98 protein-coding genes and 1 pseudogene (1 of these 99 running past the window's edge) are annotated in these 115,343 nt (G+C 36.4%); 62 read left to right on the forward strand and 37 right to left on the reverse strand.

Annotated features, from left to right (window positions below; all coding sequences use genetic code 11):
- The 3 genes and pseudogenes from CA834_RS11100 to CA834_RS11110 form a co-directional block, all read right to left on the reverse strand.
- Positions 1-914, reverse strand: a pseudogene (locus CA834_RS11100) (hypothetical protein); the annotation flags it as partial.
- A 226-nt stretch (positions 915-1,140) separates the two neighbouring features.
- Entirely contained in the window at positions 1,141-3,006 is a 1,866-nt protein-coding gene (locus tag CA834_RS11105; RefSeq protein WP_165764795.1) for a LysM peptidoglycan-binding domain-containing protein, read from the reverse strand.
- 190 nt (positions 3,007-3,196) lie between these two features.
- Complete coding sequence (locus CA834_RS11110; protein ID WP_094968788.1) at positions 3,197-4,786, reverse strand: peptide chain release factor 3; 1,590 nt, start codon at positions 4,784-4,786, stop codon at positions 3,197-3,199.
- A gap of 205 nt (positions 4,787-4,991) precedes the next feature.
- On the opposite strand from CA834_RS11110, the gene idi reads away from it, so the two are divergent.
- The 4 genes from idi to CA834_RS11130 are packed head-to-tail and all read left to right on the forward strand — an operon-like array spanning position 4,992 to position 7,245.
- Positions 4,992-5,519 carry an isopentenyl-diphosphate Delta-isomerase gene (idi, locus tag CA834_RS11115; protein WP_094968789.1) on the forward strand — a complete coding sequence of 176 codons (528 nt, stop codon included), beginning with the start codon at positions 4,992-4,994 and terminating at the stop codon, positions 5,517-5,519.
- Entirely contained in the window at positions 5,516-5,926 is a 411-nt protein-coding gene (locus CA834_RS11120; RefSeq protein WP_094968790.1) for a 6-pyruvoyl trahydropterin synthase family protein, read from the forward strand. The genes idi and CA834_RS11120 overlap by 4 nt, the downstream gene beginning before the upstream one ends.
- Positions 5,927-5,957: 31 nt before the next feature.
- A complete protein-coding gene (locus CA834_RS11125; RefSeq protein WP_094968791.1) occupies positions 5,958-6,926 on the forward strand; it encodes a type I phosphomannose isomerase catalytic subunit in 969 nt (322 codons plus the stop codon).
- Positions 6,927-6,975: 49 nt separating this feature from the next.
- The gene (locus CA834_RS11130) at positions 6,976-7,245 is read left to right on the forward strand and encodes a hypothetical protein (protein WP_094968792.1); all 270 of its coding nucleotides are present in this window, start codon (positions 6,976-6,978) and stop codon (positions 7,243-7,245) included.
- A gap of 151 nt (positions 7,246-7,396) precedes the next feature.
- On the opposite strand, the gene CA834_RS11135 is transcribed toward CA834_RS11130, so the two are convergent.
- The 9 genes from CA834_RS11135 to CA834_RS11170 all read right to left on the reverse strand — a co-directional run bounded on the left by CA834_RS11135 (position 7,397) and on the right by CA834_RS11170 (position 14,365).
- Positions 7,397-8,122 (reverse strand): DUF4369 domain-containing protein, encoded by a 726-nt coding sequence (locus CA834_RS11135; protein WP_094968793.1) that lies wholly within the window; start codon positions 8,120-8,122, stop codon positions 7,397-7,399.
- Positions 8,123-8,168: 46 nt separating this feature from the next.
- Positions 8,169-9,479, reverse strand: coding sequence for a DUF819 family protein (locus CA834_RS11140; RefSeq protein WP_094968794.1), 1,311 nt, complete (start codon positions 9,477-9,479; stop codon positions 8,169-8,171).
- A 60-nt stretch (positions 9,480-9,539) separates the two neighbouring features.
- The gene (locus tag CA834_RS11145; protein ID WP_094968795.1) at positions 9,540-9,728 is read right to left on the reverse strand and encodes an Arc family DNA binding domain-containing protein; all 189 of its coding nucleotides are present in this window, start codon (positions 9,726-9,728) and stop codon (positions 9,540-9,542) included.
- Positions 9,728-10,669 carry an alpha/beta fold hydrolase gene (locus CA834_RS11150; RefSeq protein ID WP_094968796.1) on the reverse strand — a complete coding sequence of 314 codons (942 nt, stop codon included), beginning with the start codon at positions 10,667-10,669 and terminating at the stop codon, positions 9,728-9,730. The genes CA834_RS11145 and CA834_RS11150 overlap by 1 nt, the downstream gene beginning before the upstream one ends.
- Before the next feature lie 10 nt (positions 10,670-10,679).
- Complete coding sequence (locus CA834_RS11155; protein ID WP_165764796.1) at positions 10,680-11,147, reverse strand: DUF1648 domain-containing protein; 468 nt, start codon at positions 11,145-11,147, stop codon at positions 10,680-10,682.
- 45 nt (positions 11,148-11,192) lie between these two features.
- Positions 11,193-11,351, reverse strand: a complete 159-nt coding sequence (locus tag CA834_RS14675) for a hypothetical protein (RefSeq protein ID WP_165764797.1) — start codon at positions 11,349-11,351, stop codon at positions 11,193-11,195.
- Positions 11,352-11,353: 2 nt separating this feature from the next.
- A complete protein-coding gene (locus CA834_RS11160; RefSeq protein WP_094968798.1) occupies positions 11,354-12,214 on the reverse strand; it encodes an SPFH domain-containing protein in 861 nt (286 codons plus the stop codon).
- Between the two features lie 247 nt (positions 12,215-12,461).
- Positions 12,462-13,388 (reverse strand): alpha/beta hydrolase family protein, encoded by a 927-nt coding sequence (locus CA834_RS11165; protein WP_094968799.1) that lies wholly within the window; start codon positions 13,386-13,388, stop codon positions 12,462-12,464.
- Positions 13,389-13,762: 374 nt separating this feature from the next.
- Complete coding sequence (locus tag CA834_RS11170) at positions 13,763-14,365, reverse strand: alpha-ketoglutarate-dependent dioxygenase AlkB family protein (RefSeq protein WP_094968800.1); 603 nt, start codon at positions 14,363-14,365, stop codon at positions 13,763-13,765.
- Between the two features lie 31 nt (positions 14,366-14,396).
- Here CA834_RS11170 and CA834_RS11175 point away from each other — a divergent pair, with 31 nt between their 5' ends.
- Entirely contained in the window at positions 14,397-15,077 is a 681-nt protein-coding gene (locus tag CA834_RS11175) for a M15 family metallopeptidase (protein ID WP_094968801.1), read from the forward strand.
- Between the two features lie 13 nt (positions 15,078-15,090).
- On the opposite strand, the gene CA834_RS11180 is transcribed toward CA834_RS11175, so the two are convergent.
- The 7 genes from CA834_RS11180 to CA834_RS11210 all read right to left on the reverse strand — a co-directional run bounded on the left by CA834_RS11180 (position 15,091) and on the right by CA834_RS11210 (position 28,176).
- Entirely contained in the window at positions 15,091-16,062 is a 972-nt protein-coding gene (locus tag CA834_RS11180) for a peptidase associated/transthyretin-like domain-containing protein (RefSeq protein ID WP_094968802.1), read from the reverse strand.
- 260 nt (positions 16,063-16,322) lie between these two features.
- Positions 16,323-17,558 (reverse strand): DEAD/DEAH box helicase, encoded by a 1,236-nt coding sequence (locus CA834_RS11185; RefSeq protein WP_094968803.1) that lies wholly within the window; start codon positions 17,556-17,558, stop codon positions 16,323-16,325.
- A gap of 35 nt (positions 17,559-17,593) precedes the next feature.
- On the reverse strand, positions 17,594-18,550 hold the full coding sequence (gene rlmF, locus CA834_RS11190) for a 23S rRNA (adenine(1618)-N(6))-methyltransferase RlmF (RefSeq protein ID WP_094968804.1): 957 nt from the start codon (positions 18,548-18,550) through the stop codon (positions 17,594-17,596).
- A gap of 164 nt (positions 18,551-18,714) precedes the next feature.
- A complete protein-coding gene (locus CA834_RS11195; protein ID WP_094968805.1) occupies positions 18,715-22,167 on the reverse strand; it encodes a pyruvate carboxylase in 3,453 nt (1,150 codons plus the stop codon).
- 26 nt (positions 22,168-22,193) lie between these two features.
- Positions 22,194-23,255 (reverse strand): hypothetical protein, encoded by a 1,062-nt coding sequence (locus tag CA834_RS11200; RefSeq protein ID WP_094968806.1) that lies wholly within the window; start codon positions 23,253-23,255, stop codon positions 22,194-22,196.
- A 405-nt stretch (positions 23,256-23,660) separates the two neighbouring features.
- A complete protein-coding gene (htpG, locus tag CA834_RS11205; protein ID WP_094968807.1) occupies positions 23,661-25,568 on the reverse strand; it encodes a molecular chaperone HtpG in 1,908 nt (635 codons plus the stop codon).
- 157 nt (positions 25,569-25,725) lie between these two features.
- The gene (locus tag CA834_RS11210) at positions 25,726-28,176 is read right to left on the reverse strand and encodes an alpha/beta hydrolase family protein (RefSeq protein ID WP_094968808.1); all 2,451 of its coding nucleotides are present in this window, start codon (positions 28,174-28,176) and stop codon (positions 25,726-25,728) included.
- A 181-nt stretch (positions 28,177-28,357) separates the two neighbouring features.
- Here CA834_RS11210 and CA834_RS11215 point away from each other — a divergent pair, with 181 nt between their 5' ends.
- Positions 28,358-29,368, forward strand: coding sequence for a 3-oxoacyl-ACP synthase III family protein (locus tag CA834_RS11215; RefSeq protein ID WP_094968809.1), 1,011 nt, complete (start codon positions 28,358-28,360; stop codon positions 29,366-29,368).
- Positions 29,369-29,756: 388 nt separating this feature from the next.
- On the opposite strand, the gene CA834_RS11220 is transcribed toward CA834_RS11215, so the two are convergent.
- Positions 29,757-32,228, reverse strand: a complete 2,472-nt coding sequence (locus CA834_RS11220) for a TonB-dependent receptor domain-containing protein (RefSeq protein ID WP_094968810.1) — start codon at positions 32,226-32,228, stop codon at positions 29,757-29,759.
- Positions 32,229-32,323: 95 nt separating this feature from the next.
- Between CA834_RS11220 and CA834_RS11225 the strand changes: the two genes are divergently transcribed.
- A complete protein-coding gene (locus CA834_RS11225) occupies positions 32,324-32,686 on the forward strand; it encodes a CoA-binding protein (RefSeq protein WP_094968811.1) in 363 nt (120 codons plus the stop codon).
- Here the strand turns inward: CA834_RS11225 and CA834_RS11230 are convergent.
- On the reverse strand, positions 32,673-34,130 hold the full coding sequence (locus CA834_RS11230) for a sodium:solute symporter (RefSeq protein ID WP_094968812.1): 1,458 nt from the start codon (positions 34,128-34,130) through the stop codon (positions 32,673-32,675). The genes CA834_RS11225 and CA834_RS11230 overlap by 14 nt on opposite strands.
- A 68-nt stretch (positions 34,131-34,198) precedes the next feature.
- On the opposite strand from CA834_RS11230, the gene CA834_RS11235 reads away from it, so the two are divergent.
- From CA834_RS11235 to CA834_RS11250, 4 genes are all read left to right on the forward strand, one after another.
- Positions 34,199-37,210 (forward strand): VPS10 domain-containing protein, encoded by a 3,012-nt coding sequence (locus tag CA834_RS11235; RefSeq protein WP_094968813.1) that lies wholly within the window; start codon positions 34,199-34,201, stop codon positions 37,208-37,210.
- A 76-nt stretch (positions 37,211-37,286) separates the two neighbouring features.
- Positions 37,287-37,904, forward strand: a complete 618-nt coding sequence (gene recR, locus CA834_RS11240) for a recombination mediator RecR (protein WP_094968814.1) — start codon at positions 37,287-37,289, stop codon at positions 37,902-37,904.
- A gap of 7 nt (positions 37,905-37,911) precedes the next feature.
- Positions 37,912-39,012, forward strand: a complete 1,101-nt coding sequence (locus CA834_RS11245) for a glycosyltransferase family 2 protein (RefSeq protein WP_094968815.1) — start codon at positions 37,912-37,914, stop codon at positions 39,010-39,012.
- A gap of 90 nt (positions 39,013-39,102) precedes the next feature.
- A complete protein-coding gene (locus CA834_RS11250; protein ID WP_094968816.1) occupies positions 39,103-40,467 on the forward strand; it encodes a dihydrolipoamide acetyltransferase family protein in 1,365 nt (454 codons plus the stop codon).
- Positions 40,468-40,536: 69 nt separating this feature from the next.
- Here CA834_RS11250 and CA834_RS11255 read toward each other — a convergent pair whose 3' ends face one another.
- On the reverse strand, positions 40,537-41,622 hold the full coding sequence (locus CA834_RS11255) for an NADH:flavin oxidoreductase (protein ID WP_094968817.1): 1,086 nt from the start codon (positions 41,620-41,622) through the stop codon (positions 40,537-40,539).
- A 119-nt stretch (positions 41,623-41,741) separates the two neighbouring features.
- Here CA834_RS11255 and CA834_RS11260 point away from each other — a divergent pair, with 119 nt between their 5' ends.
- From CA834_RS11260 to rimO, 10 genes are all read left to right on the forward strand, one after another.
- Positions 41,742-42,518, forward strand: a complete 777-nt coding sequence (locus tag CA834_RS11260) for a 3'-5' exonuclease (RefSeq protein ID WP_094968818.1) — start codon at positions 41,742-41,744, stop codon at positions 42,516-42,518.
- A 30-nt stretch (positions 42,519-42,548) separates the two neighbouring features.
- Positions 42,549-43,160 (forward strand): fumarylacetoacetate hydrolase family protein, encoded by a 612-nt coding sequence (locus tag CA834_RS11265; protein ID WP_094968819.1) that lies wholly within the window; start codon positions 42,549-42,551, stop codon positions 43,158-43,160.
- Positions 43,161-43,502 carry an Hpt domain-containing protein gene (locus CA834_RS11270; protein ID WP_094968820.1) on the forward strand — a complete coding sequence of 114 codons (342 nt, stop codon included), beginning with the start codon at positions 43,161-43,163 and terminating at the stop codon, positions 43,500-43,502.
- Positions 43,503-44,750 (forward strand): competence/damage-inducible protein A, encoded by a 1,248-nt coding sequence (locus CA834_RS11275; protein ID WP_094968821.1) that lies wholly within the window; start codon positions 43,503-43,505, stop codon positions 44,748-44,750. It abuts the gene before it with no gap.
- A 79-nt stretch (positions 44,751-44,829) separates the two neighbouring features.
- Entirely contained in the window at positions 44,830-45,066 is a 237-nt protein-coding gene (gene rpmB / locus CA834_RS11280) for a 50S ribosomal protein L28 (RefSeq protein ID WP_094968822.1), read from the forward strand.
- A gap of 25 nt (positions 45,067-45,091) precedes the next feature.
- Positions 45,092-45,274: a 50S ribosomal protein L33 gene (gene rpmG / locus CA834_RS11285; RefSeq protein WP_094968823.1), complete on the forward strand. Its 183-nt coding sequence runs from the start codon at positions 45,092-45,094 to the stop codon at positions 45,272-45,274.
- A 6-nt stretch (positions 45,275-45,280) separates the two neighbouring features.
- Positions 45,281-45,433, forward strand: a complete 153-nt coding sequence (locus CA834_RS11290; RefSeq protein WP_094968824.1) for a DUF4295 domain-containing protein — start codon at positions 45,281-45,283, stop codon at positions 45,431-45,433.
- A gap of 141 nt (positions 45,434-45,574) precedes the next feature.
- Complete coding sequence (gene ftsY, locus CA834_RS11295) at positions 45,575-46,528, forward strand: signal recognition particle-docking protein FtsY (protein WP_094968825.1); 954 nt, start codon at positions 45,575-45,577, stop codon at positions 46,526-46,528.
- 77 nt (positions 46,529-46,605) lie between these two features.
- The gene (locus tag CA834_RS11300; RefSeq protein WP_094968826.1) at positions 46,606-48,288 is read left to right on the forward strand and encodes an amidase family protein; all 1,683 of its coding nucleotides are present in this window, start codon (positions 46,606-46,608) and stop codon (positions 48,286-48,288) included.
- A 148-nt stretch (positions 48,289-48,436) separates the two neighbouring features.
- The gene (rimO, locus tag CA834_RS11305) at positions 48,437-49,741 is read left to right on the forward strand and encodes a 30S ribosomal protein S12 methylthiotransferase RimO (RefSeq protein WP_094968827.1); all 1,305 of its coding nucleotides are present in this window, start codon (positions 48,437-48,439) and stop codon (positions 49,739-49,741) included.
- 235 nt (positions 49,742-49,976) lie between these two features.
- Here the strand turns inward: rimO and CA834_RS11310 are convergent, their stop codons facing one another.
- The 3 genes from CA834_RS11310 to CA834_RS11320 all read right to left on the reverse strand — a co-directional run bounded on the left by CA834_RS11310 (position 49,977) and on the right by CA834_RS11320 (position 51,596).
- Positions 49,977-50,663, reverse strand: a complete 687-nt coding sequence (locus CA834_RS11310; protein WP_094968828.1) for a hypothetical protein — start codon at positions 50,661-50,663, stop codon at positions 49,977-49,979.
- An 82-nt stretch (positions 50,664-50,745) separates the two neighbouring features.
- On the reverse strand, positions 50,746-51,117 hold the full coding sequence (locus CA834_RS11315) for a VOC family protein (protein WP_094968829.1): 372 nt from the start codon (positions 51,115-51,117) through the stop codon (positions 50,746-50,748).
- A gap of 89 nt (positions 51,118-51,206) precedes the next feature.
- On the reverse strand, positions 51,207-51,596 hold the full coding sequence (locus CA834_RS11320) for a hypothetical protein (RefSeq protein ID WP_094968830.1): 390 nt from the start codon (positions 51,594-51,596) through the stop codon (positions 51,207-51,209).
- Between the two features lie 229 nt (positions 51,597-51,825).
- Here CA834_RS11320 and bshC point away from each other — a divergent pair, with 229 nt between their 5' ends.
- The 14 genes from bshC to yidC all read left to right on the forward strand — a co-directional run bounded on the left by bshC (position 51,826) and on the right by yidC (position 73,678).
- Positions 51,826-53,433, forward strand: a complete 1,608-nt coding sequence (gene bshC, locus CA834_RS11325) for a bacillithiol biosynthesis cysteine-adding enzyme BshC (RefSeq protein WP_094968831.1) — start codon at positions 51,826-51,828, stop codon at positions 53,431-53,433.
- A gap of 433 nt (positions 53,434-53,866) precedes the next feature.
- Complete coding sequence (locus CA834_RS11330) at positions 53,867-54,514, forward strand: outer membrane beta-barrel protein (RefSeq protein WP_094968832.1); 648 nt, start codon at positions 53,867-53,869, stop codon at positions 54,512-54,514.
- A 98-nt stretch (positions 54,515-54,612) separates the two neighbouring features.
- Positions 54,613-55,122, forward strand: coding sequence for a T9SS type A sorting domain-containing protein (locus tag CA834_RS11335; protein ID WP_165764798.1), 510 nt, complete (start codon positions 54,613-54,615; stop codon positions 55,120-55,122).
- A gap of 14 nt (positions 55,123-55,136) precedes the next feature.
- Positions 55,137-57,302 (forward strand): translocation/assembly module TamB domain-containing protein, encoded by a 2,166-nt coding sequence (locus CA834_RS11340; RefSeq protein WP_133085496.1) that lies wholly within the window; start codon positions 55,137-55,139, stop codon positions 57,300-57,302.
- A 37-nt stretch (positions 57,303-57,339) separates the two neighbouring features.
- Positions 57,340-62,988, forward strand: a complete 5,649-nt coding sequence (locus CA834_RS11345; RefSeq protein ID WP_094968835.1) for a T9SS type A sorting domain-containing protein — start codon at positions 57,340-57,342, stop codon at positions 62,986-62,988.
- Positions 62,989-63,041: 53 nt separating this feature from the next.
- The gene (locus tag CA834_RS11350; protein WP_133085497.1) at positions 63,042-63,749 is read left to right on the forward strand and encodes a hypothetical protein; all 708 of its coding nucleotides are present in this window, start codon (positions 63,042-63,044) and stop codon (positions 63,747-63,749) included.
- Positions 63,750-64,054: 305 nt separating this feature from the next.
- Positions 64,055-65,146, forward strand: a complete 1,092-nt coding sequence (locus CA834_RS11355; RefSeq protein ID WP_094968837.1) for a ThuA domain-containing protein — start codon at positions 64,055-64,057, stop codon at positions 65,144-65,146.
- Between the two features lie 98 nt (positions 65,147-65,244).
- Positions 65,245-66,780, forward strand: a complete 1,536-nt coding sequence (guaA, locus tag CA834_RS11360) for a glutamine-hydrolyzing GMP synthase (protein ID WP_094968838.1) — start codon at positions 65,245-65,247, stop codon at positions 66,778-66,780.
- Positions 66,781-66,831: 51 nt separating this feature from the next.
- Complete coding sequence (locus tag CA834_RS11365; protein WP_094968839.1) at positions 66,832-68,736, forward strand: LysM peptidoglycan-binding domain-containing protein; 1,905 nt, start codon at positions 66,832-66,834, stop codon at positions 68,734-68,736.
- Between the two features lies 1 nt (position 68,737).
- A complete protein-coding gene (locus CA834_RS11370) occupies positions 68,738-69,139 on the forward strand; it encodes an OsmC family protein (protein WP_094968840.1) in 402 nt (133 codons plus the stop codon).
- Positions 69,140-69,691 (forward strand): DUF922 domain-containing protein, encoded by a 552-nt coding sequence (locus CA834_RS11375; RefSeq protein WP_094968841.1) that lies wholly within the window; start codon positions 69,140-69,142, stop codon positions 69,689-69,691.
- Positions 69,688-69,924 carry a DUF3820 family protein gene (locus tag CA834_RS11380; protein ID WP_094968842.1) on the forward strand — a complete coding sequence of 79 codons (237 nt, stop codon included), beginning with the start codon at positions 69,688-69,690 and terminating at the stop codon, positions 69,922-69,924. Before CA834_RS11375 ends, CA834_RS11380 begins: the two co-directional genes overlap by 4 nt.
- A 143-nt stretch (positions 69,925-70,067) precedes the next feature.
- Positions 70,068-71,684, forward strand: coding sequence for a CTP synthase (locus tag CA834_RS11385; RefSeq protein ID WP_094968843.1), 1,617 nt, complete (start codon positions 70,068-70,070; stop codon positions 71,682-71,684).
- Between the two features lie 86 nt (positions 71,685-71,770).
- Complete coding sequence (gene yidC, locus CA834_RS11390; RefSeq protein ID WP_094968844.1) at positions 71,771-73,678, forward strand: membrane protein insertase YidC; 1,908 nt, start codon at positions 71,771-71,773, stop codon at positions 73,676-73,678.
- Positions 73,679-74,282: 604 nt separating this feature from the next.
- Here yidC and CA834_RS11395 read toward each other — a convergent pair.
- On the reverse strand, positions 74,283-75,290 hold the full coding sequence (locus CA834_RS11395; RefSeq protein ID WP_094968845.1) for a fasciclin domain-containing protein: 1,008 nt from the start codon (positions 75,288-75,290) through the stop codon (positions 74,283-74,285).
- 65 nt (positions 75,291-75,355) lie between these two features.
- On the opposite strand from CA834_RS11395, the gene CA834_RS11400 reads away from it, so the two are divergent.
- From CA834_RS11400 to CA834_RS11425, 6 genes are all read left to right on the forward strand, one after another.
- Complete coding sequence (locus CA834_RS11400) at positions 75,356-76,066, forward strand: toxin-antitoxin system YwqK family antitoxin (RefSeq protein WP_094968846.1); 711 nt, start codon at positions 75,356-75,358, stop codon at positions 76,064-76,066.
- A 116-nt stretch (positions 76,067-76,182) separates the two neighbouring features.
- Positions 76,183-77,370: a tRNA 2-thiouridine(34) synthase MnmA gene (mnmA, locus tag CA834_RS11405; protein WP_094968847.1), complete on the forward strand. Its 1,188-nt coding sequence runs from the start codon at positions 76,183-76,185 to the stop codon at positions 77,368-77,370.
- A gap of 10 nt (positions 77,371-77,380) precedes the next feature.
- Entirely contained in the window at positions 77,381-78,322 is a 942-nt protein-coding gene (locus CA834_RS11410) for an NAD(P)H-dependent flavin oxidoreductase (protein WP_094968848.1), read from the forward strand.
- A 66-nt stretch (positions 78,323-78,388) separates the two neighbouring features.
- Entirely contained in the window at positions 78,389-79,759 is a 1,371-nt protein-coding gene (locus CA834_RS11415; protein WP_094968849.1) for an MATE family efflux transporter, read from the forward strand.
- 14 nt (positions 79,760-79,773) lie between these two features.
- Entirely contained in the window at positions 79,774-80,001 is a 228-nt protein-coding gene (locus CA834_RS11420; protein WP_094968850.1) for a hypothetical protein, read from the forward strand.
- The gene (locus tag CA834_RS11425) at positions 80,001-80,573 is read left to right on the forward strand and encodes a phosphatase PAP2 family protein (RefSeq protein WP_094968851.1); all 573 of its coding nucleotides are present in this window, start codon (positions 80,001-80,003) and stop codon (positions 80,571-80,573) included. Before CA834_RS11420 ends, CA834_RS11425 begins: the two co-directional genes overlap by 1 nt.
- On the opposite strand, the gene CA834_RS11430 is transcribed toward CA834_RS11425, so the two are convergent.
- Genes CA834_RS11430 through CA834_RS11440 form a run of 3 tightly spaced genes read right to left on the reverse strand, consistent with a single transcriptional unit; the run spans position 80,560 to position 83,505 of the window.
- Positions 80,560-82,176: an ArnT family glycosyltransferase gene (locus tag CA834_RS11430; protein ID WP_094968852.1), complete on the reverse strand. Its 1,617-nt coding sequence runs from the start codon at positions 82,174-82,176 to the stop codon at positions 80,560-80,562. The two genes, CA834_RS11425 and CA834_RS11430, sit on opposite strands and share 14 nt — an antisense overlap.
- Entirely contained in the window at positions 82,169-82,792 is a 624-nt protein-coding gene (locus CA834_RS11435; protein ID WP_094968853.1) for a lipid-A-disaccharide synthase N-terminal domain-containing protein, read from the reverse strand. The genes CA834_RS11430 and CA834_RS11435 overlap by 8 nt, the downstream gene beginning before the upstream one ends.
- Complete coding sequence (locus tag CA834_RS11440; protein WP_094968854.1) at positions 82,789-83,505, reverse strand: glycosyltransferase family 2 protein; 717 nt, start codon at positions 83,503-83,505, stop codon at positions 82,789-82,791. Before CA834_RS11440 ends, CA834_RS11435 begins: the two co-directional genes overlap by 4 nt.
- 164 nt (positions 83,506-83,669) lie before the next feature.
- Between CA834_RS11440 and CA834_RS11445 the strand changes: the two genes are divergently transcribed.
- Positions 83,670-84,611 (forward strand): NAD-dependent epimerase/dehydratase family protein, encoded by a 942-nt coding sequence (locus tag CA834_RS11445; protein ID WP_094968855.1) that lies wholly within the window; start codon positions 83,670-83,672, stop codon positions 84,609-84,611.
- Here the strand turns inward: CA834_RS11445 and meaB are convergent.
- Both meaB and CA834_RS11455 read right to left on the reverse strand, forming a co-directional pair.
- A complete protein-coding gene (meaB, locus tag CA834_RS11450; protein WP_094968856.1) occupies positions 84,606-85,685 on the reverse strand; it encodes a methylmalonyl Co-A mutase-associated GTPase MeaB in 1,080 nt (359 codons plus the stop codon). The genes CA834_RS11445 and meaB overlap by 6 nt on opposite strands.
- 21 nt (positions 85,686-85,706) lie before the next feature.
- Positions 85,707-86,270 (reverse strand): DUF2911 domain-containing protein, encoded by a 564-nt coding sequence (locus CA834_RS11455; RefSeq protein ID WP_094968857.1) that lies wholly within the window; start codon positions 86,268-86,270, stop codon positions 85,707-85,709.
- Positions 86,271-86,415: 145 nt separating this feature from the next.
- Between CA834_RS11455 and CA834_RS11460 the strand changes: the two genes are divergently transcribed.
- From CA834_RS11460 to CA834_RS11475, 4 genes are all read left to right on the forward strand, one after another.
- Positions 86,416-86,997 (forward strand): RNA polymerase sigma factor, encoded by a 582-nt coding sequence (locus CA834_RS11460; RefSeq protein ID WP_094968858.1) that lies wholly within the window; start codon positions 86,416-86,418, stop codon positions 86,995-86,997.
- Positions 86,981-87,550 (forward strand): hypothetical protein, encoded by a 570-nt coding sequence (locus CA834_RS11465; RefSeq protein ID WP_094968859.1) that lies wholly within the window; start codon positions 86,981-86,983, stop codon positions 87,548-87,550. Before CA834_RS11460 ends, CA834_RS11465 begins: the two co-directional genes overlap by 17 nt.
- A gap of 44 nt (positions 87,551-87,594) precedes the next feature.
- Complete coding sequence (locus CA834_RS11470) at positions 87,595-89,193, forward strand: hypothetical protein (RefSeq protein WP_133085498.1); 1,599 nt, start codon at positions 87,595-87,597, stop codon at positions 89,191-89,193.
- Positions 89,194-89,318: 125 nt separating this feature from the next.
- The gene (locus CA834_RS11475; RefSeq protein ID WP_094968861.1) at positions 89,319-89,993 is read left to right on the forward strand and encodes a peptidoglycan DD-metalloendopeptidase family protein; all 675 of its coding nucleotides are present in this window, start codon (positions 89,319-89,321) and stop codon (positions 89,991-89,993) included.
- Positions 89,994-90,077: 84 nt separating this feature from the next.
- Here CA834_RS11475 and secA read toward each other — a convergent pair whose 3' ends face one another.
- The 6 genes from secA to CA834_RS11505 form a co-directional block, all read right to left on the reverse strand.
- Positions 90,078-93,434 (reverse strand): preprotein translocase subunit SecA, encoded by a 3,357-nt coding sequence (secA, locus tag CA834_RS11480; RefSeq protein WP_094968862.1) that lies wholly within the window; start codon positions 93,432-93,434, stop codon positions 90,078-90,080.
- Between the two features lie 164 nt (positions 93,435-93,598).
- A complete protein-coding gene (locus CA834_RS11485) occupies positions 93,599-93,820 on the reverse strand; it encodes a DUF2795 domain-containing protein (RefSeq protein ID WP_008272287.1) in 222 nt (73 codons plus the stop codon).
- A gap of 155 nt (positions 93,821-93,975) precedes the next feature.
- Positions 93,976-94,551: a cob(I)yrinic acid a,c-diamide adenosyltransferase gene (locus CA834_RS11490; RefSeq protein WP_094968863.1), complete on the reverse strand. Its 576-nt coding sequence runs from the start codon at positions 94,549-94,551 to the stop codon at positions 93,976-93,978.
- Between the two features lie 111 nt (positions 94,552-94,662).
- Positions 94,663-95,352, reverse strand: a complete 690-nt coding sequence (locus tag CA834_RS11495; protein WP_094968864.1) for an ABC transporter ATP-binding protein — start codon at positions 95,350-95,352, stop codon at positions 94,663-94,665.
- Positions 95,353-95,433: 81 nt separating this feature from the next.
- Positions 95,434-96,207 carry an O-methyltransferase gene (locus tag CA834_RS11500; protein ID WP_094968865.1) on the reverse strand — a complete coding sequence of 258 codons (774 nt, stop codon included), beginning with the start codon at positions 96,205-96,207 and terminating at the stop codon, positions 95,434-95,436.
- Positions 96,204-98,069: an ABC-F family ATP-binding cassette domain-containing protein gene (locus CA834_RS11505; RefSeq protein WP_094968866.1), complete on the reverse strand. Its 1,866-nt coding sequence runs from the start codon at positions 98,067-98,069 to the stop codon at positions 96,204-96,206. Before CA834_RS11505 ends, CA834_RS11500 begins: the two co-directional genes overlap by 4 nt.
- 102 nt (positions 98,070-98,171) lie before the next feature.
- Between CA834_RS11505 and CA834_RS11510 the strand changes: the two genes are divergently transcribed.
- The 16 genes from CA834_RS11510 to neuC all read left to right on the forward strand — a co-directional run.
- The gene (locus CA834_RS11510; protein WP_094968867.1) at positions 98,172-98,969 is read left to right on the forward strand and encodes a polysaccharide biosynthesis/export family protein; all 798 of its coding nucleotides are present in this window, start codon (positions 98,172-98,174) and stop codon (positions 98,967-98,969) included.
- Positions 98,970-98,971: 2 nt separating this feature from the next.
- A complete protein-coding gene (locus tag CA834_RS11515) occupies positions 98,972-101,449 on the forward strand; it encodes a GumC family protein (RefSeq protein ID WP_094968868.1) in 2,478 nt (825 codons plus the stop codon).
- A 20-nt stretch (positions 101,450-101,469) separates the two neighbouring features.
- Positions 101,470-102,060, forward strand: coding sequence for a sugar transferase (locus CA834_RS11520; protein ID WP_094968869.1), 591 nt, complete (start codon positions 101,470-101,472; stop codon positions 102,058-102,060).
- Positions 102,057-103,352: a nucleotide sugar dehydrogenase gene (locus tag CA834_RS11525; RefSeq protein WP_094968870.1), complete on the forward strand. Its 1,296-nt coding sequence runs from the start codon at positions 102,057-102,059 to the stop codon at positions 103,350-103,352. The genes CA834_RS11520 and CA834_RS11525 overlap by 4 nt, the downstream gene beginning before the upstream one ends.
- Positions 103,353-103,374: 22 nt before the next feature.
- On the forward strand, positions 103,375-104,355 hold the full coding sequence (locus tag CA834_RS11530) for an SDR family oxidoreductase (protein ID WP_094968871.1): 981 nt from the start codon (positions 103,375-103,377) through the stop codon (positions 104,353-104,355).
- A gap of 256 nt (positions 104,356-104,611) precedes the next feature.
- Positions 104,612-105,475 (forward strand): ABC transporter permease, encoded by an 864-nt coding sequence (locus CA834_RS11535; RefSeq protein ID WP_240507580.1) that lies wholly within the window; start codon positions 104,612-104,614, stop codon positions 105,473-105,475.
- Between the two features lie 2 nt (positions 105,476-105,477).
- Complete coding sequence (locus CA834_RS11540) at positions 105,478-106,734, forward strand: ABC transporter ATP-binding protein (RefSeq protein WP_094968872.1); 1,257 nt, start codon at positions 105,478-105,480, stop codon at positions 106,732-106,734.
- The gene (locus tag CA834_RS11545) at positions 106,731-108,530 is read left to right on the forward strand and encodes a hypothetical protein (protein WP_094968873.1); all 1,800 of its coding nucleotides are present in this window, start codon (positions 106,731-106,733) and stop codon (positions 108,528-108,530) included. The genes CA834_RS11540 and CA834_RS11545 overlap by 4 nt, the downstream gene beginning before the upstream one ends.
- A gap of 1 nt (position 108,531) precedes the next feature.
- Positions 108,532-109,194, forward strand: coding sequence for a CatB-related O-acetyltransferase (locus CA834_RS14810; RefSeq protein ID WP_317042084.1), 663 nt, complete (start codon positions 108,532-108,534; stop codon positions 109,192-109,194).
- An 18-nt stretch (positions 109,195-109,212) separates the two neighbouring features.
- A complete protein-coding gene (locus CA834_RS11555) occupies positions 109,213-110,118 on the forward strand; it encodes a class I SAM-dependent methyltransferase (RefSeq protein WP_240507581.1) in 906 nt (301 codons plus the stop codon).
- A gap of 5 nt (positions 110,119-110,123) precedes the next feature.
- A complete protein-coding gene (locus CA834_RS11560) occupies positions 110,124-110,966 on the forward strand; it encodes a glycosyltransferase family 2 protein (RefSeq protein WP_094968875.1) in 843 nt (280 codons plus the stop codon).
- Positions 110,963-112,138: a glycosyltransferase family 4 protein gene (locus CA834_RS11565; protein ID WP_094968876.1), complete on the forward strand. Its 1,176-nt coding sequence runs from the start codon at positions 110,963-110,965 to the stop codon at positions 112,136-112,138. Before CA834_RS11560 ends, CA834_RS11565 begins: the two co-directional genes overlap by 4 nt.
- Before the next feature lie 17 nt (positions 112,139-112,155).
- Positions 112,156-113,139 carry a glycosyltransferase gene (locus tag CA834_RS11570; protein WP_094968877.1) on the forward strand — a complete coding sequence of 328 codons (984 nt, stop codon included), beginning with the start codon at positions 112,156-112,158 and terminating at the stop codon, positions 113,137-113,139.
- A 7-nt stretch (positions 113,140-113,146) separates the two neighbouring features.
- Positions 113,147-113,821, forward strand: a complete 675-nt coding sequence (locus CA834_RS11575; protein ID WP_094968878.1) for an acylneuraminate cytidylyltransferase family protein — start codon at positions 113,147-113,149, stop codon at positions 113,819-113,821.
- Entirely contained in the window at positions 113,808-114,857 is a 1,050-nt protein-coding gene (locus tag CA834_RS11580) for an N-acetylneuraminate synthase family protein (protein ID WP_094968879.1), read from the forward strand. Before CA834_RS11575 ends, CA834_RS11580 begins: the two co-directional genes overlap by 14 nt.
- 211 nt (positions 114,858-115,068) lie before the next feature.
- A protein-coding gene (gene neuC / locus CA834_RS11585; RefSeq protein ID WP_094968880.1) for a UDP-N-acetylglucosamine 2-epimerase crosses the window boundary here: on the forward strand, positions 115,069-115,343 show its start. 844 nt of this gene lie beyond the right edge of the window; the window shows 275 of its 1,119 coding nt (coding positions 1-275); the start codon lies at positions 115,069-115,071; the stop codon falls past the right edge of the window.

Consider the following 115,343-nt stretch of genomic DNA (forward strand, 5'->3'; position numbering starts at 1 on the left):
GGGTCGAACAGTCCCGAACCGCTGGCAAGGGCCGGCGACCAAGTCCCTCCGGTCTCGGGCGAGCCGCCGAGGCTGTTGAACAGGTCGAATGTGGTCGTATCGCCCTGGCATATCTCCAATGTACCGTCTTCACCAGGGTTAGGTGCTTGAAACAAATTTACCGTTACTGCTAGTCTATTGTCACTCTCACATGGAGGGTCAATTGATGTAGCATAATACGTTTGTTGATCAATGAGAGGTGTTGATGGATCTAATGGTGAAGCCGAAAATTCGGATAAATACCAATTATTGTTTCCACTGGCAACTAAATCACTTACCGTAGGAGGATTTCCAATGGTGTTACAAAAGTCTTGAATAGCATCTCCCGTAGGAACAACCACGACACCCACATTTACCAAGACAGCTAATCTTGATGTTCTACAACCGGTAAAACTGCTGGATTGGTCTGCATAGTAAATAGTGCCATCCACAAGGATTGCTCCCGAATTAATAGGAATTCCACCAGATGGTGAAAAATACCATTGAACGTCGTTACCGAATGCCTCCAAATCCGCTATGGTCGCATCATTTGCATCCTCTACACAAACACCTTGAAAATTTAATCCCAATGGTGGGCCAAGGATATTTACCTCAACGGCCTGTCTATTGCCACAGTCACCTGTTGCATTATCTACATAATAAGTTTCTCCATCAACTAAAGAATCAGAAAGGTCTAGTGCTGTCCCGCCTGTAGGTGTTAGAAACCAAGCAATACCTGCCCCTTGATCAGTAGCTTGAAGATCTGATATTAATAACGAATCTAAATCACAAAATTCTTGGGTGCTACTAGGAATTGTCGGGCATTGTCCAAATACTTGAAAGTGTATTAAAATACAAGTAATTAAACCTAATACTTTGAATTTGGGACTTTTCATGTTGAGATTACAGTATGAAAAAGCTTTTTAATTAAAAAAATATAAGTTTGGATTTTCTGACTTGTAAGAAAAGAGGGATGAATTCATGTCAATTTAATTGATTTAGTTAATAGCTTTTACTCAAAGGTATGAAATATATGTTATACGATAAAAAGTTTGTTTTTGTAGTTGAATTGTATTATTTCAATCATTAATGATTAGATCATCTAATAAAATTGAATTTAATCTAATAAGTGCCCACCAATGACATATTAGATTTATCGTTAAACATATATATAGATACTGCTTTATTCTCTGCCAATTTATCTTTAAATGTGTAAGTAAAAGTTGTTCCAAAGGAGGTTGTAGATGTCCTGTTTTTAAATGAGGAAACACCAGAGTTATTTAACCGTTGAAAAATGTCTGAAATAATTAAGTAAGCTATTTGATGATGTGATGAATTATCTTTAAGGTAGTTGGGGTTAAAAGGTAGTGGATAGATAAGATTTAAAATTTTAAAACGATTATAGGATATTGTAGAACTATCCGGAATATTTTCTGCATTCAGTACCACTAATTGAATATCAAATTCGGAAGATTTTCGTAATAAAAAACTTGTTGAATTAAGAAAAACACCAGTTCTAAAGCTCTCAATAATGACATAGTTTTTTCTATCTGGATCTAATGTATCTTCAAGGTCTTTTAATTTGAAATTGCCGTTTCTATTTAGTTTTATGAGTTCTACGTTTGGGAGAACTTTTTCAATTGATTCGATATTTGAGGAAAAAGTTTTGCCATATAAACAGATAACCTTACCGTTTTTGCTTTTTAAGTACTCCAACATTTTATCTCTCATATCTTCAATGGAGGGCAAGGCTTTTATTGAAAGTGTTTCAGTTTGATTGGCATTCTTGTAATTTAAGGTTAGGGTACTCAACTTGCTTATGTCATCTTCATAATTAAAATCAGGTATTGGTTTTAAATTATACGTGCTTAAATTAGTTTCAATTAGTTTTTCATTAAGCTTTTGTTCATCATCTTTTAATTCGAAAACGATATTGGAATACTTTGTTTTAGAATCGTTGACAGCACGAATTAAACCATTATAAAAATCATTAACTTTTTGTTGCTCGTTTAGATTATTGTCAAAAAGGGAATTGGACCAAATAATATTGGTTTTCATTTTTGGGTTTATCTTATCAACAGATTCTTCTGTTGTATTTTTAGTCAAAGGGCTACGTAACCTAATAGAATCACCTGCCAAAACCGATTCGTTTAGTTTGGGATTTAAAGCCAGTAACTCATCAATGGTAATACCAGCTTTTTTTGAAATACTGTACAACGTCTCTTTGGGTTTAATAACGTAATAATCGGAAGTTACGTCAGTCTTTGACTCAAAATTGGCAGTGTCGGATTTCATGTCCTTGTCTGACATAGCGAGGTCATCCTCATAATCATTCAACTTAATGACGGTGCCAGTTCTAAGTAAATCTACTATCTGTGGGTTTAGACGTTCTAGCTCAGCGATGCTAAGATTGAATTTTTTAGATAATTCGTATTTAGTATCACCTTTTTTTACGGTGTAAGTCTCTGAGCTTTTGCTTAAATCATTTCCTTCAACCAAAAGAATTTGACCGATTTGTAAAAATCGCCCTAAATTTTCTTCATTTAAGGCTATTAAATCATCTAGCTTCATATTGTATTTTTGAGAAATACCCCAAAGTGTCTCACCCTTAGAAACAATATGTTTGTTAGATGGTAGGTCAGATGTAGTTTTCCTTGTGCCTGAGCTTTTATTATTCGATACGGTTTTAATTGGAATTTGCAAAATATGTCCAGCTTGGAGGCCTTTTTTTATGAATGGATTGGCCCGTTCCAATTCCGAAATACTAATCCCATATGCTTTTGATATGCCGAACTTAGTTTCCCCTCTTGTAACCACATAGTCATCAGGTGATTTTTTGACAACGGTCTTTTCAGAAGATTTTTTTTGTGGAATTAACAGAATTTCTCCAGCTTTAATTATGTATTTTGATTCTGGGTTTAACTCATAGATGTCTGCAATCGATACGTTATATTTCAACGATATTCGATAGACAGTTTCCCCTTTCAAGATACGATGCTTAATGGTGCCGGTTTGACTATTTACTGACAAGCTAAAAATGGACAGAAATAAAAATATTTTGCAATAGGAGCTCATACAGGAGCGAATTGAATGTTTTAAGGTTAATCTCCTGTAAAAATATTACATTCATTGGATGATGTAATCATCCCTATTTCAAATTATTAATAGGTTATTAACATTAATCAAACTCGGAAGTCATGTGGAAGGTGATACTGGGAAATTTTTGTTGGCTCATTTGAAGTGAAAATTGAGAATCGGCCAAGAAAACGAGTTGATTCCTTTTGTCTCTTGCCAAGTAACGTTGTTTAACTCTCAAGAACTCTTGAAATTCTTCACTTTTTTCATCATCTGTTTGTATCCAACAGGCCTTATGAACATTCAAGTTTTCATAGGTGCACTTTGCACCATATTCATGTTCTAAACGATACTGAATAACTTCATATTGTAAAGCGCCCACAGTTCCTATAACTTTTCGTCCGTTGTAATCTAGGGTAAATAATTGGGCGACGCCTTCATCCATAAGTTGATCTATACCTTTATAGAGTTGTTTGGATTTCATGGGGTCAGCGTTGTTAATGTACCTAAAGTGTTCAGGAGAAAAGCTTGGAATCCCTTTATAATGAATAACTTCACCTTCAGTAAGGGTATCCCCAATTTTGAAGTTACCAGTATCATGCAGCCCAACAATATCCCCTGGATATGAGATGTCTACAATTTGTTTCTTTTCAGCAAAAAAAGCATTAGGGCTTGAAAATTTCAATTTTTTGTTGAGCCTAACATGCAGATAAGGTGTGTTTCTTTTAAACTCGCCAGAAACAACCTTAATAAATGCCAATCTGTCCCTATGGTTGGGGTCCATATTAGCGTGAATTTTAAAGACAAAACCTGAGAAGTTTTTTTCTTCAGGAGCAACTAATCGCTCCTCACTTTTCTTAGCGCGTGGTTTAGGTGCAATATCAACAAAACAATCTAAAAGTTCACGGACACCAAAATTGTTCAGTGCAGAACCAAAAAATACAGGCTGAAGCTCGCCCTTTAAATAACTATTCTTATCAAAATTCGGATATATGCCATCTACTAATTCTATATTTTCCCGGAGTTCATCGGCAGCTTGGTCTCCAATTAAATCATTTAACATTGAGGAATTTAGGTCACTAACCTCTATGGTCTCCTCAATATTTTTTCTGCTATCCCCGCTAAAGAGATTTACATTCTTTTCCCATAAATTATAAATACCCTTGAAGTCGTAACCCATGCCTATTGGGAAACTCAGAGGCGTTACTCTCAACCCCAATTTTTGTTCAATTTCATCCAAAAGATCAAAAGCATCTTTACCTTCACGGTCTAATTTATTGATGAAGACAATCATTGGTATATTACGCATCCTGCAAACCTCAACAAGCTTCTCCGTCTGTTCCTCTACACCTTTGGCCACATCAATTACAACGATAACGCTATCTACTGCAGTTAGGGTTCTAAAGGTGTCCTCTGCAAAATCTTTATGACCAGGTGTATCGAGTATGTTAATTTTAATGCCATCATATTCAAACGCTAAAACGGAAGTCGCAACAGAAATACCACGTTGGCGCTCTATTTCCATAAAGTCACTGGTTGCCCCTTTTTTTATCTTATTGCTTTTCACGGCACCGGCCTCTTGAATGGCACCACCAAATAAAAGTAATTTTTCCGTCAGTGTGGTTTTACCAGCATCAGGGTGCGAGATAATACCAAATGTTCGTCTTCTGTTTATTTCAGCAGTAAAATTCATGTGCTTTTATTGAAATGGCAAAATTAAAAATAAACATTGAACGAGAAGATAATTTAAGTAATTAATAGGACCATTGCTATCTGGGTTGGCTCACTGCCAGATTGTAGGCTATAATGACCGTAAAAAGAAATCCCAATTATGTAACGCTGTTATTTTTTATGAATTCCTTGACGCTTTTTAATTCCTAAGGTGTTAATTTTGTTTTATGATAGAAGAACAAGTCATCCTAGTTGATGAGAATGATACGCCACTGGGGCTAATGCCCAAAATGGAGGCTCACGAAAAAGCGCTTTTGCATCGTGCTTTCTCCGTATTTGTGTTTAATGATAAAAATGAGTTGATGCTCCAGCAGCGTGCCTTGCACAAGTACCACTCACCAGGGCTGTGGACTAACACATGTTGTAGTCACCAACGTGAGGGAGAGAGCAATATACAAGCTGGTATGAGACGCTTGCAGGAGGAAATGGGCTTTGTTACGGATCTTGAAGAATCAATGTCTTTTATTTATAAAGCCCCGTTTGATAATGGTCTAACGGAGCATGAGTATGACCACATCATGATAGGTTATTACAACGAAAGTCCAAACATAAATAAGGATGAAGTAGCGGACTGGAAATGGATGAATCTAGAGGATGTTAAGGCGGATATGGCACTTAATCAAGACCATTACACCGCTTGGTTTAAGATTATTTTTGAAAAGTTTTACGAATTTATAAATATAAATAACGCATGAAAGTAACAGTACATAGAAAAGCACATTTCAATGCGGCACATCGTTTATATAGAAAAGACTGGAGTTTTGAAAAGAATGACACTATTTTCGGGAAGTGCAATAATCCTAATTTTCACGGTCATAATTACGAACTCATAGCTAGTGTTACTGGAGAGATTGACCAAGAAACCGGGTACGTTATTGATGTTAAAATATTAAAGGATATTATAAAGGCTGAAGTTGAAGATGCGTTTGACCATAAAAATCTTAATGTTGAGGTTCCAGAATTTCAAGATTTAAATCCTACAGCAGAGAATATCGCAGTCGTTATATACAATAAGGTAAAGGCTAAGTTAGACCCAAAATTTCACCTGGAAATTACGCTTTACGAAACTCCGCGTAATTTTGTAACCTATTCCGGGGATTAGGTTAACCTGCCAAATTCACGTCAAATCAAGTATGACAGAACTTTATCCTTTAAAATTCAAACCTATCCTAAAAGATAAAATTTGGGGTGGTGAGAAATTAATCACATCTTTTAACAAAAAATCAAATTCTAAACAGCTTGGTGAGAGTTGGGAGTTAAGCGGGGTAGCAGGTGATATCTCTGTTATTGCAAATGGTGTATTAAAAGGTCAGTCATTACAAAACCTACTTGAGGCTTATCCTGCAGAATTACTTGGAGTTAAAAATTATGAGCGTTTTGGCCATGAATTTCCTTTGCTCATCAAATTTATAGATGCCAAAAATGATTTAAGTATACAGTTGCATCCAGGTGATGAACTGGCGAGAGAACGTCACAACTCCTTTGGTAAGACGGAAATGTGGTATGTTATGCAGGCGGATAATGACGCCAATTTAATCGTTGGGTTTAATCAAAGCATGGACAGGGACACCTATTTAAAGCATCTTAAAAATAATTCGCTCACTGAAATCTTAAATTTTGATAAAGTCAAGGAGGGAGATACTTATTTTATTGAAGCTGGCCGTGTGCATGCTATTGGTGCAGGAGTTCTTTTAGCAGAAATACAACAGACAAGTGACGTAACGTATAGGGTTTATGATTGGGAACGGACAGATGCTAACGGTAATCCGCGCGAACTTCACAATGATATAGCCATTGATGCTTTTGATTTTTCTATGAAGGACGATTTTAGAGTAAATTACGATAAAGGTAAAAATACTCGTAATGAAATGGTGTCCTGTCCCTTTTTCACAACAAATTTTATTGAAATTACTCAGGAAATACCTATTTCAAATAAACAGGATTCCTTTATTATTTACATGTGTGTTGATGGTTGTGTAGATATATCCACAGACAATTCGATTGATACTATTTCTAAGGGCGAAACTATACTAGTTCCAGCAGCAATAAAAGATTATAAATTAAGTAGCGCATATGGAAAGCTATTAGAAGTTTATGTTTAAAAACAGGGTATAAATCATTACTTTTGTAGTAACTAAAATCACGAATGTTATGGCAAATAAAAGAGACTTAAAAAAAGATATAAATTACGTTTTGGGAGATATTATTGAGGCAGTATATGTATGGGAACTGACCAATAGCCAAAAACCAACTAAAGAAAGTGAGGCCATCATCGATGATGCCATTGCTACCTTTGACGAATTGATAGTGCGCGTGAATGATCGCAAGGTAGAAGATAAGAAAACTCATTTTAAAGCTATTAATGCCGACCTTGAAACTAAAGGCAGAGCTTTGATTGAGCGCATAAATAAACTAAAGTAATAACTCTTTTATTTTAGATTAAAGTATTACATAGTAGGTTATAGAGCTTAACTCGTAATAAATAATTCTGGAGATCACAATTGTGTCTAGATGATAAAATTTAAAAAACCAATCTTATTAAGATTGGTTTTTTGTTCAGATATAATTTATGTTATTCTGTTCCATCGGGTTGTTCAGATTGTTTTAACCTTATGGATTTTTCTAATTTTCTGCCGTAGAAGGACTTCTTAATTCTATCTGTTAAACCATTGTAAATAGAATCAATAAATATAGGATTGGCATTAGGAATTTCATAATAGGCTAGGTATGGCGAAACTTCACTGTCATTATGATTTAACGCATATTGAATGGTATAGGTGTATTTTCGTTTTAAAAGTGCCTCTGTTCTTTTGTTTAAAGAGTCAATCAAAGTACTATCACTGTTTTTATAAGCTAAAAATTTAGCTTCAATTAAGTCTAGGTTTTCATCATTAAATCGTCCCATAACATCCAAATAATCTTCTAATAGCTTTTGCTGCTCAGAGCCTTTAATGTCTACATCAAAACTAAAATTTTTTAATGTTGAGGTAATCTCAGTAACTCCTTCACTGGCAAAGAAAGGAATGAAATGTTCTTCACCATCATTTTTAAATAATTTAAGATATAGTAAAATAGGTTCTTTAATATTGGTTTGTAAAACAAATTCTGGTTGACCAGTAATCACAACAGAATCTAGGTTTACCAGAGTAGAGTCGGAATCTTTCTGCAAATACAGAACACCTTTCTTTAAGCCCTTTACCTTACCTTTTAGGGTGAAATTGTTAGTGTTATTTTGGCCACAGGACGTGACTAATACAATTACAAATATAATTCCTGCTATTTTGTTTATTTTTTTCATGTACTACATTAAATTAAAAAGGCAATTATGTGAATATTTAGAATTACTAACCACCTGCGGCTAGTTGCATTAGTATGGTACAGCCAATGGCTGCAATTGTACCTACAGCATACCCAAGCACTGCAAGTAGCACACCAACAGTAGCTAAGGAGGGATGAAAAGCCGATGCAACAATAGGAGCGGACGCTGCACCGCCAACATTAGCTTGGCTACCCACGGCTAAGAAAAAATAAGGGGCCTTTACCAGTTTTGCCATGAAAATCAGTAACAGTGCATGGATGGACATCCAGATTAAGCCTACAACGATTAAGCCAGGAGATTCAAATACGGAGCGGATATCAATTTTCATACCTATAGTAGCGACTAATATATAAATGAAAACACTTCCGAATTTACTGGCACCTGCACCTTCGTAATTCTTGATTTTTGTGTAGGATAATAAAATGGCAATAATCGTTGAAATACTTATCATCCAAAAGAACTTTGAACCAAGAAAAGTGAGCATATTTCTCACTTGTACTGAGTCGATATTAGCAACCACACCATCAAAATAGGGGCCTAAGAATGATGCACCCATATGGGCAAAACTTACAGCACCAAAGGCAATTGCGGCGATAATCATTATGTCAGTGAGTGTTGGGTTGCGTTTAACGCTTTCGGAAAATGAAGAAACCTTCTCTTTAAGTTCCTCTATTGAAGAAGTGTCTGCTTTTAACCATTTATTGAACATATTGCGTCTTCCAATGCCTATAAGGATAATTGCCATCCAAACATTAGCGACAAAGATATCCACAAACACCATTTTGCCATATTCCGATTGATTATACCCGTAGATCTCTAACATGGCCGTTTGGTTGGCACCACCACCTATCCAACTTCCTGCTAAAGTAGAGAGTCCTCGCCAAACGGCATCTGGCCCTGTTCCTCCAATTACATCCGGAGCTATAGTGGCCACAATTAAAATGGCAATTGGTCCACCAATAACAATACCCAATGTTCCAGTAAAAAACATGATTAGTGCTTTCCAACCCAAATTAAAAACAGCCTTTAAATCGATACTTAATGTCATTAAAACCAGAGCAGCGGGTAAGAGATAACGACTGGCTACATAGTACAGGTTAGAGCTGTGTTCTACGACCTCACCAGATGCTGAGACAGTTGACCATTCAGCAGCAATTAATCCTGACGTTGTGAGCAGCGCCGGTACCATGTAGGCCATAAATAGACCTGGAACAATTTTATAAAATTTTTCCCAAAAGCCGCCTTTTAATGACTCCGTATAGAAGACAAATCCTAGAGCCAACATTAATATGCCAAATATTATGGTGTCGTCTGTGAAAAGTGGTTGATTTCCCATGTTTAAGGTTTAAAGGCGCAAAATACAAAAATTAGATACTAAAAAAAGTGACCTTTTTAGTCACTTTTGTTCTTCGTCTTCCTTTTTAATACGTTTTGTTTTAGGTGTCCTGTTATGGTCTTTAAGGGTTTGCATCAACATCCATTCTATTTGTCCATTGGTACTGCGAAATTCATCAGCAGCCCATTTTTCAATAGCTTTTAGCATATCTTCATTCACGCGCAATGCAAAGGCTTTTTTCTTAGGCATTATTTACTTTTTATAAATTCTGTAATTTCAGCAACAAGATGCTTAGATAATGGAAATTCGCTTGAGCTATAGGATTTTAAATTATCCTCATCATTGTCAATAGTCTTCAGGACATGGTTCATATTTTCAATTAGGACCAATTTTGATTCTGGATTGGCCTTGTGGAGTAGTTCGGCTTCGGAGGTTTTAACTTGTAAGTCTTTAGTTCCGTTTAGGATTAAAATGGGAATTTTAATCTTTTTAATTTCTTCAGAGGGAATATAGTTTATATAGGATATTAAGAATTCATGGTTTTGTTTGGCGAACAACGATATAAGCATGGGATTAACCTCCTTAATTGATCCCGTTGCCTTCAATTCACTGAAATGTTCCCTAGTAGTATTGCCTAATACCTCACTTTGAGCAGTGACTTGTTTAACAATAGTTTTATCAGCGGATTCTCCTAAACCTGATACGGAAACAAAACCATCAATATGCTCAGAGATGGCTAACATCCCTACCAAAGATCCTTGACTGTGACCAATTAACGTTATGGAATTGAAGCGCTTGTCATTGCCAAAATGATTTATGATTGTTTCTACATCATCCACCAAATCTTCGAATATAAAATGCTGTGTCAAAAATTTTATATTAGATGGTGTTACATTGCGCTTATCGAAACTGTAGAAGGCAATTCCGTTTTGGTTCAAGCTATCTCTTAAACTTTTTATATAATTTGCCTTAATCCCTAAGGCAAGTTGATTTCCATTTCTGTCTGGATTGCCAGAGCCTTGAATGAATATCGCTAAAGGCTGCTCTTTTTTATCTGCCTTGTAAGTTAGTGTTCCCGGTAACTGTATGCTATCATTCATCAGCAAAATATCTTCTGATAAGACACTGGATTGAGAGAACACTGAAAAAGGTGTTGATAAAAGGAAAAGTAATAAATACGATATTCTCATCTGTATAATCTTAATAGTTCTTATTTAATTTTTTTTGATAGACTAAAGCTATTACCGGCAACATAATACTAACCGTTACGACAATAATCAAAAACCCAAGACCAAGATTTGTACTTTGGCTTTTCGCTCCTTCTATTATTTTATAATTAATATAGGCAAACAAGAGGCAACATAAAAAATTCACAATACGCAAAAGTCTCGTGCTAAACTTATATTGAACTAAAGCATTTTCTTTGGTAATATTCACCATATAATTATGCAAATGAGGATAACGGTTAAGTATAAAAAGACCGATATACATCGCTGTAGCGAATATAGGTAGCGCCCAAAGAAAAATTTTATTGCTATAGCCATCTGGCTCACCCTTGGCATTAAAATGAGAGGCAATTGTTTCAGGTAAATCAAAATACTCAACAATTAAATGTCCCCACATTAAGAGTAAAAGGGCAATTGAAGCCATTTCAATAACAACGTCCATAGTTTCAAACGGAACGCTTATTTTAGGTCTTTCCGTCCTCATAATCTATCTATTTTTATCTCGTTCAAAGACAACACTTGTCCAACCTTGCCCTATAAAATTTACGGTCCAACCTTCCCTGGCATATTGATTTAGGAGGTCTTCAAAATTTTGAAAACGGTGCCTGAATCCAACTTTGGGCTGAATAACTTTATATTCTTTCATTTTTAGTGATTTAAAGTACCTGTATTAACAACTGGAGAAGCATCTTTGTCACCACAAAGCACGACCATGAGATTGCTCACCATAGCAGCTTTGCGCTCTTCATCTAAATCGACCACTTGTTTTTTGCTGAGTTCTTCAATGGCCATTTCCACCATACTAACGGCTCCTTCCACAATTTTGTGACGTGCTGCAACTATGGCAGTGGCTTGCTGACGTTTCAACATAGCATTTGCAATTTCTTGGGCATAGGCCAAGTAACCAATACGTGCCTCCAGAACTTCGATACCAGCAATGGATAGGCGCTCGTCTATTTCTTTTTCCAAGGCATTACTTACCTCATTGACACTAGAGCGCAAGGTGATGTCCTCATCATGCCCTTCATCTGCAAAATTATCATAAGGATACATGCTTGCTAGTTTTCGAACCGCAGCATCGGTTTGTACGCGAACAAAATTTTCGTAGTTGTCCACATCAAAGGCTGCTTTATAAGTGTTTTGAACGCGCCAAACAAGTATAGTGCTTATCATCACCGGATTACCCAATTTATCGTTAACCTTAAGGCGTTCACTATCAAAGTTACTCGCTCTTAAAGATATTTTCTTTTTTGTGTAAAATGGATTAACCCAATAAAACCCGTTCTTTTTTACAGTGCCTACATATTTCCCGAAAAGAAGCAACACCCTCGACCCGTTGGGTTGCACCATTAGAAACCCAAAGGCTAAAACTAATGAAGTAATAATACCAAAAGCAGGCCAACCTGTTTTTGTAATGGGAATTAGGGCGATACTCCCAAAAAATAAGACTAAGAATAAAAATAGCATAAGATAGCCATTCGCCGGAACAATAATTTTCTCTTCTTTCATGTTTATAAATTTAAAATGATATCAATATGATATTGTAAATATATAATAATAAATTATAAATAAAAAATAAAGTTGAGCATACTTTGGCATAGGAATTGTTCATATAAATTTGTAATGATTCAACGATAGTTATTCAGATAACATTTACTTCAAATTCGTTGCATTACAATTTGGTTGGTTAGTTAGTGAAAAAGCATCTCTTTTGGAGATGCTTTTTTAATTGATAAATTTTGAAGAGTTTATAGGGTCAAGACTTTATAAATGTGACGATGCTTTCAATGAGTTCCTTTGAAATTGGTCTGGAGGATTCATTATATGATTTTGAATTTTCTAGATCGTCTCCTTGTATTTCAAAAAGCACGTGGTTCATATTTTCAATTATTTTGAGTTCTGCTTTATTGTTAGCCTCTTTCAATAATTGTGCTTCGTTAACAGAAACCTGCAAATCCTTTGTTCCGTTCATTATAAGAACTGGTATCTCCAGATTTTGAACAATATCAGTGGGATTGTACTTCATCCAGTTCATCATAAATGCTTGAATGTCACTGTTGAAAATTGAGGCTAGTGCCACAGGAAAATCTGTGGTTGTCTCTCCGTTTTTTAAACCTTCTACAATCCGTTTGGTGTCATCACTGAACATAGGTGCCGTCTTGGTGACTTGTTCTATCAATACGTCTCCTATATTCTGACCTGCACCTGCCAAAGATACAAAGCCATCGGCTTTGTCTTTCGCCGCTAACATGCCCACTAAACTACCTTGGCTATGACCAATAACAACGATTTTGCTGAAATCATAACCCGCTTTAAAATACGCTATAACATCTAATGCGTCTTTTATAAAATCATCAAACATTATATTATTATCAACATTACCCTGTCGAATTTGTTTTACAATTCGTTTGTCATACCTAAAGGTGGCGATACCTTCGCTACTGAGACCCTCGGCCAACTTTTTTAAGGAGTTGTTTTTCATGAAATTCTGATTTCCATCTCGATTGGTGGGGCCAGAACCTGCGATAATAATGGCCAAAGGTGGTTTTTCTATGTCTCTTGGTACTAATAAAGTGCCATCGATCCATGGGGATATTGATAGGTCTTGAACTTCAAACTTAGCCTCTTGAGAAAAGACAATAGTTGGTATACTTAGGGCTAGTAGAAAAATGAATCTGTACATGATGCTATTTTTATTATCATAAAATTAAATTTTCTCGGGGGGTTTTCTCTAATAATACCAAAAAATTATATTGGTTAATCATGCAAATATGAAACGTATTAATAGTTTTTCTTGCTGTATTTTATCGGTGAAATGCATAATTTCATCCTTAAATGTTAAAATAATATGTATTTCATCGATTAAAAGTGTTTTTAAGCGGTTAAATCCAAAGCCATTTCTATATTTGAGGTGTACTAAAATTTAGTTTTTAGTTCAATGGATTAATTAATTAATATTTGCATTATGTTGTGTTGACTTAGAGACCCTAAATCTACTTACATAATAAAAAGCAAATTAGAGAAACCGGGTTTGAGGGAACCCGGTTTTTTGATTTATTAATTTAACAAACGTCGGAATGTAAGATTTATTCTTGGATCTATTTTCTTTTTTGTCTTAGCAATCTGATGAAGCCAGTGATGTTGCATTTCTCCTTTCATAAGTAATAGGCTACCATGTTGTAGATTAATTTTGTAGCGCTCTTCCTTAAGTTTCCGGTGTTTGAAATGAAACGGGCGGACCTCACCTAAGCTCAATGAGGCAATTACAGGATTCATACCAAGTTCTTTCTCATTATCGCCATGCCAACCATTACTGTCATTTCCGTCCCTATATAAATTAATTAATACAGTATTGAATTTTTCATTACTGATAGCCTCAATGTCCCTTTTAATGGTCATAATCGTTTTTGTAAACGGTCTTGGATACATAATGATATTGGAATAGCTATATGGTTGGTTAGTTTCACCGTATAATCCTGTAAGCCTAGGTTGCTTATAGGTTTTTCCGAAAACCTTAATATTATCTTGTTGCCAGTTTGTCTCGTCTGAAATTATTTCAAAATATCTATTGGCTTTTACTTCAGAAAGAAAATTAGGATAATATTCTATTTCGGCATTTGGTAGTTTAAGATGTTGTTTGCCTTCCTTAAGCAGGTCCATAGCTATTTTTTGACTAAATTAGTGTATAGTTATGAAATACAAAAGACTCATCTATCTCGGTGTATCGGTAATACTGCTTATGGGCTTTGTGTCCAAAACGGAATTACCAAAAGGTTTTGTCTATGTAAAGACCGTCATTCCAGATATTGAAGTACAACTTCGGTATTATGGTACTGATAATTTTGTTGGAGATACCATTGAAGGTTATTATGCAAATAAATTAATACTCACTGAGCCTGCAGCAGCTAAGCTCAAATTGGTCCAAGAAGACCTTCAACGGCAAAATCTCTGCTTAAAGGTTTTTGATGGCTACAGGCCGCAGCGTGCCGTGAATCATTTTATGCGATGGGCGAGGAACTTGACAGATACTATCAATAAATCAATATTTTATCCAGAGGTTAAGAAAAGACGTCTTTTTAAGGAAGAGTATATTGCCACACGATCAGGACATAGCAGAGGCAGTACCATAGACCTTACAATTATAGATGGGGAAACGGGGGAGGAACTGGATATGGGAAGTCCCTATGATTTTTTCGGCATGGAATCTTGGGTGGATTATAAGGATATTACAGCTGTTCAAAAAGCTAACAGACAGTTACTGCAAAATGTCATGGCCAAGTATAACTTCAGGAATTATCCCAAAGAATGGTGGCACTTTACATTACGTGGAGAGCCGTTTCCAAAAACGTATTTTGACTTTCCAATTAAGTAAGGTAACAAGAGCTTTAGTCCTTATACGTTTTGTAGGTTAAACCAATACCGTAGTTATTTAGGTTTTTTTGGAGCAAACTAGATTTAAATCCATTGCCCATAACAAATTTAATCCAATTGTTTCCATTGATGAAAACTCGTTTTATATAGGTATTCTTGGTTGTAATTTCATCCGTAAAAGGCAGTAAGGGTCTGAAGTTGGTCGGTATTTTAACAACACCATTTTTAGATATAATCTCTTTGTATTTTTTGTTGGGTAATAATTTACCTGATTTGTCTGTGTAACCTAAGACTTGAAGTGATACAAAGAAACCGTTTTTTGGAATATATATGTTATAGTCTTCAACATCGAGATTAAAGGCATCACCATCTTTTTCTGTCATTCTAAAGACTATGGTTTCATAAGTCATGACTTTCCCAGGTAATCCGTTGTTGTTGCTGTAGAATTTTACCTTGAACAATGTTGAAAATGATTTTTTATCACTGTTTTTCCGATTGCGTTTTTCCCAATCCTTAGATTCTAGTGCAATAGGAAAAATAACTTCTGTTAGTTTTTGGTCAGTTCTTGACGTTTTTGGAAAGTAAACTGCAATTTCGGACTCAATTGTCGGTAGCCAACAATTGTAGTAGTCATCATCTAGGTAAGGTTTTAGAGTTTCCACCTTGAATTTACGCTCGTTTTTAATATTTAAGACAACCTCATCCAATTCATCTGCTTGAGGTTGCAAAACCAATGTTTCAGGCAGGTTTAGCGTTGAAATATCAAGGTTTTTAAACCCTAAAGCTGAAATAAATAGGCTATCAATATCTGGATATAGTTTTTTTGTAAAAATGAATTTTCCTTCATCATCCGCAAATAGTCCATTGCCATTGCCGAAGGAAATAGTGGCATAACTTACAGGATATTTGGTAATGCTATCTATTACGGTGACTTGAGAAAAAGAAAATTGCCCGAAAACTAAAAGAAAAAATAAAATCTTCTGCATTAAATAAAATTATATTGAAAGATACATTATTTAGGTTGGAATGGATTAGAAAATATAACTTAGAAAAATCAATAAAAATAAGTTTAAATTGAAACCTTTATAAGGTTCTGTGGTTTTTAACAATAGAGAAGTCTAACTGATTGTATGCTATGAGAGGAATTCTGTTAAATAAGACTTTGCAAAAAAGACCATCAAAAAGTACATAAGTTTTCGACGTGCTTTTTGTCTTTGATCTTGGCTTCATTAGCTATTGTTTAGTTTTAATACCAACGCTTCTTTTTCTTTTTTGAAGCTGTACTTTTTCTTCCCTTTTTATATTTACTACCTTTCTTTTTATGGATAATAGGTTTGGCCTTGGGGTCTAAGGGAAAAGGATGGTCCGTTTCTATTGGAATTTGAACGTTAATGTAGTTTTCAATAGTTTTCACATAGCTTTTTTCGTCAGCAGAACACATTGAATAAGCTTTGCCTAAATGACCTGCTCTGCCTGTTCTTCCAATTCTGTGGACATAAGTTTCAGCCACGTTGGGCATATCAAAATTAAAGACATTGTCTAGCTCATTTATGTCTATACCACGAGCAGCGACATCCGTAGCGATAAGGACATTTACATAACCATTTTTAAATTTATTTAGAGCGGTTTGTCGATCGCTTTGGCTTTTGTCACCATGTATGCTATCTACTTTAAAACCATTAGTTAATAAGGATTGCTCTAATTTATTTACACCAAATTTAGTCCGCCTAAAAATAAGCACATTGCCTTTTATAGTATTTCGCATAAGGTGTAAGCACAATTCAATTTTATTACGCTTAGGAACGTAATATAGGACTTGGTCTATGTCTTTTGCAATAGAGTGGGTGGGTGTCACATCTACACGCTCTGGATTTTTAAGTAGCGTTTTAGCCAGTTCCTCAATTTTGTATGGAATAGTGGCCGAGAATAATAAGGTTTGTTTGGATTCTGGACACAAACGCTCAATTTTTTTTACATCATCAATAAAACCTAAAGCAAGCATTAAATCAGCCTCATCCAAAACAAAAATTTCGATGTAATCCAAGTTAACATAATCTTGTTTGTGTAAATCCAGTAAGCGACCAGGTGTGGCCACTAAAATATCAATACCTTTTTTTAAGACATCTATTTGCGGCTCTATCGAAGTGCCTCCAAAAATCACTAGAGACCTTAAGTTGGTGAATTGTGCGTAGGTTTTAAAATTCTGTTGAATTTGAACGGCCAATTCTCGTGTTGGGCTCACAATCAACGCTCTAATTTTCTTGCCTTTTTTTGGAGCATTTTGTTTGTCAAAAAGTTGTTGTAAAATTGGTAAGGCGAAGGCGGCAGTTTTTCCGGTGCCAGTTTGTGCTGATACAATGACATCCTTTTGGTCTAATACTAAAGGAATGGTCCGTTGTTGAACCAAAGTAGGTTCCGTATAACCTGAAGCCGCTGTGGCTTTAATCAAAGGTTTTATAAGGTTTAAGTCTTTAAACGACATTTAATTGTATTTACGACAAAGGTAGTTTATTAGAATTACCAGCGCGATGCAACCCACTCCTTTTGTTCAAATTCGGATAAAAATGTCCATGCAATGAAACGACTCTTTTTTTGACCTTGACCCATTTCTATGGTTTTTACATCTACAGCCTTTACTTTTTGCAAAACCTTGTAGGTGGGTTTTAGGTTGATTTCCTTAGAGATTAAGCTTGAAAACCATAGGCACTGTTTACTAAAGTGCTTGCTCTCATAAATCATGTCTTTTACAAAACGTGCCTCACCGCCTTTTGTCCATAATTCACTTTGTTGCCCACCAAAATTTAGAAGGGCTTTGCTAGGTCGCTTACCTTTTAAATTTTTGAGTTTTCTCAAACTTGCTTTTTGAGCATCCTCTAGGGACGAATGAAAAGGAGGGTTACAGACGGTAAAATCAATTATTTCATCAGGTTTGAGAATACCTTTAAAAAAGCCGTTGATCTGCTTTTGATGTTTAATATCCACCATATTTCTTAATTGCGGATTTTGTTCTACAATAGTACGAGCAGAAGTAACGGCGGTTTTATCTGTATCACTAGCTACGAAGGACCAACCGTATTCATGATTTCCAATAATAGGATATATGCAATTGGCACCAACGCCTACATCTAATCCTTTGATATGGTTTCCAGTTGGGATTTTACCATAGTTTTCCTTTAAAAGGTCAGCCATATTATGAATGTAATCTGCACGACCAGGAATTGGAGGGCAAAGATAATGTTCGGGAATTTCCCAATATACAATACCATAATGGTGTTTTAATAAAGCCTTGTTTAAGGCCATTACGGCGTCTGGATTGAAAAAATCGATGGAGTTGTCGTCAAATTTATTTGGGGCTACAAATGCTTCTAATTCCGGATAACTTTTAATGAGCTCCTCAAAATTATAACGTTCTCTATGTTGACTTCTAGGATGAAGTTGTGATTTTATTTTGGGATGTTCCTTTTTGTGCTGCAATTATATTTGACTTTTAGTCTTTAAAGGTACTCTAAAAATTATCAAGCTTGGTGATAGTGCGATGAAAGTAATTAGTTCAAACACTTTTGATTAAAGATTTCTTTTAAGAAAACCTCAGGTTAATACATTGCTCTCTTGCTTTGATTTGAACGCTTCAATAGCTGTTATTCCAGAGTAATTACCAAATCATCTTGTTTAACCATTTGACCTTCACTTAAGGCAATCGATTTGATTTTTCCTTTTTTATGCGCGGTTACTGTAGTTTCCATTTTCATGGCCTCAATCACAAATAAGGGATCATTTTCCTTAATGCTATCGCCTTGCTTTACTAAAACTTTATAAAGTGAGCCTTGAAGTGGTGCACCAATTTGGTTTGTGTCTTCAGTGTCAATTTTAACATGTTCTTTTTTGGTGATATTCAGTGACTTGTCAAGAATTTCAACATATCTATTTTCACCATTAACCTTAAAGAAAACGATACGCTTGCCCTCGTCATTAGGAATACTCACGGAAAGCAATTTTACGATAATCGTTTTTCCCGGCTCTAGTTCAATTAAGGTCTCTTCGCGCAGTTTCATACCATAGAAGAAATTTTTAGTTGGTATAAGCGCTAGGTTACCGTAATTTTTATAATTCTCATGTGCGTCCTCAAAAACCTTCGGGTAAAGCGTGTACGATAAAAAATCCTCAATTTCTATGGCCCTTGTGAACCCTTTTTGAAATTTATTTTTAAATGCTGCGTACTCTTTTTTGAAATCAATTGGTTTTAAATGTGCATTGGGCCTATCTGTGTATGGCTTCTTATTTTTGAGAATTATTTTCTGAAGTTCTTTGGGAAAGCCACCTACGGGTTGCCCTAAATCTCCTTTAAAGAAATCAATTACAGATTCTGGGAATGAAATAGTCTCTCCTCGTGACATAACATCCTCTGGTGACAAATTGTTGGTGACCATAAAAATAGCCATATCACCTACCACCTTAGAGCTGGGGGTTACCTTAACTAAATTTCCAAATAGTTTATTGACTTCGGCATACATATGCTTCACATCATCAAAACGATCAGCAAGACCAAGTGCTGTAGCTTGTGGTCTCAGATTTGAATACTGACCGCCAGGAATTTCATGGTTAAAAACTTCGGCCGTACCTGCTTTTAGGCCAGATTCAAATGGATAGTACATTTCTCTGGTATCTTCCCAGAAGTTTGAAAACTGGTTCAATTTTTCCATGTTAAAGTCATGTGCACGTTCGTGATGGTTCATCATTTCTACAACAGCATTAAAATTGGGTTGTGAAGTAAGCCCGGACAATCCGCCCAAGGCCACATCTACAACATCAACATTGGCTTCAATAGCTTTAAGGTAGGTTGCAGTTTGTAAGGACGATGTGTCATGTGTGTGCAAGTGAATAGGTACTTTCACCGTATCTTTTAAGGCTGTGACCAATTCTGTAGCAGCATATGGTTTTAGGAGACCAGCCATATCTTTAATAGCAATGATATGCGCACCAGCATTCTCCAAATCTTTTGCAAGTTGTAGGTAATACTTGAGGTTGTATTTGGTCTGGGTGGTATCTAATATATCTCCGGTGTAACTCAATGCAGCCTCTGCGATGCCTCCTGTTTTTTGCCTTACGTAACCTATACTGGGTTCCATAGCCTTGACCCAGTTAAGTGAGTCAAATATTCTAAAGATATCCACTCCATTTTCCCAAGATTTTTCTACAAATTTTTCAATAAGATTATCAGGGTAGGCTTTATACCCCACACCATTGGAACCACGCAATAACATTTGAAATAGGATGTTGGGAATGGCTTTTCTGAGTTCTCTCAAACGCGTCCAGGGACTTTCGTGCAAAAAGCGCAGGCAAACATCGAAAGTTGCTCCGCCCCATACTTCCATACTAAAGGTATTTGGATGATTCTTAGCAAAACTCTCCGCTACTTTTAGCATGTCATAGGTGCGCATCCGGGTTGCCAATAAGGACTGATGTGCATCGCGCATTGTGGTATCTGTGTAGTGTATTTTTTTCTCGGCTTTTAGCCATGCACAAAATTTCTCAGGTCCTAGTTCGGTAAGCAAATCTTTAGTGCCCTTTGGATAAGATTCCTTGGCATTAAATTTTGGTACTTTTGGATTTCTAAAGATTTTATTTTGGTCTATAAATTTTACATCCGAATTTCCGTTTACAATAACTTCTGCCAAAAACTTTACCGCTTTTGATGTTCTGTCTTGTGGGAGTTTGATTTCAAATAATGATGGCGTATTTTGAATAAAATTGACGTTGACCAATCCAGCCTTAAACATATCGTGTTGAATGACATTCTGTAAAAAATGAATATTGGTTTTAACTCCTCTTATTCTAAATTCCTTAAGGGCTCTCACCATTTTTCTTATAGCACCGTCTAAGGTTCGTCCTTGGGCAGACACTTTAACCAACATAGAATCAAAAAACGGGCTCACATTATAACTTTGGTAGATACTACCTGCATCTAACCGTATTCCCATTCCAGAAGCACTGCGATAGGTAGTAATATTGCCGTAGTCTGGTGTAAAATTATTTTCCGGATCCTCTGTAGTAATTCTACATTGTAAAGCAAAGCCATAGGTTGCAATACTTTCCTGAGCATAGATTTTTATTTGCTTGTCAGACAATTTATACCCTCCGGCAATAAAAATCTGTGTTTTTACCAAATCGATACCAGTCACCATCTCTGTTACCGTATGTTCTACTTGAATCCTAGGATTTACTTCAATAAAAAAAATGTTGTTATTAGGGTCAACTAGAAACTCAACCGTCCCAATGTTGTTGTAATTTACCTCTGATGCTATGGCTAAGGCATATTTATAAAGATTTGCTTTAACATGTTCTGGGACATTGTAGGATGGTGCCACTTCTACCACTTTTTGATGGCGACGCTGAACAGAACAGTCACGTTCGTATAAATGCCGAATATTACCATGCCTATCCGCTACGATTTGAACTTCAATATGTTTTGGATTCTCGACATACTTTTCTAAAAACATAGTATCATCGCCAAAAGCGTTTAGGGCCTCGTTCTTCGCGGAATTAAAGTTAGATTCCAAGTCCTCATCATTTCTTATAACACGCATACCACGACCCCCGCCACCTGAGGCTGCTTTTAACATTACAGGGTAACCAATTCTTTGAGCTTCGTGAATCGCAACGTCTAATGAAACAAGATCATTTTTACTACTTTCAATAATGGGAACCTTACATTTTTCGGCAATTTTTTTTGCTGTAATTTTATCGCCGAGTGCATCCATAATATCAGGGTCAGGACCAATAAAAACAATATCATTTTCAGCACATTTTCTAGCAAAATCTGAGTTTTCGCTTAAAAATCCATAACCAGGATGGATAGCATCTACATTTTTAGCCTTAGCGAGTTCGACAATTTCATCGCTATCCAAATAAGGTTTTAGTGGGTCGTCATCCTCGCCAATTTGATAAGATTCATCGGCTTTATAACGATGCTGTGAGTAACGGTCTTCGTAGGTGTAAATCGCAACAGTAGCGACATTTATTTCAGAGCAAGCCCTTAAAACTCGAATTGCTATTTCACTTCTGTTGGCTACTAGGATTTTTTTGATTTTCATGATTTGGATTGATTTAGTTCTGGCTTCTACTTAATTATGTAAGGGTTTTCATTGACATAATTTCTCTTTATAAAATCTAAAGCATTGCTTAAGAGTTCACCCATGTTTTTCGATTTTTTGAAGTTCACATCCTTGGTCATTTCATATAAGCCTATTTTGAGCTGTTTAATTTTACTTGGCTGAGATAGGGTGTCATTTCTCATACAGTTTAAAAGGTCTTCTAGGCGCTCTTGCTCGCTATTGGCTCTTTTTGCCAATAAAGAACGCTCTTCTTTTTTGTATTGTTCAATGGATTCATCTGTCAAAACACTCAATGTCATGTTTACAAGGGCATTATTTTCTTTTAGGAATTGAGGCAGGTAGACTTTAGGATTGCCTTCATAGCTTTGTTGGTCAAAATCTACAGCTCTTATTCTGTACTGGACTCTGTCAAAATCTTGGGTTATGACAATGACATAGTTGTAAGACCTCATATCCGCTAGTAGTCTTACAAAACAACGCTCGTTAAATTTTACAAATTCCTTAGCTAAGGCTTTTTTATCCTGTTCTGACAGATACTCGAGCCTTTGGCTGATAAAGGTATCCCCTGGAATCCCTAAAATATGATCTTCAATAAGTGTGTCTTTATGAACCAAAAAATTAATATGATTAGGTGAAAGTAAGTCTTCAAGCTCTAATCCATAAATACGAGAAGCATCTGCCTTTTTAATATATAAAAAGATGTAGTTGTCATTAATGATATTGCGGACCTTTACGCGAAACGGTTTCGTATTTCCAAAAGTGCAAAAATCAATGCTGTCAATTGATAAATAGGGGAGGATATCGTCACGGCCATCGGAATGTAAAATAGAATACATTTGCTTTAAGCTGTACTCAATTTCATCGCGTTCGTGTTCAGCGTAATATGTCTTTATCCATAAGGTGTCATTTTCGTTTTCATCTAGAATTTCTATCGCTCCTTGAAACCGGAGTAAATCGTCATAATAAATGGGTATCTTTATATTTCTACCGTGTTCTGATAGATAATCCGAAAGTGCTGCACTTATAGGATAGGCAGGTTTTTTTTTGGAAATAAGTTTTTCTTCCATTTTTTTAGTGTATTGTTGAAGCAGGATGCTCCTGTAAATCGTTTATATGACCACAATTGACCATAAATACGATTTGCCATAATTAATTAGTTGCTGTAACCTCTGTTATAAAAATTCCACCTATCAATATATTTAAAACATTTATAATTTTATGGTTTGTCTCGATGTATTCTTATTTATTGACCACCAACTGCTATAATGTCCTATCTAGGACCTAAGAATAAGGTCATGAATGTGTAAAAAAGGATATTTAAATTATTAGAACCCTGAAGGGGCATATTGTTATTATAGGACATTAAGTCCCCCGGCCTTTTAAGGTAAATAGATATCATTAAACAAAAAAACCACCTTGCAGTACAAGATGGTTTGATTTATATAGGATGCTGAGCCGACTCAGCGCGTCAACTACTTAATCATGTCATAACTACGTTTAATGAAGTTTGTGAGTTCTTCTCCCTTCAGTAAACCTTGTGATAAGCGTGCTAAGTCTAAACTTTGATTAATAAGTCGCTCTTGCTTCTTTTTGGTTTTAGTATTTAAAATCTCACTAACTAAATTAGAATTAGTGTTGACGACGAGATTATACATTTCTGGCATATTGCCCATACCAAACATGCCACCACCAGTTTGTTGCATCTCTTTCATTCGACGCATAAATTCTGGTTGTGTTATCAGAAACGGTGCGGCATCGCTGTCCATAGCCTCTAATTGTACTGTGAATTTTTCAGTGGGTACAATGTCTTTCAGCAATTCATCTAATTTGGTTTTCTCATCTTCCGACAATTTGGAAATGCTAGTGTCTTCTTTTTTGATGAGGTTGTCAATATGGTCGGCATCTACTCGTGCAAAGGATATATTCTCTTTAGAGCTTTCAAGCTTTTGCATTAAATGGCTCACTATTGGTGAGTCTAGCAATAAGACTTCATAACCTTTGGCCTTAGCTGCTTCAATATAACTATGTTGCTCATCTTTATTGGACGCATAAAGAATTACAAGTTTATCGTCCTTATCCGTTTGATTCGCTTTTATCTTGTTATAAAGCTCGTCGTAGGTATAGTATTTACCATCAACACTTGGATATAGTGCAAATGCGTCAGCCTTTTCAAAGAATTTTTCTTCAGACAGCATACCGTATTCAATAACGATTTTTATGTCATTCCATTTCTTTTCAAAATCCTCACGATTGTTATTGAACAATGATTTTAATTTGTCAGCTACCTTTCTTGTGATATAAGAAGATATCTTCTTAACGTTGCCATCTGCTTGAAGATAACTACGGGATACGTTCAGTGGGATGTCTGGCGAATCGATAACACCACGAAGCATGGTTAAGAACTCTGGAACAATCCCTTCTACATTGTCTGTTACGAACACCTGATTTTGGTATAGTTGAATTTTATCTTTTTGCAGATTTAAGTCATTGGTCATCTTGGGGAAATATAGAATTCCCGTGAGGTTAAAGGGGTAATCTACGTTGAGGTGAATATGAAATAACGGTTCCTCAAACTGCATAGGATAAAGTTCTCTATAAAAGCTCTTATAATCCTCGTCTGTTAAGTCTGCAGGTTGTTTGGTCCAAGCAGGATTGGGGTTGTTTATGATGTTATCAACGGTTATCTTCTTGTGAGGCTCCGTTGTTTCTTTGCCGTCCTTGTCCTTTGTGGTTTTAGGAGTGAAGTCAGGGTCATTTATTTCCTTGGTTCCAAATTTAATAGGAATAGGCATAAACTTATTGTACTTCATTAAAAGTTCGCGAATTCGGCCTTCTTCCAAAAATTCGGTGGAATCCTCTGCGATATGAAGGATAATTTCAGTACCTCTATCCGTTTTGTCCGATTCTTCTAAAGAAAATTCAGGTGAACCGTCACATGTCCAGTGTGCTGCTGGTTCTTCTTTATAGGATTTAGTGATGATTTCAACCTTTTCCGCCACCATAAACGCGGAATAAAAACCTAAACCAAAATGGCCAATAATTCCGGTATCTTTTCCGGCTTCTTTATACTTGTCTAAAAATTCTTCAGCACCAGAAAACGCTACCTCATTAATGTATTTTTCCACCTCTTCGGCCGTCATACCGATACCTTGATCTATAATATGAAGCTTTTTACCGTCTTTGTCAATTTTTACCTCAATTTTAGGATTCCCATAATCAACTTTAGCTTCACCGATGCTGGTGATATGTTTTAATTTTAAAGTGGCGTCTGTAGCATTACTAATTAACTCACGTAAAAAGATTTCGTGGTCACTGTACAAAAACTTTTTAATTAAGGGAAAAATGTTTTCTACCGATACATTGATATTTCCTTTTGTCATGATATTTTCGTTTTGTTAATCCTGAAATGGCAGGATGTCCATTAAATTATTTTTTCTCACAAAGTCTAATTCAAATAAAATACCAAGTTCTTCAGAGTGACAAGATGACATAAAAAAAGCCATCACATGGGATGGCTTTTCTCCTCAAGCTTATAATTTAATCTTTTATGGTTTCTGTGGTTTCTATTTTCTCCTCCTTTTTCGCCTTGTTTTTCACGTGTTTTTCTAGCCATTGGTCCTGTTCCCAAAGCATATGCATAATAGATTCTTTTGCTCTGTAACCATGACTTTCTTTAGGAAGCATTACCAAACGCACTGGAGCGCCTAAACCTTTTAATGCATTAAAATAACGCTCAGACTGTAACGGGTATGTTCCGGAATTGTTATCGGCTACGCCATGGATCAAGAGAAGAGGTGTTTTCATCTTGTCGGCATGCATAAAAGGTGACATATTATAGTACACTTCGGGAGCTTCCCAATAGCTGCGTTCTTCACTTTGAAAGCCAAATGGCGTCAGCGTTCTGTTGTAAGCTCCACTTCTGGCAATGCCCGCCGCGAATAAGTCTGAATGCGATAATAAATTGGCAGTCATAAAAGCACCATAACTATGTCCGCCAACCGCTACCTTATCTCTGTCAATGTAGCCAAGATTATCTACGGCATCTATAGCGGCTTTACCATTTGCAACCAATTGTGTTCTAAAGGAGTCATTGGGCTCTTCACTTCCCTCGCCCACAATGGGGAAAGCGGCATCATCTAAAACAACATAACCTTTTGTTACCCAATAAATAGGCGAACCCCAATATGGATATACAAATTCATTAGGGTTAGTGGTACTTTGCGATGCGCTTGATTTATCTTTGTATTCCCTAGGATAGGCCCAAAGTATCATGGGGTATTTTTTGCCATTTTCATAATTTAAGGGTAAATACAAGGTGCCTTCCAAATCCAGTCCGTCATCACGCTTGTAGCTAATAACTCTTTTTTCTACGTTTTCAAGGCTTTTAAACGGATTGTCAAATGCTGTTATAGCTGTGAGGTCATTTTTCTTTTTAATATTTCTAATGTAATAATTTGGGTATTCTGTAGGTGATTCAATTCTCACAAGAATTTCACCTTTTTTCATATCAATAGCTGAACTTAAATTTTCAAGCTTATTAGTATATGGTGATTGGTATAGGCGATTCGTTTTGTTGGTTTTAATGTTGTATTCATCGACAAATGGAAATTGTCCGTTTTCGGAATAGCCATCTCCCATCAAATACAGTTTATCTCCATCCATGTCTAGCGTGTAGCGGCCATATTTGTTTTTAGAACTCACAAAATTACCCGGGTCGCTATACACATCTTGATAGCTTCTGTCATAAATAACCTTAGGTGTCTGCTTTGGATTCGATGGGTTGAAGGTATATGTTTTTGTATTTCTAGTATTCCACCAATAATCATAGGCTATTGCGAATTCCTCATTTCCCCAGTCGATGCCTGAAAAGCGCTGTTTGGTTTTAAGAATTAATTCAGGTGTTCCATTAAAAGGTGCAGTAAGTTGATAGACTGCATCTCTAAACTCAGCATCAACCGCTGGGTCACCATTATCTAAAGCTTCAGTCCACACCAAGGTTGCTGGATGGTCAGCTCTCCAGTTCATGTTGCGTTTTCCTAAGCGTGTTGCCATAAATCCTTGAGGTCTTACCTCATCTAATGGTACCTCATTAACCATTTCTATCATATTGCCACTAGTGTCATAAACGATGCTTTCATAAGGAAAACGAGAATATGTGACTAAATATGAAAAAGGGCGCTTGGTTTTTGTGACCATGACATAATTGCCATCTGGCGAAAAACTAATACCACGATACATGGCAGAGTCTAAAAACGGTTTTACATCGCCTTCAGTGGAAACCTTTACAATTTCTGAATGAGCTAATTGTTCAAAATTGAATTCATCGTTGGGTGTTTTTAGTAAGTCTTGATAGGTTCTGTTTTGTGCCTTTTCCCCATCACTGACCGATATAGTCGGACCCGTAGGTACAGCTTCAGATGCATTTATTAAGGGTTTTCTATCCTTTGGCAGCATTTTTACCAATAGATGCTCATTATCCTTAAACCAATTAATAGTACTTCCCATATTGGCATTTACCGTGGCGTCCGTTAATTTTTTTACGCTGCCTTGTTCAATGTCTAAGACCCATACCTCAACGCCCGTTGATGTGGTGTTTAAGCATGCAATCATAGATTCATCAGGAGACCAGCTAAAACCTGAAAGCCTTGGGTTTTCTGGTAATCCTTTAACTTGTTTAGCGGTTTTGTCCGTTGTTTTTTTAACCTTTAGGTTAGTGATATAATTGGTACGACTACCAATATTTGTAACCGGGTTAATACGCAAACCGGCCAATCGTAATTCTGTTTCTGATAGTTCAGCTATGGATTTATATTGGTCTCTGTAAAGAAGCACCATGTTTTTCCCCTTACTATCTATTTGCACACCTGGGGCCAATTCCACATCGGCAAGTTCAAGTATTTCGTCAGAGGGTTTTTGGTAAGAAAGACTTTGTTGGGCATAGCTCTGCATTAGGAAGAGACAGAGTAAGAAATTTAGTATACGTTTCATAATGTGCTTTTGATTAATTATAGCTCTGAATATAATTAAAATTGAAATTGAAAAATGTTTTAGTGATGTTAAATTTATGGTGACTGTGCAGATAGTCCTGTTTATTATGCGCGCATAACGAATGAAATTTTGTGTACGCCTAAATGGGTTAAATTTGTAAGTCTAAAAATTATTTTTACATATGTATAATTCAAAAATAATAGGTCTAGGGAAATATGTTCCAGAAAATGTGGTTACCAATGATGATTTAAAGGAGTGGATGGAAACCTCTGATGAATGGATTCAAGAGCGAACAGGTATTAAGGAACGACGGTGGATAGATCCAAAAACAAGTGACGATACAACCTCTATAATGGGAGCCAAGGCTGCTAAAATTGCCATTGAGCGAGCGGGTTTAACCAAGGATGATATTGATTTTATAGTTTTCGCCACCTTAAGTCCGGATATGTACTTTCCGGGAGGTGGTGTAAAAGTCCAAGAATTGTTAGAAATGGACACCATTGGTGCTTTGGATGTTAGGAACCAATGTTCTGGCTTTATTTATGGGTTGTCCGTAGCCGATCAGTTTATAAAAACGGGAATGTATAAGAATGTCCTAGTGATTGGAAGCGAAAATCATTCCGGTGGACTGGAACGGTCAACGAGAGGAAGAAATGTGACCGTGATTTTTGGTGACGGGGCTGGTGCCGTAGTTTTAAGTAGGGAAGAAGATAATACAAAAGGAATTTTATCAACCCATCTGCACTCTGAGGGAAAATATGCAAAGGAATTGGCTTTAGAAGGGCCAAGTACTGGGCGTTGGGTAGATGCTATTATGGAAGAAAACGACCCGGATGACGTATCTTATTACCCTTACATGAATGGTCAATTTGTTTTTAAGCATGCCGTTGTCCGTTTTAGTGAGGCCATTATGGAAGGTTTAAAGGCCAATAATCTTAGTAAAGAAGCTATTGATATGCTTATTCCACATCAAGCCAATCTAAGAATTTCGCAGTTTATACAAAAGAAGTTTGACTTGAGTGATGATCAAGTATACAACAATATTATGAGATACGGTAATACAACGGCCGCATCCATTCCCATTGCCTTAACTGAGGCTTGGGAAGATGGAAAAATAGAAGAGGGGGATATTGTGGTTTTGGCAGCTTTTGGTAGTGGCTTTACTTGGGGAAGTGCCATCATTAAATGGTAACTTATTTTCTGAATAAACCGTTGTCTTACCAAATTGGTCATTTAATCGTTCTCGGCCAATGTCGTTTGAAATAATTCTAAAAAAAGCCCAGATTTTGAATCTGGGCTTTTTCAGCTATTAACCAACTTTAACTAACACTTAATTATAAAAATTAATCTTATAATTACGACTACTTAAAACTTATCTTAATACTGAAGACGTTTATTTCTTTATTTTATTTCAAACTTTAACATTATTTGATAAACTTTAACAAAAAACCCGGAATTTTTAGCTCCGGGCTCTCTTCACTAATAGTTTTACATTAACACTAACCATCAACTGTTTATGCAACTATTAATTAGTCTTAATTGCTTTAAAGACATTGAAATATTAGAATTGTTACAGTTTATTACATAATTCCACTATTGGATTTTGTGTCCTTATCTCTTTGCTTGCGTGATTTTGCTTTGTATTTCCCGCCTCCAAAACGATAAGATAAGCCGGCAAAAATGGTATTAAATTCCGGGAACCAATTTAATTCTTGCCGAAACGGCCGTTCACTTGTTGTGTTTTGCTCCTGTGTGTCAAAAACATTATTAAAAGTCAGGCTAAATGTAGCCCTATTTTCTTCAAGAAAGTTGTAACGAAGTCCGAGATTAACAAAATAGAGCGGTTCTACCTCAAAGTTCAATCCGGTTTGTTTTCCACGATAGAGCGCAAAGGCAGAAAATGCTAGTTTTTCGCTCACTTCAAAATTATTGAAAAACCTAAAATTGTAAATCAAGTTGTTAATTTCAACATTGTTTAATTCAATGTCGTCCTCGGTCGGATTAGGTATAGTGGGATCCAAGGACTCCGCAAAACCACGCTGCCTGCGACCATATAAGTCAAAACTTGTATTAAAGCTCCACCATTTTGTTGGTTTATAGCTTCCAGAGAGTTCAAAGCCATAAGCAGAGGTATTATCAAAGTTGTCTATAAGTAAAATAACACGGCCTGAGCCAAGATTGGAGCGATCAACAAAAACACCTTGATTGATTTCATCTTCAATTAGACGGTAAAAAACACCAGCGGTAATACTCCCTTTTTCTAGATTTCTTGTATAATTGACTTCTAAGGAATTGGTGAATTGTGGCTCTAATTCGGGATTGCCAAACTTTGAAAGTAAGGGCGTATTAAATTCAGGTATAGGGTTAACTTGTCCAACACCAGGCCTGTCCACACGTCTACTAAAACTAAATTGATATGAATTTTTTTCAGAAGCCTCATGAGTTATAAAAATTGATGGATAAATTTGGGTATAGTCATTTTCAAAAGGAAAATCAGAAGCGGTGTTGGTCGTTAGGTCGGTATCTATGGCCAAAGCATCAACATTTACGGTCTCCGCTCTAAACCCTATTTGATAGGACCATTTTTCCAGCTTTTTGCTATAATTCACATAAGCGGAATAAATATTACGTTCGTATTTAAAATTAGTTGATGTTGGAATATAATTTCCCGTTAGATTTTGAATACGCCCATCTGAAACATAATCAATGGCATTATCAAAAAAACGTCCTTGTAACCCTAATTCTAATTTAGAGGTCTCAGATAAGGGATTCACATAATCTAAATTAATTTCGGTTCGGTTTCTGTCTATTTCAGTAAACTCCTCGAAATCTGGTCTACTACCTGTCCCACTAAAATTATTGTCTGTAAAAATAGAGTTATCAAAAATATTATGATCAATCTCCAGTTCTATATTTTGGCCATTATCATCTAAGTCTATGCTGTAGTTAATATTATATTGTTGACTTTCATTTTCATTGGTATTATCTATAACCTGTAACTGTTGGTCTATTGAATTTCCAAAAATGAGTTCCGTTTGACCTAAAGCACCACCATTAAAGATATTTTGATTTGTAAACACGGATAGGGTATGTGTTTCGTTTATATAGTAGTCTACACCTATTTTAAATAAATGTGAATTACGGTCATCTGTGATGTCGATTAATTGTGTTAAATCAGAATCGATCTGATATAAGACTCCTGAATTTATGTTTTCTGAAATGTTGTTACCATAACTCCCAAAGAAATTAAGCTTGCCATTTCTGTAATTTAAATCAATGGCACTATTAAATTTTGGTGCCAATTCATAACCGAGACCAAAATTGAGATTTCCATTAAAACCAATATTCACATTCTTATGAAGTATTATATTTACAATACCGCTCATGCCATCAGGATTGTACTTGGCGGATGGATTGGTAATCAGTTCAATCTGTTTAATTGATGAAGATGGAATTTGCCTAAGTAACTGCGCGGTAGGGATATTGGATAGTTTCCCGTCAATCATAACCTGTACATTTTGATTTCCCCTTAGCGCTAAATCTCCGGTTTGCTGGTCAATATTTACTGAAGGGATATTGTTCATGATGTCTGAAGCTGTAGGACCGGCAGTGGTTAAATCTTTGCCCACATTGATTACCTTCCTATCTATTTTCTGTTGTATTGTAGATGTTTCGGCTACAATGGTAACTTCATCTAAGCTTTCTATATCCTCCTCAAGGTATACGTCGCCCAGATCGAGATTGTACTTGCCAGGCCCAATGGTTTCTTCTTTGAAAAAAGTTTTATAGCCAATAAAGGTTATTTCGATTTTTATGCGACCTTCTGGAATTTTGGTGATGTTAAAAAATCCATTACTATCTGTAATACCACCAGTCAAGATTTTATTATCAGTGTCTTTTATAATTATATTGACATATGGTATAGGTTCGTTGAGCGCTTTGTCAAAAACACGTCCAGAAATGGAACCATTTTTTATGTCAGTATTGGAATTAGGTTGGGAAATTACAATGGCTGATGAGACCATAAAGAGTATAATGAAAATACACCTCATGTGATTTATATTGATTGATGAAATGATTATATTATAAAGACGACTATATTTATACTCTGTTACTTTTATTTATTTACTTAACATTTTTTTAACATATGAATAAAACAACTCTCGTCCTAGGGGCTTCACTGAAACCCAATCGTTATTCTAACATGGCTATTAAGAGGTTACGAGAACATAATAATGAGGTTAAGGCATTTGGACTTAAGGGTGGAAAAGTTCTTGATGTAAACATTGATACAGAATTATTGAACTATGAGCATATTGATACGATAACGTTATACCTTAATCCAAAACATCAGAAGGCTTATTATGATTACATTGTTAAATTAAAACCCAAGCGCGTTATTTTCAATCCAGGAACGGAAAACCCTGAATTTTACGATATACTAGATAAAAATGGTATTGATTATGAAGTTGCCTGTACCTTGGTATTGTTAGGTACTAATCAGTATTAACACTCTTTTTTCGAATTAGTAAAAGTCCGAAAAACATAAGCAAGCCATTGATAATTAATATTTCAAAGCCTATTTTATAGCCATTAAATAATTCTTCGGAATACAGATTTAGGCCATAAGAGATTAGAGGTGCTACAATCGCAATTAACCATACAAACCTGTCCTTTATTTGGTTGGTGGTAAATAACCCAAATGCAAATAAGCCTAATAATGGGCCGTAGGTGTAGCCAGCAGCCTTAAACAATTCCCATATAACGGAGACATCTTTGAAGATAAGATCAAATAGTAAAATAATGAGAATCAGCACAATACTAAAAGTTAAGTGCGTTCGCTTTCTAAGACGTTTTCGCACGTTTTCCGATTTTTTTTCAATTTCAATGATGTCAATGCAAAATGACGTTGTTAATGAAGTTAATGCCGAATCTGCACTTGAATAAGCTGCTGCAATCAAGCCTAATAAGAAAAATGCCGATGTTACTATCCCAATTTCCGGTAACATCGCAATGGTCGGGAATAAATCATCTTTAGTTGCTAAGATACCGTTTTGCTGCGCATACTGAGTTAGCATTAAACCAAGAATTAAAAAAAGTATATTCACAAAAACTAAGACCACGCTAAATGAAATCATATTTTTTTGAGCGTCTTTTAAATTGCGACAAGTAAGGTTTTTTTGCATCATATCTTGATCTAAACCTGTCATGGTAATCGTTATAAAGATGCCGGAAAGAAAACTTTTCCAGAAGTATTGTGGGTTATTGCTGTCCTCAAAGAAAAACACTTTTCCTAATGTACTTGATTTTGCATTGTCAACAATGGCCGAGACACTATTTAAATCTAATTCTGATGCCAAAAAAACAATTGTAACTACAACAGATACTAGCATAAACAGGGTCTGCAATGTGTCTGTGAAAATAATAGTTTTTATACCACCTCTAAAGGTGTATAGCCAAATCAGAACTATGGTTAAAACAACGGTAATGGCAAAAGGGACATTAAGCGAATCGAAAACCAAAAGTTGAAGTACCTTGGCCACTAAAAATAGTCTAAATGAGGCACCTACGGTTCTGGATATCAAAAAAGCTATAGAGCCAGTTTTATAACTAATTCTGCCAAAACGATCTTCCAAATAGGAATAAATAGAGGTTAGGTTTAAGCGATAATACAATGGTAATAGAACATAGGCAATTATGAGGTACCCAAAGAAATAACCAAACACAACTTGTAAATATCCGAATTGGTTGGTTTCTACGGCTCCTGGCACTGAAATAAATGTTACACCGGATAACGACGCGCCAATCATTCCGAAGGCAACTAGATACCAAGGTGCTGACTTATTTGCTTTAAAAAATGCTGCATTAGAATCTTCCTTCCCCGTAAAATAAGAAATGATTATCAGTAGAGCGAAGTAGGCCGCAATGAGAAATAAAATGGATGTCGGAGACATAGGGTTATGGGTATATTTTAGCGAAAAATAGTATTTTTGAAGACAATGCTCCAAACAAAATTATAAATATGAAACGAATAATTTCAATAATTACCATATGTGTCTCTTTCACATTTATAAATAGTCAAGAGTATATGCAGCTCATCACCGAAGGTAATCACACGGTTGAGAATATAAAACAATCTGCTGAGCGTTATTTTGACAATGTTGGAAGAGGACGCGGAACGGGCTATAAGTCTTTTAGGCGGTGGCTGTATTTTGCAGAGCGTAGTATGGACGAAACCGGAAAATTGAAATCGCCACAATTTTATTATAATGAACTTGAGAGGTACAATACTGAAATCAATAATGAAGGCCAAGCTGCCAGAACAGTAGTTGGTGCCTGGGAAGATATGGGGCCTACTTATTGGAATGCGACCTCTGGTTATAACCCGGGAGTTGGCCGTATTACATCTATTGCCGTAGAAGAAGGAAATTTAAATCATATTATAGCAGGCAGCGAGACTGGCGGTGTTTGGAAAAGTTTAGACGGTGGAGGGACCTGGACTGCGTTAACCGATAACCTGTCAAATATGGATGTTTACGCTTTAGCTATAGACCCGTTGAACAATTCCACGTATTACTGGGGCTCTAGAGGAGGTTCAATATTTAGGTCTATAGACGCTGGTGCCACTTGGGGCCTGATTGGAAACTTGCCTAACGGTTTTGTCAATAAAATCTTAATTGACCCAACCGATACATCTAAAATGTATGCTAGTGCCCAAGGTGGTGGATTATTTAAGTCTTTTGATGGTGGACTTAACTGGACCTCAATTTCACAAAGTGCAACAACAGGTTACGATTTTGAATTTAAGCCAGGCGATCCAAGTGTGGTATACGCCTCTGGAAATAATTTCTTTAAGTCCACAGATGGAGGCGTAACATTTACGTCAACTAATGAAATCGCGTCATGGGAACAAGATTTTGTCACAGGTAATTTGGCCTGGGTTATAGAAAATTCGAATCAGAACAACTCTGTATTTCCAAGAACAGGTAACGGAATGGCGTTTCTCTATGTGGGTAATTTTTCCTCTCCCACAACTCGGTTGATTTCACCTTCAATAAATTTAAACGGAGCGATAAATCCACAATTAAAATTTTCATTTACTCAGGTAGAATGGGCCAACGACCAAGATGAACTTAAAGTCTTATACCGGGAGTCTTCTAACAGTAGCTGGATAGAATTAGCTCATTTTGTAAATGAGGTAACAGCATGGTCTGACATAACTCTTAATCTGCCTAACCCAACAGGTGATTATTATATTGCATTTGAAGGTACGGCAAATTATGGTAGGGGTATAACGCTTGATGATGTCTCGGTAGAAACAAATAATCTGGGAGGCGTTGTATTTTCTGAAGGATTTGAGGGGGCGACTAATGAGTTTACCACAGGGGTAAAAATGATGGCTGTTTCACCAGATGACCCCGCCGTTCTTTATATTCTAGAAGCCGACGGGAATCTCTTCGGAGGTTTCTACAGGTCCAATGACGAAGGCGAGACATTTACAAAACTTGACCATAGTGGCAAGAATTATTTTGGATATGATACCTTTGGTTTTGACAATTTAGGACAAGCGCCCCGGGACATGGATATTGTAGTTAATCCAGAGAATATCAATGATGTACACATTGCAGGAATCAATTCATGGCGATCAACCGACGGCGGTAACACCTTTGATATCACCTCACAGTGGGTACCCATTGAGGCAGCGAGTTTGGGTATTGGTTATTGTCACGCAGATATTGATATTATGCTCTTTGCACAGGAAGGGAGTCCTTCTAATTTAAATACTAAGTTATTCTTGGGAACAGACGGTGGCATATTTAGAGCTGAAGACCCAACATTCGTGTCCTCCGACTACTACACAGATATAACAACAGGAATGGGTATAAGGCAATTTTACAAAATTGGTATAAGCCAAACCGACCCGGTGATTGTTACCGGCGGTTCGCAAGATAATGGTTCTTCCGTACTTGGGTCAGATGGAAACTGGACTGACTGGTGGGGTGCTGACGGTATGGAGGGTTTTGTGGATAAAAACAACTCACAAATTTTATATGGAACATCCCAGTTCGGGTCGTTTGTAAAAACCTTCGACCAAGGTTTAAATATTTTTGGCGTCACACAACCTGATGGCAAAGGCGGAACACCACAATGGAACTGGGTTGTGCCTTTTGAACAAGACCCTTCTGCCCAAAATACCATTTATTGTGCATTTGATGAGGTTTATACATCAAGTAACGGCGGAAATTCATGGAGTTCTATTTCCCAAAATTTTGGTGCCAATATTGATCACTTTAAGGTAGCACCTTCAGACAATACCACAAAATATTTGGCAATAAATGGTGCATTTTACTACAGTCTTAATGACAGTGCCGTATGGGTGCCATCTACATTGAATCTCAATGGTGGAAGAATCAATGAAATTGCTATTCACCCTACAGACCCGTCTAAGGTAGCTATAGCAACAACCAATAGTCAAAAAGTCTTTGTCAGCACAGATAATGGCATTACTTGGACACCTATTGGTTGGGATTTACCAAATTTTGTAGCCCAAGCTTTGGTATGGCAGAATAATGCTAATGATGGGCTATATGTAGGAATGAATTATGGTGTTTTTTATACTGACAATACTTTGGGGAATACTTGGGTTCCATTTAATAACGGTTTGCCCAACGTTAGAATTAATGAACTGGAAATCAATACCACAGACAATAAAATATATGCAGCTACTTACGGCCGTGGTTTATGGCGGTCTGACTTATACAATGAAGCACTTTCCATAAGTGAAACTGAACCAGACGATTTTAATATTTATCCAAATCCTGCGGATATCGAAGTTAATCTTGAATGGAACAAGGCAGAATATGTCAGCATTAGAATTTACAACACCACAGGAAAACTAGTGTATTACCAAAAACAGTTAGATCTTGCCTCTGGTCATAAAATCGACGTCTCATCACTTGAAACTGGAGTGTATTTTGTGAAGCTTAATGCACATAGTGGTCAAGTGGTCAAAAAGCTGATTATCAATAAGTAATTATATGATTCAAAGCTTCATGTGAAATCATTTTCGGTTTGGGTTTTAGTATTAAAAAATCAGTACCTTCGCACCTATGGAATTTTCTTCAAAATTACTGGAAAATGCGGTAAACGAAATGTCCCAATTGCCGGGTATTGGTAAGCGTACAGCCCTCCGATTAGTGCTCCATTTATTGCGGCAGCCAGAGCATCAAACATTCCAATTGTCTGAAGCACTCTCTAAGGTAAGGGCTGAGATTAATTTTTGCGAATCCTGTCATAGTATTAGTGACAAAGCCTTATGTGAGATTTGTGAGAATCCCTTGCGAAATAAAGAAATGATTTGTGTTGTTGAGGATATTAGAGACGTCATGGCCATTGAAAACACAAGTTCGTATAAAGGACTTTACCATGTCCTTGGGGGCAAAATTTCACCGATGGATGGTATTGGACCACAAGATCTTAACATCACCTCCCTTGTAGAAAAGGTAAAAAAGGGTGAGGTAAAGGAGCTTATATTTGCTATGAGTCCAACCATGGAAGGTGATACGACAAACTTTTATATCTTCAGGCAAATCCAAGATTACCATGTTGCCACTTCTACCATTGCTAGAGGTGTTGCTGCAGGAAACGAATTGGAATATACCGACGAAATTACTTTAGGCAGGAGTATTATAGACCGTATACCATTCGAGGCTTCCCTAAAATCATAATTGTATATTGAAATTATCAATAGTCATACTTAATTATAATGTTCGCTATTTTTTAGAGTTATGTCTTAAAAGTGTAGAAGCTGCAATAAAGACCATTGATGCTGAAATCATTGTGGTGGACAATAACTCTAAGGATGATAGCTGCAATATGGTTAAAGCCTTGTTTCCGAAAGTTAAGCTCATTAAGAACACAGATAATCTTGGTTTTTCAAAAGGCAATAATATAGGTGTCAAGAGAGCAGAAGGTGAGTATATATGTATTCTTAACCCAGATACTGTTGTTCCTGAGGATTGTTTTGTAAAACTATTGGATTTTGCTGATTCCCAAAGTAATTTAGGTATTGTTGGTTGTCAATTAATAGATGGTAAAGCCCAGTTCTTACCTGAGAGTAAGCGAAACATACCTACTCCTATTGTAGCGCTTAAAAAACTTTTTGGAAAAGACTCAGGGTATTATGCCAACAAGCTAGATACTAATGATATTGGCGCGTGTGACATACTGGTAGGTGCTCTTATGGTAATACCTAAAACTGTTTATGACAAAGTTGCAGGATTTGATGAAGATTACTTTATGTATGGTGAGGATGTGGATTTGTCCTATAAGTGCTTAAAAAATGGTTTTACCAATTATTATTACGGAAAAACAATTGTTATTCATTTTAAGGGAGAAAGCACGCTAAAGGATGCCAACTATGCCAAACGGTTTTATGGGGCCATGCAAATTTTCTATAAAAAACATTTCAAAGGAAATATTTTATTTAATGGGTTAGTATGGCTAGGATTAAAATTGGCCTACGTGTTCAGAAAACCATCAAGGCCTAGAGAAGAATTTCATGAACAAACCTATGTTTTTACAGAGCAGCTTCAAGAAGCGTTAAGGAGAATACTCGTAGAACCCGTTCACGTACATTCGCAATTAAACACGCCAATTGAAGACAATAGTTTGGTTATTTACGATTTAAGTAAGTTCCAAATCAAGGCAGTCATTGCGGATATGATTGAAAAAAAGCAGAAATTTAGAATAAGATTCAGGTTTTTACCAAGAAATAGTACATTTATACTAGGCAGTGATAGCTCAGTATCTAGAGGTGAAGTACTGCAATTTTAATAGTGTTTAGTTGAACAAAAACCAATAAACAAACGGTTTTTTTACTAATTTTGCACTCGATTAGCAATTAAAGACCTTCAAATTATACATATGGCAAAGTTTGAACTTAAGTTACCTAAAATGGGAGAAAGTGTTGCGGAAGCAACGATTACCTCCTGGCTTAAAGATATAGGCGATACCATCGAAGCAGATGAAGCCGTTTTAGAAATTGCAACAGATAAAGTGGATAGTGAAGTGCCAAGTGAAGTCGACGGGACTTTAGTTGAAAAACTATTTGATGTTGATGATGTTGTACAAGTAGGTCAGACTATTGCGGTTATAGAAACAGAAGGTGGGGCAACGGTTGAGGTGAAAGCACCAGCGGCAGAGCCAGTGGTAGAGGCAGTAGCAGAAGAAAAAGCACCAAAGGTTGTGGCCGAGGTGTCTAAAACTATAACCGCCGCTAAGGCAGCTGTCGAGCCGATTATATCCTCAGAAGATCGTTTTTATTCACCATTAGTTAGAAACATTGCCAAGCAAGAAGGTGTTAGCCAAGAAGAATTAGATGCGATTCCTGGTACAGGTAAAGATGGTCGGGTTACTAAAAACGACATAAAAGCATTTCTTGAACAACGAAGTTTTCAGCCACAAAACATACCACAAGAAGCACCTAAAATCGAACCAGTTGCTAAGGACATTGAGCAAACTGCCACGTCAGCTTCAAAAGTAGAAGATAAGAAAGAAGCAGCTCCGGTGGTGGCCTCAGGTGATGATGAGATTATTGAAATGACCCGAATGGGTAAACTTATTTCAAAGCACATGATAGATTCTGTGCAAACTTCAGCGCATGTACAGTCTTTTATTGAAGCTGATGTCACCAATATTTGGAATTGGAGAAATAAAGTAAAAAATGATTTTAAAGCTCGCGAAGGCGAAAATTTGACGTTTACTCCAATATTTATGGAAGCCGTGGCTAAGGCCATTAAGGACTATCCAATGATAAATATTTCCGTTCAGGGTGATAAAATTATTAAACGTAAGCATATTAACCTTGGTATGGCGGCAGCACTACAGGATGGCAATCTTATAGTCCCAGTGATTAAGGATGCCGACCAACTTAATTTGTTGGGAATGACGAAACGTGTTAACGATTTGGCCAAAAGAGCACGAGAGAATAAACTAAATCCAGACGATATTCAAGGGGGTACCTATACAGTCACTAATGTGGGAACCTTTGGAAGTATTATGGGAACGCCAATTATCAATCAGCCACAAGTGGCTATTTTGGCCTTAGGCGCTATTAGAAAAGTGCCAGCGGTAATTGAAGGACCTGAAGGAGATTATGTGGGTATCCGTTACAAAATGTTCTTATCGCATTCTTATGACCATAGGGTAGTAAATGGTGCGTTAGGAGGGCAATTTGTTAAAGCCGTAAAAGATTATTTGGAGGCTTGGGATATGAATAGGGAAATATAAATCATTACATAAAGAGACATAATATGTAATAGAATAAATAAGAAAAAGCACAGTTTCAACTGTGCTTTTTTAGGATTTATCCTTAACAAACCCAGGCCATCTTCTCATATAAGTTATAAACGTGTCGCTTAGACCTTCAGACCTTAGGTAATCTTCGGAAACTGGGTTTTGAATCGGTGTAAAATCAGGATTGTCTATGACGCATTGAGGAAAGTCGTGATGGAGAATTGCTGAACGACCAATAGATACAAAATCAATTCCAGAGTCTAATATATACCGCACATCAGCGCCAGCTCTTATATTGCCAGCTACAGTAATTTTAACGTCTTTTCGATCTAATTGAGAGATATGTTCTAATAATGATTTTTTGGGCTCTATCGCCTCCTCTGGAAATTTAAAAACATCCCACAGGGATAAATCCAAGAAATCAATTTGATGAGAATCGATGAGTTGTTGACTAACCGTTTTAATTTCGGATAATTTCATTCCAAAACGTTCTGGTGATAGGCGTACACCTAGCAAAAAATCTTTACCACATTGCTCTCGGATACCGTTTACTATTTCAAACAATAAGCGTGCTCTATTCTCAAGCGTACCACCATAATTATCTGTTCTTTTATTTATGGTTGAACTTAAAAATTGAGTTAAAATATAGCCATGTGCACCATGAACTTCAACGCCACTGTAACCAGAAGTTTTGGCTCTTATTGCAGCACTGATAAAATCAGCTCTAAGTTGATATACCTCACCTAAGGTCAAGGCACGGGCATTGTGTTTTTCGCTATCAGAAGGACAGACCGCTTTTTCACCAATAACCTCATATGGAGAGCGCATTCCCGCATGGTGTAGTTGTACCATAGCCAAGCTTCCATAAGACTTAATGGTACTAGCTAATTTAGTATGCCCTTCAATATGCCTATCTGAAAATATACCGAGTTGCCCAGGAAATCCTTTACCAATTTCTTGGACATGTGAAGCACAAGTCATGGTTAAGCCAAATCCGCCCTTGGCGCGCATCGTCAGCCATTTAAATTCAGCATTTGACAATGTCCCATCCTCATGACTTTGTTGATTGGTTAAAGGCGCCAGCATAAAACGATTTTTCATGGTGATTCCAGATTTAAACGTTAGTACGGTTTCAGGTGCGGGTTTCATTTTGGGATGCTTAAAATTAGTATCGCGAATGTCGACCTTTTGCGGCACATTTTCAAATTGTGTAAATTGGACAGGCCCTTTTATGAATTCTGCCTACATTTGCAAAAAATTAATAGCACATGCAACTCAACCTTAATAAACCCATTTGTTTTTTCGATTTAGAAACTACAGGAATCAATATCTCCCAAGACCGTATAGTAGAAATCTCTATTTTGAAAGTTCATCCCGATGGTAATGAGGAAACATATACCAAATTGGTTAACCCAACGATTCCTATTCCGCCTGAGGTCACTAAGGTTCACGGTATTTCAGATTCGGATGTTGCAGATGCACCGACCTTTAAGGAGATTGCAAAGGAAGTGTACAATATGATAAAGGATTCTGATTTAGGAGGTTTTAACTCCAATCGTTTCGATATTCCGTTGCTAGCCGAGGAGATGCTTAGGGCAGAGGTGGATTTTGATATGAAAAACAGGGTAGCTGTTGACGTGCAAACCATCTTTCATAAAATGGAACAACGGACTTTGAGCGCTGCATATAAATTTTATTGTGATAAGAATTTGGATGAAGCTCACAGTGCAGAAGCCGATACTAAAGCCACTTACGAGGTTTTAAAGGCACAGCTAAATAAATATGAACAGCTTGAAAATGACACTAAATTCTTGGCTGAGTTTAGCTCTAGAAAAAAGTTCGCTGATTTTGCCGGTTTCTTAACCTTTAATAAAAACGGGGAAGAGTGTTTTTCCTTCGGAAAGCATAAAGGCAAACGTGTTGTAGATATCTTAGAGCAAGAGCCTGGTTATTTTGGGTGGTTGTTAAATGCCGATTTTCCATTGTATACAAAAAAGGTTCTGACTGCCGTCAAATTGCGCCAATTTAATAACAAATTGGACTAAAATTAGGAGTCGAAAAATAATATTTATAAAATGAAACTCATTTGCATAGGTCGAAATTACACGGACCACATCAAAGAATTGGAAAATGAAAAACCTGCGGATCCCGTAGTGTTTTTAAAACCAGATACCGCCATTTTATTAAAAAAACAGCCTTTTTTTATTCCAGACTTTTCAGATGATGTGCATCATGAGGTTGAGATTTTGGTGAAAATAAAGAAGGTTGGAAAGTATATTGATAGGAAATTTGCACCTAAGTATTATGATGAAATTGGTTTAGGAATCGACTTCACTGCCAGAGATCTTCAGTCACAATTAAAGGCCAAAGGCTTACCATGGGAAAAGGCCAAGGCATTTGATGGTGCGGCAGTGATAGGAAAATGGCTTCCTAAAACCAAATTTGAGGATATTGATAATATCAACTTCAGCCTTAAGCGTAATGATGAAATTGTGCAGTCGGGCAATACGGCCTTAATGCTTTGGAAAATTGATGAGCTTATAGAATATGTTTCTAAATATTTCACTTTAAAAATAGGAGATATTATCTTTACCGGGACACCAGCAGGTGTCGGTAAGGTTTTTGTAGATGACCAATTAAAAGGATATATTGAGGACGAGGAATTATTTTCAATAAAAATAAAATAAATGCCAAAGTATTATAAATTAGATCGCGTTCGCGAAATGGCGGACAACGATGAGGATTTTGTTGCAGCGTTAGCAGCAGCGTTTGTTGAAGAAGTGCCTGAGGATGCTGAGCGCTTAAGAAAAGCTATACCAGAAGCAGATTTTTATGAGGCCTATCAAGCCGCACACAAAATGAAGCCTACTATAGATTTGTTCGAATTAGGAATTCTAGAAACCCTTATTGAGGTTCAGGATTGGGGAAAATTTGAGCAAGAAGATAAAAATGTTGAAAAACAGCTTCAAATAGTTCTTACCGCGGTTGAAAACGCCACCAACGAAATAAAAGCAGATTTCGGTCTATAAATGCAAGCAGAAATAATTACCATCGGCGATGAGATTCTCATTGGGCAAATCGTGGACACCAATTCGGCCTTTCTAGGTAAGGAATTTAATAAAATCGGCGTTTCGGTTTATCAAATTACATCTGTTCAAGATGACAAGGCACACATTCTAAAGGCTTTAAAGGAAGCAGAGGACAATGCGGATATTATAATCATAACAGGTGGTTTAGGACCAACCAAGGACGATATTACCAAACATACCATTTGCGAGTATTTTAATGATACCCTTATTGAGAATGCAGCGGTATTGCAACATATAGAGCATTTATTCGCAAAATATATAAAGACCCCCATATCAGATATCAATAGGCAGCAAGCCCTTGTGCCTTCAAGGTCAATAGCTCTGATGAATAAGTACGGTACGGCACCTGGCATGTGGATAGAAAAGAATGAAAAAACATTTGTTTCGCTTCCAGGGGTTCCCTACGAGATGAAGGCTTTAGTTAAGGATGAGGTTTTTCCACGTTTAAGAAAAAAATATCATTTTCCATTTATAATGCATAAAACCCTTCTCACATATGGCTTGGGCGAAAGTGCTATAGCGAATAGGATAGAGGAGTTTGAGAATGACTTGCCAAATTTTATAAAATTAGCCTACTTACCTAACCTAGGACGTGTTAGGCTTAGGTTATCTGCCAGAGCAAAGGATCGCAAGACGGTAGAAATTGAAATGGATAGGCAGGTCAAACGCCTATTAACATATATTGAAGACATCTTTGTTGGATTTGAAGAGGACAACTCCCTCGAGGCCATTATTGGCTTACAGTTGACCGATATGGGAAAAACACTGGCGATTGCCGAGAGTTGTACCGGCGGAAAAATTGCACAAGCCTTCACGGCTCATGCAGGAGCATCCAAATATTTTAAGGGTAGTGTGGTGGCCTATGCCTCAGATGCCAAGATAAATATTTTGAATGTTCCAGAAAAAATCATAAAAAAACATTCTGTAGTTAGCCAACAAGTAGCTGAAGCTATGGCATTAAATGTCAGGGAACTTTTTGATACAGATTATGCCATTAGTACTACAGGTAATGCTGGTCCGGATAAGGGGGAATCTGATGCTGAGGTTGGTACCGTTTGGATTACCATTGCAAAAAAGGATGGTGTCTATTCTGAAGTCTTTAACTTTAGTAACCATAGAGAGAAAGTGATAATGAAGGCTACAAATAAAGCCTTTGAAATGCTAGCAAAAGAAATTTCAAAAAAGTAAGACTTTAAGTTTGTTGAAAACTAAACTTTTACTAAATTTGCACCCTGTTTTAAAATAACATACCTAAAGAGATAAAACAATGTCAAGAGTTTGTGAACTTACAGGGAAAAAAGCGATGGTAGGAAATAACGTATCCCATGCCATGAACAAAACAAAACGCAAGTTTGACGCAAACTTGATAAAGAAGCGTTTTTATATCCCTGAAGAAGATAAGTGGGTAACATTAAAAGTGTCAACATCAGCGTTAAAAACCATTAATAAAATAGGTATTTCTGCGGCACTTAAAGAAGCAAGAGCTAAAGGATTTTACAAATAAGAGCGTAGGCTAAAGTCAATATACCATGGCAAAGAAAGGAAATAGAATACAAGTTATTTTGGAATGCACGGAGCATAAAAACTCTGGTATGCCAGGAACTTCAAGATACATTACAACAAAAAATAAAAAGAACACGCCAGATCGCATGGAGATTAAAAAATTCAATCCCATATTAAAGCGTATGACAGTTCATAAAGAGATAAAATAATTAATCATGGCAAAGAAATCAGTAGCATCATTACAAACCGGGTCAAAGCGTTTGACAAAAGCTATAAAGATGGTGAAATCACCAAAAACAGGAGCCTACATGTTTGTAGAATCTGTTATGGCACCAGAATTTGTTAATGATTGGCTTAATAAGAAATAATCTATACTATTAGATAAGATGTAGTAAAACTGCTTTCATTTGAAAGCAGTTTTTTTATGCTTATTTTTGACGTCAGTCTGACAACTTAACAGATTTGGCTTTGGGCAAGATTATTGCTCACTTCACATAAAATAGTTATTTATGGGTTTATTTAAAAAGATCTTTTCTTCTGAAAAGAAGGAATCGCTTGATAAAGGATTAGAAAAATCAAAAACATCCTTCTTTGGCAAGCTTAATAAGGCAGTTGCGGGAAAATCGAAAGTAGATGACGATGTTCTAGATAATTTAGAGGAAATTTTGGTGACTAGTGATGTAGGCGTAAATACCACTTTAAAGGTCATTGAACGTATCGAAGAGCGCGTGGCCAAAGATAAATATTTGGGGACTTCAGAGCTCAATCAAATATTGCGTGAAGAAATAGCAGGATTATTATCTGAAACCAATAGTGGAGAAGCTACAGAGTTCAGTATCCCAGAAATGAAACAGCCATATGTTATTATGGTTGTTGGGGTTAATGGCGTTGGTAAAACAACAACCATTGGCAAATTGGCTTACCAATTTAAAAAACAAGGGTTAAATGTGGTCCTTGGTGCGGCAGACACGTTTAGAGCAGCAGCCATAGATCAATTACAAGTTTGGGCAGATCGCGTAGGGGTACCTATTGTTAAACAAAGTATGGGAAGTGATCCAGCTTCCGTGGCATTTGATACCTTACAAAGCGCTGTTACTCAAAATGCAGATGTAGTAATTATTGATACTGCTGGCCGTTTGCACAATAAAGTTAACTTGATGAATGAGTTAACGAAAGTTAAACGGGTAATGAAAAAAGTAGTTGAAGATGCACCACATGACGTGTTATTGGTATTAGATGGTTCTACAGGACAAAATGCTTTTGAGCAGGCCAAACAATTTACAGCAGCTACCGAGGTGACATCTTTAGCGGTAACGAAGCTAGATGGCACAGCTAAAGGAGGCGTTGTGATTGGCATTAGTGACCAATTTCAGGTGCCTGTAAAATATATCGGTGTAGGCGAAGGGATTGAGGATCTTCAAGTATTTAATAAATACGAGTTTGTGGACTCTTTCTTTAGGTAATGGTGCTTTACTTTAACGGTCCACATAAAGTTTTAAGAATTTAGGCGTATTTTGTATTTTTAAATAAAATACTAACCATGCGCTATATACTATTTCTCTTAATTCTACTTTTAACCCTTTCTTGTAAAAACAATAAAACTTCAGAATCCGAAATGCCAGAAGATGCTTCGGAGATTGAGATAGATAATACGAATGTCGAAGAACCAGCTGACGGTCTTGAGGCTATTTCAACAAAAGATTTTACAACATTTAAAATTTTAGATTCCAAAATCCTTACGAAAGCCGAAATTTGGGATGGAATCAATTCCCAAATGGAGGATTTTGGAGAAGATGATTATAATCGCCTAAAGGCTTCGATTATAGAACAAGATATCCCAACACTTCAGCAAAGTATTGCCGATGGACAATTCAGTTACGAAGATCTTGTCAAGTTTTATTTATTTCGCATAAGAAAATACGATAGAGAAAATCCATTGTCCCTGAACTCGATTATTGCCATAAACCCTAATGTCATTAAAAGGGCCAGAGAACTGGATAAAGAGGGCTTAAATTCAAAGGCAAAACACCCCATTTTTGGTATGCCAGTCCTATTAAAGGATAATATTAATACTGTTGACATGCCTACAACAGCTGGAGCTCTAGCCTTGAAGGATAATACCACACAAGATGCTTTTATAGTAAAACAACTTAAATCCAAGGGTGCATTGATTTTAGGTAAGACCAATTTAAGTGAGTGGGCCTATTTTTTCTGTGGTGATTGCCCAAGTGGTTATAGTGCTATTGGAGGGCAGACGCTTAACCCATATGGTAGACGGATTTTTGACACGGGTGGTTCGAGCTCTGGTAGTGGCGTTGCAGCGGCGGTTAATTTTGCAGCGGCTACTATAGGAAGTGAAACGGCAGGTTCTATTTTGTCACCTGCAAGCCAAAATTCTGTAGTGGGATTAAAACCTACGGTAGGATTAATAAGCCGTAGCGGTATCGTCCCTATTTCCTCCACTCTAGATACGGCCGGACCAATTACTCGAAATGTTACTGATAACGCTATTGTCTTAGATGCCATATTTGGAGAAGACACCAATGATGCTAAAGCCTTTATGGTAATTTGGGATTCTGGATTTTACACCAAAGACCTAAAAAATGCAAGTGTTGAAGGAAAGCGCTTTGGGGCGCCTAAACGATTATTGGAAGATAGTCTTTATGTTAATGCCCTTAACGTTTTGAAGATGCAAGGTGCAGAAATAGTTGAAATTGAGGAAGAGGCACTTGAACTTCCAAACTTCTTAAATCTACTAAATTTAGATATGCGTAAGGATTTACCAGATTATATGGACAATTATGCGAATAAGGACCTTAATTTAAGAACAGTATCTGATGTAATGGAATTTAATAGACAAGACTCGTCCTTAGCTATGCCTTACGGCCAAAAATTATTTCAGGGTATTGTAAATGACAGTGGCGATGCCACTTTCTTAGAACGCATTAAAGATACGCTTAAGACTAATGGAAAACTATATTTTGACAGGCCTATGGCAGTCCATAAATTAGACGGTTTTTTGTCGATTAATAATTACCATGCCGCGTTTGCTGCGGTTGCTGAATATCCTGCATTAACTGTGCCCATGGGCTATACTATAGAAGGGGAACCTAAAGGACTCACTTTTATTGGTGGGCGTTTGCAGGAAAAATTGCTATTAGAATGGGCTTTTGTTTACGAACAAGCCTCAAAGGCTAGGAAGGTGCCAATTGGCTATCAATAGTCTCCTTTTCTTTTTTATAATTTCATTTGACCATACTTAGGTTCTTAGCCTATGCAGTATTTTCATAAAATATAATGCGCCTACAATTTAAGATTTAGTCTTGGAAATACTAAATCATTGGTATCTTTGCAGACCGATTGAAATGACCATGAGAACAAAATCCTTAAAGAAGAACAGAATCAACGTCGTAACCCTTGGCTGTAGTAAAAATGTATACGATAGCGAGGTACTTATGGGACAGCTGAAAGCCAGTGGTAAAGATGTTGTGCACGAGCAAGAAGGCAATGTGGTGGTCATCAATACCTGTGGGTTTATAAATAATGCCAAAGAAGAGAGCGTTAATACCATATTGCATTATATGCAAAAAAAGGAGGAAGGTGAAGTAGATAAGGTGTTTGTAACAGGATGTCTCAGTGAGCGATATAAACCAGATTTACAAAAAGAGATTCCCAATGTAGACCAGTATTTCGGTACTACCGAGCTACCGGGGTTATTAAAAGCACTTGGCGCAGATTATAAACACGAATTAATAGGAGAACGTCTTACGACCACACCTAAGAATTATGCATATTTAAAAATCGCCGAAGGCTGTGACAGACCTTGTAGTTTCTGTGCTATCCCATTAATGCGTGGTAAACATAAAAGTACACCAATGGAAGCCTTGGTGATGGAAGCAGAAAAATTAGCTTCCAACGGCGTTAAGGAACTAATTCTTATCGCTCAAGATTTAACATATTACGGTTTAGATTTATATAAAAAACGAAATCTTGCCGAACTTTTAGAGAAGTTAGTTAAGGTAGAGGGTATTGACTGGATTCGTCTGCATTATGCTTTTCCGACAGGCTTTCCGCTAGATGTATTAGATGTAATGAAGCGAGAGTCTAAAATCTGTAATTACCTAGATATTCCTTTACAGCATATATCCGATTCAATTTTAAAGAGTATGCGTCGTGGTACGACAAAGGAAAAAACCACCAAGCTTTTGAGGGAATTTAGGGCTAAGGTACCAGAAATGGCCATAAGAACGACACTTATTGTTGGTTACCCAGGTGAAACGGAGGATGATTTTAATACACTTAAAGAATGGGTGAAGGAGATGCGCTTTGAGCGTTTAGGTTGTTTTACCTATTCCCATGAGGAAAATACGCATGCGTATAATTTGAAGGACGACGTCCCAGAAGAAATAAAAATGCAACGTGCCAATGAAATTATGGAAATACAATCTCAGATTTCATGGGAACTCAATCAGCAAAAAATAGGAAAGGAGTTTAAGGTGGTAATTGATCGTAAAGAAGGTAACTATTTTGTGGGTCGTACCGAGTTCGACTCTCCAGATGTTGATAATGAAGTTTTAATCGATGCAACCAAGACATATTTAAAGACAGGTGAGTTTGCAACAGTAAAAATTATCGAAGCGGAGGATTTTGACTTGTATGCCGAAGTCGTTTCTTAATTAGAAAGCTAGACTTTGACCTTTCATCAGCTAAGCAAATACGGTAGCGCTTAAATTTAGTTATCATCAATTTGCTTTAATTTTCATGCGCCATTATTACGTCATCATTACCGTGAGAAGAACAATGTAGGACTGCAGATTTAAAAGAAATACTTAGCTCAGAGTGTTTTTTAGTTCCATATTAAAACAAAGACCTCATGAATCTATACTAGGTTTTATCAAAATCTAGTAAATTCTATAAACAAGAATTAATGAGATTTCCACGGATTTCAAAAGGATGAAAGCGAGAGAAAAGCTCTTCGGAGTACCAACCTAATTCTCTCGTTTTCTTTACCATTTCAGCATGTTTCTTGTTTTTGTAGGCATAGGCCATCATGGCATCCCCTGTTTCCCAAAGCGAAAATGTGGCTTGCATTAAAATAGGCCATTCACCAATTCCCTTTGAATAGATTAAACCCTTGTGTCCATCCATGGATTTTGAAACGGAAGGGACATGTCTCCAAAACTTATAGGCCAGTTTTGGTTTTATGGTGGCTCTTGTAATTACGGCAATAGGTTTGTCATCATTATAGGTCACACTAGAAGTGAAGGGTTCTTGTTTGCTCCATTGGCCATGAGCTTTTATAGAGTGCATCAATACATGGGAGTGCTTCACGGAAGGGGCTTCATATTCCTTCATCGTTTTGGTAGTGAGGAATTTTTCTGCATTTTGCTCGGAGTCAAATACAGTGAGTAGTCCAAAAGTTGAAAAGTCGGGCCTAATAGAAAATCCATTACCGCTACCAGTGCCAAAAGGTTTCCAGAAGGTCAATCCTTGAAAGCTTTGCTTGCGCAGTGGTGGTCTACCCATTCGGCCAAGAGCATGCCATTTTGGTTTGATCCCTTGGTATTGAAATAATGAAAATACAGTGGTCTGAGACACTTTTAACTCGTAATTTTTAACGAAGATACGTGCTAAATTTTAGGAATTTCTTGATCTTTTGTTAAGAACAAAAAAGAGTCAATTAAATATGTTGATCGACTAAAATAGCATTGCCATCTGGATCTAGGATGACAAAACTTGCAGGTCCTGAATCACCCGCATCAATTTCTTGTGCAAAGCTAACGTCATTAGATTTTAGATGTTTTTGAATGTCTCGAACATCATCAAAATTTTTAAGCGTATTGGCGTCTTGATCCCAGCCCGGATTAAAGGTAAGTATATTCCCCTCAAACATTCCTTGGAATAAGCCTATAAGAGTAGATTCATTTTTCATTATGAGATAGTTTTTATCCAATTCGCCAGCAAAAACTGAGAAACCTAAGGTTTCATAGAAAGTCTTGGAAGCCTCAATGTCCTTTACGGCGAGGCTTATTGAAAATGCACCGAGTTTCATTTGATTATTATTTTGGTTAATATCTAAAGGTAGTAAAAGGTTTTTACTTATAAACCTAATTAAGTTAAGAGGCTATCTTTTAAAAAGCTCTAATGCCATTCGGCATCAAGTTGTTTTAGTTTGTCATGAAGTATAAGAAGCGAATCATTTTGGATCAACGGAATTTTTATTCGAAATTCTTTGTCGTCACTCTTTAAAATATATTCACCTGATAAATGTGTAATGGTTTTCACCTTGCTTAGCTGTATAGATTTGCCAAAAAGCCAATTTTCTTTAATTAGATCATTCTCAATACTGAGGTATTTTCCTCTGCGTTGCTGAAAATAAAGAGCAAAATATATGAGGGCCAGTAGAAACCAGAAATAATTCAACCAACGATTACTGTTAAATACAGTTACTTGAATTATACCGTTGAGAAGCCATACAATTCCTAAGATTAAATTTAAGCGCTGTAGTTTTAATTTGTAATAGATTTTCATAGGTTAGTGTCTCTTTTTCCTTTAATAGTCTATGCTATAAGTAGTACTTTTAAACTCAACTGATTTATGCGTTGCAAACACCATTTGTTCACTATTGTTCCAGCAGTAAAGATATGTGGTTGATGCGAATTAACTAAAAATTAGCAGTTAAAAAAATGTAGTATCTTATATTTATGCCTTTGTTAACATCGCTGAATGTTGCGCGCGTATTACCTATTCAAAAGTATTGATGAATCTAAATCAACCGACTGATTATCTGCCATATAGAAATACAGGTTATTTCTCTGAATTTATTTGTGATTATTTAGATGAAAAACCGCGACTAAAATCCTTATACAATCGGTTTCCGCTGTTGGAGAATTTTAAAGCTCAAATCGATGAAAAATCTAAGGCTTTTAATCATGGCGGGAGAGAGGTTTTGGTTGAGGTTTTAAAAGAACAGTACCTTGATTTACCTGCATCCGATGTGACCCTAGACCATATTGATAGCCTAAAGTCTAGAAATACATATACAATTACTACAGGTCACCAATTAAACTTATTTACGGGACCTTTATATTTTTTGTACAAAATTATTTCTGTCTTAAACCTTACGAGGCAACTCAAGGCAACTTATTTAGATTATAATTTTGTGCCCATCTATTGGATGGCCTCTGAAGACCACGATTTTGACGAAATCAATTATTTTAATTTTAGAGGAAAAAAGATTCAGTGGAATAGCGAGCAAACTGGTCCTGTCGGTCATTTTAATACGGAGGGCTTGGATTCGGTTTTTGAAATTCTTTCCGCGGAATTTGGTGTTGGAAAGAATGCAGAGCAGCTTAAAGATTGGTTTAAGCAGGCTTACTTAAATCATTCCAACCTAGCAGATGCTACACGATATTTAGCCAACGAATTATTTGGAGAGTACGGTTTAGTGGTATTAGACTCAGATCATAAAAAATTAAAGCGCTTATTTGTCCCACAGATTAAAAAGGAACTTTTAGAGGAAACGGCATTTAAAAATGTGAGTTCAACGAATGAAACGCTTGAAGACCTTGGTTTAAAAGTTCAGGTGAACCCAAGGGAAATTAATTTCTTTTATATAAATGAAGGTCTACGAGAGCGTATTATTTTAGAAGATAAGGTGTATAAAGTGAACAATACAAGCATGTCTTGGAATGGAGATGAGCTCATAGAACACCTTATTGAGATGCCAGAACGATTTTCACCAAATGTGATTATGCGACCCTTATATCAAGAAGTGATTCTACCAAATCTCTGTTATATCGGTGGTGGGGGTGAAATGATTTATTGGCTTCAGCTAAAATCGAGTTTTGAAGCCCAGAACGTAACATTTCCTATGTTATTGTTGCGTAATTCTGCCGTGGTTAAAACACAAAAGCAGGCTCGGAAATTAGATAAACTAGATATCCGCAACGAGGATTTATTCTTAAAAAGAAATACCTTTATTAATAAAAAGGTGCGCCAAATTTCAAATATTGACATAGATTTTTCTCCGCAGATAAAACATTTAGAAGAACAATTTAAGGCTTTGTACAAACTTGCTGAGCAAACCGACAAATCATTTTTGGGTGCAATTAAAGCTCAAGAAGTTAAACAAATTAAGGGTTTAAAGCATCTTGAAAAACGCTTACTTAAAGCCCAAAAGAGGAAATTAGCTGATGAGATTAGTCGTTGTACGGATTTACAGGAGGAACTATTTCCAAATGGTAGTTTACAAGAGCGCACTACTAACTTTTCGGAATTGTATTTGGAATATGGGCCTGATTTAATTCCTCAACTATTGAATGTATTACAGCCATTAAAAAGTGAATTTTCTATTATAGTCTTATAAGTTTGTTTGGCTTAGTATTCTTGTAATTTCAAAGTAGTATCTAAGTAAATCTTATATCTAATTTTATAAAAAATAGTTCCACACTAATATTATCAGATGCTCTGGATAGACTATTTTACAACAAATTGATATTCAGACCGTGCCCTCTTATCTCCAATTTCAGGGTTTAATCGAAAAGTTAAAAAGCTCGAACTAGACGCTTATTACTATAAAGTAGGCATTGTTTCTTTGGTAATTGGTTCACTTTTTTAGTCTTTTGATGTTCCTAAGTAACTGATATTAAATGAGATATATTTTTTAGAAATCTTCGGTAAAGAAGATTTTATTTTTGGTGTGTCCTATTAATATTGAGGTGGACAAAATGTGGACAGCTCAGTTTTTAATTAGAAGTAAGGCTTTTATTATCTAAATTGCTAAAACCAAAAATACATTTATGGTTAAACATTACGCGCTTGTTGTATTTGTTTTAGTTTTCAATTTTTCATGTTTTTGCCAGCAACTGTACATTGAATTGGGAACAACCGTCTCCTCCTTTGATTATGAAAATTCTCAAGGACAACCTCTAGACAATTTACTATCCACGTCAAAAGGCTATTTCGGAATGGGGTATAGACAGAGCATAAACGATGCAAATACCTTGTTTCTTTTGCTTGGTGCTACCTATAACAATTATGGCGCTATTGGCAGTGAAGCTAGTGTAGACAATTTTTTTGAGTGGGATGTGAGTTATTTAGGCGTAAAAGCCGGCTTAGGTATAAAATTGTTTGAATTGAGGGACCTCACGTTTTTTCTAAATACCTCAATAGCTACGGAATTTTTGGTTCGAGGTACGCAAACAATAAACAATGATGTATTTAACCTGGTTGGAGAAGAAGAGTTTAACAATACTATTTTTTTCTTTAGAGGTGGTTTAGAGATGCAGTATCCTATTTCAAGAAGTACGGCACTTTTTGTAGGATATAATTATGGGTCATCAGTATTGATAAGCAGCGGGGAGAATAGTGAAAAACTAAATCTGAAGGCGCACCAATTTGGCCTAGGTTTTATAATCAACCTTCCCAAGTGTTACTGTAGCTATTAAAGCCTGTAGGTTTTACTGGACAAATGGTGGACAAATGGCCTAATATTATTATAGACAAGAATTTAATTATAGTTTTAAAATATCAATTCCGAATTAAAATGAGAACATTTCTTCAAATTCTAATCCTATTGTGTTCTGTGCAAGTCTTTCAGGCACAGGATAATTCGGGCTACCGTATCATGCGATCAAATGTAGGTAGCAGTGGCTCTTCGCAGACGGTTGTAACCTCAAGTGGCACCTACAAAATAAGTCAAAGTATAGGACAGGCCAGTGTTATAGGTACGCATTATAATAATGGTTATTATTTGAGACAAGGCTATCAACAACCCATGCATAAAATTAAAATTGTAGAAGAATTTGATTTAGATCTAAATGCAAAAATATATCCCAACCCTTTTAGCCAAACTATAAGGATTACGTTCAGTTCTAAAATTGAAGAGGACATTTCTGTAAAGATTTTTGATATACATGGTAGAATTGTCCATGCCCAAGAGTTTTTACCTGCTCAAAACCTTGAACTGAGACTAAATGATATTTCAAGTGGAAGCTATTTTTTAAAGACGATTTCTAAAGGAAAGCGCTTCACCGCAAAACTGATTAAATTTTAAAAAAACCAGCAATTATGAAAAGACTATTACTAACCTTAGGATGCTTCATTTGCTTAGCATGGCAAATGTTTGCCCAAACCGATGGCATTACGTATCAAGCCGTGATAATTAGTCCGGACCCTTTGGAATTACCAGGTGTGGATTCCGAAGGCAATTATTTGCCAAACACCACCATTGCTATCAGATTTACCATTTACGATAGTGGCAATCAAATAGAATTCCAAGAAGTACAAATTACAGATACCGATGAATTTGGACGTATCAACCTGCTAATTGGTGATGCGGATCACGATTATTTCAAGGAAATAAGCTGGGATGGCACACCAAAGGACTTAAAGGTAGAAATTGATTTTGATGCAGGGAATAACTTTGAAACCATGAGCCGAGAACGTCTCACGTTTTTACCTTATGCCTATCACCGAAATATTACGGCAACGGGCACCTTAACGGTAGATGACAGAACATTTTTAAATGGCGAACTGCAAGTGGAAGGCCCAACAAATTTGCAAAGTACCTTAGACGTTAACAATGGTAACGCTACTAATTTAACGGGAACCTTGAATGTAGATGGTGTCAGTGATTTTAATGAGGCCCTGAATGTCAATAATGGCAGCCCCACAACACTTTCTGGCGATGTAACCATTGGAGGGAATAGTGTTTTAAATGGCACTTTAGATGTTATTGGTATGACTACACTAAATGACTTAACGGTTAATGGTGAGGCTAGTTTTGGGGATTTGGCAGCAGAAACACTTTTGGTTAATCAAAGTACAATCTTAAATGGGACTACCCGCATTGACGGTATGGGAAGTCAGATTCATTTGACATCAAATTTCCCTAACATTGGGACTGACATAGCTAATCATCCGGTATTAATTGATGGCGGTAAAAATGGTTTAGCGATAAAGGTGAATGGTAACCGTGAAAACGATACAAATTTTATAACCTTCTTTGATGATGCCCGAATTGAACCATGGGGACGCATAGAGGGAGAAACCGAAGCGGAGTTTACAAATAATGCCGACTACAATTTTGACAAGCGGTCGTTAAATTATGATTCCTATGATGCCATTTTTGATACGTCGGTATCTGCTTATGAGTTTGCCAAATCTTTAGGGGAGATCGGTATAGCATCCACATCATCTACTGGGTGTGTTGGTTTTGGTGCCTGTGTTACCGCTCCAATACCATCTTGGATCATAGGTAGTACTGCTCAATCTATTGTTGCGGCACTTCAAATTGTTGCATCTGCGGTAGGTGTCGTTATTACCCAAGATAATATTAACACTTATGACGATAATAGAGTAACCCTCCAAGGCGTAACTTATGCTTCAGGTGCAGGCGATTACGCGGAATATTTACTCAGAGAGAATTACAATGAAAAAATGACCTACGGTGATATCGTGGGTGTAAAAGGTGGTAAAATATCGAAAAATCTTGAAAGTGCAGATAGAATGATGGTTGTATCATACAAACCTATAGTTTTAGGAAATATGCCAAAGCCAGATCGTGAAGCAGAATATGAGAAGGTCGCATTTATGGGTCAAGTACCCGTCAATGTTTTTGGAAAGGTTGAAATAGGCGATTATATTTTGCCTAGTGGTAAAAATGATGGTGTAGGTATAGCAATAAAACCATCAGATATTGTCGCTTCCCAACTTAAGAACATCGTCGGAGTAGCCTGGTCGCAAACTGATAATACTTTTGGAATCAGTAAGGTTAATGTTGCAGTTGGAGTTAATAAGAATGATAGTGGCCTAATAATCGAAAAATTAGAAAATAAAGTAAACCAACAAGCAAGAGAAATCACGACTTTAAAAAATCAAATAGAAAACATTTTAGTTAAGATCGCTGCGATAGAAGAAGGTGCAAACGAAGGCCAGCTAAGATTAAACTCAAATACTGATGAACATCAGAATAATTCAAAATACAAAATTATTGAATCGACAGAAAGTGATATCATTTATTATGACATTACTAGAGATGATTTTGAAAAGGGTTTGCTTTTGGCTGAAGAAATGATTCTTGGTGCTGATGTTAAAAATGAAAAAGTCATAGAGGCTCTCAATAAACTTAAAACGGACTTAGCATTTAAGAATAAATTTTTTAAAAGAATTCAAGATGGATTGAGCAAGCAAATTCACTTTCATCAAGAAATTGATAAAAAAGGAAGACATTAATTGTAAAATTCTTTTTGGAGTTTAAAACCAAAACTTAATGAATAAACAGCTTTCGTTATCAGTCGTTATTTTATTGTTTTCTTCCCTTTTTATGGAGGCCCAAACTACGTCGATACCAGATGCTGATTTCGAAGAGTATCTAGAAACACATTCATCGGACGGCACTGTGGTTGCTATAGGAGACGCTAACAGTATGGGTGACGGTATTGCCAATAATGGATTGGTTGAAACTATCAGGATAAATAATGTGACCTTACTTGACGTTTCTAATCGCGGTATAGACGATCTTACTGGTCTAGAGGACTTTACAGCATTAGAAACCTTGTTTTGTAGTGAGAATAATTTGTCAGTTCTCAATGTTTCAAATAATACTAATCTGGTATCCTTAATTTGTGGTTCAAATAATCTTACGGAATTAGTTTTAAGCGCTAATACCAATCTAGAATCCTTGAACTGTTCAAACAATCAAATTCAGACCTTAGACCTTAGTAACAATGACGCATTAGAAAGCCTCACCGTTTCAGGTAATCAGCTCTCCGCTATTGATATCTCAAATATGTCTGGTTTGGTCACCTTGGGTGTTTCAAATAATAGAATATTCGGCCAATTAAATGTAAGCAATAACCCAAATTTAGAAGGATTGTTTTGTGCGTCTAACCAAATAAGCGTCTTGGATTTATCACAGAATACCGTTTTAAGAAATTTAGATGCTTCTAACAACGCCCTTACTGACTTAGACTTATCTAGTATCAATACGGTTGTTTGTCCAGATCCTCAAACGAACCCTATCACACCTTGCCAAGGTTCGTCCTCAATCAATATATCAAGAAATCAACTCGTTTCATTGGTGGTAAACAACGGTTTTAACGATTTAATTGCTCAGTTAAATAGTTCTGATAATCCTGATTTGTTCTGTATTCAAATTGATACTGACTTTACACCTTCAGGTTGGATTAAGGATGATTGGACCTACTATAGCTCAGGCGCCTGTGTGGATATTTTCACTTATGTGCCGGATGATAATTTTGAACAAGCTTTAATTGATTTAGGGCTTGATGATTTTTTGGATAATCTTGTTTTAACGGCCAATATCAATACTATTGCAAACTTAACGGTTTCCAATGCATCGATTTCAAGTCTTGTAGGTATTGAGGACTTCACAGCCTTAGAAAATTTAGATGTTGGTACTAATACGATTGAAAGTTTAGACCTGTCAGCTAACACAGCCCTGCAGGTATTGGATATTTCAAATAATGATATTGAAACATTAGATTTAACTACAAATACCGCATTAACCACCTTATACTGCGGAAGTAATTTGCTCAATACTATTGATTTAAGTGCTAATCTAGCATTAACTGTAGTCAATTGCTCCAATAATCTGTTAACCGGTTTAGATGTAAGTAATAATACCGACTTGTTTGATTTAGATACCTCGTTTAATCAAATTACATTCTTAGATTTAAGTTTAAATACCGCACTTACAAGTCTTTTGTGCAATGATAATAACCTGTTCGCCCTTAATATCAATAATGGAAATAACAACACCATCACCACATTTAACGCTACAAATAATGCAAACTTATTCTGTATCGAAGTTGAGGATGTTGCTCTGGCCAATGCTGCCGCTGGCTGGCAAAAAGATACTCTAGCAGACTATAATTTAACTTGTGGGACATACGTGCCCGACGATAATTTTGAACAGGCCTTAATCGACCAGGGCATTGATTCGGATAATACTTTAAACAATTTTGTGCCGACAGCTGATGTTAGCGGTGTTTCTGATTTGGATATATCCAGTCTTGGTATTGAAGACCTGACAGGCCTTGGAGATTTTGTAGCCTTGCTTGATTTGGACTGTTCTGGCAATGCAATTTCAGTTTTGGATTTAAGTTCTAATACGGCCCTGCAAACTTTAAATTGCTCAGACAATAGCATCAACAACCTTGAACTTGCAACAAATGTAGGGTTGACATCAATAGTTTGTAACGACAATGCACTGGTAACATTGAATATCGCAAATGGATTTAATACTAATCTTGCGGTCTTTAATGCCACAAACAACCCAACGTTGTTCTGTATTAATATCGATACAGCCATTTTAGGCAATATCCCACCAGCTTGGCAAATTGATGTTTTTGCTGATTATAACGATGATTGTGCAAATAACCGATTTACCGCCATACCAGATCCCTTTTTTGAACAAGCATTGATTGATTTGGCTTATGATGATGTTATTGATGGCCAAGTTCTAACGGCCACTATTGAGCTAGTCCAAAATTTGAATGTCAGTGACCAAGGCATTTCGGATTTAAGCGGTATTCAAGATTTTAGGACAATAGTGGAATTGGATTGTAGCAGTAACTTTCTGACTGCTTTGGATGTTAGTGGTTTAAGCTTTTTGGAGCGCTTGAATTGTAGTTCAAATTTTCTTGAAACAAATGACAGTAACAATCCCGGTGGTTTATTTAATATCACAGGAACCATAAGCTTGAAGGAACTCTTTTGTGCTAGCAATAATTTAATTGATCTTGACACGTCGCAAAATATAAATTTAGAGCTATTAGATTGTGCGGATAATAGTTTAACGGTTTTAAATGTCAATAGTAACACACTTTTAAAAAATCTTAATTGCTCCAACAATGCCTTGTCTAGTTTAGATATAAGCAGTAATGCAGCCCTAGAAGTCCTCAATGCGGATAGTAATGAACTCATTGAATTATTAACCCCAGGAATTCCAAATAACAGCTTAATCAATTTAAGTTGTGCCGACAATGATTTGACTGAATTATTAGTCAATAATTATCAAGGATTAGAAAGTTTAAACTGTGGGTCAAACGCATTGACAGAGCTTAATTTGACCGCTAACACGGGCCTAAACTTTTTATCCATTACCAGCAATCAAATTTCTGATCTAAATTTATTGAACAACATAGATTTAGTAGAGGCATTACTTTCCCAAAATAATTTATTACAATTAGATGTTTCTGCCAATACATCTTTAGAGCATCTTAACTGTGCATTTAACGACCTTACGGAACTCAACATTGATTTAAATACCCTATTAAAACGCCTTTATGGTGCTTCAAACCAACTTACAGCATTGGATTTGAGTAACAATAGTGGCCTTATAGATTTTGATTTTAGCTCAAATGCCATAAATAACTTAAGCCTGTCTAACGACCTCGGTGCATTGAAACGACTTAATGTAAGCAACAACCAAATTGAAGGTAATTTAGATTTAACCACAATGGCAATTGCGGCCTGTGTGGCCCAACCCACTCAAACAAATTTTTGCCCAGACACAATTTCTATAAATGTTTCTAACAACCTTTTGGATTTTGTAAATATTCAAAATGGTATCAATGGAGATATAGCGAATTTGAATGCGGTTAATAATCCAAACCTGGAGTGTATCCAAGTTGATGATGCCAATACTATCGGCGCAAATTGGCAAAAAGACGAAACGACATCTTATAGCGAAGATTGCAATTTTGGTGAAACCTTTGTGCCCGATGATAATTTTGAACAGGCACTTATAGACTTAGGATTGGATTCAGGACCCTTAAACGATTTTGTACCGACCGCAAACATAGAAGGCCTTACCAATTTGGATGTCAGTGGTAATGCCATTGCTGATTTAACTGGCATAGAAGATTTCGTAGCCTTGGAAAGTTTAGATGTTTCTAATAATGTGTTGAGCGATGTTGAACTCAGTTCGAACATAAATTTGGTGAGCCTCAATTGTGCAACTAACCTATTACCTCAATTGAATATTCAAAATAATTCAAATTTAATGATTTTAAATTGTGCTGAAAATTCCATAAATACAATCGATGTTACGGCCAATATAAACCTGACGGATTTAAATATTTCAGACAATGTATTCACTGCTTTTTCGCCAAGTGAGGTGTTATCCTTACAAGTTTTCAACTGTGATAATAACCAAATTATAGAACTCAATTTTCAACAAAACCAGGATTTAATAAGTCTTAGCTGTCAATCCAACACTTTAGAGATTCTTAATATTAGAAACGGGCAAAACGCCATTTTGATGGATTTAAATGCGCAGGGCAACCCAGAATTGACTTGTATTGAAACAGATGATGGTAACGTACCACCAGGCGCCACTTGGCTTATTGACCCAACGGCTCAATTTTCCACAGAGTGCTTTTTTGGGCAAACTTTTGTGCCAGATGATAATTTTGAGCAGGCCCTTATCGATTTGGGTTATGATTCGGGCGCTTTGGATGACTATGTATTTACCGAAACTATTCAAGACCTCACTTTTTTGAATGTGAGTGGCCGTGAGATTTCAGATCTAACAGGTATCGAAGACTTTATAAGTTTAACCACTCTTGATTTTGAAAATAATTCTGTGGCTGCAGTGAATTTAGCGTCTAATACAAATCTAATTAATTTGGATGCCTCAGGAAATCTACTGACCGTCATAGACCTATCATTTTTACCAAACTTGACGGACTTGGATGTTTCCAATAATAACTTAACGCAGCTGAGTTTAGATAGTAATCTAGGCTTAATTGATTTGGACGTAGCCAACAATGCACTGACCAATTTGACTGTTGGCCAACAGGTTGATTTGGAAGAACTCAATTGCGCATCGAACCAATTGAGCAGTCTTAATGTCACCCAAAACCCAAATTTAACCCTCTTGTTCTGTCAGTCCAACCAATTAATAGCAGATCAACTTAATCTTCAGAACGGGAACAATGAAAATTTACAATTGTTCAATGCTACAAATAATCAGGATTTAGCCTGTATTTTAGTCGATGATCCTGTGGCGGTTATCAACAATACAGAAGGGTTTTACGACAGTTGGTTTAAAGATGAGACAGCTAGTTACCAATCCGTATGTGCGGATGCTGATAATGACGGCATACCAAATGAGGATGATTTATGTCCCAATACCGAATTTGGTGCGACGGTAGATTTGTTTGGTTGTGCTGTAATCGATTTGCCAAATGATAATTTTGCCGTTTCAGTTACAAGTGAAACCTGCTTAAATAGCAATAATGGTATAATAACTATAATTGCGCAAGAACTTTATAATTATAACGTATCACTTGTACGTGATAACTTTTCGCAAGATTATAACTTTACGAATGACATAGACATCTTTAATCTTTTGGCAGGAACTTATGAGATGTGCATTACCATTGAGGAGTGGCCCGATTACCAAAGTTGTTACACCATTGTTATTACCCAACCAGACCCACTAGAAGTATTTTCAAATAGAATGGCTTCAGGAAATATTTTATCTGTAATTATGACGGGCAATTCCAAATACAATATAGAATTTAACGGGGACCTCTTTACGACCTATAATCCAAGTATTAACTTAGAATTGCAACAAGGGGTAAATAGCTTAAAGGTGTATACAGATTTGGACTGTCAAGGCATCTATCAAGAACGCATAGTCCTCTCAGATGAACCTATCGTAACACCAAACCCGTTTAACAACCGACTTAGTATTTATACCAATTCCAATAATGAAGATATTATTGTACATATCTATAATATATTTGGGCAGCGCGTTCTGAGTGAGACTTTCAATCATCATACGAATGATATTCAAATAGACACCAACCGATTAGCGGCTGGAATGTACCTGATGGCAATACAAACCGATAATGAGACGACGACCCATAAAATTATAAAAGAATAAATTCAGAATGATTTTCAATGATTAAAGTTCTGATGCTACAAAATAAGATACAGATGAAACGCCTAACCTATTTACTATCCATATTTATTGTCCTATTTGGATGTAGTAATCCTTCAGATGGTACTCCAGAGAATGGCAGCGGCAATGGAGGTAGTCAAGATGACCCAAATGGTGTGCTGTTGGTTTTTCCTGAGGAAAGTTCCTTATGTAACGAAGGCACTGAACCAACACCGACTCAAAGTACGGTTTTCTTTGAATGGGAACCAAATGATAATGCCCAAAGCTATACACTTACTGTAGAAAATTTAGCAACAGGGGCTATCTCACAATTTGACACCGAAGATTTTATTTTTCCGGTCACTATAGAACGTGCCCAGGCATTTAGGTGGTCCGTGAATTATGAAGCCCAAGGCGAAACAAAGGAAAGTGAAGTTTGGAATTTTTATAATGCAGGTCCGGGTGTTCAAACCTATCCGCCCTTTCCTGCAGAAATCATAGCACCAACTATGGCCCAAAGTCTTCCCGCCACAAGCTCCGTAGTGTTGCAGTGGAATGGAAGTGATGTGGATGAAGATATTACGGGTTTCGATTTGTATTTTGGAACGGAGAATCCTCCAGCGATTATGGTAACTGATATTTTGGTAAATCAGTCAACTGTCTCAGTGACTGCAGGAACTATTTATTATTGGAGTATTGTGACAAGAGATGCGGCAGGAAATTCATCGGAGTCTGGTGTGTATCAATTTGTAGTCTTGGATTAATCTAAAACTCAAGACACAGAAAGGGGGCACATCTTGCCTTGATGCATTAAAGCAAATATGAGAAGTTAAATTATTTGCTTGAGGAGCGTTGTTCTCGCTAGTTTTAATAAAACGATATAACTGCTTAAAAAAAGTGTACCCCAAGCTCTTTGTGTGCTAAATAATAACTTAAGGGCTGCCCCTAAAGAATCTTTATTAATATTATTTTCTTAATTTTTTTGAATAGTTTTGATAAATAGATTTTGAAATTCTTTTGAGGACATCCGTTAAGGGCTATTTTTACGTAAATAAATAAACAACAGTTCATGAAAGGAATCCTACAAATTTCAATAATTCTTATTGTATCAATGTCATCATTCGCACAAAGCAGGATTCTTGTATACCATGAGACTAATCAATTTAGGCACGAATCCATCAATGCTGGGATATCCATGTTTGAGGACCTAGGTAATGAAAATGGAGATTGGATTACAGACAATTCTCAAGATTCATCAGTGTTTACGGCTTCAAATTTAGCTCAATACGATGCGGTTGTTTTCTTAAATACCTCAGGTAGTGATGAGACAGGAGGCGATGGCGATTTGTTGTCTGCATCAGAAAAGATAGCATTAGAAAACTTTATTGCAAGTGGGAAAGGCTTTGTTGGCGTGCACGCAGCCACAGATACATATAGAGATGGAGTTTGGCCATTTTATAACGAATTAGTGGGTGCTATTGTTCAAACAAGTCCTAACCATACCGCAAATAACTTTAATGCAGATATGGAGGTTATCACTAGCCATCCAATAATTGATTTTTTAGGGCCTCTAGGATCAATCTGGAATAAGGATGAAGAATACTATTATTGGCAAATTAATGGTGGGCAGTTAAGTACAGATAATACGGTATTGCTTGAGGTTGAGCAAACAGGGAGCAATCCTTATGACGCCGCACGCCCCATTACTTGGTACAAAGAAGCTATTACCTATGATGATGATGGTGACGGCGCTACGCCAGAAGTAACTTTGTCTGGTATTCGTTCGTTTTATACGGCACTTGGACATAATAGTAGCGATTATAATAACAATACCAATTTCAGAACGATGCTCAAGAATGCAACCCTTTGGGCGATTGGAGATGCATTATCAGTTACAGAACAATCTATGGGAAGGCTCAAGGTTTATCCCAACCCAATGGAAGATTATATAATTATATCAATGCCTAATTACACATCTCCTTCTGCTAAGGTAAGTGTGTTTAACGGAACGGGTCAAATTATTCTAACGACCCAGATAGATGGATTACATAGTTCTGGAAATAACTATAGATTAGAAATGGGAAATCTTAAAAGTGGGGTTTACTTGCTGGAATTGAAATCCGATGATGAAACTGAACAGATAAAGTTCGTTAAAAAGTGACTTTTTCTTCCAACAAACTCATGGTGATTTGTTAATAATTGAAGCAAAAAATTGCAGATCGCAAATCGCCTATCTGAAAGCAATTGTTATTTTTGCACATGCAACATAACAAGGTACTTATTTTAGATTTTGGTTCGCAGTATACGCAGTTAATTGCGCGCCGAGTTAGGGAGTTGAATATTTACTCCGAAATCCATCCGTTTAATAAAATTCCAACAGACCTAAGGGACTATAATGCTGTAATCCTTTCTGGTAGTCCCGTTTCGGTTCGATCTGATGAAGTACTTCACCCAGATTTATCAAATATCAGAGGAGAAAAACCAATCTTAGCCGTGTGCTATGGAGCTCAGTATCTGGCGCATTTTTCAGGAGGTGAAGTGGCCGAATCCAATACAAGGGAATACGGTAGGGCCAATCTGGGTTACATTAAAGAGAATGAAGATTTTTTTGAAAATATTCACGAAGGTAGTCAAGTATGGATGAGCCATAGCGATACCATAAAACAATTACCAGAGCGAGGCGTATTGTTGGCAAGTACTGAAGATGTAGAAAACGCAGCCTTTAAGATCGAAGGAGAGGATACATATGCTATACAGTTTCACCCAGAGGTATACCACTCTACCGATGGTCATCAGCTATTACATAATTTCCTCATTAAGATTGCAGGTGTAAAACAAGACTGGACACCACAATCCTTTGTTGAGGAAACCGTAGAAGGCTTAAAGACTAAATTGGGTAATGATAAAGTCGTGCTAGGATTGTCTGGTGGAGTAGACTCTTCCGTGGCAGCAATGCTTTTGCATAAAGCTATTGGAAAAAATCTCTATTGTATTTTTGTGAATAACGGTCTACTTCGTAAAAATGAATTTGAAGATGTGTTACATCAATATGAGGGCATGGGCTTAAACGTTAAAGGCGTAGATGCCTCGGCACGCTTTTTGAACGCACTTGCCGGTAAGAGTGATCCAGAAGAAAAGCGAAAAATTATAGGACGCGTGTTCATTGAAGTGTTTGACGATGAAGCACATCTTATTCAAGATGTTAAATGGCTGGCACAAGGTACCATTTACCCTGATGTTATTGAAAGTGTTTCCGCTACTGGTGGACCGAGTGCAACCATTAAAAGTCATCACAATGTCGGTGGTTTACCCGACTTCATGAAACTTGAGGTAGTAGAACCTTTAAAGTCCTTGTTTAAAGATGAAGTGAGGCGTGTTGGAGCTTCCATGAACATGGATGCCATGTTGTTAGGAAGACACCCATTTCCTGGACCAGGTTTAGCAATTCGTATCCTAGGAGATCTAACCCCTGAGAAAGTACGTATATTACAGGAGGTTGATGCTATTTTTATTAATAACCTGAGATCTTGGAATTTGTACGATAAAGTTTGGCAAGCGGGCGCAATGCTATTGCCTGTAAACAGTGTTGGTGTAATGGGAGATGAGCGTACCTATGAAAAATGTGTGGCCTTGAGAGCCGTGGAAAGCACAGATGGAATGACAGCGGATTGGGTAAATTTGCCTTATGAATTTTTGCAAAAGACCTCTAATGAAATAATAAATAAGGTAAAAGGCGTTAATAGAGTAGTGTATGACATTAGTTCAAAACCACCTGCAACTATAGAATGGGAATAATTGTGACCCCAAGGACTCACGATTATCCAGTTAAAAAGTGAACCGTTTAGTATGAAGAAATTTTTAAGTATCATTTGTATTGTCTTTTTCATGGGTCTTAATGCTCAAAATTATAAGACCCATAAGGTAAAGGCCGGTGAGACCATAGAAAGTATTTCTAAACTCTATTTGGTGACACCTTTTGATATTTATGCATTAAATCCCGATGCTAAAGAAAATCTTAAACTGAATACTGTTCTCATTATTCCAGATTCTAAAGTTAAGAATGAGCCAGTGCAAGAAGAATACAGGGAACTGATAGGTTACAGAAGCCATAAGGTACGGCGTAAGGAAACCTTGTATAGCTTATCTAAAAAATACAATGTTACAGAGAGTGAAATTAAGAAAGCTAATAGGTCCTTATATTCTGAGAACTTAAAAAAGGGAGATCGCATTCGAATCCCAAAATATAGAACGGTTATATCTAAGAGAACCTTAGATAATACTATAAAAAAATATACCGTCAGACCTAAAGAGGGTAAATGGCGTATAGCTTATAAGTTTGGAATTACCGTTGAAGACTTGGAAGGACTTAACCCAAATATGAAAGAGGTCATTCAACCAGGTGATGAGCTCAATGTCCCCAATATTGAAGATACCGAGGAAAAGGCCATTGACTCAACCTATAATTATTATGAGGTTTTACCTAAGGAAGGATTTTACAGGTTAAAAATAAAATTAGGTCTTACCCAAGAGCAATTAGAAACATTGAACCCAGAACTCAAAGAGGACGGGTTAAAAGAAGGTATGGTTTTAAAAATCCCATCCGATGTAGATGTAGTTACTAATTTGACGGACATCGATACAACGAGCTTAACCCTTGGCTTAAGCAATTTTAAAACAAAGAAATTAGCTGTAATGTTGCCATTTCAGCTGAATAAAATAGATACAGACTCCATACAGGAAACTAAGGACCTCATTAAAAATAGAAGACTATTGTCTGTTGTTCTAGATTTTCACGCGGGTGTATTAATGGCGTTAGATTCAGCTAAACAATTAGGTATTTCTACAAATTTAAAGGTTCTAGATACGCGCTATCAACTTGCAGAAACAAGAAAGATTCTAGAAGACAACGACTTTTCGGATTATGATGCTGTTATCGGACCAATGAATGTAGATGCCTTAGATAGGGTTGCCATTAGTTTAGGGAGTGATAGGGTTCCTGTTATTGCGGCACTAACGAAGCCTAAAGAAGTGTATTCTAATGTATTTCAAACAATTCCTAAAGATGAGTTGCTTCAAAAATCAATGATAGACTTTATTAAGGCCGACAGCCTTATTTCTAATATTGTGGTTATTTCTGACTTGGCAAATAAACCCACAAGCGATATGCTGAAGCGCGAATTTCCAGGTGCTAAGCAAATTTTTTCCAAGAAAGATAAAAAGACAGATAAAGATGGTTTTTTCTTATATCCTACGGATTTGGAAAATGTATTTATGCCGGGTAAAACCGTAGTTTTTTTAGAAACAGATAGCAATTCTTTTGCCTCAAGTGTAATTAGTATGCTGAATGGATTGTTGGTAGATGAAACAGAAATAGTTCTAGTGACTTTAGATAAAAATAATGCCTTTGAGGGTAAGAATATAGACAATTATCATTTGTCTAATCTTAAATTTCACTATCCCTCTGTAAATAAGAATTTTGAAGAGGCTAAACCTAATAGTTTTGTTAATTCCTATCGCAATACCTATGGGGTATCGCCAAGTAAATATGCCTGTCGAGGTTTTGATATCACTATTGATATTTTGCTCAGGTTGGCATCAGCTGAAGATTTGTACAAGGCCTCAAGTAATGCTATTGCAACAGAATATATCGAGAACAAATTCAGGTATAATAAATCGCTGTTTGGTGGTTATACTAATGAGTCCGCTTATATTGTTAAATATGAGGATTTAAAAATTGTTAAAGTCAACTAACATGATGGCAAAAGTCACCTATTTAGGTAATCTCAGGACAGAAAGTGTCCACTTAAAATCCAAAAGTGCTTTTATCACAGATGCTCCTGTTGACAATAATGGTAAAGGTGAAGCGTTTTCTCCTACAGATACGGTTGCCACAGGCTTGGCCAATTGTATGCTCACGGTTATGGGTATTAAAGCTCACGATTTAGGTGTGGATATGTCCGGAACTACTGCTGAGGTAACTAAGATTATGGACAGTAATCCAAGACGGATTTCAAAAATTATTGTGGAAATCAGGTTCTCTTGTAATCCAGAAGCTAAGACTAAAAAAATCTTAGAGCATACGGCTAAGACCTGTCCTGTTCACTACAGTTTGCATCCCGATATTGAAAGGGACATCACGTTTAATTGGGATTAAATGTTCTTAAAAAACTTCGGAGCTTTATTGTTGATGCAGTTGGTAATAAGTCAATCTAATATTGAGGAGGTCTCTATGACCTGGAATGCATCAAGGCCTTTGACTTGGACGGATTTTAAAGCTGCTCCAAATTTTAACACAAGTGCAGTAGCCTTAACCGCTACAGGTATTACTTTTGGGTACTCTCTTGCAACTATAGACGAAAAAATTGTTGATTTCACCACGGATGTAAATGCGCATTTTTATCCAAATCAATCTTGGTACCTCAAGCAGAAAGCAGACCCTTACATCCTTAAGCACGAGCAATTACATTTTAATATCACGGAGCTGTATGTAAGGCTTTTCAGAAAAAAACTCAAAGGTCTTAAGGTAAACCAAAATATAAGTCACCAATTGGACAACCTGCATAAATCCATAAACCGAGCTGCAGATGAGACCCAAAAGCGTTATGATGTAGAGACGAACCACTCTATTAACAATGAGGCTCAAAAAGCTTGGGAAGTTGCTATTTCAGAGGCATTAAAGAATTTAGAGGAATTTAGCTCCAAATGAATTTAGACGATAATAGAAAGGCCTTGGTAGAATTGGCCAATTACAAAATGCCCTTTGGAAAATTTAAGGACCGATACCTTATTGATGTTCCGGAGTACTACTATACATGGTACAGGCAAAAGGGATTCCCGGAAGGTAAGCTAGGAAGGATGATGCAGCAGATGCATGAGATTAAGATTAATGGTCTTGAAGAATTCATATATAATATCAGAAAGGAATTTAAGAGAAAATAGCAGGTCATATCATTAATTTAAAGTCATTACAGCAAGTTTTTTTGGTAATAATAATGATTGTGGTCAAACATTTCAACAATCCTTAAACATTACTCAATTTACTCGTTTTATTTTGTAAATTTGCCTGCGTTTAAGAGCGCAACATGACCACAACTCCTAAGTATATTTTTGTAACTGGCGGCGTATCTTCCTCTTTAGGGAAAGGTATCATCGCAGCATCATTGGCCAAACTCCTACAGGCCCAAGGTTACAGAACCACCATTCAAAAACTAGATCCCTACATAAACATTGATCCAGGCACTCTAAATCCATACGAGCACGGTGAGTGCTATGTTACGGATGATGGCGCTGAAACCGATTTGGATTTAGGTCATTATGAGCGTTTTTTAAATGTGTCCACATCACAGGCCAATAATGTTACTACAGGCAGAATTTACCAGAGCGTGATAGACAAAGAACGTCGTGGTGAATTTTTGGGTAAAACCGTACAGGTTATTCCACATATCACCAATGAAATTAAGCACAGAATACAAATCCTAGGTAATTCTGGCGATTATGATATTGTTATTACTGAAATAGGTGGTACCGTAGGTGATATTGAATCCTTGCCTTATATTGAAGCTGTGCGTCAATTGCAGTGGGACCTAGGTGACCATAATGCCTTGGTAATTCATTTGACCCTTATACCATTTTTATCTGCCGCTGGCGAATTAAAGACAAAACCTACACAACATAGCGTGAAGACACTTATGGAAAGTGGTGTACACGCTGATATTCTGGTTTGTCGAACAGAACATGAACTAAACGATAGTATAAAGACCAAATTAGCGCGCTTCTGCAACGTAAAAAAGGAAGCAGTCATTCAATCTATAGATGCTTCAACAATATACGATGTACCTAACTTAATGCTAGAGGAAGGTCTAGATAAGGTGGTATTGGAAAAATTGAATCTAAAAAGTGATGAGCCAGACTTAAAGCGTTGGAATGAATTCTTAAAACGACATAAAAATCCTAAAAGTGAAGTGACCATAGGTTTAATAGGAAAGTATGTAGAGTTGCAGGACTCCTATAAATCAATATTGGAATCTTTTATTCATGCTGGTGCGGAAAATGAGGTTAAGGTAAATGTGGAGTCTATACATTCCGCGTATCTAAATGAAGGCAATGTAGAATTTAAGCTAGAACATTTAGACGGAGTACTGGTCGCTCCTGGTTTTGGTGAACGCGGTATTGAGGGGAAAATTGAGGCCGTGCGATACGTGCGCGAAAACAATATCCCATTTTTAGGAATTTGTTTAGGAATGCAAATGGCAGTCATTGAATTTGCTCGGAATGTCCTCGGCTTAAAAGATGCTAACTCTAGCGAGATGGACCCACAAACCCGATACCCCGTGATTGATTTGATGGAGTCTCAAAAAAATGTGGTTAAAAAGGGTGGTACAATGCGTTTAGGTGCATGGGATTGTACTATTTTGGAGAATAGTATAGCGCATAAAGTTTATGGCACCACTAAAATTAAGGAGCGCCATCGCCATCGTTATGAATTTAATAATGACTATAAAGAGCAGGTTGAAGCTGCAGGGATGAAGGCCACTGGTCTCAATCCTGAAACCGGTTTGGTTGAAATTATTGAAATACCAGAGAATGATTGGTTTGTTGGTGTACAGTATCATCCAGAATATAAGAGTACAGTAGCTAGCCCACATCCGCTTTTTGTGGCTTTTGTTGCTGCTGCATTAGAGTTTAAGAATAAAAAATAGTTATGCCTTTTTGGCGTAAATGGAATTTTGGATAGCTTTTTGGTTTATTCAAACAACTAACTTGAAAACCGTTTTTTCGGAAATATATGGAAGAAAAGAAACTAGATATTAATTCAATAATAGGGTTTGTACTCATATTCGGTATCCTATTATATATAATGTATCAAAATCAACCCACTCCTGAAGAGCTTGAAGCTCAGAAAAAAGCGGAGCAAGAACAGGTTGAAGCAGAGAAGAAAGTCAGTAAGCAGAATGAGTCTTTAATAACAGCACCAGAGGATTTTAGTAATAGCACAGTTATAGATTCGGTAGCACAATTAGAACTACAAAATAAGGTAGGTTCTTTTGCTTATGCATTAACCTTACCTTCGACTGAAAGAAGCTATACAACCGTTGAAACGGATGTTTTTGAATTAAAGTTTAATACAAAGGGCGGACACTTAAAGGAAGTTAAGCTAAAGAATTTTGTGGACTATGATTCAATACCTATATACTTGGTTAAGGATGATAACAGCGTATTTAATATAACCTTTGGAACATCTGACAATCGTATTTTAAATACACAAGACTTTCCTTTTCAGCCGTCCGTAACAAAAAGTGGAGAGAATACAATCGTTTCCATGAAACTGAAAGTTTCAGAGACTGAGTTTCTTGAATACCGCTACGAGCTCAAGCCAAATGACTACATGATTGATTTTTCCATCCAGTCACAAGGGTTAAGTGGCGTGTTCAATACCTCACAACCTATAACTTTAGATTGGAAACAAAAAGGATTGCGCCATGCTAAAAGTATAAGTTACGAAAACAGATATACGCGCTTGACCTATATGTATGATGAAGGAAAGGTAGATAAGCTAGGTCAGATGAATGATGACGAGGAAACCGTAGATGATGTGGAATGGCTGTCTTATAGACAACATTTCTTTAGTTCTATATTAGTTTCTGGAGATACGCCGTTTAAAAATGTAGCCGTGACCTCTACGGATTTGGTGGAGGACGAAGAGGTAGATACACTTTTTACCAAGCTTTACACCTCTAAAATGCCGCTAGCTTATAGTGGTGGTGAGCTGAATAAGAATTTGGGCTTGTACTATGGGCCAACGGATAGCAAGACTTTAAAGCAATATGATAAAGGTCTTGAGGAGAGTATTCCATTTGGCTGGGGCATATTCGGCTGGATCAACAAAGCTATTTTCATTCCGCTATTTGGTTGGTTGAGTGGTTTCCTGCCTTACGGTATAGCCATTATTGTAATGACTATTTTAGTAAAAATAGTCCTCTCTTTTGTGCAGTATAAGCAATTCTTGTCTCAGGCTAAAATGAAAATACTAAAGCCAGAACTCGATGCTATAAGAGCTAAGTACAAAGACAATAAATTAAAAGCTCAACAAGAAACCATGGCCTTACAGAGTAAGGCAGGCGCAAGTCCGTTAAGCGGTTGTTTGCCTGGTTTAATGCAAATACCTGTGTTCTACGCCTTGTTTATGTTCTTCCCAACCGCCTTTGACTTAAGACAAAAAAGCTTTTTATGGGCAGAAGATTTGAGTTCCTTTGATTCGGTTTTAGATTTACCTTTTAATATTCCGTTTTACGGTGACCATGTGAGTTTGTTTCCTATTTTGGCGGCAATAGCTATTTTCTTTTACATGAAAATGACCACAGGCCAGCAAATGGCACAGCAACCTACTCAAGAGGGTATGCCAGATATGGGCAAAATGATGAAGTACATGATTTATTTTTCTCCATTGTTAATGCTGGTATTCTTTAACAATTATGCTTCTGGTTTAAGTTTGTATTATTTTATTTCCAACTTAATTAGTATAGGAATTATGCTCGTTATTAAAAATTACATCATTGATGAAGATAAGGTATTGGCCAAAATCGAGGTGAGCAAGAAGAAGCCAAAAAAGGAAAATCGTTTCCAGAGAAAGATGAAAGAAATGATGGAGCAAGCCGAACAACAAAAACAGAAACAGCAAAAGGGAAAAAAATAAATACTATTTTTAAAGTCAATATAAGAAAAACCTTAATATATAATTAAGGTTTTTTTAGCGCTATACATCTCATAATACTTTCGTGACTAGTAACTGAGGGTCAGGCAGTCACTTGCTTTCAGCTAGGCTATTTAACAATAAAGGACATCATGTATTTATAACTATTATTTGAATAATTGATAGTTTAAATTACGCGTAATTTTTAGGTATTTAATAATTAGTAAAGGCTCCATTTGTGAAATATTTATTGTTCTCCCAGCAAGTCAGCCGATTCGTGTCACGTAAAAATCACCTGACTACAAGAGATTAATTAATTCCTAGCAACCTATAGAGGTGAATTTGTGCGTAACCTATGGTAAGGAATAATTTTGTCAAGCATTTATTTTTATTGATTGAAATTAAAATAGATGATAGGTGTATATCAAGGTATTTGCTTAGCGCTTAATTATTGTACTTTTAAAATAGGATATAATTTAAACAAGAAAAAAGTTTTTACTTTTCTTCATAAAAAAACCCAGACATTATTTTGTCTGGGTTTTCTACTAACTAAATCAATCAATATAAAAATGAGGTAATCAGCCTCGACTTTTCACAATTAAATTTTTTATTCAGCGGCAGGTAAAATCACTCTATCCACAGCATGCACAACACCATTGATAGCTTGAATATCAACTAAGGCTGCGATAATTCCTGTTTCTCTCTCATTACCATCTGTTATAGTTAATGTACTTACATCTAAAGTTAAATCACCACCTAAAGTAGGAATAGTTCCCTGTAAGTTTGGTAAGTCTGTAGATCTTACATTACCATTGGCAACGTGAACCAACAATACATCATTTACCGTTGCGGGGTCTAAATCCCCTAAAGCAGTATTGCCTGAAGGATCTAATTCCAACAACAGATCTTCAAAAGCAGAGTTTATAGGAGCAAAAACTGTAAATGGACCTGCTTCGCTGTCTGAAACCGTAGCTATCCATGGAACAGTAGGTGTACCTGTATCAGCTAACGCTAATGCACTAACCAAATTACTTAGCGCTGGATTAGCTGTAGCGAATGTCGCTATTGTTGGTAATCCAATAACGGTATCAACAATATGCACCACACCGTTTGTTGCAGTATTATCTGCATTATCCACTGTAGAAACACCATTTATAACGACACCGTTTGACGTGTTAAAGTAAAGGCTCAAATTATCACCATCAGCATTAGTAGCTCCTGTATTTCTGTAACCTTCACCTAAATTTACCAAGGCAGTGGAGTTGATGTTTTCTCCAATAATCACATGGTTCAATAAAATATTACGCACTAAATCTTCCTCAGCTGCAGATAAATTGTCCAAGTCTAGACCCGTAGCATTGAGTAAATCTGTAAAAGCAGCGTTTGTTGGAGCAAATACTGTAAAAGGTCCTGGACCTTGTAAAACAGAAACCAAATCTGTGGCCGTTAGTGCGGCAGCCAATGATGTTAAACCATTGTCTAGGGCTACATCTACAACGGTTGTTGATTGTACGGGGTTTCCGCCATTGTTGTCATCGTCATCACTACATCCAGTAAGTCCTAAAACCAAAAAGGCTACTGTCAATAATTTGAAAGTTTTTGAAATAATTTTCATTGTTTTGAGTTTTTAATTGTTCAACATTGCACAAAAAACTAATTTTGTCTAACAAAACTAAGCAAATGATTAAACAAAAATGGATAGTCGGTTTTATTTTTACAATAACTTTAACACAGTCGTTTGCCCAAAATTTGAAAAATCAGTACGATAGTGACGGTAAACGCCACGGGTTGTGGACAAAAAACTATTATCAAACCGATCAAAAACGCTATGAGGGTGAATTTAAGCATGGCAAGGAAGTAGATACCTTTAAATACTACCGATTAAATAAGGGTTTAAGTGTTCTTAGTGCCGTTAAGGTTTTTAATGAAAAAGATAGCTTGGCCGATGTTATATTCTATGCTTCTAACAAAAAGATTATAAGTCAAGGCCAGATGAACGGCAAGCGTTTCAAGGGGAAATGGATATTTTACCATAACAATTCAGATGGTATTATGACCATTGAAAATTATAATAATGATGGTCAACTCCATGGCGAAAGACTTGTTTATTATAAAAATGGTGCTATTGCCGAGAAATCATCATACAACAATGGTAAACTTGAAGGCCTTTATGAATGGTTTACTGAAAACAAGGTCTTATTACGTGTCTCAAATTATACAAATGGGCAATTAAATGGCACAACCACAAACTATCATGCTAACGGAGAAAAAGTTTCTGAGGGTCTCTATAAAAATGATGAAAAAGTTGAAATTTGGGACTATTATGAAAATGGAATACTAACAAAGAAAATTGACCATACCAACCAAAAAGTTATAGAAAAGCATGATTAAGTGGATAACCTTTGGTCATTAGAAATTTGATAAGGCAATCCACTAAGGTTTGCCTTTTTTATTTTGTAATTTTGCCACAAATTTTGGGACAAAGTCCATAAACTAAATCTTTTGAAGTGAAACGTGTCATTATTGGTCTTTCCGGAGGTGTTGACTCTAGTGTTGCTGCCTACTTACTGAAGGAGCAAGGTTATGAGGTCATTGGCCTTTTTATGAAAAACTGGCACGATGATTCCGTAACTATTTCTGATGAATGTCCTTGGTTAGAGGATAGTAACGATGCCATGTTAGTTGCTGATAAATTAGGTATTCCTTTTCAAACTGTAGATTTAAGCGAACAATACAAGGAGCGCATTGTAGATTACATGTTTAGCGAATACGAAAAAGGACGTACGCCTAATCCAGATGTACTTTGTAATCGTGAAATAAAGTTTGATGTTTTTATGGACATTGCCATGGAATTAGGTGCGGATTACGTTGCCACTGGGCATTATTGTAGAAAAGGAACACTAGTAAGAGGAGGTAAAGAAATCTATCAATTATTGTCAGGTGTTGACGGCAATAAAGACCAATCCTATTTTTTATGTCAATTGTCTCAAGCACAATTGGCAAAGGCCTTATTTCCAATAGGACATCTTACAAAACCACAGGTTAGGGATATTGCCAAGGCTCAAGATTTAATTACGGCAGAGAAAAGGGATTCTCAAGGACTTTGTTTCATTGGTAAAGTAAAACTACCAGAATTTTTACAACAGCAACTTAAACCTAAGGAGGGTGTCATCGTGGAAGTAGATGACAGCTTATCGGTGTACAATACGCCACGACCTGAATTTGGCTCAAAGTTGCAATTGCTAGAATTTCTATCTAAAAAACCTGAGTATAATTTATCTGATGGTAAGGTTGTAGGTAAACATCAAGGCGCACATTATTTTACCAAGGGTCAGCGGAAAGGCTTGGCCGTGGGCGGAACCAAAGAACCTTTGTTTGTTATAGATACAGATGTGGATGAAAATATAATCTATACCGGACAGGGCAAGAATCATCCTGGATTGCTTAGAAATGTCTTGTTTGTTTCAGAGAATGAATTACACTGGATACGAGAAGACCTTAGCTTAAAAGAAGGCGAAACTATGGAGGTATTCGCTAGAATCAGGTACAGGCAGCCACTTCAAAAAGCTACCTTGCACAAGGTTGAAACTGGCTTATATGTTGAATTTAATGAAATGCAGTCTGCCATAACTGAAGGGCAGTTTGTGGCCTGGTACCATGGTGAGGAGTTGTTAGGCTCTGGTATAATCTCTTAAATTTCCGTTTATGGCGAATAGAATCACATCACTTTTCAATATTAAGTATCCCATTATTCAGGCCGGTATGATTTGGAACAGCGGTTGGCGTCTAGCGTCTGCGGCAAGTAATTCTGGTATATTAGGTTTAATAGGAGCAGGGTCCATGTATCCTGATGTTTTGAGAGAACACATCCAAAAGTGCAAGGCAGCTACAGATAAGCCTTTTGGCGTCAATGTACCCATGTTATATCCAAACATTGAAGAAATCATGGATATTATTGTAGCAGAGGATGTGAAAATTGTATTTACATCTGCCGGAAATCCTAAAACCTGGACCAAGTGGTTGCAAGACCGGGGTATTATAGTAGTACATGTGGTGAGCAGCGTTAAATTCGCTTTAAAAGCGCAAGACGCAGGTGTTGATGCTATTGTTGCTGAAGGTTTTGAAGCTGGTGGTCATAACGGCAGGGATGAAACCACGACGCTTACCTTAATTCCAATGGTAAAGGAGCATCTTCAAATTCCGCTGATAGCAGCCGGAGGTATTGCCACTGGAAAAGCGATGCTAGCTTGTATGGTTTTGGGAGCCGATGCCGTTCAAGTAGGAAGCCGTTTTGTAGCAAGCGAAGAATCTTCTGCACACCAATCTTTTAAGCAAGTAGTTGTGGATGCTAAAGAAGGTGATACGCAATTAACTTTAAAGGAATTGGCTCCAGTTAGGCTTATTAAAAATAAATTCTACAACGAGATACAGGCGCTCTATAAAACTGGTCCGACACCAGAGCAGTTAAAAGAATTACTAGGACGAGCCAGAGCTAAACGCGGTATGTTTGAAGGAGATTTAGATGATGGAGAGCTTGAAATTGGCCAAATTGCAGGGTTAATCCATGATATAAAACCTGTTTCTAAAATTGTTACTGAGATGGTGACCGAGTTTGAGGAAGCCAAAAAAAGGGTTTCAAGACTTTAACTTCTAAGTTTTTGAAATTTTGTCAATGGCTTTTTAAAATGGTATCAATACCGCTACAACGATATAATGACCTTAAGTACCTACACCAAAGAATTTAAATACAACTTACGCTTGGCAACACCTGTTATGCTAGGCATGCTAGGTCACACTCTAGTCAGCTTTGTAGATAATGTGATGGTCGGTCAGCTCGGAACTGCAGAATTGGCGGCAGTTTCCCTTGGTAATAGTTTTATTTTTATTGCCATGTCCTTGGGAATAGGGTTTTCAACAGCCATTACACCTTTAGTGGCAGAGGCAGATGCCGCTGATAATTTTACGCGTGGTAAATCGGTATTTAAACACGGCTTGTTTTTATGCACAGTGCTGGGTATCATTTTATTTTTACTATTGCTTTTAGCAAAACCATTAATGTATATTCTAGATCAACCAGAAGAGGTTGTGGTCTTGGCCAGACCTTATTTGGACTTGGTCGCTTTTTCTTTGGTTCCCCTGATTATTTTTCAGGCATTCAAGCAATTTAGTGATGGACTTTCCCTTACTAAATATCCGATGTATGCAACCCTTTTGGCCAATATAATAAACGTTATAGCTAATTATTTGCTCATTTTTGGAAAATTGGGTTTTCCCGAAATGGGTATCGTTGGTGCTGCTGTTGGTACTTTGATATCTAGGGTTGTTATGTTGTTTTTTTTATGGTGGTTATTAGCCAAGCGCAAACGTTCTCAGCGCTACGTAATACAAATTAAACTATTTGAACTCAGTAAAAAACCAATAAAGAAAATAATACACCTTGGCTTACCTAGTGCTATGCAAATGTTTTTTGAAGTTGGTATTTTCACGGCAGCTATTTGGCTCAGTGGCACATTGGGGAAAAATGCCCAAGCCGCTAACCAAATCGCTTTAAACTTATCTTCAATGACCTTCATGGTGGCTATGGGGCTGAGCGTAGCAGCAACCGTGCGTGTCGGTAACCAAAAAGGTCTTAAAGATTTTGTCAACTTAAAACGGATTGCAGAGTCTATTTTTTTCATGGGATTTATTTTTGCAGTTCTGTTCGCCTTGTGTTTTGTAGTATTCAATACATTTCTACCCACATTATATTTAGACGAAAACGATATAAGTAACGCAATAGATGCACAAGATGTTATTAACATTGCGGCAACCTTGTTATTGGCCTCTGCAGTATTTCAGATAAGTGACAGTCTTCAAGTGATAGCTCTTGGTGCATTAAGGGGCTTACAAGATGTTAAGATTCCAACACTGATAACCTTTGTGTCCTATTGGCTAATTGGTTTTCCCGTTAGCTTTTATTTCGGTAAGGAAGACCTGTATGGTAGCATGGGAATTTGGTTAGGATTATTGGCAGGGTTAAGTGCGGCAGCAATTTTATTGATAATTAGGTTTAATTATCTATCAAAGCGATTAATTTTGCAATAATACAAAACGAAGAAATGGATTTACCAAAATTTATACTTGGCGATAATACAGACTTTCCAGAGGCTATTTATATCATACATACAGAATTCCCAAGATTTATTATTAATCTTGAAAACGATGAAGTGGAGTGGTTAGAAGAATTTGATGAGCAGGACCAGAAAGAACTCGAGACCGAGACCGAAAATTATATAAGGCTAGCTACGGCATTTTATGATAGGGAAATTGAACGCTACGAGGATTGATGATAGAGCAGCTTTTAGACTACGATAAAGATTTTTTTCTGTTCCTAAACACGTTGGGGTCACCCACTTGGGACAGGTTTTGGCTTGTTATTACAGATCAATTCACCTTTATTCCCTTATATGCCATCTTGTTATACCTTATTTACAGAACCTACGGGTTAAAGTCGTTATTGCTTATGGTTTTGGTTATCGCTGCCATGATAACATTTACAGATCAAATCACTAACGCCTTCAAACATGGATTTATGCGTCCAAGACCTTGTCGTGTTAATACGTTATTAGATGAAGGTATGCGTTTTATTGCTGAACGATGCGGGCGATATGGATTCTTTTCGGGCCATTCCTCTAATTCAATGGCTGCAGCGGTTTTTGGCGGTTTAGTCTTAAGACCTTATTTTAAAAATTTAATTTTTATACTACTATTTTGGTCTTCTATTGTGGCTTACAGTAGAATTTATGTAGGCGTTCACTATCCTTTGGATATTGTCTGTGGCATGGCCTTTGGTGCCCTTTCAGGTTTAGGTTTTTATAGGCTAAATAGCTATTTACTAAAACGTTTTATTTCCGCGTGATTTTATAAAGCTTGTTGACCAAACGGCTTTTGTAACTTCTTGAGTCCTTTGCAGAAAAATTTAAGTCGAAGGAATCTATCAATTGTATGTCAAAGTATTCATTTAATTCTTCAACAGTCTTAGGGTTTTTGACGACGGAAATCAAAAGAAATTCCTTCTCGTTCGGTACCATAAAACCTAAATCTTCGTAAAGATTAGGAATTTTTTCGCCATAGTTATAAATCACTTCAGGTGACGCATAACCAAGGGTGTATAATGGTAATGTGCCGTCTAGAGTAGACAGCGGTTTGTAATCCGCTTGTAATTGCGCCTTAGCCAGTGGAATTCCGATCAATCCTAAACTAAGCATAAAAGCCATAACTAGATAGAAAACATTTTTAATGTTTTTTTCTTTCAATTGCTTAAATATCAAGAATCCGACAAGTACTAAAACAACAGAAACAACCAAAAAGCGCACTAGGACAGGTCCTTTTAAAAAAATATCAAAGAAGAAGCCTGAAAATGGAAATAGCACGGCGATACTGCCTAATAATCCAAACTGAAAGTAAACAGGTAATATATCCTTTTTTGATTTTAAAGTTTTGAAGTTCGTAACTAAGAATTGGATATAGAACCCAACATTGATAGCCAATGGAATAAGCACAGGCATTAAGTAGCGAGATTTCTTTTCAGGAATAATGGATAATAGTATAACGGCTATTATGGTCCAGAAGAAACTGAATCTATATGCTTTTAAATTTGAAACTCTAGATTTCATATAAGGATACAGTAAACTCATGAGAGCAGGGACTGTCCAAATGCCACTCTGTACAAAAAAACTCCAGTAGTAATAAAACGGTCTGACGTTGTAACTGCTCCAGTTAGAAGTTTCACGCGCTGCAATCGCTGTAAAAGTTTCTGGATCTGCTACTCTCACATGAAAATACCACCAACCTCCTAAAACGAGGCCAAATACCACTAAACTAATGAGTTTTAAAAAATGAAGCGTTCCGCCTCTAAATTTATAAGCAATACCATAAGCAATCACAAAAGACAAGAATAGCACATAAAGAGACACAGGGCCTTTAGAGAGTATAGAACCGGCTAAAAATAAAACAAAAAGTAAACTGTGTATAATGGAAGTTTTTCTTTCTTGAAGCATTTGAAATAAATGGTACAGAGCCATGAGCATAAAGCCATGAGTGTAAATATCCCAAGGCGCCTCAATGGTTATTCCAATGACGTAAAAGGAGGTGATTACTATAAAACCATTAATCAGGCTATGTGATTTTGTGAGCTCTAATTTTTTTGAAAGAAGAAAGGTAGATATACCGATACTAGCTAAAAAGAGAAGTGCAGGCCAACGCAAGGCCAAAACAGACTTAATTCCAAATACAAATCCGAAAGCCGCAGTAATCCAAGTTGGTAACGGCGGTTTTTCGTATCGTGCTTCACCATTCATAGTGGTTAATATCCAATTGCCATCGGTGAGCATTTCCCTAGCAGAAATAAAATTCCTAGCTTCCATTATACTTACAGGTATGGCGTCAATAGTAAAGCCAAATGCAATAACTACGAATAGTAATAAGCTAAGAACCGGATATTTTTCAATGTATTTAATCATTGTAGCGCCGAATTAAATATGCATTTCGAGAATAAATAAGCATCCCGAACAAATGGCCCACAAACAATACAGGATCCTGTCTAATAATGGCATAGATGAGAATTAAAAATGCTCCGATAAGGCTCAACACCCAAAAACCCATAGGTAAGGAGGATTCCTTGTGACGTTCCGCATATATCCATTGGTAAATAAATCTAAGGGTGAAAATTATCTGAGCGAATACACCTAATATTAATAACCAGAGTGGGATGGCTTCATTTTTAAAAAGTAAATCGACATCAATCTTGTTGTTGTTATAATAAAAGATAACAATAAGTAAAGGAACGATTAATAATAAATATCTAATAAACGACGGAAACCTTTTCCATTCGCCTTGTAATTGTAAATTTCTTATATAGATATAATACGTTAAACTTTGGCCGAGCATTATAGCGAAGTCATATCTTAGGTAACCATAAATGAACAATAGAAAAGAGGCAATTAAACTCAGGGTCCAAAATAAACTTGGTGTTATTACCTTACGTTGTTTTTCAGAGGTAACCCACTGAACCAAGAGCCGAGATGAAAACAAGAGCTGTGCAAAAAAACCAATGGCATAAATTATCCAGTCTTTCATTTACTCGATTTACAAACGTCATAGTTAATGTATTTCTTTTTCATCCAGAGGTATGCAAAGCAATCCATTAATGGTCCCAATAGGCGGTTCCATAAACCAAATTTTGCCGTTCCTGCCAGTCGCGGAAAATGACGGACAGGTACTTGTAGCACCTTCCCATTTTGAAGCATTATCATGGCTGGTAAAAAACGGTGTAGACCTCTAAACATAGGGATACGTTTAGCATAATCTGTTTTTATAACCTTAAGCGGACATCCAGTATCATCCATGCCATCGTGTGTAAAAGCTCGTCTTATACCGTTGGCAATTTTTGAGGACATGTTTTTTACAAAAGAATCTTTTCGTTCAGAACGAACGCCGGTGACTAGATCATAAGAATCTATATGCTCTAGAAGACTATTGAAATCCTCGGGAGTCGTTTGTAAATCTGAATCAATATAGCCCACCAATGCCGTTTCAGCAAAGTCAAAACCTGCCTTAATTGCAGCACTTAAGCCACGATTTTCTTTAAACGTGATGTATTCAAAAGCCTCATGTCGATTACAGATATCTTCAATTAACGCTTGACTATTATCCTGGGAACCATCATTTACAAACAGGATTGAAGTTGAAACAGATGCAATTTTAAGGTAGCTGGCTAATTCTTTTTCTACACGTTGTAGATTATCCTCTTCATTGTAAACAGGAACAATAATTGTGAATCTATAATCCATGTAATTGTGATTGCGTTACAAATATATTCTTTTTTTTAGGCCTGAGGCTAATAATAAATGACCACATTAATACACACCAAAATATTGTTTTTATGTATTATGTCGAATCTCTTACGCTTTAAAAACAAAAAAGCCCTTAATTTGTGATCTAAAGAGATTTTTATATGAAGATTTTAGTTACCGGAATCGCTGGTTTTATTGGTTCTCATACTGCAGAGCGCTTGTTGGATATGGGACATGAGGTTACAGGTGCAGATAATTTTTGTGACTATTACAGCCTGGAGTTGAAACAGATGAATGCTGAAGCAGTTAAAGAAAAAGGATCTGAAATTGTAACCATGGATTTACGTAATGAAGAAGACTATAATCTGTTAGATCAAGATTTTGACTATATATTTCATTTTGCAGCACAGCCAGGTATTTCCCAAACATCTTCATTTGAGGATTATTTCACCAATAATATTATAGCCACTAAATATCTTATTGATTTTGCCTTAAAGTGTAAAAACCTAAAGCTTTTTGTAAATATTGGTACATCTTCAATTTATGGCTTGGAAGCCACTTATCCCGAAGATATTGCGCCAAAGCCTGCATCATATTATGGTGTAACTAAGTTGGCAGCTGAACAATTGGTCTTACAAAAAAGCAGAGAAAAGCAAATGAAATCTTGCAGCCTAAGACTTTATTCGGTTATAGGCCCCAGAGAAAGACCAGAAAAAATGTATACCAAGCTCATAGATTTAGGATTAAAAGGACAAGCATTCCCGTTGTTTGATGGTAGTGATAAACACTTGAGAAGTTTTACCTATGTCGGTGATATTGTTGATGGCATTGTAAGTGTTATCGATAACGTAGATAAAGTTGATGGAGAAATTTTTAATCTTGGGACAGAAGTTGAGCATACCACACAAGAAGGCATTGATGCCGTCGCTGAGGTCCTTGGGAAAACTATCAAAATCGAAGTTAAACCAAAACGGGCGGGTGACCAAACACGTACTAAAGCCAATATTGATAAGGCTAGACGTTTGTTAAATTACAATCCACAAACCACATTGCTCGAAAGTGTAAGGTCTCAAGTGGAATGGTTTAAGGCTAATTGTTTATAAGCCCAATAAATACTCCGCAGCGGCAAAAGGGGTGGTTTTACCCGCTTCAATTAACTCAATTTGAGTCTTTAATTGTGCCTTAATTTTTTTTGAATTATAGAAATTAGACTTTAGTCGTTCTTCGATAGTTTGAAGCAACCAAAACCTGTTTTGACTATTTCTATGGCGCTCAAAATAGCCACTTGCTTTTGTGGTCTCAACATAACCTTCAATCATTTCCCACACCTCTAAAATCCCCTCTCTTTTTATAGCACTACATAAAGAAACCTTAGGAGACCAACCAGATTCTTTTTCGGGATAGAGATGTAAGGCTCTATTGAATTCCACTTTAGCTGATTTTGCTGCTCGTAAATTATCGCCATCGGCTTTGTTTATAACAATAGCGTCTGCCATTTCAATTATACCACGCTTAATCCCTTGCAGTTCATCGCCAGCTCCTGCAAGTTTTAAAAGGAGGAAAAAGTCAACCATACTATGAACAGCTGTTTCACTTTGGCCAACACCCACCGTTTCGATTATAATGGTGTCAAATCCAGCAGCCTCACAGAGAATAATGGTTTCCCTTGATTTTCTTGCTACACCACCAAGAGAATCGCCAGAAGGTGAAGGTCTTATAAAAGCATTTTTGTCCTTCACTAAATCCTCCATTCTGGTTTTGTCACCAAGTATACTTCCCCTGCTCAAACTACTACTTGGGTCAACAGCTAAAACAGCCACCTTTTTACCATTAGACGTGAGGTAATTTCCAAAAGCTTCAATAAATGTACTTTTTCCCACGCCAGGTACCCCTGTTATCCCAACTCTAACAGACTTATTGGCAAGAGGTAAACATGCTGATATGACAGCATTGGCTTTTTGAGTGTGTTTTGGATTGGTACTTTCTACAAGGGTAATAGCTCGGCTAAGTGCCGTAATATTGCCAGAAGATATACCGTCAACCAATTCTCGAATAGATGGTTGTTGTTGTCGTTTGGATTTTATAAAATTGGCAGACAGAGAACTTAGTACCTCAGGAGGTGTTATGCCGTCTTGTTCTTTTAGTGCAGATTTATGTGATTTATTTTTTTTTGACACTAGGTTAAATATTAGCGTTTCTTATTCGGAGACCTGAATAGGAATGGCAATTAAGGTTCTGTCCCAGGCTAAGGTGAGTTTTAGGTTTCCTGTTGAATTGTCAAAAGCAATCGTAAATTTTTCTACGGTATTATCAAGTTCCTGCGTCGGTACTTCAATCTCAATGGCATCAAAATTTGGATCCCACATGGGTTCCATCTTTTCATTAACTCCCCATTTGTATTGCTTAGTATTGAACATTACTCGCCATACATTTTCCATAGGGACTGTCCAAATTGTGTACTTTCCCTTTTTCAGAAGAGCACCATCTATCATTAAATCTTTATTGGTTTCAAATGTGGTAGCCTCATTAGCACCTGTACGCCATACTTCATTAAAAGGCACTAGGGCTCCAAAAACCTCTCTTTCACGTTTTGAAGGCCTGTTGTATTCCACTTTTAAGTTCAAGTCGTTGAGTTCTAACTTTGCCGAATCCTTTGGGCTTAATCGTGGTGCAAAAATATTCTCTACAAAGACAGAATATAATAAAAGCCCTAGGGCTACTAGAGTTAAAAAAATTAAGAGACGCTTCAAAAAACTATTCATGAGACTTGAGAAATTTATTTTAGAATTTAAAGATAATTCAAATACCTAAATTTATGGAACGACGAGCATTGAAATTTGTTATACAATAAAAATAGCCTTTTTTTAAAATTTTTTGCAACACGCTCGTAATTGTATCGTCTTTAAAATGAAGTCAACCAAAACAATAAAAAATATCAGCGCATTTCAAGTTCATATTGTTGAAAAATGCAAACAGAATGACAGACAAGCTCAGATGCAACTGTACAATCAGTACTGTAACGGCATGCTCGTAGTAGCACATCGCTTTGTCAAGAATACCATGGAGGCAGAAGATATTGTTCAAGAATCGTTTATAAAAGCATTTTCAAAATTAGAACAGTATAAATCCGAAGTGAGCTTTGGGGCTTGGCTAAAACGAATAGTCATAAACACCTGTATTGACGTTTTAAAATCAAAACGTCAGAGATTGGTAGAGCTTGAAGAGTACCATCTAAAAGTAGTCGTTGATGAGGAAGCGGATTGGAAAGTGGATGATGACGTTACTGTGAATGAGGTAAAAGCAATAATTGAGACATTACCAGAGAAATACAGGTATGTGTTAATGTTGTACCTCATTGAAGGTTATGATCATCAAGAAATTTCGGAAATTTTAAATATTTCCGAGGTAGCATCTCGGACACAATTGTTTCGAGGTAAACAAAAATTGCAAAAGGCATTAAAATTAAAGAAAAATGGCACAAGATCTTAGAAATTTATTTAAAGAAGACCATCAGGATGAACATGTAGAAATGTCTAAAGGACATGAAGCCCGTTTTTTACAAAAGTTAGAGAAAGAACTGCCGCAAAAGCAAAAGGGGTCAAATTATTTTAGCTTTTTAAATATAGCCGCTAGTGTTATTGTATTGCTTGGCCTTAGCTATGGTACGTATAACTTTTTTCAATCTATCAGCACTTCTGACAATCCTGTGAAAGTCGTAAGTACAGATCTCAAAAGCTTAGGTGATGTATCTCCAGACTTAAAAAAGGTGGAAGATTATTATTTGGCGAGTATTAATCTAGAGTTGTCCAAAGTAAAATTAACAACTGAAAACAAAGAATTATTTGACGGGTATATTGAACGTCTAAAAGAGTTAAATACAGAATATGATAAGTTAACTATTGAATTAAACGAAAATGGACCAAATGAAGAGACTTTAGACGCCTTAATAGACAACTTAAAGTTTAGGTTAAATCTAGTTATGCGTTTAAAGGAAAAACTTCAAGAATTTAATGATGATTCATTTACAGAAGAAAGCATCTAATCAATTTATTAATCAAAAAACGAACAGTTAAATCAAAAAAAATCATGAAAACAATTAGAATCTTGGTGTTGTGTTTTTTAACCACTATGGGTTATGCGCAACAAAAATTAAGTAAAACGTCACAGTCTATCAAGGTTAGTAAAGATGTAGTTATCGACCTAAATACGAGCTATGTCGAAATAGAAATTGATACCTGGAACAAAGATATTATTGAAGTTGAAGCTTATTTAGAAAGTGATAAGTTATCCGAAGAGGAACTGAAACGTGCCTTAGAGGAATGGAATCTTAACGTTGATGGTTCTTATGATAAGGTTATAATATCCTCAACCGGAGGAAGAAGCATAATAGGATTAGTTGGTGAAGATGACTATGATGTCCTTTTAAAAGACCTGGAATTTGAATTAGCGGATTTGCCAGAAATACCAGAAATTATGGTGCTACCAAATATGCCAGATATACCAGAAATTCCAAATATGCCAGATATACCAGAAATTCCTGAGATGCCCGATTTCCCAGAATTACCAGAATTACCAGAAGGGATATCTTCCATAAAATTTGATTATGATAGATACCAAAAGGAGGGTAAGAGTTATTTAGAGGAGTGGAGTAAACGTTATGAAAAGGAGGGCGGAAAAGAACTTCAAAAGCGCATGGAAGATTGGGCAAAACAGTTTGCAGAGTCGGGTTATCAAGAAAAAATGGCAAAATGGGGTGAAGAATATGGCAAACGTTTTGAAGGTAAATGGGCTAAAGACATGGAAAAATGGGGTGAGCAGTTTGGTGAAAGGTATGCTAAAGACATGGAGAAATGGGGAGAAGAGTTTGGCGAAAAGTTTGGCAAGGAATGGGTCGAAAAAATGGAAGTTTGGGGAGAGCGGTTTGGCAAGGAAATGGAATTGCGCGCTAAACAAATAGAGAAAAGAGGTGAAATTATGGGGTTGCGATCTGAGGAATTAGCCAAGCGTAATGAAGAACGAGGTTTAAGAATTGAAGAACGTCAGAAGCAAAAGGCTAAACAGCGAGAATCTATATTAGTAAGACGATTAGAATCTGGGAGCAATAGTAAAGTAAAAAAGGTTATAAAAATTAAGATTCCAAAAAAAGCTAAGCTTCAAATGAATGTAAGGCATGGTGAATTAAAGATAGTATCAGCTTTACACAACGCTAGAGGTGATGTTTCGCATGCATTTCTAGTTGCAGAATACATTGATGGAGGTGACACCTCCATCAATGTATCATATTCACCAGTCGTTATAAACACATGGAATTTGGGTGCCTTAAACCTTAATTTTGTAGATAAGGGACAAATTAAAAATGCTAAAAACTTAGTGCTTAATTCTAAATCGTCAAATATTACTATTGAACAATTAACAGAAACTGCTATTATAGATGGTAGTTTTGGAGATTTGACAATTTCTAATCTTGCAGAATCTTTTAAGAATCTTAATTTGGTGTTGGAAAATAGTGATGCTTTAGTGAACTTGCCTAATAATATTGATTACAGTCTTTATTTTAAGGGTAACCGATCTAAATATAATAATAAACCAACCACTCAAAAAACCATTCGAAATTACCCCGAAGGCCAATCGTCCGAAAGAAATATTATAGTAAATGCTAAATTTAGTAATGTGATTATAAACTAATACAATTTACCTCTCGTTTGATTAGTTGTAAATCTTATTTAAAATAAGAATCTTAAGTTTTATTTCCACCTGTTTTCCATAAAATAGAATTGTATTTTTATGGAAATTTTTGTTTTAAAAATCTTATGTCCTTCAAAAACGCGTTAAAATTCTTAAGCGCGCATCCGCTTATTGATGCAGCTATTCAGAAAGAGGCTTATGTCCCTTTAGATTTATCCCTTCATAATAACGATTTGAAAGGAGTTGATGTCTCATCGTCCAAAGATTTAGAAGCTTATATCTGGAAATATCTAGAACAGAATAATGCCAGAGTGGCTTATGGTGGTTATTTAGAACGTCGTGGCATTTATCGGCGGAGTAGTTATTTTAATGAAGAAAACAAAAAATCAGAGCGCAATATTCATTTAGGGTTAGATGTGTGGATTGAGGAAGACACGCCAATATACGCACCCTTGGACGGTACAATACATAGTTTTAAAAACAACACCAATTTTGGTGACTATGGTCCAACAATTATACTTTATCACGAATTTGACAACATTCAATTTTATACGCTCTATGGACATTTAAGCGTAGAGTCAATTGAAGGTATAAGCATCGGATCCTTCATTAAACGGGGTCAACAGATAGCTACTTTGGGAGTTTCTGATATAAATGGTGATTATCCACCACATTTACATTTTCAAATCATTAAGGATATTGGAGACTACCATGGCGATTACCCAGGGGTATGCAGTAACTCAGAATTGCAGGCTTACAAAGAAAATTGTCCCGACCCTAATTGGCTTCTTAAGTTATAGTGGAAAATGTCTACAAAAAACCCTGAAAGTAGTTTCAGGGTTTTATAATATTACATGAATGTGTAATGTGTCACTTCGCTCTATCTATTCCTCTACTAAAACCCACTCGCCCTTTTCAATCAAAGGAATCGCCTGTTTGTATTTCACAACCTTACTATCTCCACTCATTACGTGTTTAATCGTAACCTTGTCATTTCGGCCAATTTTTGGCTTATCCCTGACGATAGTTTCAACGACTTGCTGCTGACGTTGGGTGTTTCCACCCGCAGCTCTATTTTGGGCAGAGCGTTCGTCTAAATTAGGAATCTCTTCTTTTTGGGTTTCTAGTTTTTCTTGTTTACGCTTTTTAGCCTCTTGAATAGTATCGGCTGTTTCTTGTGGAATCTCGCCTTTAAATAAGAATGAAATCACATCTTTATTTACTTGGTCAATCATGGCCTTGAAAAGCTCAAACGCTTCGAACTTATAAATTAAAAGAGGGTCCTTCTGTTCGTGTACAGCTAATTGAACAGATTGTTTCAATTCGTCCATTTTACGCAAATGCGTTTTCCAAGCATCATCTACAATAGCAAGAGTAATGTTCTTTTCAAAATCATTGATTAGTTGCTTACCTTTTGTGTCATATGCTTTCTCTAAATCTGTAACTACCTGAAGGTTCTTTACACCATCAGTAAAAGGAACAACAATACGTTTAAACTTATCACGCTGAGTATTGTACACATTTTCAATGACCGGGTAGGCTAAATCTGCAGCGCGTTGCATTTTATCCCTATAATGCTGGAAAGCGGCTTTGTAGATTTTCCCAGCAATCTCTTGGGCACTCATTTTACCAAATTCCTCCTCTGTGATTGGCGAAGGCATGGAGAAATATCGGATAAGCTCAAATTCAAAATTCTTAAAGTCATTGGCATCTTTGTTGGTTTCTGAAATTCCCTCTGATGTATCAAAAATCATATTTGCCAAATCTACTCTGAGACGTTCTCCGTGCAAGGCATGACGACGTCGCTTATAAACGACTTCGCGTTGGGCGTTCATAACGTCGTCATATTCCAATAATCGTTTACGGACACCAAAATTATTTTCCTCTACTTTTTTCTGGGCGCGTTCAATTGACTTAGAAATCATGGAATGCTGAATTACTTCACCTTCCTTTAATCCCATTCTGTCCATCATTTTAGCAATTCGCTCACTACCAAACAAGCGCATAAGGTTATCCTCTAAGGATACATAGAATTGCGAGCTTCCGGGGTCTCCTTGACGACCAGATCGTCCCCGCAACTGACGGTCCACTCGACGGGAATCGTGTCGCTCTGTACCTACAATAGCTAGACCACCAGCTGCTTTAACTTCCTCGCTGAGCTTGATATCCGTTCCACGACCAGCCATGTTAGTCGCAATAGTCACTTGTCCTGGCTTACCGGCTTCGGCAACAATATCTGCTTCTTTTTTATGAAGCTTGGCATTAAGTACGTTATGCGGTACCTTTCTTATGCTAAGCATTTTCGCCAGAAGCTCGGATATCTCAACATTGGTTGTACCTATCAATACAGGTCTACCCGCTTCGGATAAGCTGGTTACTTCATCAATAACAGCATTATATTTCTCGCGCTTTGTCTTGTAGACCAAGTCATCTTTGTCGTCCCTCGCTATAGGTCTGTTGGTTGGAATCTCAACAACGTCTAACTTGTAGATTTCCCAAAATTCACCTGCCTCGGTAACAGCAGTACCTGTCATACCAGCCAGCTTACGGTACATTCTGAAGTAATTTTGAAGTGTTACCGTAGCAAAAGTTTGTGTTGCTGCTTCAATCTTAACGTTCTCCTTGGCTTCGATAGCCTGATGCAATCCATCGGAATAACGGCGACCGTCCATAATACGTCCAGTTTGCTCATCTACGATCATCACCTTGTTGTCCATTACTACATATTGCACATCTTTTTCAAATAGTGCATAGGCTTTAAGTAGTTGGTTTAAGGTGTGAATACGTTCAGATTTTATTCCGAAATCTCTAAACAGCTCTTCTTTAAGGTTGGCTTCTTCTTCTGATGGAAGTCCTTGACTTTCAATCTTTGCAATTTCAGTTCCCATTTCAGGCATTACAAAGAAATTTGGGTCGTCCTCACCTGAAAGAAACTCTACACCTTTATCTGTGAGTTCAACTTGATTGTTCTTTTCATCAATAACGTAATAGAGCTCAGCATCAACCTTTGGCATTTCCCTATTATTGTCTTGCATGTAAAAGTTTTCGGTTTTTTGAAGCAATTGTTTAACACCTTCCTCACTTAAAAACTTAATTAGCGCTTTATTTTTTGGGATACCTCTATACACACGAAGTAATTGAAATCCACCTTCCTTGGTGTCTCCTGCTGCAATTAATTTTTTAGCCTCAGCAAGAACACCAACAAGATATTTCCGTTGTACTTCTGCTATGCTGTTAACCTTTGGTTTGAGTTGGTCAAACTCGTGTTCATCTCCTTTAGGGACAGGACCAGAAATAATCAATGGTGTTCTGGCATCATCAATTAATACAGAATCAACCTCATCCACAATCGCATAGTGATGTGGACGCTGAACTAAATCTTCCGGAGAATGGGCCATATTGTCCCGTAGATAGTCAAAACCGAATTCATTATTAGTACCATAGGTAATATCAGCATTATAGGCTTTACGACGTGCATCTGAGTTGGGCGTGTGATGGTCAATACAGTCTACACTAAGTCCATGAAATTCAAATATAGGCGCCATCCATGCGCTATCACGTTTAGCGAGATAATCGTTTACAGTTACTAGATGAACACCTTTACCAGCTAAAGCATTGAGGTAAACAGGAAGTGTGGCGACTAAGGTTTTTCCTTCACCCGTTTGCATTTCAGCAATTTTACCTTGATGCATTGCTATACCACCAATAAGCTGCACATCGTAATGAATCATATCCCATACAATGGGCTTACCGGCCGCATCCCAGGAATTTGACCATATCGCTTGGTCACCTTCAAGGGTAACATAATCGTGCTCTCCCGAAACTTCACGGTCAAAAGCATTAGCTGTAACTGCTATTTCTTTGTTATGAACGAAGCGTTTAGCCGTTTCTTTTACAACAGCAAAAGCTTCTGGAAGAATGTCATTGAGTACTTGTTCAGTAACATCATAAATCTCATCTTCAATTTTATCCGCCTCTACATACAAATCTTCTCGCTCATCAATATCTTCTGTAGCCTCCGCTTTTTCTAAAAGTTCAGCTTTTCTGGCATTGAACGGCTGTCTTGCTTCTGCTATTTTATCTTTAAACTCTTGGGTTTTAGCTCTGAGTTCATCATGTGATAAACGCTCTAAATCTTTCTCAAAAGATTTAATATTTTCAACTATAGGCTTAAGGGCGCTAACGTCTTGCTTGGATTTATCTCCAACAAATACCTTAAGTACTTTATCTAATATGCTCATGTTATATATGTTATCTTAAGATTGACTACATTCCAATCTTAATCTTATGTTCAATAATAATGGTGCTCGTAAATGACTTGTTTTAGCGTTTAAAAGCAACCGAAAATAAAAAAAGTCTCTTAGTTAAGGTAACGCAAGAGACTTTTTTATGAAATTATTTGGTGTTAATATTCGTCCTCATTCCAGAGGTAATCTTCATCCGTTGGATAGTCTGGCCAAATTTCCTCTATAGAATCGTAAGAATCCCCTTCATCTTCAATGGCTTGTAGATTCTCTACGACCTCTAAAGGCGCTCCTGTCCTGATTGCATAATCAATAAGTTCGTCCTTGGTAGCTGGCCAAGGTGCATCACTTAAATAAGAGGCTAATTCTAATGTCCAATACATTTGTGTTAAGTTTAATTTTTTGCAAAAATAATTTTTTAGTTGAATAATTCAAGAAAAAATCAAATTAATTATCTATTAATAAAAAGAACGTACAATTATCAACTATTTCAGTTAAATTTTAATGGCACCCAAAAGGAAAAACCTTTCAAATTAAATTAGGAATCTTTTTGGGGAATCCACTTAATCTCTTCAGCCTGCAAATCTTTTGACAATTTCCGTGCCAATACAAATAAGTAGTCAGAAAGACGATTAATATACATCAATGTTTCGGGTTGAAAAGGCTCAAGATCATTAAGATGAGCCGCTAAGCGTTCAGCCCTGCGGCAAACGGTTCGGGCTATGTGACAGAATGACACAGTTTGATGGCCGCCAGGAAGAACAAAATGTGTCATTGGTGGCAAGCTGTCTTCCATTTGGTCCATTTCTTTTTCTAGAAGTTCAATATCCTTATTGGAAATTTTGGGAATGTTTAGCCGTGCTTGACCACTTTTTAATGTCGCCTTGTCTGGGTCTGTAGCTAATATAGCACCTATGGTGAACAAACGGTCCTGAATATGCATCAAGATGTCTTTGTAATTTTGATGAATATCTTGATCTCTAATAAGTCCTATATGTGAGTTGAGCTCGTCAATGGTACCATAACTTTCAATCCGTATATGATGTTTTGGAACCCGCGTACCACCAAACAAAGCTGTGGTTCCTTGGTCACCTGTTTTTGTATACACTTTCATAGTTCAAAGTTAAGGGTTATATGTTGAAAGTTAAAGTCTCAATAGATTTAAACATGAAGGTTCACTAATGTTAAGTTTGAATAGCGATACATTAAGAATCCATTAAGGCCACTAATTTGAAGCTGTATCACTAGATACCATGCCGTCATGAAGCCGAATAATACGTTTCGCATGTGCTGCTATATCTTCTTCGTGGGTCACCATGATAACTGTATTTCCATTGGCATGAATTTCGTCAAATAATTGCATAATTTCGGTTGAAGTCTTCGAGTCCAAATTTCCCGTTGGTTCATCTGCAAGAATTATAGAAGGTTTATTCACCAAGGCACGGCCCACAGCCACCCGTTGTCTCTGACCACCTGATAGTTGATTAGGTTTGTGGTCCATACGGTCTGCCAGCCCAACATCAGTAAGAACTTTTGAAGCTCTTTCCTCGCGTTCGCTTTTTGAAGCACCTGCATAAATCATGGGTAATGCCACATTATCGAGAGCCGTCGTTCTGGGGAGAAGATTGAAGGTTTGAAACACAAAACCAATTTCTGTGTTTCTTATATCCGCAAGTTCATCATCAGTCATTTGACTAACATCCTTACCGTTTAAAACATAGCTTCCAGAGGTAGGTGTATCTAGACAGCCTAGAATATTCATTAAAGTTGATTTTCCAGAACCAGAGGATCCCATTATGGCAACATACTCACCTTTCTTGATATCAAGATCAATACCTTTAAGTACGTGCACAGTTTCTTGGCCTAATTTGAAATCCCTTACGATGTTTCTAATTTCAATGACGTTGTCACTCATAATTTATAGGTCTGATTGCAATTTTATGCCTTGCAATATACTGGTTTTTATAGTTAATAGGTCGTTAAAGTTATGAGCTTGTTACAGTCTTATTTTAAAATGTTCTTTGGTCTGTTCCTTTCTAAAAAACACAAACCCCAAGTGAAAACAATCTATGCTAACGGTAACATTCTCGTGGATTTTAATGTGCTCCCAGGCGTCTGTCATACCTTTAGACCAATAAATGTCGTCAAAGACAAAGACCGACTCATTATTCGCCTTAGGCAGGAGTAAATTAAAATAGTCTATGGTTGCTTGTTTGTCGTGATGACCATCAAAAAAAACAAGGTCAAAGGTGTTTTGATTTAGTTTTGGAATACGGTCTTTGAAAGTGCCTACTTGAACATCTGCATTTTCAATATTGAATTTTTTTAATTGCTTCTTGGCTATAGAAGCTACATTTGGGCAGCCTTCTATACTAATGATTTTGGTTTGTGTATTTGCACAGGCCATAGCATGCGCAACAATCCCTAGAGATGTGCCCAATTCTAAAACTGTTTCAGGGTGAAAATAGGAAATTAACCTGTAGAACAATTTACTGCGTTTTAAGGATGTGCCTGAGTGTTTGACTATCTTTTTTACTAATCGTTTTTGAGATTTAAAAACCCGCGAGCCTGAACCAAAATCTGTAACCTCAAACTCTTCGTTACTGGCTAGTAAGGCTTTTCTATAAGCATAAATAGAGCCATATGCATCGTAATTTTTGGCATCATACAAACAGCGTGTTACAAAATTAAATACAAATGGTGAGTGAACACCGTGTTGGTTGGTAGAGCGAACTAAAAATTTTATATAGGCAATAATCTGGTATATCAAGGTTGTTCCAGTTTTTCCGCCAATTCAAACCAGCGCAATTCCTTCTCTTCAATTTGGTCCATGATTTTTTGAAGCTCAGAAGAGAGGTTGTTGATGTCATCTTGAGACAGCTCAGGATTTTTAAACTTCTCTTCTAAGGCATTTTTATCGAGTTCTAAGGCCCTTATCTTAGATTCTAAATTTTTGTACTCCTTTTGTTCATTATAGGAAAGCTTTTGAGCTGCATTTTCTTTTAAAACGGTTTCTGAAGTTGATTCATTGACGGTGTCTTCGGTTTTTGTTTGGCTTGAGTCGTATGCTCTAAAATCTGAATAATTTCCTGGAAAGTCTTCTATTTCCGCATTACCTCTAAACACAAATAAATGATCAACAATTTTATCCATAAAATAACGGTCGTGTGAGACCACTAGGAGGACACCCGGAAAATCCATTAAAAAGCTCTCAAGGACATTTAAGGTAACTATGTCTAGGTCATTTGTTGGTTCATCGAGTATTAAGACATTAGGATTTTGAATTAAAACTGTACATAGATAAAGACGTTTTAGTTCTCCACCACTTAGTTTCTCAACAAAATCATATTGTTTTTTCCTGTCAAAAAGGAAGCGTTCCAAAAGCTGTTGGGCACTAATCTGCCTCCCTTTTGCTAAGGGGATGTAATCTCCAAATTCTTTAATGATATCAATTACTTTTTGTTCTGGTTTTACTGTAATTCCGTCTTGTGTATAGTAGCCAATTTTAACCGTATCACCAATAACGATTTTGCCACCGTCAGGTTGCAACCTTTGGGTCAGAAGGTTTAAAAATGTGGACTTACCAGTGCCGTTTTTACCTATGATTCCTATACGTTCGCCTTTTCTAAAAGTATAATCAAACCCGTCTAAAATAATATTGTCCTCAAACGCTTTAGACACATTGTGGAATTCAATTATTTTACTGCCAAGGCGTTCCATATTTAGTTCTAACTCTACTTGATAGTCTTTGCGTCTTTGATGTGCTCTCGATTTTATTTCAAAGAAATCGTCAATTCTACTTTTCGATTTGGTGGTTCTGGCTTTGGGTTGCCGACGCATCCATTCTAATTCTTTATTGTAAAGCTGTTTTGCCTTATTTACTTCTAAGGCTTTGTTGGCAATTCTAGCTTCCTTTTTTTCCAGATAATAAGAATAGTTCCCCTTGTAAGTATAGATTTTACCATGATCTAGTTCAAGGATTTCATTGCAAACTCGCTCAAGAAAATAACGATCGTGTGTGACCATAAATAAGGTTTGTTGGGTCTTAGAGAAGTAATCCTCTAACCATTCGATCATTTCTAAATCTAAGTGATTGGTGGGCTCGTCCAAAATGAGAATATCAGGTTGGCTTAACAGCACTTGTGCAAGTGCCAATCGTTTTTTTTGACCACCGGAAAGCGTTGAAACTTTTGCCTCTAAATCATTTAATTTGAGTTGTGATAAAATTTGTTGGTATTGTGTTTCAAATTCCCAAGCATTTTCTCTATCCATAGCCTCAAAGGCTAATTGGTAGGCTTCAGCATCTTCCGGATTTTTAAGGGCTTTTTCGTAATTTTCAATTGTTTTAATAATGGGGATATCTGTATCAAATATGGTGTCTTCAACACTTAATTTGGGATTTAAATCTGGTTCTTGGTCTAGAAAAGATAGTCGTAACCCATTTCGTATAACAATTTGCCCCGAGTCTGGGGTCTCTTTTCCAGATAGGATTTTTAAAATAGAGGTTTTTCCACTGCCGTTTTTGGCAATTAATGCAATTTTTTGGTCCTTATGTATACTAAAGGATAGGTTTTCAAAAAGCACCAATTCGCCATAGGATTTGGAAATATGTTCAGCATTTAAGTAGTTCAAATTATTTTTTTTACAAAGAACGCAATTAACCAAAAAGAATACCAATTATTTTGTTATTGATTTTGATGCGTTATATTTGTCTTGAAACATCGTAATCTTTTCATGAGGCGCATTATATTAGGATTATTCTTATTCGCGTTTATTGCGTTTTCTTCATGTATTCCCCACAAGGACATTGTGTATTTACAAAATAAGGAAGCGGCTCTAAATGACACTATTCCTAACAATTTATCCGAGGTTCAAAAACCGTATAGAGTTCAAATAGACGACATTTTGAATATTAGAATAAAAGTACTTGATCAAGACAATGTTCAGATATTTAACCCTATTGGTGAAGGTAACTTAAATGCGAGTAGCGCAGAACGTGCGTATTTTGATGGTTTTACTGTAGACGTTCACGGTAATATACGAATTCCAACCCTTGGTCGTTTTAATGTCCTAGGTTTCACAGCGCAAGAAATTGAGAAAATGATTGAGCAGAAGTTATTGGAAGAGCAGTTTAAGGAAACGGCAAACATCTTTATTACGGTTAAATTGGCTGGCTTGCGATTTACGGTTAATGGCGAAGTTCAAAATCCAGGTTCGGTTACACTATTTAAGGAGCGGGTCAATATTTTTGAGGCGATTGCTAATGTTGGAGAAATTCCACTCACAGGAAATAAAAAAAACGTGGCGGTTATAAGACAGTACCCGCAAGGCCAAAAAATACATCGATTAGATTTGACTGACATCAATGTTATGAAATCGCCGTATTATTATATTCAACCGAATGATATCATTTATGTTGAGCCACTTAAGCAGAAGTCTCTTGGTACTGGCGAAACCTTAGTATCAACGATTTCTACGCTTGCTAGTTTAGCAGCGCTGGTAACTTCTATAGTAATTCTTTCCACTAGGTAGATATGGATTATAACGATTACAGTGACTACGATAATTCAGATGCGCAACACGTCGGTTTCGATTTTAAAGGTTTTTTATTTAAGGCTCTGAACCATTGGAAATTGGTATTGCTCTCTGTTGGGGCGGCCCTTATTGTGGCCTACTTCATTAATGTGCGAAAACAGAATATCTATCGTTTAGATTCTTTAATCACCATTAACAACGATCAAAATCCTTTTTTTACGGCTAATACAAGTATATCTTTTAATTGGGGAGGTGTATCGGGTAAAGTTGGAAGCATTATTACAGAGGTTAAAACAAGAACTCATAACGAGCTCGTAGTTGATTCCTTGGAATATTTTAAGGAGTATTTAGTTGAGGGTAAGTATCATTTAATTGACATTTACAAAGAAGCCCCATTTGACCTCGTGACTGATAAGTCTAGGCCACAGCTTTTAAATAAGGTTATTGGCATAAAACTTATTGATAGAGAAAGCTTCGAGCTTTTTTATGAATTTGAGGAGACCACTGGGATTTGTCAATATTACGACTCTAAGGATAAGGTAACACTTCCACTGAAACCCCAGTCACTTAATAGAAGATTTAGGTTTGGTGAGGTCATTAATCTACCTTTTTTTAACGGGGTTATTTATCTAAAACCAAAGGCTAGTTTTAAGGAAGGTAATGTTTACTTTGTGCGATATCTGAATTTTGATTCGGTAGCTAATAATTATAAAAATGCCATTAATATTGAACCCGCTTCAAAAGACGCATCTTCAGTATTAAAATTGTCTTTAATTGGTAAAAACAAATCTAAAATTGTTGATTTTCTAAATGCAACATCGGCGATACTAAGTAAAACGGAACTTGAACGTAAAAATCTTTACGCTAGTAATACCATAAGATTTATAGACAGTAGTCTGGGTGCTGTTAACACCAGTTTAAAAGCCGTAACTGATGAAATGAATAACTTCAGGAAGGCTAACAAAGTGTTTAACGTAGAAGAGGAAATTACACAAATCTCCGAGCGTCTTAAAGATTATGACCAGCAAAAACTGGTTGAACAATCGAAGTTAAACTACCTTAACAATCTTGAGAACTATTTAAGAACAAAAACTGACTATTCTCAAATAGCTGCGCCAACTTCGGTAGGAATAGAAGAAGTTAATATCTTAAACAGTGTTAGTAAAATAATTGGATTATCCATTGAACGGAAAAACTTAGAGTATTCCACCAAGAAAGGATCTATACTGTTTGATGAAATTGATAGGCGAATAGATACAGAAAAAAATGTCTTACTTGAGACTATAAGCATAACAAAGGAAACCATCGGTGTTCAGTTAAATACCATAAATCAAAAAATAGCCAAGTTAGAATCTGAATTAATTGATTTGCCCAGTGAACAGCAAGAATATCTGAAAATTCAGCGAAAATTGGATATAAGCAGGGAGGCCTATGACATTTACCAAGCAAAACGCGGTGAGGCCGCCATTGTAAAGGCAGCTAATGTTTCTGATATTACGGTTATTGATGAGGCTAAGGATATTGGTGATGCACCAATAGGGCCAAAAAAGTCTCTCAATTATATGCTTGCCCTAATGATAGGGTTCTTTACGCCTATGTTCTTGATTTTTGTCATTTATCTTTTAGACAATAATATTCATGGCTCAGAAGAAGTCATGAAATTATCTAAAATTCCAATCTTGGGCTTAATCGGTAAGTACCGTTACAAAAACAATCTCGTGGCCTATGAAAAGCCAAAGTCAGCAGTAGCTGAGTCCTTTAGGGCCATAAGGTCTAGTTTGCAATTTATCTTTAAGAATAAGTCATCGGATGCGCAGTCAAATACCTTATTGGTGACGTCTTCTGTCAGCGGTGAGGGAAAAACATTCACATCTATTAATATAGCTACAGTATATGCGCTGTCGGGTAAAAAGACTATATTATTAGGTTTAGACCTACGAAAGCCAAAAATATTTGACGATTTCAGTATCTCCAATGATAAAGGTATTGTTAATTATCTCATAGGAGAGAGTACTTTTGATGATGTGAGACTGAAGACACATATTGAAAATTTAGACTTAGTGACTTCGGGACCTGTTCCACCAAACCCATCAGAACTTCTAATGAGTTCAGAGTTAAAGAATCTCATGGCTCGTCTGAAAGAGGAATATGACATTATTATTTTAGATACACCACCCCTTGGGTTAGTAACGGATGCGCTGGAGCTGGTGCAGTACGCTGATGCAACAATTTATATGGTGCGTTTAAATTATACCAAAAAAGGTATGTTACAACTTGTGAACGCAAAATACCGTAATGGAGAATTGAAGAATATACGATATGTGCTCAACTATTATAAACACAAAAGTAACAACAATTATGGCTATGGTTATGGCTATGGTTACGGCTATGGTTACGGTGTTTATGGTAACACCTATCATGAAAGAGACAAGCAACCTCTACTCAATAAAATCAAACAATTCTTCAGGCGTTTTTAAAACAGTCTAAACCATAGAATTTGATAACTAAGGACCAGTTAAGAATCAAGCGTATTTTCGATTTGATTTTGGTAATTTTAATATTGCCAATACTCTTTGTTCCTATAGTGCTACTTATTATAGTAGCTACTATAGATACCCGAAAATTTGGCTTGTTTTCACAAGTCCGTGTAGGGCAGCATGCCAAGTTGTTCAAGATATATAAAATAAGGACCTTAAGAGAAGAAACCCACAGATTGGGTCACCTAGATAAGAGCGCTACTAGGCTTGGGAGATGTCTTAGACAGACCAAATTAGATGAATTACCACAATTATTTAATGTATTGAAGGGAGATATGGGATTTGTAGGCCCTCGGCCTGACATTGAAGGTTTCGCAGATGTATTAGAAGGGGCGGATAGAATTATTTTACTGGTAAAACCAGGGATTACCGGTCCGGCAACTTTAAAATATAGAGACGAAGAACGTGTGTTAGAACGACAAAAGGACCCCGAGCATTACAATAGAACGATAATTTGGGTAGATAAAGTGAAAATCAATAGAAACTACGTTGAGAATTACAGTTTTTACTTAGATTTGACCTGCATTTTAAAATCTACTTTAAACAAATGACACATTCAAAAGACAGAATTGCGATTATCGGATTAGGTTATGTCGGTTTGCCCCTAGCTGTTGAGTTTGCCAAGAAATTCTTTGTCGTTGGCTTTGATATCAATAAAAATCGTATTAATGAATTAAATTCTGGAATTGATAAAACCTTAGAAGTCGAAAATGACCATTTAAAATCGGTTTTAACTTTTGATTCTAACGCTACAAGAGGCTTATACATTACCGATAATATAGACACTCTAACGCAATGCAATATTTACATTGTTACTGTCCCAACACCTACTGATGCTTTAAATAAGCCCGTTTTCACACCACTGATTAAAGCTAGCGAGACTGTTGGACAAGTTTTGGGTAATGGTGATATCGTTATTTATGAATCTACTGTTTATCCCGGTGCCACTGAAGAAATTTGTATTCCTGTAGTAGAAAAAGCCTCAGGATTAATATACAATAAGGATTTTTATGCTGGGTATTCACCAGAGCGAATTAATCCAGGAGATAAAAAACATACGGTTACTAAAATACTAAAGGTTACTTCAGGCTCAACACCAGAAATAGCTAATAAAATAAATGAACTTTATAAAACCGTTATAACAGCTGGTACGCATTTGGCACCATCCATCAAGGTAGCGGAGGCTGCTAAGGTTATCGAAAATTCACAACGTGATATTAATATCGCTTTTGTTAATGAGCTGTCTAAAATATTTAGACTGTTGGATATAGATACCAAAGCAGTTCTTGAAGCCGCTGGTACTAAATGGAATTTTTTAAAATTTTCACCAGGGTTGGTTGGTGGTCATTGCATTGGGGTAGATCCTTATTACTTGGCGCAAAAGGCTATTGAATCTGGCTATAATCCAGAAATTATTTTAGCTGGTCGGAAAATGAATGATAGTATGGGTGGTTATGTAGCAACGGAAACGGTTAAAATGATGATAAACAATGGTGCTACCATAAAGGGATCTAAGGCTTTGGTTTTGGGAATTACCTTTAAGGAAAATTGCCCCGATATAAGAAATTCAAGGGTTATAGATATTGTTAGGGAATTGAAGTCGTATCATGTTAATGTGGATGTCTATGATCCATGGGCATCTAAAGAAGAGGTTCAGCATGAATATGGGCTAGATTTAATTACGAATTTGGACGAGCTAAAATCAGACTATAACGCGATTATATTGGCTGTGTCCCATAATCAATTTTTGAATATTAATTTGAATCAACTAAAAGCTGAATCTAGTGTAGTCTTCGACGTAAAATCACTATTGCCTTTTAATACGGTAGACGCCCGTTTATAATCAGTCCTTAAACTTTTTGCTCATGTACTCTAATCCTTACCATAGCCAAGACCTTTCACAGCTGCGTTTTTTAGTGACCGGAGGTGGAGGTTTTATAGGTTCTAATATAGTAGAATATCTTCTCAAATATGGCGCTCAAAAGGTGAGGGTTTTAGATAATTTTTCCAATGGCTATCGTGAGAATTTAACCGAATTTATGGATAATCCATCGTTTGAGCTTCTAGAAGGCGACATAAGGGACTTGGAAACTTGCAAAACTGCGATGGAAAATATTGATTATGTATCCCATCAAGCCGCCTTAGGTTCTGTGCCAAGGTCTATTAATGACCCAGCAACCACCAATGCGGTTAACATATCCGGCTTTTTAAATATGATGATTGCCTTAAAGGACAGTACAACTGTAAAACGTATGGTCTATGCGGCATCAAGTTCTACGTATGGGGATAGTAAGTCGCTGCCCAAAATCGAAGATACTATAGGAAGGCCATTATCGCCATATGCAGTTACCAAATATGTTAATGAGCTGTATGCTGATGTTTTTGGTAAAACCTATGACACGGATGTTATTGGACTGAGATATTTTAATGTTTTTGGTCCTAAACAAAGTCCAAACGGTGCTTACGCAGCTGTAATCCCATTATTTATGCAGGCTTTAAAGGATAATAAGCCGTCAAAAATAAACGGTGATGGCGAACAAACAAGGGACTTTACTTTTGTTGACAACGCCGTTCAAGCCAATATTCGAGGTTTTTTTGCCTCAGAAGATGCAAAAAATCAAGTATTTAATGTGGCTTGTGGAGAACGAATATCTGTAAACTATTTATGGGACTCTTTACAGAAAGCCGCAAATTCTGAACTCAAAGCAGTATATGGCCCACCAAGGCAAGGAGATGTTAGGGATTCTTTAGCTGATATTTCAAAAGCTCAAAAACTACTTGGTTATAAGCCGCAATATACCGTTAGAGAAGGTTTAAAGATTACTTGGGATTGTTTTAATTCATAGTAGGTGACTTTTCAACAAGACTAATCGCTCTTATACCCTTCAGTATTTAAGTTTTTTAATTTCGTTGAGGATTTAGGCTTAGTCTGTCTTGCCGTTCAAAAAACTATTTATGTTATAGAGATCTTGGGCCTAAATTACTTTTAATCCATGGTAAAAAATACGTGAGCCTGAAATAACTCCCTTATCCAAAAAGCCAGGATTAAATGCGATGTTCCTTTTAGCATTTCTTATATTAGCCTAAAATATTTTATTGGGTTTGAAAACAGCTGAAGACAATTGGTTGTATACTATTTCTTCAAAAAAAAGCCTCTTTAGCTTCAACTTTATTGAAATTTGGAGGTACAGGGATTTATTGATGCTTTTTGTGAAGCGTGATATTATCACGCTCTATAAGCAGACTATTTTAGGCCCTTTATGGTATGTCATTCAGCCACTGTTTACATCGGTTATATTTACCTTGATTTTCAATAACTTGGGACAGATACAAACGGGAACTGTTCCTCCCTTTCTCTTCAACTTAGCTGGTATAACCGCATGGAACTACTTTAAGGAATGTCTAACAGGTACATCAAATACATTTACAAAAAACCAAAATATTTTTGGAAAAGTCTATTTTCCCAGGGTCATCATGCCAATGTCCATAACCATATCAAACCTTTTAAAATTTGGGATACAGATGCTTATTTTCATAGGATTTTTCCTATTTTACAAAGTTCAGGGCACTGATATTAGGTTGCACTCAACTATTCTGTTATTTCCACTCTATATCCTTCTAATGGCCTTATTGGGTTTAGGTTTTGGAATGATAATTTCTTCCATGACCACCAAATATCGAGATTTAACTATTGTCGTAGGATTTGGGGTGCAATTACTTATGTATTTATCAGCAGTACCTTACCCATTATCCGAAGCGAGATTAAAGTTTCCAGAATGGGTAATTCCATTGGTTGAATATAACCCTATGACCCAGATTATAGAGGGATTTCGTTCTATTCTGTTAAATAGTGGTACAATTGAAGTGGATAAATTCATTTATACCTGTGCCATTGCTGTACTGGTTTTTCTGTGTGGATTAATTATTTTTAATAGAACTGAAAAGCAATTTATTGATACGGTATAATTATGTCTGACGTTATTTTAATGGCCGAGAATATCAGTAAGCAATATCGCTTAGGACTAGTTGGTACAGGTACCCTAAGCCACGATATAAATAGGTGGTGGCATCGTATTAGAGGGAAGCAAGATCCTTATTTAAAGATAGGTGAAACCAATGATAGAAGCAAAAAAGCAGAATGTGATTATGTATGGGCATTAAAGGATATTAATTTTGAAGTAAAGCGAGGTGAGGTCCTAGGCATTATTGGTAAGAATGGGGCAGGTAAGTCCACATTGCTAAAGATTTTATCTCAGGTGACTAGTCCAACAACAGGGGAGATTAAAACTAAGGGCCGTATAGCTTCATTATTAGAAGTGGGAACAGGTTTTCATCCTGAAATGACAGGTCGCGAGAATATATATCTCAATGGTGCCATACTCGGAATGACTAAGGCCGAAATAAGGTCAAAGGAGCAAGAAATAATAGATTTTAGCGGGTGTGCTAGATTTATTGATACACCCGTCAAACGTTATTCTTCAGGAATGACCGTACGCCTCGCTTTTGCTGTAGCTGCCCATTTAGAGCCTGATATTTTAGTAGTAGATGAGGTTTTAGCGGTTGGTGATGCGGAATTCCAGAAAAAAGCTATTGGTAAAATGCAAGATATCAGTGCCGGGGAGGGTAGAACCGTATTGTTTGTAAGCCATAATATGGAATCCATGGCGAGACTCTGTAATCGTGGTATACTTTTAAATAATGGAAAAATAGGAGGCGAAGGTAATATTGAAAATGTCATTGAGTTATACTTAAAAAATAATCAAGAGTTCAGTGATACTTATATTGAAGAGAGAATAAAAAGCAATTGCTATGTCAAGAAAATAACATTAAGCAATGCACAAAATCAACTTACAAGTTATTTTAATTTTAATGAAGGGCTAACCATAACGTTTAGTGTGTTTAAGGCTGAAGAGGATGAACAGATTTATAACCTATCTTTTGCAATAGTCAATACGAATGATGTAGTTGTCTTAAGTTCTTCAATTAGTGACGCTAATGAGTTAAAACTTAGTAAAGGCGCCAATAAATTTTCAGTTAGTATTAATGGTTACCTATTGAATAAGGGCAATTACAAAGTGAGGTTGTTTTTTTCAAATGAAACAGAACGTCAAAGTATACAAAGAATAGATTGTTTGGGTTTTAAGATTAATGAAACAGGATTTTATAAAAATGCTCAACTTAGAAAAGCTGTAATTATTCCTAAATTAGATTGGGTAAAACTATGACAACAAACGTTTATGTCCATATTGGTACGCATAAAACAGGTACTACCGCGGTACAACAGTATCTAATTAAAAAGACTAAAACACTTTTAAAATCGGGATTTAAATATATCAACCTTTACCATTTTGAAGAGGCTCAAAAATTAATGCAATACTCCGGTGATAACCAGACCCTTCTTACAAATTTAAAATCATTTTTTAACGCACAAAAGGAAGATAACATCCATAGTTATATTATATGTTGTGAATATTTATCGGGCAATCCAAAGACATTATACTCAAACGTCTCTGAGATACCTAAATTACTTTCTCAAGCATTGATTGGTTTCGATCGAATAAAAGTTTTTGCAGTTCTAAGGAGACAAGATCAATTTATTCAATCCATTTATACCCAGTATGTGCACCAAGGTGAGGATATTCCATTAGGAGATTTTCTTGACCCATCAAGGCTGGACAATTTAAAGTGGACAGGTTTTCTTAGTAAATATGAAGATGAATTCGGTGCAGATAATGTAGTTGCTATTCCGTACGACATAGAAGCTTTTAAGGAACGAAGTCTTTTGAGTTCCTTTTCAAACTTTTGTGGTATCGACATGTTTAAGGACTCAGAACTAGAAGTTTTAAATTCTGGATATAACGATATTGCCATAAAAATTGCCAAATCCTGCAATCCATTATTAAATGTTTCGGAAAAGAAAATTTTAAGAAGTTTTTTACAAAAGCATTTTAAAAAAAATAGATATGCATCTTATCATTTACTCAATGAAGAGGACGAACGTTTTTTAATATCGTATTTTAAAAAGGACAATAGTCTTTTGTTTAAAACCTATTTTAAAACTACTGATTTGAGTAATTTTTCTGCTGTGGAAGAAGAGACAAAAAACGGAATAAATCAAGAATCAAATCATTATCCAGAATTAATTTCCTATTTAATTAAAGAAATTGATCAATTACAAAAAAGCAACCCAACACAGAAACCTATTCAATCAAAAAATGTTTTGGCAAAAGTCAAGAAGAAATTAAAAAAAATGGTTGAAAACCCCCATGAATTATATCAGAGGAATTATCAGCTTATTGGTTTGGCCAAAAATTATGAACGAGCCGTTATATTGGGATCCGCAGAATCCATTAATAAATTGGAGCTTACAGCGTTTTCCAACGATTTTGTGATTACTGTGGGTAATTTTTTTGAACATCCTGACATTAATGCCATCAACCCTAAAATCCATGTTTTTGCAGCGTCACATCCACCCATAACAAAGGCGGTTTTAATGAATTGGTGGGGGAGGTGCCAAGATGTGTTACCAAAAAGTACGCCTATACTTATAGAGAAAAGGGATAGAGAAGTTGCAGAATCTGTTTTTAAGGGTAGGGAGGTGTACTATTATTCATATGGCGGTAGTTTACCCGTAGATTTTACCAAACCGGTTATGTCACCGTGGAGTGTAACTATTGTTGCGATACAACTTGCTATTTATGGTAAGATTCCATTAATAGGATTATTGGGTATAAACCATGATTGGCAATGCATTGAACCATATAGACATTTTTATGACCACACTGAACCATCTTTGGAGTACTATTTAAAAAATGCAGGTATAGAGATTGAATACGAAAAGCAAAAACAACGATTACCAAAAGAACGTCTTTATAGGGAGTATGAGCTGTTTAAACAATACGAAACCTTAAAAGATGAGGGCTCGAAATTAGGGATAGGCATCCTAAACTATGATCCATTCTCTAATTTTGATGTGTTTGAATTTGATCGAAAAACAGAATTAATAAGGCGAGACTCTTAAAATGATGGTGAGGAAATATTTTTCAAAATTACTGGGATTCTTGGTTCCTGAATTAAAACCTATTTTGTCAAAGCAGGTAACAATTAAAAGTTTTCAGAATATTAAGAATAATGCTAAGTTCGGGAAATTAACAAACATAGTGCCTCCATTTAAAATATTGGAATCTTCAATAGGAGACGGAACGTATATTTCATCTAATTCTCAAATATCTAAAACCCAAATTGGCAAGTTCTGTTCTATTGGACCAAATTTAATTTCCGGTTGGGGTATACACCCAACAGATGGATTGTCCACTAGCCCTTATTTTTACAGTACCGCAAAACAAAACGGAAGTACCTTGGCTCTAAAAAATTTATATGATGAAAGAAAACCTATTGTAATAGGTAATGATGTTTTTATTGGTGCTAATGTCACTATTTTGGATGGGATAAGAATTGGAGATGGGGCCGTTGTCGGGGCGGGTTCAGTAGTATCTAAGGATATACCTGATTTTGCAATTGCCTATGGTAATCCTATTTCCATAAAGAGGATGAGGTTTACGGAGAAACAGCAAAATGAATTAAAAAAGATTGCCTGGTGGAATTTTGATGAGAACGCTATGAAAGACGTGAATACCTATTTTTTTGAAGTTGAGAAATTTATTTCTAAACACCGCAAATCATAGATTTGGCAAATTAGTATAGTGAAAATTTTAAAAAACATTTTAAACAAACTTCCCTACGTAAGAGGACTATATGCCCAGGCTAAGCGATACAATGAAAATGCATTCTTTCCACCCGGTCATTTTTATTCTAGTGTTACCAACTTGAAAGAAATAAAGCAGCGAGAAGATCAAATATGGAGGGGTGTAGAAGTCGATTACATAAAAGGGTTGGATTTAAGAACCGAAGCTCAGATAGAACTCTTAACGAGATTATCTGACTATTATTCAGAATTACCTTTTCCTAAAGATAAGAACACAACGTTTAGATATTATTTTGAAAACCCATACTATTTATATACAGATGGTATTATACTTTATGGCCTAATGAGGTATTTAAAACCAAAGCGTATTATTGAAGTGGGTTCTGGTTTTTCCTCCGCACTTATGCTCGATGTAAACGAGCATTACTTTGGAAACTCAATTAATTTTATGTTTATCGAACCATTTCCAAATCGTTTAAATGGAATTTTAAGAAAAGAAGACATCAACGTTTCCAAAATCGTAGAAAGAAAAGTACAAGATGTAGATATCGAAATTTTTAAACAATTAAAGGCGGGCGACATTTTATTTATAGATAGTACGCATGTTTCAAAGTGCGGGAGTGATGTTAATTTTCTTTTGTTTGAGGTGCTTCCGGTTTTAAATAAAGATGTTTATATTCATTTTCATGATGTGTTTTATCCGTTTGAATATCCTAAAGAATGGGTATTTAAAGGCTATAATTGGAATGAGAATTATATTTTGAGGTCCTTTTTAATGTATAATAAGGCTTTTCAAATTGAAATATTTGCAGATTATCTTCATAAGCATCATAAATCGGTTTTCTCTAAAATGCCATTAGCTTTCAAAAATACGGGAGGTAATTTATGGATTAAGAAAGTTTAAAGCATATGTCAGTAGTTCTTTCCATCATAACCGTCAATTTAAATAATGCATCAGGTTTGCAAAAGACCCTGCAAAGTGTGGCGCAGCAATCTTTTAATGCCTTTGAGCATTGGGTTATTGACGGTAACTCATCAGACACCAGTCTGGAGGTAATAAAGTCCTTTAACTATCCGCAATTAAATTATATTTCTGAAGCAGATTCCGGTATTTATAACGCGATGAATAAGGGCATTATACATGCTTCTGGAAACTATCTTCTGTTTCTCAATAGTGGTGACAAGCTTGAAAATGATGACGTCTTAAGCACCGTTATACCGTACCTCAATGGAGATTACTCCATTTTATCTGGAAATATCATCTTTGATGATAAGAAGGAATATCGTTTAAGGGAACATCCAGACCAATTGACCTTTTCGTACTTGGTTGGTAATGCCATAAGCCATCCCTCTACTTTTATAAAATCAACACTTTTCGATACCTATGGCTTATACCAAGAAGATTTAAGGATTGTATCAGATTGGGCTTTCTTTCTTTTGGTGTTGGGAATACACAATGAATCCTATAATAAAATACCTGAGGTGATTACTGTGTTTGACGCTCATGGTATTTCAACGGTTAAGGACAATTTTGATAGTGTTTACAAGGAGCGTCATCAGGTACTGGAATCTTATTTTCCTAGAGTTTTTAACAACGAAAAGGATCGCTATATTTTTAATAAGTTCACTGCTTTTGATAAACGAAGCAGATATCTCATGACTATTGAAGAATATCCTCTTTTAAGAAAGCTCACAACCGTTATACTATTCATATTCTCTAGTTTTTTAACATTCTTTAAACGTTCCAAATGAACCCCAAGATTTTAATTGTTGGTCCTATTGGTGATGCAGGAGGAAGGGAGCTTGAAACGGGTTTTATTGCTGAAACTCTTTTAGAAATGGACTGCGAGTTGCAGATTGTTTCTACAATTGACTATACGATAAATTCACAGGTATTTGATTTTATAGAAGGACATTATATGTCATCACTTAACTCAGAGGTATTAAAAAAGTCTACTTGGTTCAGGATGCTAGCAACATTGGCTCATTTAAGGTCAAATAAAGAAAGGCCTTTAAGTGCATTTGCATCAAACTCATACGCGAAGAAATTAGGCTTTAAATCATATGCCCTGAAAACCTTAAAGAATTTGGTTTTCGAAGCAGACTTGGTTTTTTTCTGTGCACAATTAACAAGTGCTTATCTAAACGACATTGCAGAATACGCTAGTGAATTAAACAAACCTATAGTTTTAAGAACCACTGGTAACATATTAGATTGTGATACTAAACAGAAGGATTGGTTAGAAAAAATAACCTTGTTTATACACCATTCCCAAACTAATGCAAATCGATTGTCTTTTCTCAAAAATTATAATTATGAAATTATCGACCAATGCACCTTTAAGGAAGACGATCTCCTTAATTTAACACCTACTAAGGAATTTAGGTCTTTACTTTATATTGGTAGGCTTTCGAAAGAAAAGGGAATCGAAGAGCTTGTTTCAGTCATAAAAACCCATAAGGATATTGGTTTGAAACTAAACATTGTCGGTGATGGCCCTTTAGGTGAGCCATTACAAGAAAGCTGCCAGGATATAAAGGCTATTGAATTTTTCGGCTATCAAAAACAAGATAAGGTTATAAAACATATACAATCTTGCGATGCTATAATAATTCCCTCCTTTGAGGAAGCTGGACCACTAGTTGGCTTAGAAGCCATGGCTGCTGCAAGATTGATAATATCTACAAAGGTGGGAGCGATGCCACATAGGCTTCATAACACCTTAAATCAATTTTGGTTTGAGGTTGGTAATCCCAAAAGTCTGTTGGATGTCATTACACGGATAAAGTCGCTGACATCATCTGAAATTGAGGAAATAGCTAATCAGAACAGGGAACAATACATCGCAGATTATAAGAAAAGCACCATAAGAAATCTTTACAAAAACACTATTTTTAACCTGATTTTAAACAATTCGGAATAGTCGGTATGCGGATAGGAATGAATCCTCAAAAAGAATCAAAAAAAATTGAATTAGAATGTCAACATAGACTGATAATTGTAGTTTTTATTCCTGAACTCCAAGGCTACTATAAGAGCATGTTCAATGTTTTTAAATTATGCCTATCTTCTGCGGTGTCTACAATTAATGGTAATTGTGCCATTACAATAGTTAATAATGGCAGTTGTGAAGACATAAAAAACTATCTAGATGAAAAGCTGCAAGCCAATGTAATAGATACGGTTATTCACCACGCTAAGAATATTGGCAAGATTGACGCGCTTATCGGAGCTGCAAGAGCAAGTAGAGAGCCTTTGATAACTATTTCCGATGTAGATATTTTGTTTGAAAAGGGTTGGCAGGAAGCTACAGAAACTATTTTTAGTACCATAAAGAATGTTGCTTCAGTATCTCCCATACCTTGTAAATTATTTCAGGATTATGAAACTTCATCGACATTATTGAAGATTTTGATGAAAAAGGTTAAGTTTACATATGAGGTCATTCCCAGTAATTTTCAATCTCATAATAGGTACCTCAAAAGCTTTAATTGGAAACTAGAAACAAATAAAAATTCAAGTTGGCCGGTCATTGAAAGTAATGGCGTGAAATGTATAGTTGGGAGTGGTCATCAGATTTTAACCATGCGCAGGGAATTATTTTTCTCTAACGTTCCCTTGGAGCCCTCATTAACTTTGGTAGGGAATAAATCAGAATATCAATACTGTGATTTACCTATAAATTTATCTGGTGGGATGCGTGTATCAACATATCATAATAAGGCCTTTCATATGGGAAATGAAGTTGAGCGATGGATGTTCGACATCCAGAAAAAAAATGAAGAGTACCAAGATGCTGACCCGGAACAATATGTTAGTTTTAGTCTGCCATCTTTTAACCCAAAGCGACCTAATCCTTATTGGTTTAGTTTAAAGAAAAGAATTACGCATAAATTATTTAATATCATCTATAAAAAAAAATGAGGCCTCAATGAAAAAAGCCACTGCCATTATTCCAGCAAGAGGAGGCTCTAAAAGATTACCTAATAAAAATACTCTTCTTTTCGGAGATAAACCATTATTAGCTCATTCTATTGCATACGCACAGGCCAATAGCGATATAATAAATGAGGTTTATGTATCCACGGATTGTCCAACCATTAAATCGATAGCGTTGGATTATGGTGCAAAAGTAATTGATAGGCCAGATGATTTATGTGGTGATGATGCACCAACACATTCAGCACTTCATCATGCAATTCAAAATATAAATGAACCCATTGATGTTGTTGTGTTACTGCAGCCCACTAATCCTTTAAGGCCAAGACATTTATTGAATGATGCCATGCATACCTTTAAAAACATGAATCTAAAGAGCTTATTCACAGTATCTAGAAGCTACGAAAAACTGGGTAGAATAGTTGATAATAGTTACACACCTTATAATTATAATATTGGACAGCGAACTCAAGACTTAGAACCTTTATATTTTGAAAATGGATTGTTGTATATCACTAAAACCGAGCTTATACAAAAACACATAATATTCAATGAAAAATCCTATCCCTTTATTGTAAATCATAAATTTGCTCAGATAGATATTGATACTCAGGACGATTTTGAATATGCAGAATATATTTTAAAAACTTACAATGAAAACTACTAATCCATATATTTCCATTGCAGGGCGCAAAATTGGAATTGATTATCCCCCTTTAGTAATTGCCGAGATTGGGATTAACCATGAGGGTTCTTTAGAAGTGGCTAAAGCTATGGTAGATGCCGCAGCTCGGGCAGGTGCGGAGGTAGTGAAACACCAAACCCATATCGTAGAGGATGAAATGAGTAAAGCGGCTAAAAAGGTCATTCCTGGCAACGCAGATATTTCTATTTACGACATCATGGAGCGCTGTGCTCTAAATGAAGAGGATGAGCGTCATTTAAAGGATTATGTTGAGACAAAGGGCATGCTCTTTATATCGACACCCTTTTCGAGGGCCGCTGCAGAACGTCTTAGAAAATTTGATGTTCCTGCATATAAAATAGGATCTGGGGAATGCAATAATTATCCCCTTTTAGAACATATTGCTAAATTTGGTAAACCAGTTATTTTAAGTACAGGAATGAATACTATAAGCAGTGTTCAAAAGGCAGTGTCTATTTTTAATAACTATAATATACCCCTAGCATTATTACATACTACAAACCTATATCCAACACCTCCTCATCTTGTAAGATATGGGGCTATGATGGAGTTACACAACGCTTTTCCAAACCATGTATTTGGCTTAAGTGACCACACCTTAAATAATAATGCATGTCTTGGTGCAGTGGCCTTAGGTGCATCAATTTTAGAACGACATTTTACAGATCGTATGGACCGCACCGGGCCAGATATTGTCTGTAGTATGGATGAAGGGGCTTGCAAAGATTTAATTATTGGAAGTAGTGAAATATGGTCAATGCGCGGCGGTACGAAAGAACCTACAAAAGAGGAGAAAGTTACCATAGATTTCGCCTTTGCCACGGTCTGTACAATAACCAAGATTAATAAAGGGGAAAAATTCACAAAAGAAAATATTTGGGTGAAGCGTCCTGGTACAGGTAAAATTTTGGCAGAGAAGTATAATGAAGTATTAGGTAAAACAGCCAAAAGAAGTATAGAGGAAGGGGAACATTTAGATTTTAATGATTTTGAATAATGAATAGTGTATACGATTTATCAAAGTACTTTTACAGTGTCAATGATTTGAATAGGGCATTGACCTGACAGAAATAAGTAACATTATATCGTACTTAAAAATTTTGGAACGAGAGCTGTAGCTTGTAATTGTTCCTTGATTTTTAACAAATAGAGAAACATGAACACCTCCTTAGTTTGTTACCATATCTTTTTTAGTCAAGAACAATAACATGCGTAAAATCGTTTTTTTAACAGGAACTAGAGCAGACTTTGGTAAAATCAAAGCTTTAATTCAGTCTGTGAAAGATCATCCTGATTTTGAACCTTATATATTCGTTACCGGAATGCATTTAATGCATAAATACGGCTATACCCTCATTGAAGTGGAACGCAGCGGGTTTAAAAATTTGCATACCTTTTATAATCATACCGATGAGGCCACTATGGATTTAACGTTGGCGAAGACCATTCAAGGTTTTTCTGATTATATCAAAGAAATCAACCC

The sequence above is a fragment of the Winogradskyella aurantia genome (assembly GCF_002266855.1).
Taxonomy (GTDB): domain Bacteria; phylum Bacteroidota; class Bacteroidia; order Flavobacteriales; family Flavobacteriaceae; genus Winogradskyella; species Winogradskyella aurantia.

Bases quoted from the DNA above. Each gene is read 5' to 3' on its own strand.
- CA834_RS11195 (WP_094968805.1), bottom strand. From the start codon at position 22,167: ATGAAAATCAAAAAAATCCTAGTAGCCAACAGAAGTGAAATAGCAATT.
- CA834_RS11235 (WP_094968813.1), top strand. From the start codon at position 34,199: ATGAAACGAATAATTTCAATAATTACCATATGTGTCTCTTTCACATTT.
- CA834_RS11510 (WP_094968867.1), top strand. From the start codon at position 98,172: ATGAGGCGCATTATATTAGGATTATTCTTATTCGCGTTTATTGCGTTT.
- CA834_RS11475 (WP_094968861.1), top strand. From the start codon at position 89,319: ATGTCCTTCAAAAACGCGTTAAAATTCTTAAGCGCGCATCCGCTTATT.
- CA834_RS11255 (WP_094968817.1), bottom strand. From the start codon at position 41,622: ATGAAACCCGCACCTGAAACCGTACTAACGTTTAAATCTGGAATCACC.
- yidC (WP_094968844.1), top strand. From the start codon at position 71,771: ATGGAAGAAAAGAAACTAGATATTAATTCAATAATAGGGTTTGTACTC.
- CA834_RS11420 (WP_094968850.1), top strand. From the start codon at position 79,774: ATGGATTTACCAAAATTTATACTTGGCGATAATACAGACTTTCCAGAG.
- CA834_RS11180 (WP_094968802.1), bottom strand. From the start codon at position 16,062: ATGCAGAAGATTTTATTTTTTCTTTTAGTTTTCGGGCAATTTTCTTTT.
- CA834_RS11460 (WP_094968858.1), top strand. From the start codon at position 86,416: ATGAAGTCAACCAAAACAATAAAAAATATCAGCGCATTTCAAGTTCAT.
- CA834_RS11265 (WP_094968819.1), top strand. From the start codon at position 42,549: ATGAAACTCATTTGCATAGGTCGAAATTACACGGACCACATCAAAGAA.
- CA834_RS11485 (WP_008272287.1), bottom strand. From the start codon at position 93,820: ATGTATTGGACATTAGAATTAGCCTCTTATTTAAGTGATGCACCTTGG.
- CA834_RS11165 (WP_094968799.1), bottom strand. From the start codon at position 13,388: ATGTACAGATTCATTTTTCTACTAGCCCTAAGTATACCAACTATTGTC.
- CA834_RS11175 (WP_094968801.1), top strand. From the start codon at position 14,397: ATGAAATACAAAAGACTCATCTATCTCGGTGTATCGGTAATACTGCTT.
- CA834_RS11215 (WP_094968809.1), top strand. From the start codon at position 28,358: ATGTATAATTCAAAAATAATAGGTCTAGGGAAATATGTTCCAGAAAAT.
- CA834_RS11340 (WP_133085496.1), top strand. From the start codon at position 55,137: ATGAAAAGACTATTACTAACCTTAGGATGCTTCATTTGCTTAGCATGG.
- CA834_RS11495 (WP_094968864.1), bottom strand. From the start codon at position 95,352: ATGAGTGACAACGTCATTGAAATTAGAAACATCGTAAGGGATTTCAAA.
- rpmB (WP_094968822.1), top strand. From the start codon at position 44,830: ATGTCAAGAGTTTGTGAACTTACAGGGAAAAAAGCGATGGTAGGAAAT.
- CA834_RS11425 (WP_094968851.1), top strand. From the start codon at position 80,001: ATGATAGAGCAGCTTTTAGACTACGATAAAGATTTTTTTCTGTTCCTA.
- CA834_RS11250 (WP_094968816.1), top strand. From the start codon at position 39,103: ATGGCAAAGTTTGAACTTAAGTTACCTAAAATGGGAGAAAGTGTTGCG.
- htpG (WP_094968807.1), bottom strand. From the start codon at position 25,568: ATGACAAAAGGAAATATCAATGTATCGGTAGAAAACATTTTTCCCTTA.
- CA834_RS11160 (WP_094968798.1), bottom strand. From the start codon at position 12,214: ATGAAAGAAGAGAAAATTATTGTTCCGGCGAATGGCTATCTTATGCTA.
- CA834_RS11300 (WP_094968826.1), top strand. From the start codon at position 46,606: ATGCGCTATATACTATTTCTCTTAATTCTACTTTTAACCCTTTCTTGT.
- CA834_RS11530 (WP_094968871.1), top strand. From the start codon at position 103,375: ATGTACTCTAATCCTTACCATAGCCAAGACCTTTCACAGCTGCGTTTT.
- CA834_RS11220 (WP_094968810.1), bottom strand. From the start codon at position 32,228: ATGAGGTGTATTTTCATTATACTCTTTATGGTCTCATCAGCCATTGTA.
- CA834_RS11335 (WP_165764798.1), top strand. From the start codon at position 54,613: ATGAGAACATTTCTTCAAATTCTAATCCTATTGTGTTCTGTGCAAGTC.
- CA834_RS11275 (WP_094968821.1), top strand. From the start codon at position 43,503: ATGCAAGCAGAAATAATTACCATCGGCGATGAGATTCTCATTGGGCAA.
- guaA (WP_094968838.1), top strand. From the start codon at position 65,245: ATGCAACATAACAAGGTACTTATTTTAGATTTTGGTTCGCAGTATACG.
- secA (WP_094968862.1), bottom strand. From the start codon at position 93,434: ATGAGCATATTAGATAAAGTACTTAAGGTATTTGTTGGAGATAAATCC.
- CA834_RS11545 (WP_094968873.1), top strand. From the start codon at position 106,731: ATGACAACAAACGTTTATGTCCATATTGGTACGCATAAAACAGGTACT.
- CA834_RS11185 (WP_094968803.1), bottom strand. From the start codon at position 17,558: ATGTCGTTTAAAGACTTAAACCTTATAAAACCTTTGATTAAAGCCACA.
- CA834_RS11260 (WP_094968818.1), top strand. From the start codon at position 41,742: ATGCAACTCAACCTTAATAAACCCATTTGTTTTTTCGATTTAGAAACT.
- CA834_RS11125 (WP_094968791.1), top strand. From the start codon at position 5,958: ATGACAGAACTTTATCCTTTAAAATTCAAACCTATCCTAAAAGATAAA.
- CA834_RS11430 (WP_094968852.1), bottom strand. From the start codon at position 82,176: ATGATTAAATACATTGAAAAATATCCGGTTCTTAGCTTATTACTATTC.
- CA834_RS11135 (WP_094968793.1), bottom strand. From the start codon at position 8,122: ATGAAAAAAATAAACAAAATAGCAGGAATTATATTTGTAATTGTATTA.
- CA834_RS11565 (WP_094968876.1), top strand. From the start codon at position 110,963: ATGAACCCCAAGATTTTAATTGTTGGTCCTATTGGTGATGCAGGAGGA.
- recR (WP_094968814.1), top strand. From the start codon at position 37,287: ATGGAATTTTCTTCAAAATTACTGGAAAATGCGGTAAACGAAATGTCC.
- CA834_RS11270 (WP_094968820.1), top strand. From the start codon at position 43,161: ATGCCAAAGTATTATAAATTAGATCGCGTTCGCGAAATGGCGGACAAC.
- CA834_RS11170 (WP_094968800.1), bottom strand. From the start codon at position 14,365: ATGGACCTGCTTAAGGAAGGCAAACAACATCTTAAACTACCAAATGCC.
- CA834_RS11145 (WP_094968795.1), bottom strand. From the start codon at position 9,728: ATGCCTAAGAAAAAAGCCTTTGCATTGCGCGTGAATGAAGATATGCTA.
- CA834_RS11575 (WP_094968878.1), top strand. From the start codon at position 113,147: ATGAAAAAAGCCACTGCCATTATTCCAGCAAGAGGAGGCTCTAAAAGA.
- ftsY (WP_094968825.1), top strand. From the start codon at position 45,575: ATGGGTTTATTTAAAAAGATCTTTTCTTCTGAAAAGAAGGAATCGCTT.
- CA834_RS11470 (WP_133085498.1), top strand. From the start codon at position 87,595: ATGAAAACAATTAGAATCTTGGTGTTGTGTTTTTTAACCACTATGGGT.
- CA834_RS11370 (WP_094968840.1), top strand. From the start codon at position 68,738: ATGATGGCAAAAGTCACCTATTTAGGTAATCTCAGGACAGAAAGTGTC.
- CA834_RS11120 (WP_094968790.1), top strand. From the start codon at position 5,516: ATGAAAGTAACAGTACATAGAAAAGCACATTTCAATGCGGCACATCGT.
- CA834_RS11455 (WP_094968857.1), bottom strand. From the start codon at position 86,270: ATGAATAGTTTTTTGAAGCGTCTCTTAATTTTTTTAACTCTAGTAGCC.
- CA834_RS11410 (WP_094968848.1), top strand. From the start codon at position 77,381: ATGGCGAATAGAATCACATCACTTTTCAATATTAAGTATCCCATTATT.
- rimO (WP_094968827.1), top strand. From the start codon at position 48,437: ATGAGAACAAAATCCTTAAAGAAGAACAGAATCAACGTCGTAACCCTT.
- CA834_RS11415 (WP_094968849.1), top strand. From the start codon at position 78,389: ATGACCTTAAGTACCTACACCAAAGAATTTAAATACAACTTACGCTTG.
- CA834_RS11155 (WP_165764796.1), bottom strand. From the start codon at position 11,147: ATGGACGTTGTTATTGAAATGGCTTCAATTGCCCTTTTACTCTTAATG.
- CA834_RS11345 (WP_094968835.1), top strand. From the start codon at position 57,340: ATGAATAAACAGCTTTCGTTATCAGTCGTTATTTTATTGTTTTCTTCC.
- CA834_RS11140 (WP_094968794.1), bottom strand. From the start codon at position 9,479: ATGGGAAATCAACCACTTTTCACAGACGACACCATAATATTTGGCATA.
- CA834_RS14675 (WP_165764797.1), bottom strand. From the start codon at position 11,351: ATGAAAGAATATAAAGTTATTCAGCCCAAAGTTGGATTCAGGCACCGT.
- CA834_RS11580 (WP_094968879.1), top strand. From the start codon at position 113,808: ATGAAAACTACTAATCCATATATTTCCATTGCAGGGCGCAAAATTGGA.
- CA834_RS11130 (WP_094968792.1), top strand. From the start codon at position 6,976: ATGGCAAATAAAAGAGACTTAAAAAAAGATATAAATTACGTTTTGGGA.
- CA834_RS11440 (WP_094968854.1), bottom strand. From the start codon at position 83,505: ATGGATTATAGATTCACAATTATTGTTCCTGTTTACAATGAAGAGGAT.
- CA834_RS11315 (WP_094968829.1), bottom strand. From the start codon at position 51,117: ATGAAACTCGGTGCATTTTCAATAAGCCTCGCCGTAAAGGACATTGAG.
- CA834_RS11525 (WP_094968870.1), top strand. From the start codon at position 102,057: ATGACACATTCAAAAGACAGAATTGCGATTATCGGATTAGGTTATGTC.
- CA834_RS11395 (WP_094968845.1), bottom strand. From the start codon at position 75,290: ATGAAAATTATTTCAAAAACTTTCAAATTATTGACAGTAGCCTTTTTG.
- CA834_RS11365 (WP_094968839.1), top strand. From the start codon at position 66,832: ATGAAGAAATTTTTAAGTATCATTTGTATTGTCTTTTTCATGGGTCTT.
- CA834_RS11375 (WP_094968841.1), top strand. From the start codon at position 69,140: ATGTTCTTAAAAAACTTCGGAGCTTTATTGTTGATGCAGTTGGTAATA.
- CA834_RS11225 (WP_094968811.1), top strand. From the start codon at position 32,324: ATGAATAAAACAACTCTCGTCCTAGGGGCTTCACTGAAACCCAATCGT.
- CA834_RS11200 (WP_094968806.1), bottom strand. From the start codon at position 23,255: ATGGAAGAAAAACTTATTTCCAAAAAAAAACCTGCCTATCCTATAAGT.
- CA834_RS11350 (WP_133085497.1), top strand. From the start codon at position 63,042: ATGAAACGCCTAACCTATTTACTATCCATATTTATTGTCCTATTTGGA.
- CA834_RS11465 (WP_094968859.1), top strand. From the start codon at position 86,981: ATGGCACAAGATCTTAGAAATTTATTTAAAGAAGACCATCAGGATGAA.
- CA834_RS11570 (WP_094968877.1), top strand. From the start codon at position 112,156: ATGAATCCTCAAAAAGAATCAAAAAAAATTGAATTAGAATGTCAACAT.
- CA834_RS11110 (WP_094968788.1), bottom strand. From the start codon at position 4,786: ATGAATTTTACTGCTGAAATAAACAGAAGACGAACATTTGGTATTATC.
- CA834_RS11560 (WP_094968875.1), top strand. From the start codon at position 110,124: ATGTCAGTAGTTCTTTCCATCATAACCGTCAATTTAAATAATGCATCA.
- bshC (WP_094968831.1), top strand. From the start codon at position 51,826: ATGAATCTAAATCAACCGACTGATTATCTGCCATATAGAAATACAGGT.
- CA834_RS11210 (WP_094968808.1), bottom strand. From the start codon at position 28,176: ATGAAACGTATACTAAATTTCTTACTCTGTCTCTTCCTAATGCAGAGC.
- CA834_RS11385 (WP_094968843.1), top strand. From the start codon at position 70,068: ATGACCACAACTCCTAAGTATATTTTTGTAACTGGCGGCGTATCTTCC.
- CA834_RS11150 (WP_094968796.1), bottom strand. From the start codon at position 10,669: ATGAGAATATCGTATTTATTACTTTTCCTTTTATCAACACCTTTTTCA.
- CA834_RS11540 (WP_094968872.1), top strand. From the start codon at position 105,478: ATGTCTGACGTTATTTTAATGGCCGAGAATATCAGTAAGCAATATCGC.
- CA834_RS11445 (WP_094968855.1), top strand. From the start codon at position 83,670: ATGAAGATTTTAGTTACCGGAATCGCTGGTTTTATTGGTTCTCATACT.
- CA834_RS14810 (WP_317042084.1), top strand. From the start codon at position 108,532: ATGATGGTGAGGAAATATTTTTCAAAATTACTGGGATTCTTGGTTCCT.
- rpmG (WP_094968823.1), top strand. From the start codon at position 45,092: ATGGCAAAGAAAGGAAATAGAATACAAGTTATTTTGGAATGCACGGAG.
- CA834_RS11515 (WP_094968868.1), top strand. From the start codon at position 98,972: ATGGATTATAACGATTACAGTGACTACGATAATTCAGATGCGCAACAC.
- CA834_RS11355 (WP_094968837.1), top strand. From the start codon at position 64,055: ATGAAAGGAATCCTACAAATTTCAATAATTCTTATTGTATCAATGTCA.
- CA834_RS11435 (WP_094968853.1), bottom strand. From the start codon at position 82,792: ATGAAAGACTGGATAATTTATGCCATTGGTTTTTTTGCACAGCTCTTG.
- CA834_RS11230 (WP_094968812.1), bottom strand. From the start codon at position 34,130: ATGTCTCCGACATCCATTTTATTTCTCATTGCGGCCTACTTCGCTCTA.
- CA834_RS11290 (WP_094968824.1), top strand. From the start codon at position 45,281: ATGGCAAAGAAATCAGTAGCATCATTACAAACCGGGTCAAAGCGTTTG.
- idi (WP_094968789.1), top strand. From the start codon at position 4,992: ATGATAGAAGAACAAGTCATCCTAGTTGATGAGAATGATACGCCACTG.
- CA834_RS11380 (WP_094968842.1), top strand. From the start codon at position 69,688: ATGAATTTAGACGATAATAGAAAGGCCTTGGTAGAATTGGCCAATTAC.
- CA834_RS11320 (WP_094968830.1), bottom strand. From the start codon at position 51,596: ATGAAAATCTATTACAAATTAAAACTACAGCGCTTAAATTTAATCTTA.
- CA834_RS11490 (WP_094968863.1), bottom strand. From the start codon at position 94,551: ATGAAAGTGTATACAAAAACAGGTGACCAAGGAACCACAGCTTTGTTT.
- CA834_RS11400 (WP_094968846.1), top strand. From the start codon at position 75,356: ATGATTAAACAAAAATGGATAGTCGGTTTTATTTTTACAATAACTTTA.
- CA834_RS11330 (WP_094968832.1), top strand. From the start codon at position 53,867: ATGGTTAAACATTACGCGCTTGTTGTATTTGTTTTAGTTTTCAATTTT.